General features: G+C 68.1%; 119 protein-coding genes and 2 pseudogenes (2 of these 121 running past the window's edge). 64 read left to right on the top strand and 57 right to left on the bottom strand.

From position 1 onward, the window contains the following. The 5 genes in view from NI2_RS12515 to NI2_RS12495 are tightly spaced (at most 11 nt apart) and all read right to left on the bottom strand, a layout consistent with a single transcriptional unit that may run on beyond the window. On the bottom strand, positions 1-414 hold the beginning of the coding sequence (locus tag NI2_RS12515) for a phosphoribulokinase (RefSeq protein ID WP_067489967.1). The gene continues 465 nt to the left of window position 1, outside the view; the window shows 414 of its 879 coding nt (coding positions 1-414); the start codon lies at positions 412-414; the stop codon falls past the left edge of the window. Positions 415-424: 10 nt separating this feature from the next. After that, the gene (locus NI2_RS12510; protein WP_067489964.1) at positions 425-1,507 is read right to left on the bottom strand and encodes a class 1 fructose-bisphosphatase; all 1,083 of its coding nucleotides are present in this window, start codon (positions 1,505-1,507) and stop codon (positions 425-427) included. Next, positions 1,492-2,496, bottom strand: coding sequence for an AAA family ATPase (locus NI2_RS12505; protein WP_067489961.1), 1,005 nt, complete (start codon positions 2,494-2,496; stop codon positions 1,492-1,494). Before NI2_RS12505 ends, NI2_RS12510 begins: the two co-directional genes overlap by 16 nt. Then, positions 2,486-2,908, bottom strand: coding sequence for a ribulose bisphosphate carboxylase small subunit (locus NI2_RS12500; RefSeq protein ID WP_067489958.1), 423 nt, complete (start codon positions 2,906-2,908; stop codon positions 2,486-2,488). Before NI2_RS12500 ends, NI2_RS12505 begins: the two co-directional genes overlap by 11 nt. A gap of 11 nt (positions 2,909-2,919) precedes the next feature. Continuing rightward, positions 2,920-4,362: a form I ribulose bisphosphate carboxylase large subunit gene (locus NI2_RS12495; protein WP_067489955.1), complete on the bottom strand. Its 1,443-nt coding sequence runs from the start codon at positions 4,360-4,362 to the stop codon at positions 2,920-2,922. 146 nt (positions 4,363-4,508) lie between these two features. Between NI2_RS12495 and NI2_RS12490 the strand changes: the two genes are divergently transcribed. Further along, complete coding sequence (locus NI2_RS12490; protein ID WP_067490379.1) at positions 4,509-5,366, top strand: LysR family transcriptional regulator; 858 nt, start codon at positions 4,509-4,511, stop codon at positions 5,364-5,366. A 154-nt stretch (positions 5,367-5,520) separates the two neighbouring features. Beyond that, complete coding sequence (locus tag NI2_RS12485) at positions 5,521-6,690, top strand: hypothetical protein (RefSeq protein ID WP_067489952.1); 1,170 nt, start codon at positions 5,521-5,523, stop codon at positions 6,688-6,690. A 235-nt stretch (positions 6,691-6,925) separates the two neighbouring features. On the opposite strand, the gene NI2_RS12480 is transcribed toward NI2_RS12485, so the two are convergent. Continuing rightward, positions 6,926-7,192, bottom strand: coding sequence for a hypothetical protein (locus tag NI2_RS12480; protein ID WP_067489949.1), 267 nt, complete (start codon positions 7,190-7,192; stop codon positions 6,926-6,928). Between the two features lie 181 nt (positions 7,193-7,373). On the opposite strand from NI2_RS12480, the gene NI2_RS12475 reads away from it, so the two are divergent. The 14 genes from NI2_RS12475 (at position 7,374) to nuoN (ending at position 23,660) form a co-directional block, all read left to right on the top strand. After that, positions 7,374-7,775 (top strand): Rv3143 family two-component system response regulator, encoded by a 402-nt coding sequence (locus NI2_RS12475; protein ID WP_133734114.1) that lies wholly within the window; start codon positions 7,374-7,376, stop codon positions 7,773-7,775. 357 nt (positions 7,776-8,132) lie between these two features. Further along, a complete protein-coding gene (locus tag NI2_RS12470; protein ID WP_067489946.1) occupies positions 8,133-8,513 on the top strand; it encodes an NADH-quinone oxidoreductase subunit A in 381 nt (126 codons plus the stop codon). 10 nt (positions 8,514-8,523) lie between these two features. Further along, positions 8,524-9,078, top strand: coding sequence for a NuoB/complex I 20 kDa subunit family protein (locus tag NI2_RS12465; RefSeq protein WP_067489943.1), 555 nt, complete (start codon positions 8,524-8,526; stop codon positions 9,076-9,078). Further along, positions 9,075-9,830 (top strand): NADH-quinone oxidoreductase subunit C, encoded by a 756-nt coding sequence (locus NI2_RS12460; protein WP_084476376.1) that lies wholly within the window; start codon positions 9,075-9,077, stop codon positions 9,828-9,830. The genes NI2_RS12465 and NI2_RS12460 overlap by 4 nt, the downstream gene beginning before the upstream one ends. Beyond that, positions 9,830-11,143 (top strand): NADH dehydrogenase (quinone) subunit D, encoded by a 1,314-nt coding sequence (gene nuoD / locus NI2_RS12455; RefSeq protein ID WP_067489941.1) that lies wholly within the window; start codon positions 9,830-9,832, stop codon positions 11,141-11,143. The genes NI2_RS12460 and nuoD overlap by 1 nt, the downstream gene beginning before the upstream one ends. Further along, a complete protein-coding gene (gene nuoE, locus NI2_RS12450) occupies positions 11,140-11,889 on the top strand; it encodes an NADH-quinone oxidoreductase subunit NuoE (protein WP_067489938.1) in 750 nt (249 codons plus the stop codon). Before nuoD ends, nuoE begins: the two co-directional genes overlap by 4 nt. Then, positions 11,886-13,208 (top strand): NADH-quinone oxidoreductase subunit NuoF, encoded by a 1,323-nt coding sequence (gene nuoF, locus NI2_RS12445; protein WP_067489935.1) that lies wholly within the window; start codon positions 11,886-11,888, stop codon positions 13,206-13,208. The genes nuoE and nuoF overlap by 4 nt, the downstream gene beginning before the upstream one ends. Further along, entirely contained in the window at positions 13,205-15,664 is a 2,460-nt protein-coding gene (locus NI2_RS12440) for an NADH-quinone oxidoreductase subunit G (protein ID WP_084476398.1), read from the top strand. The genes nuoF and NI2_RS12440 overlap by 4 nt, the downstream gene beginning before the upstream one ends. Continuing rightward, complete coding sequence (nuoH, locus tag NI2_RS12435) at positions 15,657-17,444, top strand: NADH-quinone oxidoreductase subunit NuoH (protein WP_067489931.1); 1,788 nt, start codon at positions 15,657-15,659, stop codon at positions 17,442-17,444. Before NI2_RS12440 ends, nuoH begins: the two co-directional genes overlap by 8 nt. Next, positions 17,441-18,256: an NADH-quinone oxidoreductase subunit J gene (locus tag NI2_RS12430; protein WP_067489928.1), complete on the top strand. Its 816-nt coding sequence runs from the start codon at positions 17,441-17,443 to the stop codon at positions 18,254-18,256. Before nuoH ends, NI2_RS12430 begins: the two co-directional genes overlap by 4 nt. Next, positions 18,253-18,552: an NADH-quinone oxidoreductase subunit NuoK gene (gene nuoK / locus NI2_RS12425; protein ID WP_067489925.1), complete on the top strand. Its 300-nt coding sequence runs from the start codon at positions 18,253-18,255 to the stop codon at positions 18,550-18,552. Before NI2_RS12430 ends, nuoK begins: the two co-directional genes overlap by 4 nt. A 1-nt stretch (position 18,553) precedes the next feature. Next, positions 18,554-20,440 carry an NADH-quinone oxidoreductase subunit L gene (nuoL, locus tag NI2_RS12420; protein WP_067489922.1) on the top strand — a complete coding sequence of 629 codons (1,887 nt, stop codon included), beginning with the start codon at positions 18,554-18,556 and terminating at the stop codon, positions 20,438-20,440. Then, on the top strand, positions 20,437-22,041 hold the full coding sequence (locus tag NI2_RS12415) for an NADH-quinone oxidoreductase subunit M (RefSeq protein WP_067489919.1): 1,605 nt from the start codon (positions 20,437-20,439) through the stop codon (positions 22,039-22,041). The genes nuoL and NI2_RS12415 overlap by 4 nt, the downstream gene beginning before the upstream one ends. Continuing rightward, the gene (gene nuoN, locus NI2_RS12410; RefSeq protein WP_067489916.1) at positions 22,038-23,660 is read left to right on the top strand and encodes an NADH-quinone oxidoreductase subunit NuoN; all 1,623 of its coding nucleotides are present in this window, start codon (positions 22,038-22,040) and stop codon (positions 23,658-23,660) included. Before NI2_RS12415 ends, nuoN begins: the two co-directional genes overlap by 4 nt. A gap of 3 nt (positions 23,661-23,663) precedes the next feature. Here nuoN and NI2_RS12405 read toward each other — a convergent pair whose 3' ends face one another. Next, complete coding sequence (locus tag NI2_RS12405; protein ID WP_067489913.1) at positions 23,664-23,999, bottom strand: YnfA family protein; 336 nt, start codon at positions 23,997-23,999, stop codon at positions 23,664-23,666. Between the two features lie 570 nt (positions 24,000-24,569). Between NI2_RS12405 and NI2_RS12400 the strand changes: the two genes are divergently transcribed. Both NI2_RS12400 and NI2_RS33770 read left to right on the top strand, forming a co-directional pair. Then, on the top strand, positions 24,570-25,397 hold the full coding sequence (locus tag NI2_RS12400) for an alpha/beta fold hydrolase (protein WP_067489910.1): 828 nt from the start codon (positions 24,570-24,572) through the stop codon (positions 25,395-25,397). Positions 25,398-25,733: 336 nt separating this feature from the next. Continuing rightward, positions 25,734-25,937, top strand: a complete 204-nt coding sequence (locus NI2_RS33770; protein ID WP_133734115.1) for a hypothetical protein — start codon at positions 25,734-25,736, stop codon at positions 25,935-25,937. Here the strand turns inward: NI2_RS33770 and NI2_RS12395 are convergent. From NI2_RS12395 to NI2_RS12365, 7 genes are all read right to left on the bottom strand, one after another. After that, positions 25,902-26,246, bottom strand: a complete 345-nt coding sequence (locus NI2_RS12395) for a hypothetical protein (RefSeq protein WP_067489907.1) — start codon at positions 26,244-26,246, stop codon at positions 25,902-25,904. The two genes, NI2_RS33770 and NI2_RS12395, sit on opposite strands and share 36 nt — an antisense overlap. Positions 26,247-26,311: 65 nt before the next feature. Further along, entirely contained in the window at positions 26,312-27,430 is a 1,119-nt protein-coding gene (locus NI2_RS12390; RefSeq protein ID WP_133734116.1) for a serine hydrolase domain-containing protein, read from the bottom strand. 336 nt (positions 27,431-27,766) lie between these two features. Next, the gene (locus NI2_RS12385) at positions 27,767-28,594 is read right to left on the bottom strand and encodes an alpha/beta fold hydrolase (RefSeq protein WP_067489901.1); all 828 of its coding nucleotides are present in this window, start codon (positions 28,592-28,594) and stop codon (positions 27,767-27,769) included. A gap of 121 nt (positions 28,595-28,715) precedes the next feature. Continuing rightward, entirely contained in the window at positions 28,716-30,137 is a 1,422-nt protein-coding gene (locus NI2_RS12380) for a three-helix bundle dimerization domain-containing protein (RefSeq protein ID WP_243750003.1), read from the bottom strand. Between the two features lie 213 nt (positions 30,138-30,350). Then, positions 30,351-30,944: a DUF308 domain-containing protein gene (locus tag NI2_RS12375; protein WP_067489899.1), complete on the bottom strand. Its 594-nt coding sequence runs from the start codon at positions 30,942-30,944 to the stop codon at positions 30,351-30,353. 211 nt (positions 30,945-31,155) lie between these two features. After that, entirely contained in the window at positions 31,156-31,803 is a 648-nt protein-coding gene (locus NI2_RS12370) for an enoyl-CoA hydratase-related protein (RefSeq protein ID WP_067490367.1), read from the bottom strand. Between the two features lie 11 nt (positions 31,804-31,814). Then, the gene (locus NI2_RS12365; RefSeq protein WP_067489896.1) at positions 31,815-32,447 is read right to left on the bottom strand and encodes a TetR/AcrR family transcriptional regulator; all 633 of its coding nucleotides are present in this window, start codon (positions 32,445-32,447) and stop codon (positions 31,815-31,817) included. 192 nt (positions 32,448-32,639) lie between these two features. Here NI2_RS12365 and NI2_RS12360 point away from each other — a divergent pair, with 192 nt between their 5' ends. Next, entirely contained in the window at positions 32,640-33,233 is a 594-nt protein-coding gene (locus NI2_RS12360) for a TetR/AcrR family transcriptional regulator (protein ID WP_067489891.1), read from the top strand. After that, on the top strand, positions 33,230-33,718 hold the full coding sequence (locus NI2_RS12355) for a DUF6640 family protein (RefSeq protein WP_067489888.1): 489 nt from the start codon (positions 33,230-33,232) through the stop codon (positions 33,716-33,718). Before NI2_RS12360 ends, NI2_RS12355 begins: the two co-directional genes overlap by 4 nt. Positions 33,719-33,722: 4 nt before the next feature. On the opposite strand, the gene NI2_RS12350 is transcribed toward NI2_RS12355, so the two are convergent. The 7 genes from NI2_RS12350 to NI2_RS12320 all read right to left on the bottom strand — a co-directional run bounded on the left by NI2_RS12350 (position 33,723) and on the right by NI2_RS12320 (position 40,076). Then, the gene (locus NI2_RS12350) at positions 33,723-34,928 is read right to left on the bottom strand and encodes a GNAT family N-acetyltransferase (protein ID WP_067489885.1); all 1,206 of its coding nucleotides are present in this window, start codon (positions 34,926-34,928) and stop codon (positions 33,723-33,725) included. A gap of 30 nt (positions 34,929-34,958) precedes the next feature. Continuing rightward, positions 34,959-35,603, bottom strand: a complete 645-nt coding sequence (locus tag NI2_RS12345) for a maltokinase N-terminal cap-like domain-containing protein (protein WP_067489882.1) — start codon at positions 35,601-35,603, stop codon at positions 34,959-34,961. A gap of 8 nt (positions 35,604-35,611) precedes the next feature. Then, positions 35,612-37,054 (bottom strand): S8 family serine peptidase, encoded by a 1,443-nt coding sequence (locus tag NI2_RS12340; RefSeq protein ID WP_084476374.1) that lies wholly within the window; start codon positions 37,052-37,054, stop codon positions 35,612-35,614. 70 nt (positions 37,055-37,124) lie between these two features. Further along, on the bottom strand, positions 37,125-37,400 hold the full coding sequence (locus tag NI2_RS12335) for a hypothetical protein (protein WP_243750004.1): 276 nt from the start codon (positions 37,398-37,400) through the stop codon (positions 37,125-37,127). Then, on the bottom strand, positions 37,397-38,938 hold the full coding sequence (locus NI2_RS12330; protein ID WP_067490363.1) for a radical SAM protein: 1,542 nt from the start codon (positions 38,936-38,938) through the stop codon (positions 37,397-37,399). Before NI2_RS12330 ends, NI2_RS12335 begins: the two co-directional genes overlap by 4 nt. 5 nt (positions 38,939-38,943) lie before the next feature. Next, the gene (locus tag NI2_RS12325) at positions 38,944-39,324 is read right to left on the bottom strand and encodes a hypothetical protein (protein WP_067489876.1); all 381 of its coding nucleotides are present in this window, start codon (positions 39,322-39,324) and stop codon (positions 38,944-38,946) included. After that, positions 39,321-40,076, bottom strand: coding sequence for a prolipoprotein diacylglyceryl transferase (locus NI2_RS12320; RefSeq protein ID WP_067489873.1), 756 nt, complete (start codon positions 40,074-40,076; stop codon positions 39,321-39,323). The genes NI2_RS12325 and NI2_RS12320 overlap by 4 nt, the downstream gene beginning before the upstream one ends. Positions 40,077-40,309: 233 nt before the next feature. Between NI2_RS12320 and NI2_RS33070 the strand changes: the two are divergent. Further along, positions 40,310-40,978: pseudogene (locus NI2_RS33070) on the top strand (DUF1906 domain-containing protein); the annotation flags it as partial. Positions 40,979-40,981: 3 nt separating this feature from the next. Next, positions 40,982-42,034, top strand: coding sequence for an N-acetylmuramoyl-L-alanine amidase (locus NI2_RS12315; RefSeq protein ID WP_067490360.1), 1,053 nt, complete (start codon positions 40,982-40,984; stop codon positions 42,032-42,034). A 23-nt stretch (positions 42,035-42,057) separates the two neighbouring features. Here NI2_RS12315 and NI2_RS12310 read toward each other — a convergent pair whose 3' ends face one another. Further along, positions 42,058-42,243 carry a hypothetical protein gene (locus NI2_RS12310; RefSeq protein WP_067489870.1) on the bottom strand — a complete coding sequence of 62 codons (186 nt, stop codon included), beginning with the start codon at positions 42,241-42,243 and terminating at the stop codon, positions 42,058-42,060. 11 nt (positions 42,244-42,254) lie between these two features. Further along, positions 42,255-43,238: a coiled-coil domain-containing protein gene (locus NI2_RS12305; RefSeq protein ID WP_243750005.1), complete on the bottom strand. Its 984-nt coding sequence runs from the start codon at positions 43,236-43,238 to the stop codon at positions 42,255-42,257. Between the two features lie 502 nt (positions 43,239-43,740). Here NI2_RS12305 and NI2_RS12300 point away from each other — a divergent pair. The 3 genes from NI2_RS12300 to NI2_RS12290 all read left to right on the top strand — a co-directional run bounded on the left by NI2_RS12300 (position 43,741) and on the right by NI2_RS12290 (position 46,231). Then, positions 43,741-44,631: a manganese catalase family protein gene (locus tag NI2_RS12300; protein ID WP_067489867.1), complete on the top strand. Its 891-nt coding sequence runs from the start codon at positions 43,741-43,743 to the stop codon at positions 44,629-44,631. A 15-nt stretch (positions 44,632-44,646) separates the two neighbouring features. Beyond that, on the top strand, positions 44,647-45,231 hold the full coding sequence (locus NI2_RS12295) for a hemerythrin domain-containing protein (RefSeq protein ID WP_067489864.1): 585 nt from the start codon (positions 44,647-44,649) through the stop codon (positions 45,229-45,231). Between the two features lie 130 nt (positions 45,232-45,361). Next, the gene (locus tag NI2_RS12290) at positions 45,362-46,231 is read left to right on the top strand and encodes an alpha/beta fold hydrolase (RefSeq protein WP_067489860.1); all 870 of its coding nucleotides are present in this window, start codon (positions 45,362-45,364) and stop codon (positions 46,229-46,231) included. 13 nt (positions 46,232-46,244) lie between these two features. Here NI2_RS12290 and NI2_RS12285 read toward each other — a convergent pair whose 3' ends face one another. Then, positions 46,245-46,808 (bottom strand): hemerythrin domain-containing protein, encoded by a 564-nt coding sequence (locus NI2_RS12285; protein ID WP_067489857.1) that lies wholly within the window; start codon positions 46,806-46,808, stop codon positions 46,245-46,247. A gap of 174 nt (positions 46,809-46,982) precedes the next feature. Here NI2_RS12285 and NI2_RS12280 point away from each other — a divergent pair, with 174 nt between their 5' ends. Further along, positions 46,983-47,648: a hypothetical protein gene (locus tag NI2_RS12280; protein WP_067489854.1), complete on the top strand. Its 666-nt coding sequence runs from the start codon at positions 46,983-46,985 to the stop codon at positions 47,646-47,648. Positions 47,649-48,099: 451 nt separating this feature from the next. Next, positions 48,100-48,507, top strand: coding sequence for a GNAT family N-acetyltransferase (locus NI2_RS33765; protein ID WP_133734135.1), 408 nt, complete (start codon positions 48,100-48,102; stop codon positions 48,505-48,507). Between the two features lie 73 nt (positions 48,508-48,580). Here NI2_RS33765 and NI2_RS12265 read toward each other — a convergent pair whose 3' ends face one another. Next, positions 48,581-49,195: a transglutaminase-like domain-containing protein gene (locus NI2_RS12265; RefSeq protein ID WP_067489845.1), complete on the bottom strand. Its 615-nt coding sequence runs from the start codon at positions 49,193-49,195 to the stop codon at positions 48,581-48,583. Between the two features lie 71 nt (positions 49,196-49,266). Beyond that, positions 49,267-50,286 (bottom strand): aldo/keto reductase, encoded by a 1,020-nt coding sequence (locus NI2_RS12260; protein ID WP_067489841.1) that lies wholly within the window; start codon positions 50,284-50,286, stop codon positions 49,267-49,269. Positions 50,287-50,394: 108 nt separating this feature from the next. Between NI2_RS12260 and NI2_RS12255 the strand changes: the two genes are divergently transcribed. Further along, complete coding sequence (locus NI2_RS12255; protein WP_067489838.1) at positions 50,395-50,979, top strand: TetR/AcrR family transcriptional regulator; 585 nt, start codon at positions 50,395-50,397, stop codon at positions 50,977-50,979. Positions 50,980-51,061: 82 nt separating this feature from the next. On the opposite strand, the gene NI2_RS12250 is transcribed toward NI2_RS12255, so the two are convergent. Next, positions 51,062-51,793: an SCO6745 family protein gene (locus tag NI2_RS12250; protein WP_067489835.1), complete on the bottom strand. Its 732-nt coding sequence runs from the start codon at positions 51,791-51,793 to the stop codon at positions 51,062-51,064. Between the two features lie 141 nt (positions 51,794-51,934). Between NI2_RS12250 and NI2_RS12245 the strand changes: the two genes are divergently transcribed. The 5 genes from NI2_RS12245 (at position 51,935) to NI2_RS12225 (ending at position 54,865) form a co-directional block, all read left to right on the top strand. Next, positions 51,935-52,513 carry a dihydrofolate reductase family protein gene (locus tag NI2_RS12245; RefSeq protein ID WP_067489832.1) on the top strand — a complete coding sequence of 193 codons (579 nt, stop codon included), beginning with the start codon at positions 51,935-51,937 and terminating at the stop codon, positions 52,511-52,513. Positions 52,514-52,733: 220 nt separating this feature from the next. Next, a complete protein-coding gene (locus tag NI2_RS12240; RefSeq protein WP_067490351.1) occupies positions 52,734-52,994 on the top strand; it encodes a hypothetical protein in 261 nt (86 codons plus the stop codon). Then, entirely contained in the window at positions 52,991-53,665 is a 675-nt protein-coding gene (locus NI2_RS12235) for a HemK2/MTQ2 family protein methyltransferase (protein ID WP_067489829.1), read from the top strand. The genes NI2_RS12240 and NI2_RS12235 overlap by 4 nt, the downstream gene beginning before the upstream one ends. After that, positions 53,622-53,861: a CDGSH iron-sulfur domain-containing protein gene (locus NI2_RS12230; protein WP_067489826.1), complete on the top strand. Its 240-nt coding sequence runs from the start codon at positions 53,622-53,624 to the stop codon at positions 53,859-53,861. The genes NI2_RS12235 and NI2_RS12230 overlap by 44 nt, the downstream gene beginning before the upstream one ends. Next, the gene (locus tag NI2_RS12225; protein ID WP_067489822.1) at positions 53,861-54,865 is read left to right on the top strand and encodes an iron-containing redox enzyme family protein; all 1,005 of its coding nucleotides are present in this window, start codon (positions 53,861-53,863) and stop codon (positions 54,863-54,865) included. Before NI2_RS12230 ends, NI2_RS12225 begins: the two co-directional genes overlap by 1 nt. Here NI2_RS12225 and NI2_RS12220 read toward each other — a convergent pair. The 5 genes from NI2_RS12220 to NI2_RS12200 all read right to left on the bottom strand — a co-directional run bounded on the left by NI2_RS12220 (position 54,834) and on the right by NI2_RS12200 (position 58,015). After that, positions 54,834-55,268, bottom strand: coding sequence for an ATP-binding protein (locus tag NI2_RS12220; RefSeq protein ID WP_067489819.1), 435 nt, complete (start codon positions 55,266-55,268; stop codon positions 54,834-54,836). The two genes, NI2_RS12225 and NI2_RS12220, sit on opposite strands and share 32 nt — an antisense overlap. Before the next feature lie 74 nt (positions 55,269-55,342). Beyond that, complete coding sequence (locus NI2_RS12215) at positions 55,343-55,759, bottom strand: STAS domain-containing protein (protein WP_084476372.1); 417 nt, start codon at positions 55,757-55,759, stop codon at positions 55,343-55,345. Positions 55,760-55,895: 136 nt separating this feature from the next. Then, on the bottom strand, positions 55,896-56,732 hold the full coding sequence (locus NI2_RS12210) for an RNA polymerase sigma factor SigF (protein ID WP_067489813.1): 837 nt from the start codon (positions 56,730-56,732) through the stop codon (positions 55,896-55,898). Between the two features lie 92 nt (positions 56,733-56,824). Then, the gene (locus tag NI2_RS12205) at positions 56,825-57,262 is read right to left on the bottom strand and encodes a hypothetical protein (protein ID WP_067489810.1); all 438 of its coding nucleotides are present in this window, start codon (positions 57,260-57,262) and stop codon (positions 56,825-56,827) included. Between the two features lie 54 nt (positions 57,263-57,316). Then, positions 57,317-58,015, bottom strand: a complete 699-nt coding sequence (locus NI2_RS12200) for a PAS and ANTAR domain-containing protein (RefSeq protein WP_067489807.1) — start codon at positions 58,013-58,015, stop codon at positions 57,317-57,319. Positions 58,016-58,451: 436 nt separating this feature from the next. Between NI2_RS12200 and NI2_RS12195 the strand changes: the two genes are divergently transcribed. Further along, positions 58,452-59,915: an aminotransferase class I/II-fold pyridoxal phosphate-dependent enzyme gene (locus NI2_RS12195; protein WP_067490348.1), complete on the top strand. Its 1,464-nt coding sequence runs from the start codon at positions 58,452-58,454 to the stop codon at positions 59,913-59,915. 25 nt (positions 59,916-59,940) lie between these two features. Next, positions 59,941-60,558, top strand: a complete 618-nt coding sequence (locus NI2_RS12190) for a flavodoxin family protein (protein ID WP_067489804.1) — start codon at positions 59,941-59,943, stop codon at positions 60,556-60,558. Positions 60,559-60,581: 23 nt separating this feature from the next. On the opposite strand, the gene NI2_RS12185 is transcribed toward NI2_RS12190, so the two are convergent. Both NI2_RS12185 and NI2_RS12180 read right to left on the bottom strand, forming a co-directional pair. Beyond that, on the bottom strand, positions 60,582-61,421 hold the full coding sequence (locus NI2_RS12185) for an SDR family oxidoreductase (protein WP_067489801.1): 840 nt from the start codon (positions 61,419-61,421) through the stop codon (positions 60,582-60,584). A 69-nt stretch (positions 61,422-61,490) separates the two neighbouring features. Beyond that, positions 61,491-61,793 (bottom strand): hypothetical protein, encoded by a 303-nt coding sequence (locus NI2_RS12180; RefSeq protein WP_067489798.1) that lies wholly within the window; start codon positions 61,791-61,793, stop codon positions 61,491-61,493. 156 nt (positions 61,794-61,949) lie between these two features. Between NI2_RS12180 and NI2_RS12175 the strand changes: the two genes are divergently transcribed. Further along, complete coding sequence (locus tag NI2_RS12175; protein WP_067489795.1) at positions 61,950-64,100, top strand: catalase; 2,151 nt, start codon at positions 61,950-61,952, stop codon at positions 64,098-64,100. Positions 64,101-64,143: 43 nt separating this feature from the next. Here NI2_RS12175 and NI2_RS12170 read toward each other — a convergent pair whose 3' ends face one another. Further along, a complete protein-coding gene (locus NI2_RS12170) occupies positions 64,144-64,491 on the bottom strand; it encodes a DUF6766 family protein (protein ID WP_067489791.1) in 348 nt (115 codons plus the stop codon). Between the two features lie 117 nt (positions 64,492-64,608). Between NI2_RS12170 and NI2_RS12165 the strand changes: the two genes are divergently transcribed. Further along, positions 64,609-65,226 (top strand): LysE family translocator, encoded by a 618-nt coding sequence (locus NI2_RS12165; RefSeq protein WP_067489788.1) that lies wholly within the window; start codon positions 64,609-64,611, stop codon positions 65,224-65,226. Positions 65,227-65,235: 9 nt separating this feature from the next. Here the strand turns inward: NI2_RS12165 and NI2_RS12160 are convergent, their stop codons facing one another. From NI2_RS12160 to NI2_RS12145, 4 genes are read right to left on the bottom strand one after another with little or no spacing between them, the layout of a single operon-like run. Next, on the bottom strand, positions 65,236-65,769 hold the full coding sequence (locus tag NI2_RS12160) for a DUF4334 domain-containing protein (RefSeq protein WP_067489785.1): 534 nt from the start codon (positions 65,767-65,769) through the stop codon (positions 65,236-65,238). Between the two features lie 11 nt (positions 65,770-65,780). Continuing rightward, positions 65,781-67,445: a GMC oxidoreductase gene (locus NI2_RS12155; RefSeq protein ID WP_067489782.1), complete on the bottom strand. Its 1,665-nt coding sequence runs from the start codon at positions 67,443-67,445 to the stop codon at positions 65,781-65,783. After that, positions 67,442-68,890: a flavin-containing monooxygenase gene (locus tag NI2_RS12150; protein WP_067489779.1), complete on the bottom strand. Its 1,449-nt coding sequence runs from the start codon at positions 68,888-68,890 to the stop codon at positions 67,442-67,444. The genes NI2_RS12155 and NI2_RS12150 overlap by 4 nt, the downstream gene beginning before the upstream one ends. Next, complete coding sequence (locus NI2_RS12145; RefSeq protein WP_067489776.1) at positions 68,887-69,681, bottom strand: alpha/beta fold hydrolase; 795 nt, start codon at positions 69,679-69,681, stop codon at positions 68,887-68,889. The genes NI2_RS12150 and NI2_RS12145 overlap by 4 nt, the downstream gene beginning before the upstream one ends. 152 nt (positions 69,682-69,833) lie before the next feature. On the opposite strand from NI2_RS12145, the gene NI2_RS12140 reads away from it, so the two are divergent. Next, positions 69,834-70,499 (top strand): TetR/AcrR family transcriptional regulator, encoded by a 666-nt coding sequence (locus NI2_RS12140; RefSeq protein ID WP_067489773.1) that lies wholly within the window; start codon positions 69,834-69,836, stop codon positions 70,497-70,499. On the opposite strand, the gene NI2_RS12135 is transcribed toward NI2_RS12140, so the two are convergent. From NI2_RS12135 to NI2_RS12125, 3 genes are read right to left on the bottom strand one after another with little or no spacing between them, the layout of a single operon-like run. Then, positions 70,488-71,141 (bottom strand): TetR/AcrR family transcriptional regulator, encoded by a 654-nt coding sequence (locus NI2_RS12135; RefSeq protein WP_067489770.1) that lies wholly within the window; start codon positions 71,139-71,141, stop codon positions 70,488-70,490. The two genes, NI2_RS12140 and NI2_RS12135, sit on opposite strands and share 12 nt — an antisense overlap. A 31-nt stretch (positions 71,142-71,172) precedes the next feature. Next, positions 71,173-72,261, bottom strand: a complete 1,089-nt coding sequence (locus NI2_RS12130) for an NAD(P)-dependent alcohol dehydrogenase (protein WP_067489767.1) — start codon at positions 72,259-72,261, stop codon at positions 71,173-71,175. Beyond that, positions 72,261-72,728: a DUF4334 domain-containing protein gene (locus NI2_RS12125; protein WP_067489764.1), complete on the bottom strand. Its 468-nt coding sequence runs from the start codon at positions 72,726-72,728 to the stop codon at positions 72,261-72,263. Before NI2_RS12125 ends, NI2_RS12130 begins: the two co-directional genes overlap by 1 nt. Positions 72,729-72,821: 93 nt before the next feature. On the opposite strand from NI2_RS12125, the gene NI2_RS12120 reads away from it, so the two are divergent. Continuing rightward, a complete protein-coding gene (locus tag NI2_RS12120; protein WP_067489761.1) occupies positions 72,822-73,373 on the top strand; it encodes a TetR family transcriptional regulator in 552 nt (183 codons plus the stop codon). Here the strand turns inward: NI2_RS12120 and NI2_RS12115 are convergent. Beyond that, on the bottom strand, positions 73,370-74,011 hold the full coding sequence (locus NI2_RS12115) for a TetR family transcriptional regulator (RefSeq protein ID WP_067489758.1): 642 nt from the start codon (positions 74,009-74,011) through the stop codon (positions 73,370-73,372). The two genes, NI2_RS12120 and NI2_RS12115, sit on opposite strands and share 4 nt — an antisense overlap. 164 nt (positions 74,012-74,175) lie before the next feature. Here NI2_RS12115 and NI2_RS12110 point away from each other — a divergent pair, with 164 nt between their 5' ends. Then, complete coding sequence (locus tag NI2_RS12110) at positions 74,176-75,108, top strand: oxygenase MpaB family protein (protein ID WP_243750006.1); 933 nt, start codon at positions 74,176-74,178, stop codon at positions 75,106-75,108. On the opposite strand, the gene car is transcribed toward NI2_RS12110, so the two are convergent. Together car and NI2_RS12100 are read right to left on the bottom strand one after the other, a co-directional pair. Next, positions 75,069-78,491 carry a carboxylic acid reductase gene (gene car / locus NI2_RS12105; RefSeq protein WP_067489756.1) on the bottom strand — a complete coding sequence of 1,141 codons (3,423 nt, stop codon included), beginning with the start codon at positions 78,489-78,491 and terminating at the stop codon, positions 75,069-75,071. The two genes, NI2_RS12110 and car, sit on opposite strands and share 40 nt — an antisense overlap. Continuing rightward, complete coding sequence (locus NI2_RS12100) at positions 78,488-80,020, bottom strand: carboxylesterase/lipase family protein (protein WP_067489753.1); 1,533 nt, start codon at positions 80,018-80,020, stop codon at positions 78,488-78,490. Before NI2_RS12100 ends, car begins: the two co-directional genes overlap by 4 nt. Before the next feature lie 85 nt (positions 80,021-80,105). Here NI2_RS12100 and NI2_RS12095 point away from each other — a divergent pair, with 85 nt between their 5' ends. Continuing rightward, the gene (locus NI2_RS12095; protein WP_067490345.1) at positions 80,106-80,855 is read left to right on the top strand and encodes a uracil-DNA glycosylase; all 750 of its coding nucleotides are present in this window, start codon (positions 80,106-80,108) and stop codon (positions 80,853-80,855) included. A gap of 5 nt (positions 80,856-80,860) precedes the next feature. On the opposite strand, the gene NI2_RS12090 is transcribed toward NI2_RS12095, so the two are convergent. Then, positions 80,861-81,430: a TetR/AcrR family transcriptional regulator gene (locus NI2_RS12090; RefSeq protein ID WP_084476369.1), complete on the bottom strand. Its 570-nt coding sequence runs from the start codon at positions 81,428-81,430 to the stop codon at positions 80,861-80,863. Positions 81,431-81,526: 96 nt separating this feature from the next. On the opposite strand from NI2_RS12090, the gene NI2_RS12085 reads away from it, so the two are divergent. The 5 genes and pseudogenes from NI2_RS12085 (at position 81,527) to NI2_RS12065 (ending at position 84,975) form a co-directional block, all read left to right on the top strand. Beyond that, entirely contained in the window at positions 81,527-81,958 is a 432-nt protein-coding gene (locus tag NI2_RS12085; protein WP_067489750.1) for a tautomerase family protein, read from the top strand. Between the two features lie 118 nt (positions 81,959-82,076). After that, positions 82,077-83,117, top strand: coding sequence for an Rv2629 family ribosome hibernation factor (locus tag NI2_RS12080; protein ID WP_067489747.1), 1,041 nt, complete (start codon positions 82,077-82,079; stop codon positions 83,115-83,117). Positions 83,118-83,135: 18 nt separating this feature from the next. Then, positions 83,136-83,315 carry a hypothetical protein gene (locus tag NI2_RS12075; protein ID WP_067489744.1) on the top strand — a complete coding sequence of 60 codons (180 nt, stop codon included), beginning with the start codon at positions 83,136-83,138 and terminating at the stop codon, positions 83,313-83,315. Further along, on the top strand, positions 83,312-83,806 hold the full coding sequence (locus NI2_RS12070; RefSeq protein WP_067489741.1) for an SRPBCC family protein: 495 nt from the start codon (positions 83,312-83,314) through the stop codon (positions 83,804-83,806). The genes NI2_RS12075 and NI2_RS12070 overlap by 4 nt, the downstream gene beginning before the upstream one ends. After that, positions 83,806-84,975, top strand: a pseudogene (locus NI2_RS12065) (zinc-dependent alcohol dehydrogenase). Before NI2_RS12070 ends, NI2_RS12065 begins: the two are co-directional and overlap by 1 nt. Before the next feature lie 3 nt (positions 84,976-84,978). On the opposite strand, the gene NI2_RS12060 reads toward NI2_RS12065, so the two are convergent. Beyond that, the gene (locus NI2_RS12060; protein WP_067489739.1) at positions 84,979-86,061 is read right to left on the bottom strand and encodes an NAD-dependent epimerase/dehydratase family protein; all 1,083 of its coding nucleotides are present in this window, start codon (positions 86,059-86,061) and stop codon (positions 84,979-84,981) included. 137 nt (positions 86,062-86,198) lie between these two features. Here NI2_RS12060 and rfaE2 point away from each other — a divergent pair, with 137 nt between their 5' ends. Continuing rightward, entirely contained in the window at positions 86,199-87,683 is a 1,485-nt protein-coding gene (gene rfaE2 / locus NI2_RS12055; RefSeq protein WP_067489736.1) for a D-glycero-beta-D-manno-heptose 1-phosphate adenylyltransferase, read from the top strand. 45 nt (positions 87,684-87,728) lie between these two features. On the opposite strand, the gene NI2_RS12050 is transcribed toward rfaE2, so the two are convergent. Further along, the gene (locus NI2_RS12050) at positions 87,729-88,889 is read right to left on the bottom strand and encodes a glycosyltransferase family 9 protein (RefSeq protein WP_084476368.1); all 1,161 of its coding nucleotides are present in this window, start codon (positions 88,887-88,889) and stop codon (positions 87,729-87,731) included. Between the two features lie 202 nt (positions 88,890-89,091). Between NI2_RS12050 and NI2_RS12045 the strand changes: the two genes are divergently transcribed. The 13 genes from NI2_RS12045 to NI2_RS11985 all read left to right on the top strand — a co-directional run bounded on the left by NI2_RS12045 (position 89,092) and on the right by NI2_RS11985 (position 99,988). Continuing rightward, a complete protein-coding gene (locus NI2_RS12045) occupies positions 89,092-90,300 on the top strand; it encodes a glycosyltransferase (protein ID WP_067489733.1) in 1,209 nt (402 codons plus the stop codon). A gap of 19 nt (positions 90,301-90,319) precedes the next feature. Next, positions 90,320-91,027 carry an SDR family oxidoreductase gene (locus NI2_RS12040; RefSeq protein WP_371851977.1) on the top strand — a complete coding sequence of 236 codons (708 nt, stop codon included), beginning with the start codon at positions 90,320-90,322 and terminating at the stop codon, positions 91,025-91,027. Then, positions 91,024-92,001 carry a glycosyltransferase gene (locus NI2_RS12035; RefSeq protein ID WP_067489727.1) on the top strand — a complete coding sequence of 326 codons (978 nt, stop codon included), beginning with the start codon at positions 91,024-91,026 and terminating at the stop codon, positions 91,999-92,001. The genes NI2_RS12040 and NI2_RS12035 overlap by 4 nt, the downstream gene beginning before the upstream one ends. Further along, the gene (locus NI2_RS12030) at positions 91,998-93,014 is read left to right on the top strand and encodes a glycosyltransferase family 9 protein (protein WP_067489724.1); all 1,017 of its coding nucleotides are present in this window, start codon (positions 91,998-92,000) and stop codon (positions 93,012-93,014) included. The genes NI2_RS12035 and NI2_RS12030 overlap by 4 nt, the downstream gene beginning before the upstream one ends. Positions 93,015-93,091: 77 nt before the next feature. Continuing rightward, on the top strand, positions 93,092-93,625 hold the full coding sequence (locus NI2_RS12025; RefSeq protein WP_243750007.1) for an HAD family hydrolase: 534 nt from the start codon (positions 93,092-93,094) through the stop codon (positions 93,623-93,625). Then, positions 93,622-94,233: a D-sedoheptulose-7-phosphate isomerase gene (locus NI2_RS12020; RefSeq protein WP_067489721.1), complete on the top strand. Its 612-nt coding sequence runs from the start codon at positions 93,622-93,624 to the stop codon at positions 94,231-94,233. Before NI2_RS12025 ends, NI2_RS12020 begins: the two co-directional genes overlap by 4 nt. Further along, entirely contained in the window at positions 94,230-95,195 is a 966-nt protein-coding gene (locus NI2_RS12015) for a PfkB family carbohydrate kinase (protein ID WP_067489718.1), read from the top strand. The genes NI2_RS12020 and NI2_RS12015 overlap by 4 nt, the downstream gene beginning before the upstream one ends. A gap of 112 nt (positions 95,196-95,307) precedes the next feature. After that, positions 95,308-95,769 carry a DUF4383 domain-containing protein gene (locus NI2_RS12010; RefSeq protein ID WP_067489714.1) on the top strand — a complete coding sequence of 154 codons (462 nt, stop codon included), beginning with the start codon at positions 95,308-95,310 and terminating at the stop codon, positions 95,767-95,769. Further along, positions 95,766-96,479, top strand: coding sequence for a phosphodiesterase (locus tag NI2_RS12005; protein ID WP_067489711.1), 714 nt, complete (start codon positions 95,766-95,768; stop codon positions 96,477-96,479). The genes NI2_RS12010 and NI2_RS12005 overlap by 4 nt, the downstream gene beginning before the upstream one ends. Positions 96,480-96,517: 38 nt before the next feature. Next, the gene (locus NI2_RS12000; protein WP_067489708.1) at positions 96,518-97,849 is read left to right on the top strand and encodes an aldehyde dehydrogenase family protein; all 1,332 of its coding nucleotides are present in this window, start codon (positions 96,518-96,520) and stop codon (positions 97,847-97,849) included. Then, on the top strand, positions 97,831-98,385 hold the full coding sequence (locus tag NI2_RS11995) for a type 1 glutamine amidotransferase domain-containing protein (RefSeq protein WP_067489705.1): 555 nt from the start codon (positions 97,831-97,833) through the stop codon (positions 98,383-98,385). The genes NI2_RS12000 and NI2_RS11995 overlap by 19 nt, the downstream gene beginning before the upstream one ends. 74 nt (positions 98,386-98,459) lie before the next feature. Further along, on the top strand, positions 98,460-99,212 hold the full coding sequence (locus NI2_RS11990) for a GAF and ANTAR domain-containing protein (RefSeq protein WP_067489702.1): 753 nt from the start codon (positions 98,460-98,462) through the stop codon (positions 99,210-99,212). Beyond that, a complete protein-coding gene (locus NI2_RS11985) occupies positions 99,209-99,988 on the top strand; it encodes a GAF domain-containing protein (protein ID WP_067489699.1) in 780 nt (259 codons plus the stop codon). Before NI2_RS11990 ends, NI2_RS11985 begins: the two co-directional genes overlap by 4 nt. A gap of 10 nt (positions 99,989-99,998) precedes the next feature. Here the strand turns inward: NI2_RS11985 and NI2_RS11980 are convergent, their stop codons facing one another. Then, complete coding sequence (locus NI2_RS11980) at positions 99,999-100,679, bottom strand: PAS and ANTAR domain-containing protein (RefSeq protein ID WP_067489696.1); 681 nt, start codon at positions 100,677-100,679, stop codon at positions 99,999-100,001. A 202-nt stretch (positions 100,680-100,881) separates the two neighbouring features. Here NI2_RS11980 and NI2_RS11975 point away from each other — a divergent pair, with 202 nt between their 5' ends. Further along, on the top strand, positions 100,882-101,367 hold the full coding sequence (locus NI2_RS11975) for an anti-sigma factor antagonist (RefSeq protein ID WP_166655795.1): 486 nt from the start codon (positions 100,882-100,884) through the stop codon (positions 101,365-101,367). 34 nt (positions 101,368-101,401) lie between these two features. Continuing rightward, positions 101,402-101,584 (top strand): hypothetical protein, encoded by a 183-nt coding sequence (locus tag NI2_RS11970; protein ID WP_067489689.1) that lies wholly within the window; start codon positions 101,402-101,404, stop codon positions 101,582-101,584. A gap of 49 nt (positions 101,585-101,633) precedes the next feature. Here NI2_RS11970 and NI2_RS11965 read toward each other — a convergent pair whose 3' ends face one another. Together NI2_RS11965 and NI2_RS11960 are read right to left on the bottom strand one after the other, a co-directional pair. Next, positions 101,634-101,981, bottom strand: a complete 348-nt coding sequence (locus NI2_RS11965; RefSeq protein WP_067489686.1) for a hypothetical protein — start codon at positions 101,979-101,981, stop codon at positions 101,634-101,636. Between the two features lies 1 nt (position 101,982). Further along, positions 101,983-102,405, bottom strand: a complete 423-nt coding sequence (locus tag NI2_RS11960) for a ChaB family protein (RefSeq protein ID WP_067489684.1) — start codon at positions 102,403-102,405, stop codon at positions 101,983-101,985. 117 nt (positions 102,406-102,522) lie between these two features. On the opposite strand from NI2_RS11960, the gene NI2_RS33760 reads away from it, so the two are divergent. After that, positions 102,523-102,723 (top strand): hypothetical protein, encoded by a 201-nt coding sequence (locus tag NI2_RS33760; RefSeq protein WP_133734118.1) that lies wholly within the window; start codon positions 102,523-102,525, stop codon positions 102,721-102,723. Positions 102,724-102,732: 9 nt separating this feature from the next. On the opposite strand, the gene NI2_RS11955 is transcribed toward NI2_RS33760, so the two are convergent. The 5 genes from NI2_RS11955 to NI2_RS11935 all read right to left on the bottom strand — a co-directional run bounded on the left by NI2_RS11955 (position 102,733) and on the right by NI2_RS11935 (position 107,343). Next, positions 102,733-103,698, bottom strand: coding sequence for a glycine betaine ABC transporter substrate-binding protein (locus NI2_RS11955; RefSeq protein WP_067489682.1), 966 nt, complete (start codon positions 103,696-103,698; stop codon positions 102,733-102,735). Further along, on the bottom strand, positions 103,695-104,432 hold the full coding sequence (locus NI2_RS11950) for an ABC transporter permease (protein WP_067489680.1): 738 nt from the start codon (positions 104,430-104,432) through the stop codon (positions 103,695-103,697). Before NI2_RS11950 ends, NI2_RS11955 begins: the two co-directional genes overlap by 4 nt. Continuing rightward, positions 104,429-105,688: an ABC transporter ATP-binding protein gene (locus NI2_RS11945; protein ID WP_067489678.1), complete on the bottom strand. Its 1,260-nt coding sequence runs from the start codon at positions 105,686-105,688 to the stop codon at positions 104,429-104,431. The genes NI2_RS11950 and NI2_RS11945 overlap by 4 nt, the downstream gene beginning before the upstream one ends. Continuing rightward, positions 105,685-106,329: an ABC transporter permease gene (locus NI2_RS11940; protein ID WP_067489676.1), complete on the bottom strand. Its 645-nt coding sequence runs from the start codon at positions 106,327-106,329 to the stop codon at positions 105,685-105,687. The genes NI2_RS11945 and NI2_RS11940 overlap by 4 nt, the downstream gene beginning before the upstream one ends. 99 nt (positions 106,330-106,428) lie before the next feature. Further along, positions 106,429-107,343, bottom strand: a complete 915-nt coding sequence (locus NI2_RS11935; protein ID WP_067489674.1) for a TauD/TfdA dioxygenase family protein — start codon at positions 107,341-107,343, stop codon at positions 106,429-106,431. Positions 107,344-107,699: 356 nt separating this feature from the next. On the opposite strand from NI2_RS11935, the gene pepN reads away from it, so the two are divergent. Continuing rightward, positions 107,700-110,174, top strand: coding sequence for an aminopeptidase N (gene pepN, locus NI2_RS11930; protein WP_067489672.1), 2,475 nt, complete (start codon positions 107,700-107,702; stop codon positions 110,172-110,174). Between the two features lie 42 nt (positions 110,175-110,216). Here pepN and NI2_RS11925 read toward each other — a convergent pair whose 3' ends face one another. Continuing rightward, positions 110,217-110,440, bottom strand: the 3' portion of a protein-coding gene (locus NI2_RS11925; protein ID WP_067489670.1) for an SDR family oxidoreductase. Its footprint extends 592 nt past the window's final position; 224 of the gene's 816 nt are visible here — the last part of the coding sequence; its start codon lies beyond the right edge, outside the window; the stop codon is at positions 110,217-110,219.

Here is a 110,440-nt window from a genome sequence, read left to right as displayed (position 1 = left end):
CACGGCCGCACCGTGCAGACCCTCGTAGAACAGCAGATCGCTCCCCGGCGCGAGGTCCTCCCACGGGGTGAACGTGCCCGCCGGCTGCCCGTAGGGTTTGGCCTCCTCGTCGTCGTGCAGGTACTTGCGCACCTGCCCGACACCGGTTTCGCCGTACTCCCGGAACAGCGCCTCGAGCTCGGGCAGCAGATTCGCGTCCTCCCCGAAATGGGAGAACGTGGTGTTGGCCTGCGCTTCGGCCTCGGCCATCGCCAGTTTCATCTCCGACCGGTCGTAGCGATGGAACGAATCGCCCTCCACCACCACCGCGCTGATCCCCTCGCGGCGGAAGATCTCCTCGAAAGTGCGTGTCACACTGGTCGTTCCGGCACCGGAGGACCCGGTGATCGCGACGACAGGATGTTTGACCGACATAGGGCGGCTCCTAGGTGCGCTGGTCGTGCTTGGCCGGCCGGAACAGCGAACGCGTCCCGAACAGCGAACTGTCGAAGCTGGGGCCCTCGTCGGGCTCGGTGTGATACCGCTCGACCCGCAACACCTCATTGCGGGACCCGAAGATGAGCGGCACCCGCTGATGCACCTGCGTCGGCGGCACCAGCATCACCCGCTCGTGCCCGGTGGTGGCGGCTCCGCCCGCCTGCTCGACGATGAACGCGATCGGATTGGCGCCGTACAGCAGCGAAACCCGCCCCGGCCGTGCCGGATTGCGGGTGTCACGCGGGTACAGATACATGCCACCCCTGGTCAGGATGTGAAAGGTGTCGGCGACCAGCGACGCCACCCAGCGCATGTTGAAATCACGGCCCCTCGGCCCGTCCACCCCTTCCAGGCACTCCTGCACATACCGGCGCACCGGCCGCTCCCAGAACCGTTCGTTGGCGGCGTTGATCGCGAAACCCGAAGTGTCCTGCGGGATCCGCATGCGCGGGTGGGTGAGCACGAACGCGCCGATCTCCCGGTCGAGGGTGAACCCGTCGACGCCGCTGCCGGTGGTGAGTACCAGCATCGTGGCAGGCCCGTACAGGGTGAACCCCGCGCACACCTGCCGCACACCGGGCTGCAGGAAGTCGGCGTCGCACGGTTCGGCGGTGCCCTCGAGCACCTCCTGCGGTGCGCGCAGAATGCTGAAGATCGAACCCACCGGCAGATTCACGTCGATATTGCTCGACCCGTCGAGAGCGTCGAACGCCAGCAGGTACTTGCCGCGCCGCTGGGTGGCCGGTACGGCCAGTGCGGTGGCACGCTGCTCGGACAGCAACCCCGACAGGTGGCCGGTCCATTGGGTCTGGGCCACCATGATCTCGTCGGTCAACGCGTCGAGACGGTCGCTCGCCGACAGCGGCCCGTCCTCGCGTCCCGGAATCGCCCCGCGTGTCACCTGATTGGCGATGATCTTGGTGGCGGTGGCGACCACATTCACCAGTGCGGAGAATTCCCCCGACGACCCGGGATGACGGTGTTCCTCCTCGATCGTGTAGCGGGTCAGCGTTTTCAAACTGGTCGGCATGGCGAGGCACCCACCTCCTCGAAAACACTGCTGCCCAACACGTCCTCGGCGCACAACGTGACCAGATCCTCGCGTGACAACGGCCGGCCCGCTTCCACCAGTCGCTTGGCCTGGCGCAATCGGCACCGATCGATCGCATTGCGCACACTGCGCGCGTTGGAGAACCGGGGTCGCGTCATCCGCACCGTCAGATACCGGGAGAACGCCTCGCGCGCCGCGGCGTCGAAAACGAAATTCTCCGCCGCCACCATCAGCTCCGCGATGGCGAGCAATTCCTCCTTGGTGTAATCGACGAACTCCAGGTGATGCGCCACCCGCGACGACAACCCCGGATTGGCCGAGAAGAACTTGTCCATCCGATCCGGGTAACCGGCGAAGATCACCACCAGATTCGCCCGCTCGTTCTCCATCTCCTGCAGCAGGATCTCGATCACCTCCTGCCCGTAATCGCGTTCGTTCTCCGGACGGAACAGGTAATAGGCCTCATCGATGAACAACACCCCACCGGCGGCCTTGGCGATCGCCTCCTTGGTCTTCGGGGCGGTGTGACCGATGAACTGACCGACGAGATCGTCGCGGGTCACCGTGTGCACCTTCGGTTTACGGATATAGCCCAGCGCGTGCAGCATCTGCGCCATCCGCAACGCCACCGTCGTCTTGCCGGTGCCCGGTGGGCCGGTGAAACTCATGTGCATCGTCGGGCGCGACGACTCGAGACCGAACCGGCGGCGCGCCCGATCGATCATCAACAGCGCCGCGATCTCACGCACCCGCAGCTTCACATTCGCCAGCCCGATCAGTTCGGCATCCAGCGCGGTCAGGGTCTCGGCCACATCGTGACCGGCCAGATCCTGCGAAAGATCCAGCAGCGCATCGGCATCGAGCAGCTCCTCGGTCTGCGCCACGTCCTCGACCGGACGCGACGGCCGGACGTCGGTGACGCCCGGCCGAGGCAACCGGAAACCGTTGGCGGTTCCCTCAGCCCCCATACCGCTGACCCTGCGGACGTTCGGTGGCGTAGGAGCGCACGCTGTAGACCTGGCGGCGGTCGGCGCCCTCGGCGCGAGCCAGTTCGAAACCGGGCTCCTCGGCCGGACGCTGCACCAGGAAACTCAGCGCCGTCGTCTGCTTGGTGTAGGTGGCGTCATAGGCGTTGACCCGCACATAGTGGCGTGGAAACGTCGACCGGCAGGCGTTGATCTCCGCGAGCACCCCGTCGGGTTCGTCCAGATCGAACAGCGGCAGCCCCCACATCTCCCAGTAGGTGTTGCGCGGATGCGGATCGTCGGTGTACTCGATCGACACCGGCCAGTTGTTGAGCAGTGCGTACCGCACCTGGGCGGCGATCTCGGTGTCGGTGAGTTCGGGCAGATACGAGAACGTCCCGTGTCGCAAATACATGACCGGTCTCCCTACAGGCTCGGCGTCGGCACCGCGTCGGGTGCGTCGGTGGACGTGTAATCGAAGGTGACATCACCCCAGGTCGACAGCGCGACCTCGAGCGGACGGCACGTCGAGGCCGCCGTCCGCAACACATCGGGACCTTCTTTGAGCAGGTCACGGCCCTCGTTGCGGGCCTTGACCACTGCTTCGAGCGCCACCCGGTTGGCTTCGGCGCCCGCCGCGATACCGAGCGGATGACCGATCGTTCCGCCACCGAACTGCAGGATCACATCGTCACCGAACAGGTCGAGCAGCTGATGCATCTGACCCGCGTGGATACCGCCGGAGGCCACCGGCATCACACCGGGCAGGCTGGCCCACTCCTGATCGAAGAAGATGCCGTTGCTCAGCTGCGCCGGAATGTGGTTCTCGCGCAAGGTGTCGTAGAAACCGCGGGTCGTCGCTGGATCGCCTTCCAATTTGCCGACCACGGTTCCCGCGTGCAGATGATCCACCCCGATCAGCCGGCACCATTTGGCCAGCACCCGGAAACTCACCCCGTGCGTCTTCTGCCGGGTGAACGTCGAATGCCCGGCCCGGTGCAGATGCAGCAGCACGCCGTTGCGCCGCGCCCACTTCGACATCGACTGCATCGCCGTATAACCCACGGTCAGGTCCATCATGATGACGACCGACCCGATTTCCTTGGCGAACTCGGCCCGCTCGTACATGTCCTCCATCGTCGCGGCGGTGACATTGAGGTAATGGCCTTTGATCTCACCCGTTTCGGCCATCGCCCGGTTCACCCCCTCCATCGCGAACAGGTACCGGTCGCGCCAGCGCATGAAAGGCTGCGAATTGATGTTCTCGTCGTCCTTGGTGAAATCGAGGCCACCCTTGCAGGCCTCGTAGATCACGCGCCCGTAATTGCGGGCCGACAAACCGAGCTTCGGTTTCACCGTGGCACCGAGCAGTGGTCTGCCGTATTTGTTGAGGTATTCGCGTTCCATCACCGTGCCGTGCGGCGGACCCTGGAAGGTTTTCACATACGCCACCGGAATGCGCATGTCCTCGAGGCGCAATGCCAGCAATGGTTTGAACCCGAACACATTGCCGATCACCGAGGAGGTGAGGTTGGTGATCGACCCTTCCTCGAAAAGATCCAGATCGTAGGCGATATAGGCGAAGTACTCGCCCTCACGCCCAGGCACCGGGTCTACCCGGTAGCACTTGGCCTGATACTTCGAATGCGCGGTGAGCCGGTCGGTCCATACGACAGTCCAAGTGGCAGTGGAGGATTCACCCGCCACCGCGGCCGCCGCCTCGATCGGATCGACACCGGGCTGGGGGGTCACCCGGAACACGGCGAGCACGTCGGTGTCGGCGGGCACGTAGTCGGGCGAGTAATAGCCCATCGAGGCATAGGACTGTACACCCGGATCCCAACGATCCCGTTCGGTTTCTTCCGCCATGGTTCCTCCTGTGGAATCCGCTGTCCCGTAGCGAATTCCAGGATGGGGGCCACCGGCCCGGGAAACAATCAGAATGTTTCCGACAACGCTCAACCGAAACGTTGAGTTTGCTACCGTCGGGTATGGGCAGGGTCAGTTCGGGTCGGATGGAAACTTTCCTCGCTGTCGCCCGCCTGGGATCCATCCGCCGTGCCGCGGCACAACTCCACGTCACCGAAGCCGCCGTCTCGGCCGCCGTCACCCATGTCGAAAAGCAGCTCGGCGCCAAACTGATCGTTCGTTCAGGACGGGGTATCGCGCTCAGCGAAGCCGGCCGGGTGTACGCCGAATACTGCCGAGGGATCCTCGGTTTGATGAAGGAGGCGCACGCCGCCGTCCGTCAAGCCGACGCCGGGCGATTACGCATCGGCGTCGTGGCCACCGCGGGCGAATCCGTGGTGCTGCGGCCACTCGCCTCGTTTCGCCGCCGCTACCCCGATGTGGAACTGAGCCTGTCGATCCAGCCGCGCGACGTGCTGTTCCTCGAATTGCAGCACCACGAAACCGATCTCGTCATCGCCGGCCGACCGCCCCATGACGCGGGCCTGGTCATCCAGGCACGCCGCCCCAGCACCCTGGTCGTCGTCGGCACCGACAACCCCGACCCCCGCCACACCACCTGGCTGCTGCGCGGCACCGGCTCGGGCACCCGCGAAGCCACCCTCGCCCTGCTCGACCGCCTCCAGATCGACCCACCAACCCTCACCCTCGGCTCCCACGGCGCCGTCATCGCCGCCGCCCGCGAAGGCCTCGGCATCACCCTCATCCACTCCGACGCCGTCGGCGAACACCTCCGCTCCGGCGCCCTGCACACCATCGACGTCCCCGGCACCCCCCTCGACCGCCCCTGGCACGCCGTCACCACCCCCACCCCCACCCTCACCACCCGCCTGTTCCTCGCCCACCTCATCGACCCCGCCGAAACAGGCCCCGCCGATGCCTTCCACGCCGCCATCGGCCCGTGATCACGGGTTCGCCGAGGCGGTCTGCGATCGGAGCCGTGGTGCTCGGACAGGTGGTCGATCCCGGTCGAAGAAGCCGTGGACGGGCGCTTGTGCGGTGAGTACCGTCGTCTGGCAGAAGGCGGGATCGTCATCCGGTCGAATGAAGGGGTGGGGCATGGCAACCGAGGTGAAACTTTCCGGGGACGCACTCGAACTACCGGGTGGGGTGCGCGTGACATTCGTGCGGACTTTGCGGCTGCCCGAGACGGGGACCTACCCGTTGCCGCCGGGGCTCGGCACCTTCCCGCTGAGGCGGGTCGCCGACTACCCCGACACCGTGCCCGAGGAATGGCGGGAACGCGGCGGGGTCATGTTGCCGGTCTATCAGCGCGAGGCCCTGTGGTTGAAATTCAGCGCCATCACCCCGGCCGCCTTGAAGGTGGCGGTCGGCAAGGTGTGCGCGGTGTCGGGTAAGCCGTGGAGCGACGTGCTCGGCAAAGACCCGCAGAACTATCTCGCCCTGCCCGACCAACCGTGGCTCGACGGCATCAACTCCGGTGACGGTGTCGTGCGCCAGTTCGTCGCGGTGCCGATGGGGCTCGGCGCGACCGTCGAAGGGCAGGTCACCGGTACCGAGCAGTGGGGTGGGGTGCAGCTGGCGGTGCACGGGCTCACCGAAACGGCGCTGGCGATCTGGCGCAGGCAGCAGGAACAGGCACGCCCACGGCATCTGCCAGCTCCTCTACCGGGCGGTAATCCACCCTGGGCGACAACTGCTTACAGCGCTCCGATGCCGGTGAGTGCCCCGCCGTATGGTGCCGCGGTCGCAGGTGCGCCTGCGGGAAGCCCGGTCGGCGCGCCCCCTCCCGCAGCGCCCGGCAGTGCGCCCGCCCCGTCCGCCGCACCCAGACCGTCCGGAGCCTCACGCGGCGCCCCCGCCGGAAAAGCTCGGGGCCACGCGCGCCCGCAAGCCAGATCGATGGGGATCGGCGCCGGCGGCACGATGCGCCAGGAGATCTACGCCGACCACCGCCCCGTCGACGACTACCGCCGCGAAGCCGACGCCCGGATCTTCGTCCACCTGGCTTCCGCCGCCGAGTGGGAACAGATCACCGGCGAACCGGCCCCCTCCACCCCCGTCACCGCGCAGTCCTACGCCGAACACGGCCTTCCCTGGTTCGACTACTACGCCGCCGACGCCGAAGACCTCGCCCCGGCCACCGAGCTCGCCGCCGTCGAACCCACCGGCAATTGGCTGGCCGACGAACAGCCGAGCCCGCCGATCGAAGACGATCTTCCGGTGATTCCATTGGGCGACAAGGCAGTTCAAGACGGGAACTGGTAGCCGACGGTGAGCGCACAGTCGCGGTCGGCAGGCTGCGCCCCGCAGCTTCCCATCGGCGCCGAGCCGAAGATAGGAGTTCTCCGGCAGCCGATCCTGGGCCGCCAGTTCCTCGGCTAGCAACTCGGCGAAGGCATAGCTGCCGGTGGGCAAGGGCAATATCGACGGGCACACGGCCGCAATTCAGCCGCCTCATGTCAATGCGAGCCTAGGGATTCGATTCCCCTAGGCCCCACAGTCAGCGCTCGACGGAATCGACCAGCGCCCGGTACACCCAATTGTGGGCGCGGCCCACGGTGATACGCGCACCGAGAAGCTGCTCTGTCAAAGTCCAATACCGGTGGATCCGCTGATCGCTGTCGGTCGCATCGTTCAGTAGTTGCGCACGGAAACGTCGCGTATCTCGCTCCCCGCGCGCACCGGCATGCGCGTCGACGAACCGATCGAGCTCGCCACCGCCGCGTGGCCGCACACCATCGGTAACCAGGGGCACCACGTCGGCCATCACGTCACCGATCTGTCCGTAGAGGCTACGAGGTTCACGAATACGGTCGGCCGGTCCGCGCCAGCACTGCCGGCCCGCTAGGAGCACACCGGCGAATAGGCGGGCGGTGGTGGGAGATTCGGATATCGGCTGTTCGGCCGAACCCGCCACCACGCCCGCCGACCCGACGTACGATCCGTCTGTGGCCGAATCAGATCGTTCCACCCCGCTGCGTGTGCTGGTCTACAGCAATGACGCCGATACCCGTCAACAGGTGATTCTTGCGCTGGGGCCACGCCCCCGGCCGGATCTACCGGAGCTCGACTACCTCGAGGTCGCGACCGCGCCGGTCGTCATCGAGCAGATGGATGCCGGTGGGATCGATCTCGCGATTCTCGACGGCGAGTCCGTGCCCGCGGGTGGTCTCGGGATCGCCAAGCAGCTCAAGGACGAGATCGAGCAGTGCCCGCCGGTTGTCGTGCTCACCGGGCGGCCCGACGATGCCTGGCTGGCCAACTGGTCGCGCGCCGAGGCCTCGGTGTCGCACCCGATCGACCCCATGCAGCTCACCCGCGCGGTCGCGGGCGTGCTCAACGCGCGCTGAGCGCAGTGTCCCGTTCCGTCGGATAGTCGACGTCACCCCCATCCCCACAGAACCACTGGTAACCCCAGTGGTTCTGTGGTGTGTGCACCGAGCGGATTACCACCGTTTCGCTCATGAATCTCGGTACTGAATTCGATCAAACAGTCCCCTGGAAACGCGCGGCGCACCCCTGAAACCGCGATAGTCTGTGCTCTAGCTCACACGAGCGCGGGTTCTGTATAACGCTCCGCCATCGCTGCACAGCGGGCGAGGCCCCGGTTCGGCGGACAACGTTGTCGGCCCCGTCTCGCCGAAAGCTGCCGTCCGCGGCCGCGCCACACGGCACGGCCTGCTCCAGCGAGGAGGGGAAGTGCAGTCGTGAACATCGAAGTGCCCGCACTCGTACTCGGCGCCATCGCCGCGGCGTTCGCGGTGTTCTCCGTCATCATGGCGGCGCTGGTCGGCCCGAGGCGATACAACCGGGCCAAGCTCGAACCCTACGAATGCGGCATCGAGCCCACACCGCACGCCATCGCAGGCGGGCCGGGAGATGTTGGGGGCCAACGCTTCCCGGTGAAGTACTACCTCACCGCGATGCTGTTCATCATCTTCGACATCGAGATCGTGTTCCTCTACCCGTGGGCCGTCCATTTCGACGCCCTCGGGTTGTTCGGGTTCGCCGCGATGGCGCTGTTCATCGTCAATGTGTCGGTCGCCTACGCCTACGAATGGCGCCGCGGCGGCCTCAGCTGGGAATGAGTGGGAAATAATGGGTCTCGAAGAGAAACTGCCCAGCGGGTTCCTGCTGAGCACCGTCGAGGATTTCGCCGGATACCTGCGTAAAGGGTCGCTGTGGCCGGCCACCTTCGGCCTGGCCTGCTGCGCGATCGAGATGATGGCCACCGGCGCCGGACGATTCGACATCGCCCGCTTCGGCATGGAAGCCTTCCGCGCCTCGCCCCGCCAGGCCGATCTGATGATCGTCGCCGGGCGGGTGAGCCAGAAAATGGCACCGGTCCTGCGCCAGGTCTACGACCAGATGACCGAACCCAAATGGGTGCTGGCCATGGGTGTCTGCGCGTCCTCGGGCGGAATGTTCAACAACTACGCCATCGTGCAGGGCGTCGACCACGTGGTCCCGGTCGACATCTACCTGCCCGGCTGCCCGCCCCGCCCGGAAATGCTGCTCAACGCCATCCTCGCGTTGCACGCCAAGATCGCCGAGATGCCGATGGGCGTCAATCGCGAGGAAGCGATCCGCGCCGCCGAACAGGCCGCGCTCGCCAGCACCCCGACCATCCGCATGGAGGGCCTGCTGCGATGACCTTCGACTCCCCAGACAACACCGACAGCACTGCGGGGCAGGGCATTCCGGAGGAAACCCCGGAAGCGCCCAAGCATCGCAAACCGGCCGAGGACGAGGTGATCGGCACCCGCCACGGCATGTTCGGCGTGCACGGCACCGGCGACACGTCCGGCTACGGCGGCCTGGTCACCCCGGTCGTGCTGCCCGGCGGCACGCCACCCCCGTACGGCGGCTGGTTCGACGCCTTCGTCGGCACCCTGCGCGCCGCCCTCACCCACCGCGTCATCGCCTTCGACACCGTCATCGAGAAGATCGTCGTCTTCCGCGGCGAACTCACCCTGCACGTGCGCCGCGAACATCTCGTCGACGTGGCGAGCGCCCTGCGCGACGACAGCTCGCTGCGCTTCGAACTGTGCCTCGGCGTCAGCGGGGTGCACTACCCCGACGAAGCCGGGCGCGAACTGCACGCCGTGTACCACCTGATGTCGATCACCCACAGCCGCCGGGTTCGCCTCGAGGTCTCGGTTCCCGATGCCGACCCGCACATCCCGTCGCTGTTCTCGGTGTATCCGACCGTCGATTGGCACGAACGCGAAACCTACGACTTCTTCGGCATCCTCTTCGACGGGCACCCCTCGCTCACCCGCATCACCATGCCCGACGACTGGCGGGGCCACCCGCAGCGCAAGGACTACCCGCTCGGCGGGATCCCGGTGGAGTACAAGGGCGCGCGCATACCGCCGCCCGACGAGCGGAGGACCTACAGCTGATGACCGACACCGATTTCCGCCGCGACGAACCACGGGTCGTCACCGTGGCGGGCCAGGACTGGGACCAGGTCGGCGAGGTGCTCGACGGTGCCGGTGAGGAACGCATCGTCGTCAACATGGGCCCCCAGCACCCCTCCACGCACGGGGTGCTGCGCCTGATCCTCGAGATCGAGGGCGAAACCGTCACCGAGGCCCGCTGCGGCATCGGCTACCTGCACACCGGTATCGAGAAGAACCTGGAGTTCCGCAACTGGACCCAGGGCGTCACGTTCGTGACCCGGATGGACTACCTGTCCCCGTTCTTCAACGAGACCGCATACTGCCTCGGCGTGGAGAAGCTGCTCGACATCACCGAGCAGATCCCCGAACGCGCCACCGTGGTCCGCGTGCTGCTGATGGAGCTCAACCGCATCTCCTCGCACCTGGTCGCCCTCGCGACCGGCGGCATGGAACTGGGCGCGCTCACCCCGATGCTGTTCGGCTTCCGCGAACGCGAACTCATCCTCGACGTCTTCGAAACCATCACCGGCCTGCGGATGAACCATGCCTTCATCCGTCCCGGCGGCCTCGCCCAGGACCTGCCCGACGACGGTGTCACCAAGGTGCGCGAACTCCTCGACATCATGCCGGGCCGGTTGCGCGATATGGAACACCTGCTCAGCGCCAACCCGATCTGGAAGAAGCGCACCCAGGACATCGGCTACCTCGACCTCACCGGCTGCATGGCCCTCGGCATCACGGGGCCGGTGCTGCGAGCCACCGGTCTGCCCCACGACCTGCGCAAGTCCGATCCCTACTGCGGGTACGAGAACTACGAGTTCGACATCCCGACCACCACCGGCTGCGACTGCTACGGCCGTTACCTCATCCGGGTGGCCGAGATGCGCGAGTCGCTCAAGATCGTCGAACAATGCCTCGACCGGTTGCGCCCCGGTCCGGTGATGATCGATGACAAGAAGATCGCCTGGCCCGCCGACCTGAAACTGGGCCCCGACGGACTCGGCAACTCCCCCGAACACATCGGCAAGATCATGGGCACCTCCATGGAATCGCTGATCCACCACTTCAAGATCGTCACCGAGGGCATCAGAGTGCCTGCCGGGCAGGTGTATTCGGCCGTCGAGTCACCACGCGGTGAACTGGGCGTGCACATGGTCAGCGACGGCAGCACCCGCCCCTACCGGGTGCACTACCGCGACCCCTCGTTCACCAACCTGCAGGCGGTCGCCGCGATGTGCGAGGGCGGCATGGTCGCCGACGTCATCGCCTCCGTCGCCAGCATCGACCCCGTCATGGGAGGGGTAGACCGATGACCGAAAAGCCCGCGAGCCCAACGGTTCTGCTGAATCTCACCGTCCGGCCCGAGCCGTATCCGCCGCATATTCGCCAGCGGCTCGAGCTCGACGCCAAGGACATCATCACCCGCTACCCGCATCCGCGTTCGGCCCTGCTGCCACTGTTGCATCTGGTGCAAGCCGAGGACGGATATGTTACCGGCACCGGGATCGACTTCTGTGCCGAGCAATTGGGGCTCACCGGCGCCGAGGTCACCGCCGTCGCCACCTTCTACTCGATGTACCGCCGCACCCCCACCGGCGACTACCACGTGGGCGTGTGCACCAACACGCTGTGCGCGGTGCTCGGCGGTGACGCGATCTACGAAGCGCTGCAACAGCATCTGGGCATCGGCCACGGCCAGACCACTCCCGACGGCGCCGTCACCCTCGAACACATCGAGTGCAACGCCGCCTGCGACTACGCACCGGTGATGATGGTGAACTGGGAGTTCTTCGACAACCAGACCCCCGAATCGGCCATGGAGATCACCGACGCGCTCCGTGCCGGGCATCAGGTGCGGCCCAGTCGTGGCGCCCCGCTGTGCACGTTCCGCGAGACCGCGCGAATCCTCGCCGGCTTCCCCGACGAACGACCGGGTGTCCTCGAGGGCGCTCCCGGCGAGCCCACGCTGGCAGGATTGCGCATCGCCGACGGTGCGACCTCGGCTCCTGAAACAGGCTCCCCGGCAACGGATTCCGGAGACGGCGAGGGCGCGCGATGACAACACTCACCCCTGTACTGAGCCGAGACTGGGATCGTCCGCAGTCCTGGAAGCTCGACACCTATTCCAGCACAGGCGGTTACGAAGGTCTGCGGGCCGCGCTGCGGATGCAGCCCGACGACGTCATCCAAACGGTCAAGGACGCGGGCCTGCGCGGACGCGGCGGCGCCGGCTTCCCCACCGGGATGAAGTGGTCGTTCATCCCGCAGGGCCCGGGCCCCGACGGCACGACCAAACCGCACTACCTCGTCGTCAACGCCGACGAGTCCGAACCCGGCACCTGCAAAGACATCCCGCTCATGCTGGCCACCCCGCACACCCTGATCGAGGGGGTGGTGATCGCCGCCTACGCCATTCGCGCGAACACCGCCTTCATCTACGTGCGTGGTGAAGTGGTCCCAGTGCTGCGCCGCCTGCAGGCCGCCGTCGCCGAGGCCTACGCCGCCGGATTCCTCGGCAACGACATCCTCGGCTCGGGTTTCGACCTGGAACTGATCGTGCACGCCGGTGCGGGCGCCTACATCTGCGGCGAGGAAACCGCCCTGCTCGATTCGCTCGAGGGACGCCGCGGCCAGCCACGGCTACGGCCGCCCTTCCCCGCCGTCGCCGGCCTCTACGCCTGCCCGACGGTGGTCAACAATGTGGAATCCATCGCGTCGGTGCCCTCGATCCTGCGCAACGGCACCGATTGGTTCCGCTCGATGGGCAGCGAGAAGTCGCCCGGCTTCACCCTGTACTCCCTCTCGGGTCACGTCGCCCGCCCTGGCCAGTACGAGGCACCGCTCGGCATCACCCTGCGCGAACTGCTCGACTACGCAGGCGGTGTGCGCGCCGGGCACACCCTGAAGTTCTGGACACCCGGTGGTTCCTCGACACCGCTGTTCACCGCCGAGCACCTCGATGTCGCCCTCGACTACGAAGGTGTCGCCGCCGCCGGATCCATGCTGGGCACCAAGGCATTGCAGATCTTCGACGACACCACCTGTGTGGTGCGGGCGGTGCTGCGCTGGACCGAGTTCTATGCCCACGAGTCCTGCGGCAAATGCACACCGTGCCGCGAGGGCACCTACTGGCTGGTGCAACTGCTGCACCGGCTCGAGTCGGGTCAGGGCACCGAGGCCGACCTCGACAAGCTCGCCGACATCGCCGACAACATCAACGGCAAATCGTTCTGCGCGCTCGGTGACGGCGCGGCCAGTCCGATCTTCTCCTCGCTGAAGTACTTCCGTGAGGAATACCTCGAGCATCAGCGTCGCGGCGGCTGCCCGTTCGACCCGGCCCGCGCCACGGCGTGGGCCTCAGGAAAGGCGACCCGATGACAGCGATCGCACCCGGCAACAACTCCGGGGTGGTGCCCGCCGATCTGGTGAGCGTCACCATCGACGACACCACCATCCAGGTCCCCGCGGGCACCCTGGTGATCCGCGCTGCCGAACTGATCGGCGTGCAGATCCCCCGCTTCTGTGACCACCCACTGCTCGACCCCGTCGGCGCCTGCCGGCAGTGCATCGTCGAGGTCGAGGGCCAGCGCAAACCGGTGGCCTCCTGCACGATCCCCGTCACCGACGGCATGGTGGTGCGCACCCAGCTCAGCTCACCGGTCGCCGAGAAGGCTCAGCGCGGGGTGATGGAACTGCTGCTCATCAACCACCCCCTGGATTGCCCGGTATGCGACAAGGGCGGCGAATGCCCGCTGCAGAACCAGGCCATGTCCACCGGCAGCGCCGAGTCCCGCTTCGAGGGTGAGAAACGCACGTACCCGAAGCCGATACCGCTGTCGTCGGCGGTGCTGCTCGACCGGGAACGGTGCGTGCTGTGCGCGCGGTGCACCCGGTTCTCCCAGCAGGTGGCCGGTGACCCGTTCATCGAACTGATGGATCGTGGTGCGCTGCAACAGGTCGGTATCGCCCAGGCCGAACCGCTCGACTCGTACTTCTCCGGCAACACTGTGCAGATCTGCCCGGTCGGTGCGCTCACCGGTACCTCCTACCGGTTCCGTGCCCGCCCCTTCGACCTGGTCTCCACGCCCAGTGTGTGCGAGCACTGCGCGTCGGGCTGCGCGCAACGCACCGATCACCGGCGCGGGAAAGTGTTGCGGCGCTTGGCCGGTGACGACCCGCAGGTCAACGAGGAATGGAATTGCGACAAGGGCCGCTGGGCCTTCGCCTACGCCACCGAACGCGACCGCCTCACCACCCCACTGGTGCGTGGCTGGGACGGTGTGCTCGCCCCCGCCTCCTGGCCCCAGGCTCTCGCCGCCGCCGCGACCGGGTTGCAGGCAGCCATCGGCAACGCGGGTGTGCTGGTCGGTGGGCGCGCCACCGAGGAAGAGGCCTACGCGTACAGCAAGTTCGCGCGAATGGTGCTGTCCACCAACGACATCGACTTCCGCGCCCGCGTGCACTCCGAGGAGGAGGAACAGTTCCTCGCCGCGTGCGTCGCCGGACGCGGCATCGACGTGGATTACACGGCGCTGAGCAAAGCGCCCGCGGTGCTGCTGGTCGGTTTCGAACCCGAAGAGGAATCACCGATCGTCTACCTGCGCCTGCGCAAAGCCGTGCGCACTCGAGGTCTGCGGGTGGTGTCGTTGGCGCCGTTCGCTTCTCGTGGGCTCGAACGACTCTCCGGTGCCCTCATCCAGACCCCGCCGTGCGCCGAGGCCGAGGCCCTCGACGCCGTGCTGGGCGAAACCTCACCGGACGCGGCCGAACTCATGAACCTGCTACGCACGCCCGGCGCGGTCGTCATGGCTGGCGAACGGCTCGCAGGCAGCCCGGGCGCCTTGTCGGCGGTGGTCCGGTTGGCCGAGGCCACCGGCGCCGCGCTCGCCTGGGTGCCACGTCGGGCCGGTGAACGCGGAGCGCTCGAAGCAGGCGCATTGCCCAGTCTGCTGCCCGGTGGCAGGCCCGTCGTCGATCCGACCGCGCGCCAGCAGGTTCGTCACCGCTGGCAGAGTGGCGAACTACCCGACGGTCCCGGGCGCGACACCTCGGCGATCCTCGCGGGCGCGGCCCAGTTCGGTGCACTGGTGATCGGCGGCGTGGATCCCGCCGACCTACCCGACCCCACCGCGGCCCTGGCCGCGATCGATGCCGCCCGGTTCGTGGTGAGCCTCGAACAACGCCACAGCAGTGTCACCGAACGCGCAGACGTCGTGTTCCCCGTTGCCACCGTCGTCGAGAAGGCGGGCACCTTCCGCACTTGGGAAGGCAGACCGCGTCCGTTCGCGGCCGCACCCTTGGATACCACACGCCGCGTCGCCGCACCCCTGTCGGACCTGCGCGTATTGCATTCCCTGGCCGCCGAAATGGGTGTCCCGATCGCGCTGCCCGATGCCGCCGCGGCCCGCGCCGAACTCGACGCTCTCGGGGGTTGGAGCGGTGAGCCGATCGACGCACCCGAATTCTCGAGCCACCCCAGACCCACGCCCGGTCCCGGTACCGCGGTGCTGGCCGGATGGCGGATGCTGCTCGACGCCGGTCGCCTGCAGGACGGCGAACCCAACCTCGCCGGTGTCGCGCGACCACCGGTCGCCCGGCTCTCGGCCGCCACCGCCGCCGAGATCGAAGCCGACGACGCCGACCACATCATCGTCGCCACCGACCGTGGCGAGATCACCGTGCCGCTGATGATCACCGATCTGCCCGACCGGGTGGTGTGGCTGCCGCTGCACTCACCCGGTTGCACGGTCGGTACCACCCTCGGCGTGACGCCCGGCGCCGTGGTGCGTCTGCGCCGCGCCGACGACAGGATGAAGGAACACCGCCATGAGTGATCGCGTGCTACTCCTCGCGGCCGACGCCGGGCCGGTCTTCGGCACCGACCCGCTGTGGCTGGTCGTGGTCAAGGCGCTGGCGGTGTTCGTCTACCTGATGCTCGTCCCCTTGGTCGCGGTGTACGCCGAACGCAAGGTCGTCGCCTGGATGCAGATGCGGGTCGGTCCCAACCGGGTCGGACCGGGCGGCATGTTCCAGTCGATCGCCGACGGCGTGAAGATGGCGCTCAAGGAAGACATCATCCCCGCCATCGTCGACAAGCCGATCTACGTGCTCGCACCGATCATCTCGGTGATCCCGGCGTTCATGGCGTTCGCGGTGATCCCGTTCGGCCCGGAGGTGTCGATCTTCGGCACCCGCACGGCGCTGCAGCTCACCGACATGCCCGTCGGCGTGCTCTACATCCTGGCCATCACCTCCATCGGCGTGTACGGCATCGTGCTGGCCGGCTGGTCGTCGAACTCGACGTATCCGCTGCTCGGCGGCCTGCGTTCGACCGCACAGGTGATCTCCTACGAGATCGCGATGGCACTGACCTTCGCCACGGTGTTCCTGCTCTCGGGCACCATGGCGACCTCCGGCATCGTCACCGCCCAGGAGGGCACCTGGTACGTCTTCCTGTTGCTGCCGTCGTTCCTGATCTACTGCGTGGCGATGGTCGGCGAGACCAACCGGGCACCGTTCGACCTGCCCGAAGCCGAGGGTGAGCTCGTCGGCGGCTTCCACACCGAGTACTCCTCGCTGAAGTTCGCGATGTTCATGCTCGCCGAATACGTCAACATGGCAACGGTTTCCGCGCTCGCCACCACCCTGTTCCTCGGCGGGTGGCGCGCACCGTTCCCGATCAGCCTGTGGGAGGGCGCCAACTCCGGGTGGTGGCCGGTGCTGTGGTTCACCGCCAAGGTGTGGACGTTCCTGTTCGTGTTCGTCTGGTTGCGCGGCACCCTGCCCCGCCTGCGCTACGACCAGTTCATGAACCTCGGCTGGAAACTGCTCATCCCCACCTCGCTGGTGTGGGTCATAGTCGTGGCCGGTGCACGGGTGCTCGACATCGAGGGCATTCCCGGGCAGACACCTATCCTGGTCGGCACCGGCATCGTCGTCACCCTCGGGCTGATCGGCATGTTCGTGCGGGCAGGCCGCACGAAGGGACTGCCGCCGCTGCCGGAAGAACCCGCGAGCTCGCCGGTATTCCTCGGCTTCCCGGTACCGCCGATCCCGCCGCGCACCGCCGATGCCGAACCGAGGATCGGTCTGCTCGATCCCTTCGCCGGGTTCGCCGTCACCGGCGCGACCATGTTCAAGAAGCCCAACACCGAGTTCTACCCGGAACAGAAGGTGCCGACCGCCCCGCGCTATCACGGTCGCCACCAGCTCAACCGCTACGCCGACGGCCTCGAGAAATGCATCGGCTGCGAACTGTGCGCCTGGGCGTGCCCGGCCGACGCCATCTACGTCGAAGGCGGCGACAACACCGAGGACGAACGGTTCTCCCCCGGTGAACGCTACGGGCGCGTGTACCAGATCAACTACCTGCGTTGCATCGGCTGCGGCCTGTGCATCGAGGCCTGCCCCACCCGGGCGCTCACCATGACCAACGAATACGAACTCACCGACGACAACCGCGCGGACCTGATCTACGAGAAGGACCGGCTGCTGGCGCCGATGGAGCCCGGCATGGTCGCTCCGCCGCACGCGATGGCGCCCGGCACCGACGCCGCCGACTACTACCTCGGTCGCGTCGGGCCCGCGGCGTCCGAAGAGGAGGTCCTGCGATGAACACCCTGCTGGCCGCCGACATCGCCGCCACCTCCACCGGGGAAGCCGTGCTGTTCTGGGTACTCGCCCCCATCGCCGTGCTCGGCGCGCTCGGCATGGTGACCGCGGCCAAGGCCGTGCACTCGGCACTGTGCCTGGCCGCGACCATGATCGCGCTCGCCGTGTTCTACATCGCCCAGGACGCCCTGTTCCTCGGAGTGGTGCAGATCGTGGTGTACACGGGCGCGGTGATGATGCTGTTCCTGTTCGTACTGATGCTCGTCGGTGTCGACTCGGCCGAATCACTGCGCGAAACCCTGCGCGGGCAACGCATCGCGGCCGCGATCGTCGGCCTCGGATTCGGCTTCCTGCTCATCGGCGGCATCGGGTCGGCACTGGGTGGCGACGGAACCCGCTTCGCGGGCAACGGTTTCGGTGACCGTGATGTGATCGCCGAACTCGCCGAGCTGATCTTCCTGCGCTACGTCTGGGCGTTCGAACTCACCGGCGCCCTGCTCATCACCGCGACCATCGGCGCCATGGTGCTGGCCCACCGCGAACACTTCACGCCGCGCCGCGGTCAGCGCGAGATGTCACGTGACCGTTTCCGCACCGGCGGTGAACGCGCCACCCCGCAGCCGACACCGGGCGTCTTCGCCCGGCACAACGCCGTCGACAGCCCGGCCCTGCTGCCCGACGGCTCCTACGCCGAACACTCGGTGAGCACCATCCTGCGCCACCGCCGCACCCGCGCCCACGAAGAAGCGCTGTTCCTGGCGGCGGGCGCGGCACGCGGCGACAACCCGACGGCCGACGAGGAAGGCAAGCGGTGAACCCTCAGAACTACCTGTTCCTGTCCGCGCTGTTGTTCACCATCGGCGCCGCCGGAGTCCTGTTGCGGCGCAACGCGATCGTGGTGTTCATGTGTGTCGAGCTCATGCTCAACGCGGTGAACCTGGCCTTCGTCACCTTCGCCCGGCTGCACAGCGACCTCGACGGTCAGGTGATCGCCTTCTTCACCATGGTCGTGGCCGCCGCCGAGGTCGTCGTCGGTCTGGCGATCATCATGACGATCTTCCGTGCCCGCCGGTCGACCTCGGTCGACGCTGCCAACCTGCTGAAGTTCTGACATGGGTACCGCAACGTTGTGGCTGCTGCCCGCGATCCCCCTGATCGGCGCGATCGTTCTGCTGTTGCTCGGGCGCCGCGCCGACGGCTGGGGGCACTACCTCGGTACGGCCGCCGCGCTCGGTTCGTTCGTCGTCGCGGTCGTCGCGTTCGTCGGCATGCTCGGTCGCGCCGACGCCGACCGTGCCCAGCATCTGGAGCTGTTCACCTGGGTGCCGGTGGCGCAGATGCAGGTCGCGTTCGGGCTGCAACTCGATCAGCTGTCGATCTGCTTCGCGCTGCTCATCACCGGCGTCGGCTCCCTGATCCACCTGTATTCGATCGGCTACATGAGCCACGATCCGGGCAGGCGCCGCTTCTTCGGCTACCTCAACCTGTTCCTGGCCGCCATGCTCGTACTCGTCCTGGCCGACAACTTCCTCGTGCTCTACCTCGGCTGGGAAGGTGTGGGCCTGGCGTCGTACCTGCTGATCGGGTTCTGGTACGAGAAGCCCTCCGCCGCAACGGCTGCCAAGAAGGCATTCGTGGTGAACCGGGTCGGTGACATGGGTCTTGCCATCGCCATGATGGTCATGTTCGCGACCTTCGGCTCCTTCGACTTCCAGACCGTGTTCGGGGCCGCACCGGGCGCGAGCGAGGGCACGCTCACCGTGATCGGGCTGATGTTGCTGCTCGCCGCGTGCGGTAAATCCGCGCAGGTGCCGCTGCAGTCCTGGCTCGGCGACGCCATGGAAGGCCCGACGCCGGTGTCGGCGCTCATCCACGCCGCCACCATGGTCACCGCCGGTGTGTACCTGATCGCGCGCGCCAACCCGATCTACGATCTGGCCCCCGGCGCGCAGGCCGCGGTGCTCGCCGTCGGCGCGGTGACGTTGCTGTTCGGCGCGATCATCGGCTGCGCCAAGGACGACATCAAGAAGGCGCTGGCCGCCTCGACGATGAGCCAGATCGGCTACATGATCCTCGCGGTCGGTCTCGGCCCCGCGGGCTACGCCTTCGCGATCATGCACTTGCTCACCCACGGCTTCTTCAAGGCCGGGTTGTTCCTCGGTGCCGGATCGGTGATGCACGCGATGAACGACGAAACCGATATGCGCCGCTACGGCGGCCTTCGTTCCCTGATGCCGATCACCTTCGTCACCTTCGGGCTCGGCTACCTGGCGATCATCGGCGTGCCACCACTGTCGGGCTTCTTCTCCAAGGACAAGATCATCGAGGCCGCCTTCGACCACGGCGGCACCACCGGTGTCCTGCTCGGGGTGGTCACCCTGCTCGGCGCCGGGCTCACCGCCTTCTACATGACCCGGGTCATGTTGATGACGTTCTTCGGTGAGCGCCGTTGGAAACCCGACACCCACCCGCACGAATCACCCGCGGTGATGACCGGGCCGATGATCCTGCTCGCCCTCGGGTCCGTGTTCGCCGGTGGACTGTTCGTGTGGGGCTCGTCGCTGGTGCACTGGCTCGAACCCGTCGTCGGCTCGCACCACGCCGAACCCGTCGTCCCGCCCATCGTCGTCACCGGACTCGCGTTGACGGTGGTCGCGATCGGTGTCGCCGTGGCCTACCGCAAGTACGCCGAGTCGGCCGTTCCCGAGGTCGCGCCGGAGCCGGTCACCGTGCTCACCCGCGCCGCACGCAAGGATCTCTACGGTGATGCCGTCAACGAAGCGGCGTTCGAACGTCCCGGCCGCTACCTCACCCGGGCGCTGGTATTCGTCGACGCCAAGGGTGTCGACGGGATCGTCAACGGGACGGCCGCCGCCATCGGCGGGCTGTCGGCCCGAACCCGGCGCGTGCAAACAGGTTTCGTCCGCTCGTATGCCCTGTCCATGTTCACCGGCGCGGCCCTGGTGGCCGCTGCCCTGCTCGCGGTGAGGTTCTGGTGAACTCGTTTCCCTGGCTGACGACGCTCTGGCTGGCCCCCGCGATCGGTGCCGTCGCGGTGCTCGCGGTTCCCGCCGCCCAGCGCACCCTGGCTCGCGCGCTCGCGTTCACGGTGTCGTTCGGTGTGCTCGTGCTCGCCGTCGTGCTCGCGGTGAATTTCCGGCCCGGCGGTGAGCAGTACCAATTCGTCGAATCCCACGAGTGGATCCCGGCGTTCGGCGTGGGTTACACCCTCGGCCTCGACGGCATCGCCACCGCCCTGGTACTGCTCACCGCGCTGCTCGTGCCGCTGCTGATCCTGGCGGGCTGGAACGACGACAGCGGCGACGGCCGCAAGAACGCCCACCTGTACATGGCGTTGATGCTGCTGGTCGAGTCGATGGTGCTGATCTCGTTCCTCGCCCTCGACATCCTGCTGTTCTACATCTTCTTCGAAGCCATGCTGATCCCGATGTACTTCCTCATCGGCGGCTTCGGCGCCCGCACCACCGACGCCGCCGTGCGCGCGCAACGCACGCGCGCGGCGGTGAAGTTCCTGCTGTACAACCTGTTCGGTGGGTTGATCATGCTGGCCGCGGTGATCGGGCTGTACGTGCTCACCGCCCGCGCCGGCCTCGGTCAAGGCTCGGCGGGCACCTTCGATCTGCGGGTGGTGGTCGAAGCGGCCAACAACGGCGAACTCGGCGGTAGTACGGCGGTCTTGAACGCCCTGTTCCTCGGGTTCATGTTCGCCTTCGCGGTGAAGGCTCCCCTGTGGCCGCTGCACACCTGGCTGCCCGACGCCGCCGTGTCGGCCACCCCGTCGAGCGCGGTGCTGATGATGGCGGTGGTCGACAAGGTCGGCACCTTCGGCATGCTGCGCTACTGCCTACTGCTGTTCCCGCTGGCCTCCGACACCTTCGCTCCGCTCGTCATCACCCTCGCGGTGATCGGTGTGCTCTACGGCGCGCTGCTCGCGATCGGGCAGACCGACGTGATGCGCCTGATCGCCTACACCTCCATCTCGCACTTCGGGTTCATCATCCTCGGCATCTTCGCCATGACCTCCCAGGCGCAGTCCGGTGCCACGCTGTACATGGTGAACCACGGATTGTCCACGGCCGCATTGTTTCTCATCGCCGGATTCCTCGTCAGCAGGCGCGGCAGCCGGATGATCGCCGATTTCGGCGGCGTGCAGAAGGTGGCCCCCGTGCTGGCGGGCACGTTCTTCATCGCCGGATTGGCAACCCTGTCACTGCCCGGACTCGCTCCTTTCGTCAGCGAATTCCTGGTTCTGGTCGGCACATTCAGCCGATACGAGGTGGCCGCGGTGGTGGCGACCGGTGCGCTGGTCCTTGCCGCGATCTACGTGCTGTGGCTCTACCAGCGACTGATGACCGGCCCCCTGCGTGAGGGCAACGAGAACCTGCGCGATCTGGTGCCGCGCGAACTCGCCGTGGTCGTCCCGCTGCTCATCGTCCTGCTGGTGCTCGGCCTGTACCCGAAGCCGATGCTCGATCTGGTGAATCCCGCAGTGGGACAGACCTTGTCGACCATCGGTAAGCAAGATCCGGCGCCGAAGGTCCCCGCTCCCGAAGCAGCCCCCACCGGCGGACACAAATGAGGACGGACTCCGTGACCATCAACGAGCTCGCGGCCCCGCTGACCGCGCCTAGCATCGAATACCACCTGCTCGCACCGATGCTGATCGTGTTCACCGTCGGCGTCGTCGGTGTGCTGGTCGAGGCGTTCGCGCCCCGCGCCTACCGGTACGGCACCCATGTGGTGCTCGGCATCGCCGGTGTGCTCGCCGCGCTGGTCGCCGTGGTGCTGCTAGCCGGCACCGAGGCCACCGCCGTGGTCGGCGCCGTCGCGATCGACGGTGTCACCTTGTTTCTGCAGGGCACCATTCTCGTGATCGGGCTGCTCGGACTGCTGCTGATCGCCGAACGGGGTGCGGTACGGCGCGTGCGCAGCGGGCCGGGCACCTGGAGCCGGGCCGCCGCCGTCCTCGAACGCGGTGTCGACGCCTTCACCCCGCAGGCATCGTCGGTCCCGGGCAGCGCCAACGAACTCGCCGCCGTGCGGGCGGGCGTCTCGACCACCGAGGTCTTCCCACTGACCATGCTCGCTCTGGGCGGCCTGCTGCTGTTTCCCGCGTCCAACGATCTGCTCACCATGTTCGTCGCGCTGGAGGTGCTGTCGCTGCCGCTGTATCTGCTGTGCGGACTCGCCCGGCGCAGGCGGCTGCTGTCGCAGGAAGCGGCACTGAAGTACTTCCTGCTCGGCGCCTTCTCCTCCGCGTTCTTCCTCTACGGTGTCGCACTGCTCTACGGGCAGACCGGCACCGTCTCGCTGCCGGAAATCGGTGCGGCACTGGACGAGCAGGGCGACGACGCCACTCTCGCCCTGCTCGGTATCGCGATGCTCGCGGTGGGACTGCTGTTCAAGATCGGTGCCGTGCCGTTCCAGGCGTGGGTGCCCGACGTGTATCAGGGCGCACCGACCCCGATCACCGCGTTCATGGCGGCGGCGACCAAGATCGCCGCGGTCGGGGCGACCATGCGCGTGCTGATGGTGGGAACCGGTGCGCTCAGCGATGATTGGCGGCCCGTGCTCGCCGCCGTCGCGGTGGCGACGATGGTGGTCGGCGCGGTCATGGCGGTCACCCAGACCGATGTGAAGCGGATGCTCGCCTACTCCTCCATCGCGCACGCCGGGTTCCTGATCGTCGGCATGACCGCCGCCGATTCCGCGGGTTTGGCGGCGGTGATGTTCTATCTGCTGGCCTACGGTCTCGGCACCGTCGGTGCGTTCGCGGTGGTCAGTCTGGTGCGCGACGGTTCCGGCGACGAGGCGACCGCCATGTCGCAGTGGGCCGGTCTCGGTAAGCGGTCCCCCTGGCTGGCCTCGGTTTTCGCGCTGCTGCTGCTGTCGTTCGCCGGGCTTCCGCTGACCAGCGGATTCGTCAGCAAGTTCGCGGTATTCGCCGCCGCATCCGGTGCCGACTACATCTTCCTGGTCATCATCGGTGTCGTGTGCAGCGCCATCGCGGCGTTCTTCTACGTCCGCGTCATCGTGCTGATGTTCTTCACCGACCCGCCCGCCGACGCCCCGACCGCGACCTCGCCGTTCGCGACCGTCCTCGTCGTGGCCTTCACCGCGGGCGCGACCGTGCTCCTCGGCCTGTTCCCCCAGCCCGTTCTCGACCTGGCGGAACGGGCGGCCCACTTCATCCAGTAGCGATCAGCTAGGGCGCGGCGCGTACATGATGATCGCGACGCCGAGTAGGCAGATGGCCGCCCCGATCACGTCCCAGCGGTCGGGGCGGAAGCCGTCCAATGCCATGCCCCACAGCAAGGATCCGGCCACGAACACCCCGCCGTAAGCGGCGAGGATCCGCCCGAAATTGGCGTCGGGCTGCAGCGTGGCGACGAAACCGTAGAGGCCGAGGGCGATGACTCCGGCGCCGATCCAGGCCACACCCTTGTGCTCGCGCACGCCCTGCCAGACCAGCCAGGCGCCGCCGATCTCGGCAACGGCGGCCAGCGCGAACAGCAGGATCGAACGCAGCGCGGTCATCGGCTCACATCCTGGATTCCGGGGTTTCAGAGAACATCGACGAGAAAAGTCACGCTGCGGACAGCGACGTACTATGTGCGGTCACTGTTGAGCCGCGCCGGACGCGGGGACACTGCGCCTGGAAAACGTCACCACCGTGGGCGGGTGTACCTCGCGGCCGAGGAAGCACAATCCGGATCCGGGTGGAGTCGATGGGCCTGCATGTCCAAGACGCCGACATGCGCGGGCGCGTCGAGCAGCCCCTCGGCGCTCCCTGCGCACCTATGGTGACAACGTGGTAGCCGTCGGGGTCGATGAGGGCGCAACGATCAAAGCACTGACCCTGGGTGGCGCGGTAGGAGCCTTGGGTACCGGTTCGACAGCAACCTCCATCGCCGGAAACCTTGCCGGAGACCGGCCGGACCTACGTCGTTGCCGAGACCGAGGTAGTGGCGCCCCGTAGTGATGACTCATCGCACCTGCGGTGTCGCACCCGCCCAATCCCCGAACTGTGGCACGGTGGGAGTCGGCGGTTCGTAGGACGGCCGAGTCCCCGGTCGGCGTGCCGCCACCAGTGGAAGGTGACTACTGATGCCTGTGTGCAACACTCGCGATGGAGTCGAGCTCTACTACAAGGACTGGGGCACCGGACGCCCTGTCCTGTTCATCCACGGCTGGCCGTTGAACGCCGACGCCTGGGACGACCAGATGAAATGCGTGGCCGACGCCGGGTACCGCGGCATCGCCCACGATCGGCGCGGCCACGGCCGCTCTGCACAGCCCTGGCAAGGCTACGACTTCGACACCTTCGCCGACGACCTCAACGATCTGATCGTGCACCTCGACCTCGATGAGATCACCCTGGTCGCGCATTCGATGGGCGGTGGCGAACTGGCCCGCTACATCGGCCGCCACGGCACCGACCGCGTCCGCTCGGCAGTCCTGCTCTCCGCGATCCCGCCGATCATGGCACAATCGGACTCCAACCCCGAGGGCGTGCCCGACTCAGTGTTCAACTCCCTCAAAGAGGGCATATTGACCGAACGCTCCCAGTTCTGGCGCGACACCGCCGAAGGCTTCTTCAGCGCGAACCGACCCGATACCAAAGCCACACGCGGCAATCTCGACGCCTTCTGGCTCATGGCCATGCACGAGTCCATCCAGGCCGGGGTGCAATGTGTGGACGCCTTCGGCTACACCGATTTCACCGCCGACCTCGCCAAGTTCGACATCCCCACCCTCGTGGTCCACGGTGACGACGATCAGGTCGTCCCGATCGATGCCACCGGCCGCAAATCCGCCCAGATCATTCCCGACGCCGAACTTCTGGTGTATCCCGGCGGCTCGCACGGTATCGCATTGGTGCCCGGCGACAAGGACCGCTTCAACACCGACCTGCTGAATTTTTTGAAGAAGTAGCCGGGTCGCGGGTGCCGCCGTCGGGGTAGCCGGTGTTTCGCGGCGGCGAGCACCAACGATGTACCCAGTCGATCAGCAAGTCGGTAGCGGCGGCACCACGATCTGCAGGGCGGATGGCTTATTCGTCGTCGGGGGGCGTCCGGGTCGCGTAGTGGCCCGCGGGTTCCGCAGAGGTCGGGCAGATGGAAGCAGTAGTGGTCGTCGATGCCGATGTGGGTGCGGCCTAGTGCACCGTCACCACGAACCGCACTTGCCCACGCCGGCGCCGGTGAGCAGGTGCGTGCACGGGTCACGCCACTTCGAGTAAGCCTCGGTGAAGATGTTGCGGTGCTCCAAGTGGTGGTGGAACTGGTCGACAATCGGCGCGCGGGCGGACAGAATCTTGTTCGTGCAGATGAGTACCTGACCCGCTCAGGCGCGGAAAACAGTTCAGCCCCCACTCCGGACGTGATCCGCGTCGGCGGCGATGTGGTAGCGAATGTGAGCCGGCCGATTCGTCAAAGCTCACCCGGCCGCCTCGATCGCAGCCAGGGCACGTGATGCGAAGGCGTCGAGTACCTCCACGTGGTTCGCCGGAACACCGACTCGCATCATCAGGCCCTCCTGCTCGACAGCGAAGTCGAAGGTGAAGAACGAGCAGCAGCGGCTCTCGCGCTCGGAGAGCTCGCGCGCCACCGCCTCGGCGCCCGGATCGAGGATCACGTCGAGCCGCTTCCGATCGGGACGTCGGATTGCGCGCGCAGAGCTGCGGAAGAGTTGGTCGAACTCGGCGACCCGGATCGGTTGCTCCGCCGTGGGCAGGGTGCACGCCGGAGACACCCAATCGCCCTGATCTGGTTGCAGCTGCATTCTTCGACGGTAACCCTGTACCTCGGTATCGGATACACCCTTCGCCGAGCGCCGCGAGTGGCGGATCAGCCGCAGAGCCCGCTGGTGATCCAGGCGCCCATGTTCGTGGCTGTCGGGGTGCCGGTGTAGGAGTAGGTGAAGGCGCGGCCCGCGGTGGTGGCGCCCGCGAGGACACCGAAGCCGCGAACGTTGCCGTGATGGCCGATGAAGCGTGTGCCGCAGGGGAGTTGGGTGTAGCCGATGCCGAGTCCGTAGGACATGCCGTTGCCTTCGCCCATGTCGACGCCGTCGAGCATGTCGCGCAACTGGGCGGGCGGAACCACCTGGCCCGATACCAGTGCGAGGTAGAAGCGATTGAGGTCGGCGCCGGTACTGACCAGGGCGCCCGAAGCCCAAGGCAGAGACGGTTCCATGAGGGTTTCGTCGGTGACGTTTCCGTCGACCGTGGTGTAGCCGGACAGATGGGGTCGACGCAGACCGGTTTCGCCGGTGGCGGGCAGATAGGTGTGTGTCAGGCCGAGCGGGGTGATGATGCGGTCGACGAGCTCGGTGGCGTACGAGCGCCCGGTGACGGCCTCGATCAGCATCCCCGCCACCAGGTAGTTGGTGTTGTTGTACTGGAAGCGGGTGCCGGGAGGCGACTCGGCGGGTGACTGCAGGATGATCGCCATCTCCTCCTCCGGTGTGAAGGTGCGGCCGACGACGGCCGCCTGATGCTCCGTCAATTCGAACGAACGCGGAACCGGCAATCCGCTGCGGTGACCGAGGAGCTGACGAACCGTGATCGCCCGCCCGTCCACGCCGTCACCACGAAGCAAACCCGGCAGATACTTCTCCACCGGCGCATCCAGCGCCACCTGCTTTTCAGCAACCAACTGCAACACCACCGCCGCCGTGAACGTCTTGGTAATGCTGCCGACGCGCACGTAGTGCGGTCGATCATCAGGAATCGGTGCGCCCTCGACGAGATCGGCGACCCCGGCGCTCATCACCGCCGTCGCACCGTTGTCGGTCAGGGTCGCGACAGCGCCGACAGCTCCTGACTCGACCAACCCGGCAAGGTCGCCCCGCACTGAGTCCAGCCGCGCGGGCGCGACGGCGGGCGCCTCAGCGGAGCTCGTAGTACAGCTCGTCAGCAACAAGGCGATGGTGCAGATCGGCAGGATCAACGTACGTGTCAGCATGAGCAGACAGTAGAAAGCTCTGGTACACAGGCACATTGGACTGCGGTACTACCTGTTGTCGAACTGCCGTACCCCCAGGAAGGTGTCAGGCGGTATAGACGATGACCCGAGGGGGTGCACGGCGAGAACATTCGCGCTAGCCGCGTGCACGCGGGAGTGTGGTTCCGTTGACGAGTCCGCTCTACGACATCGCGATGCAGGGTTGTGCACGTGCGCGGCCGGCGAATTCCTGGCGGTCGCGGATGAGCAACGCGATTACCCTCTGGCGCAGCTCGGTTCGGCAGACCAGGAGATCGCGGGCATCGTCAACGGGGGCGGTTCCGTGAGCAACCGTGCTCACGGCTCGTCGAGCGCTTCTTGCAGGCGGGCGGCGAAAGTGGCTGGTTCGTTGACGAATCCGGTGTGGTCGCCGGGGAACAGGACCGGGTCGACGCCGAGCGCCGAGGCCAGTTGGCGGGAAGTGCGGTCGCAGAGCTGGCCACTGGAGTCGGTGCCGATACCGACGATGACACGGGTGGGGATCGTGCGGAGCAGGGGCGGATCGGGCACCCATGCGGTGGTGTGGCGCAGTTCGTGGGTGAGCCAGTAGCGTTCGCTCGCGACCTGGCGTGGGTCGCGATCGGCGCCGAACATCTGCTCGAGGACCGGGTCGGGAATCGGGATGTCGGCTTGGGCGAAGAACTTCCGCCACGCGCCGAGTACATCGCCGTCGGTGTAGGTGGCGATGATGTCGTCGGTGCGGGCCCGCTGAGCGTCGGCGTCGGGCAGCAGTTCGCGCAGCGGTGGTTCGTGGGCGACGACCGTGGTGACCAGGTCGGGGTGATTCTGGGCCAGGGCGAGCGCGGACACGGCGCCGCCGCTGGAACCGAATACCACCGCCGGACCCGCGTCGAGACGGGTGACGAGCCGGGCCAGGTCGTCGGCGCGGGCCGCGACGGTGGAGTCCTGATCCGGGTCGTTCAGGGAGCTGGCGTTGTGACCGCGCGGGTCGGTGGTGAGGACCGTGTTGGTGGTGGCGAGCTGCTCGGCCAGCGGGGCGAACGCGGCGGCGTTCATCGGTGCGCCGACGAGCACCATCAGCGGTCCCGACCCCCTGACCTCGTAGTACAGACGGGCATCAGGCACCACGAGGGTGCCGGTGGTGACGGCGGAACTGGCGGTCATGAGCCTCTCCCGGATCTCGGCCTACAGGTAGCACCCATAAAGACGGTGCCCACCGCCAGAACTCATCGCTGCCCGCGAAAGTTTTTTCGCACCGGGATATTTGCAGGTCAGCGCACCGAACTCAGTTGAAGGACTTGGCGACCCCGTCGAGTAGGTTTTCCAGCGTCTCGTACGCGGGCACGTCGACCACGTCGATCAGGTCGGCGGGAACCGGCACCTTGCGCTCGGCGGCCACGGCGGTGAACTGTGCGTTGTCGCCCGTGCGGAAACCGTGTTCGGCGGCGAGACGGCGCAGTTCGGCGTTCTCGGTGAGCAGCTTGCCGATCCGGTCGCCGGTATCGGTGAACGGGACAAGCGTGTGGCTCGACAGCACGGTCGGTGTCGGATAGGTGAGAACCATGTCCTCGGTGATGCGTCCCTGCCCCGCCGCCTCGACGAACTGGGCCTCGTAGATGCACACCATCGGTGTCGGGCCCATCCCGTTGGTCAGATACTGGGTGAAGGGCCCTTCGCTGCTGTTGTCGGTGTAGCCCTGGGCGAGGAACAGTTTCGACAGCGTCGGAAGTACGTGCTGTTCGGCGGTGCCGCCGCGCACGATGGTGTGATCGTTGGCCACATAGCCGGCGATCGCCATGTACATCGCGGCGGAGTTCGAGGTACGCGGGTCGGTGGTGGAGACCAAGATGTTCTTGGCCACCGGGTAGGTCGTGTTACCGGGCAGGTCGTCCCACTGCACACCCTTGGCGGTGAGCTCGAGGTACCGCTGCATGTCGAAGGTCGCGACCGGGCCGGGCTTGATCACACCTGCCGCGGTGAGCAGGTCGGCGATCGGCCGGTAGGTGGCGATCGCGATCGGCGAGGAGAACGGCGTGTACCCGGCGGTGACATTGCGCAACCGCTGAATGCGTTCGGCGGCGGGCTTGCTCGACGGAAACGCGAAATCGAAGCTGTCGAGGTCGACCTCGGTGGCGATCTGCCGCGATCCCGCGGGCTGCACCTCCACCCGGATCCCGTTGTCGGTGAGCACCTTGACGACGCGCTCGTCGGCGAAGAACGACATCTTCTCCGACCCGACCACACCGCGCACCACGGTGACCGCGCCGACCGGCGCGGCGGCCGGGCTTTCGGCGCTGCTCGGCCACAGCGTCATCCCGGCGGCCACGATCGCCACCGCACCGACCGCACCGACCGACAGCGAAACTAGCTTCCGCCTGCTCACCAGCGGCGCGGCAGGCTTCCCCGCAGTGGCGACCGGTTCGGCCGGCTGCTCGGCTGCGGCAGGGCGCGCGGTCGGCGCGGGCACTCGCACGGTCGGGTCGGAATCGGCCAGTTCGTTGCGCACGATCCGCTCCACCAGGATCGGCACGAACTCACGGATCGGCTTGCCCTCGAACCGGGTGTGCGCGGCACCGACGGCCGAGGTCACCTGCTCGACGGGAACATTGTCCGACAGATCTTCGACCAGGCTTTCGGTCATGCGCCGCATGGCCTGCTTCTCACGTTCGACGGCATCGGCAGCTACGCCGGGGATTACGCGCGACACCACAATTCTCCTGGTCATACTTCGGGGCTGCGGACGCGGCGCGCGGCGACCTGCGCACGCCGCGGGCCACGCTACCGGCGCGCAGCACAGTTACCCCAGCTGTGAACGGCCCGGCACGCAGAGTTCAGCACCCGCTCCGTTTCCGGCAACGTCATGTTGTCCCGATGTTCGTCCACCGCCGCGAAAAGCGCACTGCGGGTGCGGGATTGGATCTCAGCGGTCGGCGACGGCCTGTGTGTTCACCGTCGGGGCGGGCGCGGTGGCGGTGTGTGTGGCCCGCACGATACCGGCGGCGAGCAGGTCGAGCACGCCGATCACGATCAGTCCGCCGCCGGTCATCGTCGCCAGGCCAGTGACGGTCTTGAAGGTCATGGCGATGATCGTGATCCCGATCGCGAGGGTGCCGAGCCCACAGAGCTCGGCAGTCCAGCTGTCGGCGCGATCGTCGTCCCACACCGCGACGAGTGCGAGCACGATCCCCCGCACCGTCCACCCGAGCCCGATCCACAGCGCGAGCAGTTCTATGTTCCCACCACTGAACGCCAGCACGGCCAGCACGGACGTGAGCGCGGCACTCACCAGTACCAGCACCCGAAGCAGGAACCCGATCCGCGCCCACAACGCCAGGAACCCCTGCACGAGCGCGCTGATCACCAGGGCGATCCCGAAAATCAGTGCCAACGTCGATTCGTCGCGCCCGGGCCACAGCAACGTCACCACCCCGAGCACGAACGACGCCCCGCCCGCGATCACCACCGCCTGCCGGGTCCCCCCGCTGTGCTGCCCCTCCCCGTCGGTCAAGGACATGCCGCCAGCCTATGCCCGACGAGCCCCGGTGCGCCTCAACCACCGTGGCGTGGCGCCACCTACGGTCGTCGTGCGTTCGCCGTCGAGGATGTAGAAAGTGACGACGAGTTCGGTGGGGTTCGTCGGCCAATTCAGTCGTTGCAGCGTGTTCCAGAGCGCGAGGTTGGTGCTGCCGCCTCGGTGGTCGTGGTCGGCATCCTCTGGTCTCGTCTCAGCGTAGGGCCGTGGTGACGGCGGCGTACATGGTGTTCTTGATGGCAGCGAGGGTGGCGGGGTTCTTGCCGAGGATGGGGGTGAGCTTGGTGGCGGCGTCGGCGACGAGTTCGACTTCGGTGGCCGTGGCGTCGACGAGGCCGGCGGCGAGGGCATCCTGACCGGAGAAGCGGTGACCGGTAGTCATGGCGGTGACCGCGGCCTGCGGGCCGAGTTTGGCCTGGATGAGAGCGGCCATGCCGGGGGTGAAGGGGATGTCGATGTCGACCTCGGGGAAGCAGTAGTAGCCGCGGTCCGCACGCATGATGCGGAAGTCGTGGGCGATGGCCAGCATGGCGCCCGCGCCGAAGGCGTGGCCGTTGACGGCGGCGACGGTCGGCAGCGGGAAGGTGAGGATGCGGGCGAACAGTTCCTGAACTCGGCCGACGTACCATTCGCCTCGGTCGCCGTTGGCCATCAACCATTCCAGGTCGAGCCCGTTGGAATAGAACTTGCCGCTGCCGACGGTGATCAGGCCCTGCGCTTCCTGCTCGATGGTGTCGAGCTGGGCGTTCACGCGGTCGATCCAGTCCGGGGAGAACCGGTTTTCGTTGTCGCCGAGGGTGAGCACGGCGATCTTGTCCTCGTAATGCACTGTCGCGGTCATGGTGTTGCCTCTCATTTCTTGGGGGTGGAGTCGTCAAGGGGTAGGGCCAGAACGGCGCGGACGGCGGCGGCAAGCCGTTGACGCACTGCGGTTTCGGGGTCGCGGCGGCCACGCAGCAGCAGGGCGGTCGGCAGTTCGACCACGCAATCGCGGACAACGGTCACCGCTTCCCGATCGCCCCGCCCGTAGACGCCGCGCGCCAGGTCGACGAGCAGTCCGGTCAGCAGGTCGTCGAGCCGTTGCAGTTCTTCGGCGATGTCGCCGGGGATCTCGCTCGATCCGAGCAGTTCCTGCCGGGACACGGTCAACAGGAAACGCCCCGACACCGGGTGCTCGAGCAGGAATTCAGCCGGTGTATCGGCGGCCGCAACCACCGCTTCGATCGCATGTTCCGGCGCGGAACTGGTCGCCAACGCCCGGTCGACAGCTCGACGTTGCAGCTCGAGGAACCGTTGCGCGGCGCGCAGCCAGGTGCGCCCTAACAGCCCGGCGCGTGACCCGAAGGCGTGATAGATCGCCCCGTTCGACACACCGGTCGCCTCCGACAGCGCCCGCACAGTGACAGCAGTGGGACCGGAGTCGACGGCCATTGCTTCGGCGGCATCGAGCAGGTGATCGAGATCGTGTATCCGGGGGCGCGGCATGAACCGAGATTAACAGAGCATGCGCTCTGTAACAATCCACAAGGCAGTGGCCCCAAAGCTCCTTTAGTGACAAAGACAAGGGGGCGAATAGAGAGCGATCACTCCGATATGGCCACTATCGACGCCTCGGCGTCGTTCTGATACATTTTGTTTCATAGTTGTGAAACAGCTTGTATCGCAAAACGGAGTCGAATGAGACCACCTGATCCGCGCGTCGAGCGCAGCCGCAGTTCCGCCCTCGCGTCAGCGCGCGAACTGCTGGTCGAACAGGGCCTGGCGGGGCTCACTCACGGCGCGGTCGCGGCCCACAGCGGAGTCAGCCGCGCCACGCTGTACCGGCACTGGCCCGAACCGGCCGATCTCGTCCGCGATGCGGTTGCCGGGCATATCGCGGCGGTGCGGCCCGGACCGACCGGCGACCTACGCGCAGATCTGCTCGCCGTGCTTTCCGTGACGCGCGCGATGCTCCACGAACCGGTGATGGAACAGGCCATGCGCGTCATCATCGAAAGAGCCGGAGTGGATCCGCGTTTCGCGGAGGTCAAGGTGAGGCTGTACCGGTCCGGAACCGGAGCGGTTCGCGCGATCCTGGCCGATGCCATCGCTCGCGCCGTACTACCGGCGGGACTGGACATCGATCTCGCCGTCGATCAATTGCACGGCCCGTTGTTCTTTCGTCGGCTCGTGGCCCATCGAACGTTCGATCTCGATTACGTGCGTCGCGTCGTCGACGAATTCCTGCGCTCTCACCAGCCCCAAAGCCCACGCCTGCAAGGACACTCATGATCCCGCTCGGAAACGCCGCCCGCCTGCTCGCCGGAGTCGTCGCGCTCGCCACGATATTCGGGGCGCTACTCGCTGATTTCCTGATCCCGGTCGGCGCGGCACAACACCTGCGAAACGACGCCTGGCCCCCACACGCGAAGTTCCACGATGCCCAATACATCGTCATGTCGCTGTTGCTCGGCGTCATCGCACTGGTTCTGCTGATGCGACGGGGCGGCGACCGATTTCCCACGCTCGGCTGGGCCTGCGCGGTCCTCGCCGTTCCGTGGCTCGCGCTCCTCGGCGCACTGCTCTTCCCCGGCACGGCCATCCAGGACCCTGAGTTCGACAATCCGTCGGCACTCGGCCTGCACCCCCAGATACTCCTGTCGCTGATCCTGCTGGCCCTCCTGCTTGCTGCCGTTGCGCTCGCCGCCAGGCAACGACCGGGCGCGGCAGCGGAACCGAGGCGTGCTGACTCCGATCGAGGCGAATTCGGGGCGTGAAGATTCAGAAGAACCAGCCCAGTTCGGGCGCGCGCGGTGTCGTGAAGGCTTCGGTGAAAGCGGCTAGGGCGGAGGGGTTTTCGGAGTGTAGGCGATGGGCGGTGGCGTAGGCGGTGGCTCGGTGGGCGCCGAAGTAGAGGCCGGCGAGAACGTTGATGTCGCACGTCAGGGCGGGGCGGCGCGTGGTCGGGGCGCATTCGGCGTGACCGTCGCGGATGTGCAGGGCGAAGGTGCCGCCCGCGTCGCGGAAAGGATCGTGGACCGCGATGACCGCGTCGAGGTCGTGGCGGTAGGTGCGCGCGGTGAGGGCCGCGGGGATATCCATGAGGCGGGCCCACAGGGAATCGCCACGGTTGGTCAGCTGGACGGCGCGCGGGTTCGTCAAGAAATAGGGCAGCGGGTCGTCGTCGGCGACGTTGGCTTCGACGGTGTCGACGAGATCCATGCCGAGCAGGACCCGCCACAGTGCGATGTGGGCCTCCGTAGTGACGGCGCGCCATTCGGCGACGACGACGGCCGATTTGCGGTCGTCGTAGCGGCGGCGATACAGGACGTAGCCATCGGCGTGGAGCAGCACGAACAGGGAGGTGGCGTTCCCGCGATGGCGTTGCGGATCGGTGAAGACGAGGTCCCATTTCGCGTCGGGACGCCGCTGGGCACCGGGTGTGCGGGCTTGCCATCGGTCGTAGACGGCACGGATGTGGTGGGCGGCCTCGGCGAGGGTGCTGAGCACGACGCCACCGGGATCCGGTGTGCCGGGGCGGAACTCCGCCTTGCGCCGATCCACGACCACCGTGTTGTCGAAAATCGCCGTCTCGTACCCGAACCGGCCGTAGATCGAGCCTTCACTGGCCGTGAAGATCGTCAGCGGCAGCCCGTCCGCCTCGGTGCGTTCGTGTTGCGCCGCATACAGGGCGCGCAGGATGCCGCGCCGCCGATGCGTCGGCGCCACCGCCACGCCCGACACGCCGCAAGCCCGCACGCTGCGCTCCCCCGGCACCGTGACGCTCATGGTGATGTCGACCGTGTGCCCGACGACCCGATCTCCGTCGACCGCCACCAACGACCTTTCCACCGGAAAGATCCGCAGCTTGTGCTCGAGCTCGGCCTCCTCATACCGCATCCCGAATCCGGTCTCCTGCAACAGCACGATCGCCTCCGCGTCCGCGCGAGTGGCTTCCCGTACCCGAATCGTCTGCACCGAAGTCATGCACCGCACCCTCCCACGCCGGGCCGCCGATCACACCTGATTTTCCTCCGGCGCCGTTGCGCGCGTCCGCACGCTGACCACCTCCACCACCGAGCGACGCACTCCGGCAAGGACATACGGTGCCGCGACCGCGCCCACCGCATCGGGCAGCGGGTCCACGGGGAGGCGGTGGATGCGTAGCGTCAGCTCCGATGACACCGGGAGGTCGGTGTGGGTGTCGGTGTCGAGCGGCTGTACCGAGTTGTCCGGTACGTCGACCCGACGCACCTCCACGGAGGAGTCGACGGTGTCGCTGTAGTTCTGGGCCTGGGCGGTCGCCCGGCCGGCGAGGAGGTCGACGACAGCGTTCACCGCGACCGGATCCCGGGTGGCATCGTAGGCCCATCGCCGTCCGAGGACACCGTGTTCCATGGTGCCGACCAAGCCTTCGTCGGCGCCGTGCAGTGGCGCGCCTCGGTATGTCAGCGGGACATGGTAGAGCTGCGGGCCGGTGGCCGAGTCATCGATCAGGAGCAGGAATTCGATGCCGACCACGCCGTCGGGATCGTCGAGCCGGAAACCGCCCGCCTTGCTCAGGCGCGGGGTGGTGCCGCGATACCACCGCCGTGTCGGCAACCATGCTTCGAGCAGCTCGAGCTTGCTCGGGGTCAGGGTGGTCTGGTGAACGATCGCCATATCGCAGGCTACATCCGAGCCGTCATCGCGCGCAGGTCCGGCAGCGAGCCGATGCGCTGGGTGACCGGGCGGCCGGGGGCTGCGGCCTGGGGTGAGCCGGTCGTGCGCAGCAAGGCGCGAACCGATTCGGGGGTGGCGCGGCCGGGACCGGTGGACCGGATGCCCTGATAGGCGGCGATCGCGCCCACGACGATCGGTGACGCGCTCGAGGTGCCGCTGAATTCGTCGGTGTACCAGAGGTCTTCGTCGTCACCGCCCTGCAGGTCCCCGTAACCGGTGGTGGTCACCTCGCGCCCCCAGCCCTGCACGTCGAGGCGGGCGCCGTAGTTGGAGAAGTCCAGGCGGGAGCGCGCCGGGCCGTGGTCACGGCCGTGCAGTCCGGGCGGTGGTGCGCCGGCGCCGACGATGATCGCGCCGGAATCATTGTTATGGAGCGGGTTTCGCCAATCGGCGGGAAAGTCGGCCGGTCGGGTGTCGTAGATGGGTGCGTCCAGGTCCTCCGCACCGTTGCCGGCCGCTTCCACCACGATCACGCCGCGCCCGACCGCGTAGCGAACGGCGGCGAAATCGTCGGGCCACCACTCGACGGCGATGTAGCCGCGCTGATCCGGGGTCGCCCGGTAGTCGAATCGGGGTCCGGGCCGGTGCAGTTCGATGAGCAGCACGTCACCGGGGTCGAGTGTGTCGGCGGCGGAACGGATGGCCGTCGCCGAACCGATCCCGAAGATCGAGATCGCCCGGATGTGCGCCTCGGGCGCTATACCGGTGATGCCGAACGGATTCAGATCGCCGCTGATCTCCCCCGCCACCGCCGTGCCGTGGTCGCGCCAACCCCGGTCCGTCGACGCCGTTCCGCCGATGATCCCGCCCTGGTTGTGGCGCAGATCCTCGTGGGTGAATCGCCACGCGCCCTCGATGTCGATGACCCGCACGCCGGTGCCGAGACCACCGGGGCGGGTATGCGCCCAGGTCGCGTCGATCCCGTTCGGCGCCGCATCCAGGTACACCTGCCTGCTGCGGAAGTCCGGGGTCACCGATGGTGCCTCGGGGGCACGGGCGACGGTCGTGCCGGGCGCGAGCGGCGGCTCGGCGGCGGGTTTGACGTACGCCGCGCTGACGGTGTCTTCGGCGCGCAACCGGTCGGCCACCTCGGTCAAGTCCCCGACCGCGCCGACGACTCGGTGATAGCCGAGGTAGGAACCGGCCTGCGCGGCCTGCGGTGTGTCGGCGAGTTTGCCCGCGAGCCGGTTGCCCGGTCCGAAGATCGGCACCAGATGGGCGTCGCCGGGCAGCAGATTGTCTACCCGACCGCGCACCGCACTGTTCTCACGCAGGGCGGCCGGTGTCAGATCGGGCCCGGTCGGGGCGGTGACGACGATCAGTTCCGCAGGCGACACGGCGGGCGCGGGCGTCCCCGAGTTGCGCTGCCTGCTGGATCGGGTGGAGGCCATGGCTACCAGTGAACAGGGCGTGCGCGCACACCGCCACCGTTGTGCCGCATCAGCTTTCGCGACACGCCGATCACATGACCACGGCCACTGCTCCGGCCACCGCGATCGCACCCACATACAGCAGCACCAGGCGGGTATCGCGCAACCAGCACCGGCCGCGCCGCAGTCCGGCCCGCCATGCCCGCCAGTAACCGGCGAACGCCAGCGCACCGAACGCGGCGACCGCCCAGGGACCGAACAACCAGGTGAGCAGTGCGGCGGTCGCCACCACACACAGGGTCAGCGGGTCGTGCGGTGGACGCGCGCGCACCGCTTCCTCGTAGTAGACGCCACGCTCCGAACTCACCGCACCTCCATCGGCAGCAGGTTCCGCCCGGCCGGGGCTGCCACCGGCAACCGCTGCCGGGACAGTGCCGGCCAGGCCTGTACCGCGCAGAACGGGGCACATTGGTCGGCGTCGGAACGGGTGCCGACGTGCACACAGCACTGGGTGAGCCGTTCCTCGATCATCGTCGAGATGTCCATGAACGGTTTCACCGTCACCCGCACGACCCGCTGTCCCAGCAGCTTCCGCAGCCGTGCGCGCCGACCGGGCAGCGCCGAGGACGCCAGCGTCAGCAACGTCGACATCCCCAGGTCGCAGTGCTGACAGATGTTCTCCCACACCTTCCCGATCTCCGGATGCGACAGCGACGACTGCTCCGACAACAGCCCGAGCAGCGACTCACGCACCGCTACCCGCAGCTCGGCGGGCAGATCCGTATCGGCGATGCGGTTCGACACCAGTCCCAGTTGCGACTTCAACCTGTCGTGGCCGATCAGCGACACCAGCGAGCGCCACTGTCCGGCGTCGTCGCGCAGCAGGTAGCCGACCGAGCAGCAGTGCGGGTGCGAGCACGGCAGGGCGGTGAGGTCGCGCCAGGTGACCTGACCGCCGGTTTGCGGACCGAGCCTGCGCAACACACCGGTATGGGTGAGGCGACGCATCGGGTCGATGTCTCCGGAACGGCCGGAACCGAATTGGGGCTGGATCGACACGCCACCGACGAACGGGGTGTCCATCGCCGTACGCAGCACCGCACCGATCTCGTCGTCGTTCACGTCGAGCGCCACGGTCATCACCAGGGTCGTGAACACCCCTGCTTCCGAAAGTCGCTGCAGTGCCTGCTGTTTCCGCAGCCGCAGATCACCACCGCGATGATGACGTGAAGCCTGAGCCGATTCGCCGTCGTACTGCAGGTACACCTCGACCCGGTCGCGATGCGCACCGACCAGGGCCAGCAGCTCGTCGTCCACGGCCAAGCGAACGCCGTTGGTGTTGAGCAGGATCCGGGTGATCGGCCGGGCGGTCAGCTCTGCGAACAACCGGGGCAGCTCGGGATGCAGGGTGGGTTCGCCGCCGCTGAGCATCAGGACATCCAGGCGCCCGTCTTCCCTGGCCAACCGCTGATCGACGTTGGCGAGCACGTCCTCCACCGCGACGACTCCGCGCAGATCCGGCGACGAATCGGCGAAGCAGGTCGGGCAGCGCAGGTTGCAGCTGTCGATGATGTCCTCGAGCAGGATGCAGGTGTGCTGGGTCTGCATCTCGGGCAGACCGCGCAGATACGCCGCGGGCACCGGGTCGAAATTGCCCGGCACATCGGGACGGTGGGCCTTGGTCGGCGCGGTCCACTCCTCGAGATAGGCCAGGATTTCGGGATCTTCGTCGTAGAGGGTGCGCACCATGCCGTGACGCGGGCAGCCGCGTTCGAGCCACACCTGACCGTCGCGTTCGGCCAACCACCCCGACAACCGTGCGACCTCCGGCAGCGGACGGTCGTCGTGGCAGTGTGGGCAGAACGCGGTGACGTAGCGCAGGATGCGGTCGCCGCGCAGCGGCATCCCGGTCACGGCGCCATTCCGAACGTGTCGGTGTACAGGTAGGGATTGACCGCGGTGCAGAACCCGGCGGTGCACACTGTCGTCAACGCCCAGCCGATCATCAGGCCGAGCCCGAAGCCCTTCCACACGGGCTTACGCAACCGGATCAGCGCCCACCCACCGCCGAACGCCGCCCCGGCACTCACCAGGGCGGCGAGCCCGAACAGCACGCGGGCGGCGGTGGCGTCGGCGGTCGAGGCGGCCAGCATCAGCACGACGAAGCCCGCCATGGCGTTGACACCGATGAACGACAGCGCACCGGCGACCGCCATCGCGGCGACCTGGCCACCCTGCCCCGGCGGATTCGCCCCGGGCGGTGGCGGTGGTGGTGCGGGCGGGTAGTTCATACCGCGACCTTTCGTCGGAGAACGCCCTCGTAGTACCCGCGCCGCCAGCCGATGCTCAGACGCATCGCGACCAGGACGAGACCAGGGAGCAGAAACCATTGCGGGCGAGTCAGGTCCAGCCATACCGTGTCGTTGGCGCGGGTGAACTCGACGAGAAACCGGAAGACGGCATACGCGCCGACATAGAGCGTGAACAGCTCACCGGGCGTGGTGATGCGGTCACGTAGCCACCACAGCGTCACGAACGCGGTGAGCTGGAACAGGATTTCGTAGACGAAGCTCGGATGCATCGCTACACCGGCCGCACAGCCGGGACACTGGGGCACGGTGCCCGGAGCGTGGATGCCCCACGGTAATCGGGTCGGGCGACCGGGTGCCTCGGTGAGCAGGCAGCCCACGCGCCCGACAGCCATCCCGAGCGCGACAGCGGGGGCGAACAGGTCTCCGGTGCGTTCACGGTAGCCGATGATCCGTTTGGCGACGAGCACACCCACATAGGCGCCGAGCAGGCCACCGAGCACACTGCGCGCACCGAAGAGCCAGCTCTCGAGTGGATCGAGGGTTTCGGCCAGGCTCGACAACCGCATGCCGATCGCCCCACCGACGAGCGCACCGGTCACCGCGACCAGCGACTCCTCGCGCAGTGCGTCACGGCGTCGGCATTCGGCGACGAAAACCACGGCCGCGACAGCGACGCCGAGCGCGACGAAGAACCCGTGCGCCGGGATCCCCCAGTACAGCTCTGGCACCATGGCGAAAGGTTAGCCGTCCGGTAGCGCGGCGCGGATGAGTGAAACTACGCGCGTCTGATCGGACCCGGATCTGGGTACTCTCCAGGCATCGGTGAATGAGGATGCCGCAGTGAGTGTTTCGATTAGAATCATTCCAGGGTGAGTTCCTCGGTCACCCCGTGCCGGTTGTCGGTACAAGCGTGAATCATCTCGGTAGTTCCACCATTTCCCGGAATTCCATCGGATACGCAGTCATGCAGGGGGTCATCATGTCTACCGCTGTCGATTTCGCGGCGCGGCTCATCAAACCGGCGGCCATCGCCCAAGCAGGTCATTCGGCTGTGCTCGCCTACGTGTCGCCGAGCAGACCCGGTGCGAATTTCGGGGCAAAACCGATCACCGCCGACTACGCCCGGGCTCTCGCGGCGGCGGGGCTCGACATCGTGTCGATCTGGCAGTACGGCAAACCGGGTGACCCGACTCCCTCGGACTGGACCACCGGGTTCGACGGTGGCAGGCGCATGGCCGAACAGGCCCTTGCCACCCATCTGAGTCTCGGCGCACCACGCGAGGCGCCGATCTTCTTCGCGGTCGACGAGGACATCTCGCTGGCGCAGTGGAACACCACCGCCGTCGAGTTCTTCCGCGGGGTGAACGCGGTGCTCGGCGTGGCGTGGACCGGGATCTACGGGCACTCGCGGGTGTGTGCGTGGGCCATCGAGGACGGGGTGATCGGCACCCGCGGCGAATTCAGTTGGGCCTGGCAGACGCGCGCGTGGTCGGGAACCGAACGCGAACCACGCGCGGTGCTGTACCAGCGGGTGATCGACACCCCCAGCAATCCCGGGCCGCTCATCGACGGCGCCCACGTCGACGTCAACGACATTCTCGCCCCCGATTTCGGCCAGTGGAGTAAGGACCGTTCCGTGACGATTCCGCAGTTCACCGAGCTCGACCGCCTCGGCCCGTCGCACTCACCGCGCGAGGGCGCCCGCATCACCAACTTCCTGCTGCACACCCAGGAAGGCAACGGCACCGCCGAATCCCTTGCCGCCTACCTCAACAACCCGTCCAACGGGGTGTCGTACCACTACACGCTGCGCGACGGCGTGGCGGCGCGGGTGGTGCCCGAGGAGCTGGCCGCCTGGTCGGTGTTGTCGGCCAATCCCTTCACGGTGAATTTGTGTTTCGCGGGGAGCCGTGTCGCATGGTCACGCGATCAGTGGCTGGCCATCGACGGTGACTTGCGGATCGCGGCCTACCTCGCTGTTCGCAGCGCCCACCGGCACGGGTACTCCACCCAGGTGATCGCACCCCCGTACCACGTGGCCGAGGGGATCAGCGACCACAACTATGTGACGAGGGCACTCGGTATCGGCTCGCATACCGATGTGGGGCCGAGCTTTCCCTGGGACGTCTTCGCCTCGCACGTGGCGGGTTTCGCGGGTGCGCGTCCCAACGCCATCGACGATCGAGCAGCCGCCTCGCCGTGGCTGGGTGCCCGGCGCACCGACGGCGAGGTCGCCACACCGGACGGGCTCGGCCGCTTCGCCGAGTTCGAACACGGCTACGTGTACTGGCACCCGTCCACCGGTGCCTATGCGATCCCGACGGCGATCATGGCCAAGTACGCCGAATCAGGCTGGGAGGCTGGGCCGCTCGGCTATCCGATCGCCGAACACGCACAGCTGCCCGACCCGCGCGGCACCGGACCCGCTGTGGCGCAGGCGTTTCAGGGCGGCGCGATCTACCGGCGCGCCGGGCAGCCCGCCTACCGGGTACACGGCGCGATCGGTGAACGTTGGCGGGCATCGGGTTTCGAGAACGGCGAACTCGGCTGGCCGGCGTCCGACGAGGTCGCCCACGACGACGGCCGGTATCAGGAGTTCGAGTTCGGGCGGATCTATTGGGCGCCGCGGCAGATCATCGCGCTGCGGCACTCGGGGGATCCGGACACGCCGCTGGACCGGCCCGCGTAGCGCGGGCCGAGGTGTCGGCGGGGTCAGGCCAGAAGTAGGGCGAGGGTGGTGGCCGCGGCGCCGAGCAGTAGGGCCGCGACCACCACGATCGCGATGATTCTGGTGCGGGACGACGGTCCGGTGTAGGTGTCGTCGTCGTTCAACATGTCGGCGAGGTCGACGGCCGCGAATTCGCGGGTCGTCTCCAAGGGTCCGGGCTGCTCGGTCATGTGCGCTGACGCTAGTCGAGTGTGCCGATCGCCGCTGCCGATACCCCGGCCGTATCCGTGGACCGGGTGGCGGCGAGGAGTTCGTCGAGTTGGCGTTCGGCGCGTTCGGCGCGGGCCAGGGTTTGCGCGCGGGCGTCGTCGAGGGCGGCGAGGCGTTCGGCGGTTTCGGCTCTGACCCGCTCGAGTGCCGCTTCGGATTCGACGCGGCGGGCTTCGGCCTCGGTGGCGGTGGTGCGCCGCAGCTCCGCCAATTCGCTTCGGGTGTGGTCGAGTTCGGTGCGGGTCGTGTCCAATTCCGCGCGGGCTCGGCGCCACTCCTCGCGGGCCTCGTTGGCGGCTTCGACCCGTTCGGCGGCGGCGAGTTCGGCCCGCTGGGTCGCCCGGTCGGCATCGGCGGCCCGCTGCACGGCGAGGTCGCGTTCGGCATGGGCGGCGTTGATGCGGGCTTCGGCGTCGCGGCGCACCTGGGTGACCTCGGTGTCAGCGCGTTGCTCGGCGCGCGCCACCTCCTCGGCGGCTTCTTCGCGGATGCGTTCGATTCTTTCGGCGGCGTCGCGTTCTGCCTGACGCACCTGTGCTTCGGCGGCGCTGCGGGCGGCGAACACGTCGTCGGCGGCCTGCTTGGTGAGGCGCTCCAGTTCGGCCAGCGCTTCGTCGCGAGCGGTCTGCGCGACGGTGATGAGCTGCTCGGCCTGCTCGGCCACACTTGCCGCGTCCTCGGCGGCCGATTCCGCGTACGCTCGCGCTTCCTCCGCCTCCCGCCGCGCCTGTTCGGCGGCTACCACTTTCACGTCCGCCTCGGCGATCCGCTGCGCGGCATCCGCCTGCACTGCCTGGACCTGCGCCTCGGCGACCGACGGGTCACCGATGGTCGCCAGTTCCGCGACCGCGGCGTTCAGCGTGGTTCCCAGCTGTTCGGCCAACCCACGGAATTGCCCGAGCAGCTCGTCGGCTCGCAACCGCGCGACGGTCACCGGCCCTTGCGCAGCCGTCACAGTGACGGTTTCTCCCCCACCTGCCGACTCTTGTTGCTGTCGTTGCCTTTCCCGCCACGCGCGCCATCGGGTGTGGTCGGGGTGGTCGCAGTATTCCGACGGTCGGCCGGGGCCACCGTTGCGGGTGATGGGGCGGGCACATCCTGGGTAGTTGCAGACGCTCGACACGACTGAATCGTAGCGTTTGTTTCGTTTCTGCGTCACGTATTGCACGAAACGAATTACGTGTCGCCCCTGCAAGTCTCGATTCTTCAGAATGTAGTTCTGACCGCCGATAAGTGAACATTATCGGCGGTTAGGGATGGAGATTCGTCTCATTCGACTCCCTCGGATTCCGTTTACGTTTGGTAGCGCGCGACGAAACGAAGCGCGACGTTACTGGTTGAAAACTGTGCACCCTAAGTCCGCAGGCGCGGCGACACGATCGGGCACACCGGAGTTTCCGGCGGTGCGGCGTGGGTAGGCGGCAGAGACCGAACCCATCCCACGTGTGAGGAGTGCGATGTTCGTCCACAACAAGGATCTGCAGTTCGAGGTGCGGGTCGAACGCCCTGACCCCCGCTTCGCGACTCTCCTACAGGAACAGTTCGGCGGCGCCAACGGAGAACTGAAAGCCGCCATGCAGTACTTCAGCCAGGCATTCGTGCTGCGGCGGAAGCACCCGAAAATGTACGACCTGTTCATGGACATCGCGACCGAGGAGTTCAGTCACCTCGAGATCGTCGGCTCCATGATCACGATGCTGCTCGACGGTCTCAACGACGACCTGAAACAGGCCAACGAGCACTGCGACTGGATGCCCGTCATCGCGTCGAGCGACGGCCGCGAGCAGGCCATTCACCAGGTCGCCACCGATCCGCTGTTCCTCGCGCTGCGCGGCGGCGGACCCGATGTCGGCAACTCCGCCGGCGTGCCGTGGAGCGGCGCCTACGTGAACTCCAACGGCGAGCCCTCGGTCGATCTACGGAGCAATCTGGCCGCCGAATCGCGTGCCAAGATCGTGTACGAGTACCTCAAGCAGTTCACCGACGACCCCGGCGTTCAGGACACCCTGTCGTTCCTGATGACCCGCGAGGTAGCCCACTTCCAGCAGTTCACCGCGGCGCTCAACGACCTGCCGGTGAATTTCCCTCCCGGCGCCCAGCCCGGCGACGACCGGTTCCAGAACCTGGCCTTCAATATGTCCAACGGCGACGCCAGTGCGCGCGGACCGTGGAACGAGGGCAGGGGTCCGTGGCCGGAGGGCGTGGAATGGCAGTACGTGCAGGACCCGGTCAACGACTGGCTCGGCACGGACAAGCGGGAGAACCGTGGCGCCACCGCCAATCCCGACGGCAGCCCCGCCGTCGCGGGGAGCAAACCGTTCACCCATGAACAGCACAGTCCGGCCTGATCCGAGGAGCTACTCATGGACGTGTTGTCGTTTCTGCGCGCGGATCACGAAAGCGTGCTCGGGATGATCGAATCGCTCGAGCGCGGCCGCGGCAACAGCGCGGCCGAACTCGACGCGCGTGGTCGTCTGGCCACCAGTCTGGTCATCGCCTCCTCGCGGCACGAAGCGGTGGAAGAGCAATTCTTCTGGCCCGAAGTCCGGCGGGTCGTACCCGACGGCGACGAACTCGCCGACCGTGCGATCGGGCAGGAGGACGCGGCCAAGCGCCTGCTGCAGCGGATCGAGAATTCCGAACCCGGCGAGCGCGCATTCGAGCAGGCGCTGACCGAGGTGATGAGCGCGATCCGCGAGCATATCGAGTTCGAGCAGAGCCAGGTGTGGCCGCTGTTCGAGAATGCCGAATCCGCGCAGGTCAGGGAGGCGCTGGGAGAGAAGATGGAGCAGGCTGAGCGGGCCGCGCCGACACGGCCACACCCCAACACACCGTCGGGCTCCGTTGTCCAGAAGACCGCGGGCTTGGCGGCAGCGGTGTTGGACAAGGTGCGGGATGCGGTCACCGGCCGCAAGGACGATCAACCGCCTCGGCCGCCCAGGCCGTGACGTCGTAACCAGTACGCCCCCGGCGCCGTCTCGCCCAGAGAAGGCGCCGGGGGCACTGCGACTTCCGAGGACTGCTTCGAAGATCCGGTCCGGCCGATGAGTTCTCGTCTTGCGGCACGTCAATACGGACATGACCACACACAAGCTCGATACCCCTGGCGCAACGCTCACCTACGACGTGCACGGTCCGCTCCCCACCGCTGACGGGCGACCGCCGCTGCTGATGACCGGTCTTCCGATGGATGCCGGCGGGTTCGCCGCGCTGGCCGCGCATTTCCCCGATCGCACTGTTGTCACCTACGACCCGCGTGGGCTCGGGCGCAGCGTCCGTTCCGACCGTGAGGTCGACAATGTCCCCGCCGTTCACGCCGAGGACGTCCATGCTGTTATCGAGGCTCTCGGCGCGGGCCCGGTCGAGCTCTTCGCCAGCAGCGGTGGTGCCATCGTCGCATTGGCGCTGGTGACCGCGCACCCCGAGGACGTGACCACCTTGGTCGCGCACGAACCGCCGCTGCTGACCGTTCTTCCCGATGCCCCGGCCGCCGAACGCGCGGCCGACGGATACCGCGCCGCGTACGCGGCCGACGGATTCGGTGCGGGCATGGCGACCTTCATCGCGATGACCTCCTGGCAGGGCGAATTCACCGACGACTACTTCGCCGCACCCGCAGCCGATCCCGCGATGTTCGGCCTGCCGGTCGAGGACGACGGTGCCCGCGACCACCCGCTGCTGTCGGAGCGTTCCCGGCCGACCCTCGCCTACTGCGCCGATATCGCCGCGCTCACCGCGGCACCGACCCGCATCGTCGTCGGCTACGGCGAGGAATCGTTGGGCACTGTCACCGAACGCACCTCGTCGGCGCTGGCCGACCGACTCGGCGTGCAACCGGTTGTCTTCCCCAGCCATCACGGTGGTTTCACCGGTCCCGAGTCCGGTTATCCGGGCCAGCCGGAGGCTTTCGCCCGTATTCTCCGGGAAGTCGTCGACCCGCTCGGCTGAGCGACGACCTCACTCACCGCATCGGGCCGATACCTAAAGACCCCTTCGACCAGGTCGCCGACTGCTCCTCCACCGCCTCCACATATCCTTCGGGATCCTTGTCGACGGGGCGCACGCCCGCATAATGGCGCGCCTCGTACGCGGCGAATTCGACGGCGAGCCGGTGACGTTCGCCGAGGCCGGCGAGGCGGCGGAAATCGGTGAGTCCCTCGCGTTCCTCCTCGGCCATGTGATCGCCGTTCGCGGTGTTCGCGGCCGCCACGGCGGCGAACCACTCGGGCGATCCGACCTTGTGACGTGCCACCTCTCCTACCGCATCGCGGATGTCGTTGTGGTCACCGATCGCGTCGAGCGTTTCGTCCTCCACCCGGCGGGTGCGGCGTGCGGAAATTCCGACGCGAAGCAGTTCCGGATAGAAGATCTCCTCCTCGGCCTGGGCATGTAGTTCGAGGAAGGCCGCGAGCCGTTCCCAGATCGCCGCGAGAACATCGACGTCCTTCGGGTCTATCTGCTCGAGAATCGCGAACAACCGCCGTTGCTCGCGATGGTCGTCGAGGATCAATTCGGTGATATCCACGCATTCCTCCTGGCTCGAATCAGGCAGTCATCGCAGGTCACTGGGCTATCGAACGCGGAGGCGGTTACAGACCGCCGCTGTCGCCAACAATAGCCAGGTTGCCTGCGTTCGGTGTCGGATAGCGTGGCAGCGACCGTCCGGCGCGGACGTGCGCGATTTCTGGAGAGCTGTGCTGTGGTGTCCTTTTCCTTGCTCGTGGTCGCGGGTATCGAATTGCTGTGTGTCGGACTGCTGTGGATGCGTGCAGCGCGACGGCCACGCGTGCTCGTGCTGGGTGTGGTCGGCGTCGGCATAGCTTATGACTCAGCCGTTTTCGGGCTCGGTGCGCTGATCGGTGAAGGAGCGGTGCTGCACGGGCTGAGTATCGGCCGATTCATCGGTCACGCGCTGCTCACGCCGCTGCTGGTGTTGTGGGCCGTCGACCGGATGGATGCCGGGCTGTGGTGGCGACGTGCCGCGTTTGTTCTCACCGGATTGCTGGTGATGTGGGGTGTATTCGGTGAGTTGGCCCATGTGCGGCTCGTGCCACGAACATTCGCCGACACCTTGCGCTACGGCTCGGAACACCCGGCGATACCCATCCCCGCGCTCGTGGTCTCCGCCGTACTGTTCACCGCGACGGTGTTGTTGTGGCGCAACGAGCGGTTGCGTTTGCCCCTGATCGGCATCGTCTTGCTGGTCGTGGCTTCCGGCGCGGGGGCGGCATGTCCCCCGCTGGGCAACGTCGGCGAGGCGATCATGATCGCGGCACTGACCGGAGCCGAGTTGGTCCTGGTGGGCAGGGCGGCTGCCGACAGCCGGGCCACCGGCGGGCCCGCGCCGATTCGAGCTGGGCGGTGACGTGCTCTACACCTACCGGGTCACCAAGTACGACCCCGACGATCGAGACGAGCACGGCCGCTATCTCGGCGCCGAGGACACCGACAGCGACCACGGCGCGGTCGAATCCGCCTACCTGCGGGCAGTGGCCGCCTTCGCCGACGATGCAGGCGTCGACCGGCCGGCGATCCGGGAACCGCAGATCGCCGCTGTCGATGCCCCTGGTCTGGCCGGGGCTCTTCCCACCCGACCTCGCCGGATTCCACGATGGAGCGGAGATACCGATAGCAGTCGGCCTGGAGTTGGTTCGCGCGATGCTTCGCGACAACGGCGCCTGGTGCCGCTTGGAAGTGGAAGACGTGTTCACGGTCCACGTCGGGTGGGATCAGTACGTATATATCGGAGCCGATCACGCGTGTGAAAGGGCGTTGTCACGCACACACGCACTCGGGTTGTTCGCCGAGACGCGGAGATCGACAGGCACCTCGCGCAGGGTCACGACAGCGACGACCTGCGGCCACCGACCGGATTGCTGCTTCTCGCACGCCGACGTGGTGAGCCGGCCGGTTGTGTCGGTCTGCGGCGTCTCGATACCCGCACGATGGAGCTCACGCGGATGTTCGTTCGGCCGGACGCGCGCGGAGAGGGCGGTGCCGCGGTGCTGCTCGACGCCGCCGAGGACATCGCTCGCCGTCTGGGCGCGCACAGGATCCGGCTCAACACTCGTCAAGATCTGGTCGAGGCCCGCAGGCTGTATGCCCTGCGCGGATACGCCGAAATCGCGGCTTATGGCGACGATCCGCTGGCGGACCACTGGTTCGAGAAGCGAATCCGAATTGATCCGCCAGGGCTGACGAACACCGACATCGCGCTTCTCTGAGAGCAGACCCGGGACGGTGGCGGCCTTCTCGCACTGGATGCATCGATGCGCACAGTGCGAGCCGCCACCGGGGTCAGCGAATGGACCGATCCTCCAAGGAGGTCGGCAGGGTGACGTCGAGGATCGACTCCTGCTTCGCCTCGCCGAGGGTTTTCACCACGGATGCCGCGGGACTGACGAACACCTGTGGGTAGTCGATTTCGCCGAGTGCGGGATCGACGGCCCAGGCCAGTCGTTCCTCGGTGAGGGAGAACTCGGCGGTGATGCCCTCCTTGTTGCCCCGCGGGTCCTGACGGTGCCAACCACCCTCGAGGTAGACGGCGACCAGGCCGTGGAGAACGTGGCCGTCGTCGTCCGCGAGTTTCTGGTAGCACAGCCCGGTGGGGATGCCCGCGCTGCGCAGGAGGGCGGTGAGGAGGTGGGACTTCGCGTAGCAGAGGCCGACTCGTTCACGGGCCACCTCCCCGGCGGTCAGGGTGACCCGGGGGTCCTGGACGTCGTAGGAGTGGTCGACTTCGTCGCGGACCCAGTCGAAGGCCGCGCGAGCGAAGTCCACGTCGTCGGGGGCGGTTCGTCGCAGGTCACGCGCGATGGCGGTCACCGCGTCGTCGTCGAGTTGGATGACGGAGTCGCCCTCGAGGTACGCCTGCGGGTTCTGCGCCTCAGGAACCCAGGATTGTTGTGTCACAGCGGAAATCTACTGCCCGCCGCTGTCTGTCGGCACCTCCATTTCGCGGCCGGGCGATGCCGAGCGGGTAGTCATCGACGCCGCAGAGTGGCGTCGAGAATCGACGGTGGCGTGTCGTACTTCTCCTCGGCCGCGAGATCGACCCCCGGAGAAACAATTTCGTCGATCTCGTCGAGGACCTCGGCCGTCAGGACGGTATCGGCGGCAGCGAGCTGTGAATGCAGATGCGCCATGGTTCGCGGGCCGATGATCGCGCTGGTCACGGCACGGTGGGCGGTGACGAATCCGAGCGCCAGTTGGATCATCGTCAACCCGGCCTGGTCGGCGACCTTCGCCAGCCGCTCGACAGCCTCGAGTTTGGCCCGGTTGGCGGGCACATCGAGATCGAAACGATGGGGCATGAATCCGGAACGGCTGGTGGTGATCTCGCGGCCCGCGCGGATGGCGCCCGACAACCAGCCCGAGGCCAGCGGGCTCCAGGCGAGCACGCCGAGGCCGTATTCCTCGGTCACCGGAAGCACATGGGATTCGATGCCGCGTTGCAGGATCGAATAGCAGGGTTGTTCGGTGACGTAGCGGCTCAGGTGATGCTCGCGGGCCGACCATTGCGCCTGCACGATGCGGTAGGCGGGGAAGGTCGAGGAGCCGAAATAGCGGATCTTCCCGGCCCGCTGCAGGTCGGTGAGTGCCGAGAGCGTCTCCTCGTCACTGGTGTTCGGATCCCACCGGTGGATCTGATAGAGGTCCACATGATCGACGTCGAGGCGGCGCAGGCTGTCTTCCAGCGCGGTCACCAGCCAGCGGCGTGAGCTTCCCCGCCGGTTGGGGTCCTCGCCCATCGGCAGGTAGGCCTTGGTCGCGATGACCAGGTCGTCGCGGCGACCGGCGATGGCCCTACCGACCATTTCCTCGGATCGGCCGTCGCTGTAGGCGTCGGCGGTGTCGATCAGATTGATCCCGGCCTCGATCGCGGCATCGACGATCGCGGTGGCCTCGTCCTGGCCGGTGCTGCCGATCCGGCCGAAGTTCATTGCGCCGAGCGCCAGGGTGCTGACCTGCACGCCGGTGCGGCCCAAGGTGCGGTACTGCATGGGTTTTCCTCTCCCGGAGGTATCCTGCAAGAAGCGGAACGTTGTTCCGATAACCAACATACGGAACAGTGTTCCGTTTTTCAAGCGATTCGATGGAGGGAACGCCACGTGGCAGGCAGGGACACCGGAACGGCGAAGACTCCGCGCAAGCGCGCCGATGCCGAACGGAACGAAAGAACCCTGCTCGACGCGGCCGCCGCGACTTTCGTCGCCTCCGGAGTCGATGCCCCCGTGCGGGAGATCGCCGCGGCGGCCGGAGTCGGCGTCGGCACGATCTATCGGCACTTCCCGACCCGAGCCGACCTCATCGTCGCGGTCTATCGACACCAGGTCGAGGCCTGCGCACAGACCGCACCGCAGCTGCTGGCCAGCACGGAACCCTATGAGGCGCTGACCAGGTGGATCGACCTGTTCACCGACTTCCTGGTCACCAAGCACGGTCTCGCCGCGGCATTGCAGTCCGACGACCCGACCTTCCAGGCCCTGCACGCCAACTTCCTCGACCGGCTGTTGCCCGCGTGCGGCGAGTTGCTCGATGCCGCCGCGGCGGCCGGTGAGATCCGCACCGACATCGACCCCTACCTGTTGCTGCGTGGCATCGGCAATGTGTGCATCGGTGCGGAAAGCGACCAGCGCTATGACGCGCGTCGCGTCGTCGAACTCCTCGTCGCCGGATTACGCCTGCACCGGTGAACCCCGTCGCCGGGCGGCCGCCAGACACGACAAAGCCCGTGTGGGCCGCCGGATTCGGCGCCCCACACGGGCTTCGAAAGAACTAGCGCGACAACGCGACTCGGTGCGCCTCGCCCATCAGGGTGGCCAGTTCGGCGCTCTCGGCTTCGGTGAGGACTGCGAAGAACGGGGAAACCAGTTCGTCGGTGAGTTTCTCGGCCGACGCCCAGCGCTGCCGCATGTCGTCGGTGATCGGTTCGAAGGGTTCGCTCCAGCCGAGCCGCTGCGCGTGGGTGGGACCGTCGGCGATCGGGGAACCGGCGATGAGCACGGCCTGCAGCGGGGTGAGGCCCTGGGCGAGGACGGCGACCAGGTGCAGGCCGCCCCGCAGCTCACGCAGGACGTGGGTGAGTTGCAGGACCGCCGCGCGACCGTCGTCGGGCAGTGGCATGGCCCGCCAGCCGGCGAACAGGGGAACGGCGGTGGGCTCGGCCGCGTCGGCAACCTTGCCGAGCAGCTCGGCGAGGCGTTCGGATCGGTCGAAGTCGGCGAGCCTGCGGCGGCCGAACTCATGGCAGGCGGCGAGATAGCCGGTGGCCGCTTCGGCGGCGGGCAGGGGGACGGACTTCCATGCGGCACGGATACATTCGGGTTCGAAGAAACCGAACGCGCCGACCACGACGTCGGCATCGACCTCGCCGAGCACTCCCCCTCGGCCGCGCGTGTAGGGGCCGTGGAATCCGGGCACCCCGACATCGGTCCCGAACTGCCGCGCTTCGCGCGACATCATGAACGCCCCACCGAGTTCGAGGACCTGTTGTTTGACTGCCGACATGATCTGACACCTTCCGCTGTTTCTGCGATCGCAGCAGACTATAGTTGACAATAGTTAGCGAGGGAAGGGGTCTCGCGCGATGAGTTCGGCGTCCGGCTGCCGTCTGCACTGATAAAGCCGACGCGACCCGAGGAGCCCACCGTGAGCGCCACCTATACCTTCGACGTCTTCTCCACCCTGGACGGCTTCGCCTCCACCAGCGGCGACTGGGGCGGATACTGGGGCAAACAAGGCCCCGAACTGCTCGATCACCGCCTCGACCTCTACCGCGACGAGCAGCGGATGATCTTCGGCGCCAACACCTATCGCGAATTCACCGAACTGGTGGCCGGGGCCTCGGAAAACCCGGAGATCTTCGACCCGTGGGTCGTCCGGATGATGAACATGCCGCTGACCGTGGTGTCGAGCACGCTGCGCGAACCTCTCGACTGGCACGACGCGCACGTCGTCGCGGGCGACGCCGTGGATATCGTCGCCCGGCTCAAAGCCGAATCCGACATTCCGCTGCGTTCGCACGGCAGCCTCTCGCTGAACCGGACGCTGATGGCAGCGGGCTTGGTCGATCGGGTGCAGGTGACGGTGTTCCCGGTGATCACCGGCAAGACCGGGCAGCAACCCATCTTCCAGGACGCCGCCGACTTCGACCTCGAACTGCTCGAGAGCCGCACCCTCGACGGCAACACCCAGGAACTCGTCTACGCGCCCACGCTGCACGCCTGAGCGGCTCACAACACAGCTTCCAGCGCCGTCGACGAGCATCATCGTCCGGTTACGAGTTGGCCAGAATCGCGGTGCGAAACGGGCGCGCGCTTCATGATCGACATCATCACCGCGTAGTTCGGCAGGGTGTGAGCAGGCCCTCACCGGTTGCTGATTGGTTCCCTGTCGACGGGGCATTCCGCCCTCAGGACTGTGTTGTCCCTGCGAAAGGATGCGCTCGATGAACCAGCCAGACCGCGATTTCCCCGATGAATCACGCACGATCAGGCCGCACGCGGGCGAATCTATCGAGGACACGAGGAACTGGCCCGGCCTGATCTTGATCGGGGTCGGGTTGGCGTTGCTCGGCATCACCCTCACCGCCGCCGGCTACGGATTCGGCGGTTGGGCGGTCATCGGCGGCGTGGCCTGCGCGGCGTGCCTGCTCGCGGGAACTGCGCTGGTCGTAGCCGAGCACCGGCGGGTGAAGGCGCAGAAATGATGATTCTCCGGGCGCCGGGTGTGTACCGACCCCAGGCCGATACATGGATGCTTGCCGATGCGCTGCGCGCGGTCCCCCACCTGCGCAACGGTCGGGTTCTCGAACTGTGCGCGGGCACCGGCGTCGTCACGCTGGCCGCGGCGAAAGCGGGGGCCGCGAGCGTCACTGCCGTCGATCTGTCGCGACGGGCGCTGGCCTCGACCTGGCTGAACTGCCGATTGCGTGGTGTGGCCGTGCAGTTGCTCCACGGTGACTTCTCCGCCGCGGCGCGATTGCCGCGCTTCGACGTGGTGCTGGCGAACCCGCCGTACGTGCCCGCCGAACGCGAGGTGGGGCGCGGCCGGGCGTTGGCCTGGGACGCGGGCCCCACCGGACGCAGCGTGCTCGACCGGCTGTGTGCGACCCTGCCCGATCTGCTCACCGACAACGGGGTCGGCCTGATCGTGCACTCGGCGATCAGCGACCCCGACCGCAGCCTGGACCAGTTGCGGGCGGGCGGTGCCGAGGCGCAGGTGGTAGCGGTGGACAAGGTGCCGTTCGGACCGGTGCTGCGGTCGCGGGCGCGACGGTTGGCGGCCCGTGGACTGATCACGAAGGACCAGCGTGACGAGGAATTGGTGGTGATCCGTGTCGAACGAAACTGCTGTCCCGCCGTCGGGGAACCCGCCTGATCGCAGGCGGGTTGTCCTCACCGACGGGCCGGCCCTGATCGAAGGCCCGGTCGACCTGGTGACCCGTGAGGGAACGGTGCTGCACTGTGACCGTTTCCAGGTCGCGCTGTGCCTGTGCAAGCGCTCGGCCACCTACCCGCTGTGCGATACCAGCCACCGGCGCCGACGCCGGCGTACCAAGGAAAGCAGCACCTGATGACCAGCACTGTCACCCTCGGGCGCGCCCTGCCCGTTCCCCGGGGCGAACTGTCGGCCGCCCTGGTCGAAACCCTCACGCGCGCACCGGGTTCGGCTGTTCCGGCCGACCCGGGCACCGATCCCTACGGTGAGGACGCCGCACTGGCGTTGCACACGTGCTACGAACTGCACTACCAGGGCTTCGCCGGAGTAGACGAGGATTGGGAGTGGGATCCGGGGCTGTTGGGCCTGCGGCGAGGTCTCGAACAGCGCTTCCTCGCCGCCATGCGGGCCGATGTGCCCGGCGGCGACGACGTGGACGCCGAGCTCGACCGGTTGCTCGAGCCGTCGGCGCCCGGCGGGATCGCGGCCTACCTCGCCGAGCAGGGCACTCCCGGGCAGTTGCGCGAGTACTTCGTGCACCGCTCGATCTACCACCACATCGAGGCCGACCCCTACGCCTGGGTGATCCCCCGCCTGCGTGGGCAGGCGAAAGCGGCACTGGTCGCTGTCGAATTCGACGAATACGGCAGCGGCCACGGCGACCGGGTGCATGCGCGCCTCTACGCGGATCTGCTCGCGGGTGCGGGTCTGGAACCCGGCTATCTGCACTATCTGGACGAGGTGCCCGCTCCCATGCTGGTGCTGGTGAACATGATGTCGCTGTTCGGTCTGCACCGTGGTCTGCGCGCCGCGTCGGTCGGCCATTTCGCTTCCAACGAGATCACCTCCTCACCGGCGTCGGCTCGCCTGGCGGAGCTGGCCCGCACGCTGCTCCCCCACCCCGCCTGTATCGGCTTCTACACCGAGCACGTCGAAGCCGACGCCGTGCACGAACAGGTGATGCGGCGCGACGTCATCGCCGAATTGCTGCGCACCGAACCCGATTCGGCCGCGAGCATCGTCTTCGGGATCCAGGCCACCGACCTGCTCGAGGACCGGTTCGCCGATCAGGTGCTCGAGTGCTGGCGGGACGGGCGCAGTTCACTGCTCAGTGAACTGGCACCCGCCGTACCCGGGTGAAGGTGATCGTCACCGGGAACCCGTCGAGCTCACCGCGATCACGGTCCGAACCGGTGCTCAGATGATCGGTGATGCTGTGTAGCACGTTCCAGCCGAAGGCGTTCTCGTCGACCGGGTCGGGCTCCACGCACAGTGCCTGCACGGCGATCCGCAGGCGGAAACCGTCGGCATTGACATCGCAGTGCAGGCGGGTGCCGGGTACGGCAGCGAGGATCAGGCTGGTCGCCGCCTCGTCGACCGCGACCCGGATATCGGCGATTTCGTCGGGCGTGAACCCGGCCAGGTGGGCAGCCGTTTCGGCGACCGCCCGCACCATGACCAGTTGTCCGAGGTCGGCGTCGATCCGCAGGTGGGTCGAGGTCGCGTGGGCCGAATCCGCGACGGTCCGCTCGCTCGAAGCCACGACGTAGCCTCCTCACCGATATCGGGTGGTTCCGGGTGGGTCGATCCCACTGCGCCTACCCGCCGGTCGGCCGGTCAAACATCTACGGGGTGTTCGGAGGCGTCGTCGACGCAGCTGTAGTGACGGAACAGGGGCCGAACGCCCGCCAGCTCCAGGGCGCGTTCCACCTCCAGGCTGCCGACGAGCAGCCGCAGCTCGACCCCGTGCTGCCAGGCGTTGGCTTTGGCGGGTCCGAGCAATGCGGCCAGCCGGATACTGAGGAAATCGGTGCCACGCAGGTCGAGCACCACCACTTGGGCGCCCGAACGCACCGCACGGTCGAGCAGGGCACAGAATTGCGGCTGCCTTGCCGCGTCCAGTTCACTTCCCGCCCGCAACACCCAGCAGCCTTGTCTGCCGGGACCGACGCGGAGCAGGGCTTCGTCGTGCGCCGCGGAGCCGCGGTACCAACGCAACCTGCTCGAGCGTCGCGGGTCCGTGACGACAGACATAGAACCTCCTGGACGACAGGGGATTCCGGATTTTCATGCCACCACGCAACCGACGTTCCGGATGTGGATAGCACGAATACCGGGGTCGGCTGGAAGTCTCAACCTAAGGCAATTCTGGCACGCGCGGCCGCTGCTGTCACGGCACGGCAGTCGGCTCCGTGAGTGCCTGCTCGCGCAGCGAGGTCAAGGTGCGCGACAGGATGCGCGAGACCTGCATCTGGGAGACACCGAGGTGTTCGGCGATCTGGTTCTGGGTCTTGCACTCGAAGAACCGCATGATCAGCACGTCGCGCTCTTCTTCGGGCAGGGCCGCGATCAGCGGGCGCACCGCCATCGCGTCCTCGGTGAGCTCGTAGCAGTGTTCCTCGGCGCCGAGGGTCTCGGTGATCGGCTGCGAGGAGTTGTCGCGGTCGTCCTGGGTGACTCCGTCGATGGAGTTGGTCTGGTAGCCGTTGCCCGCGACCAGCGCGCGGGTGACCTCGACCAGGTCGACCTCGAGTTCGTCGGCGAGTTCGCGGGCGTTGGGCACGCGGCCGAGTCGCTGCGAGAGTTCTTCGGTGGCCGGACCGATCCGCAGCTGGATCTCCTTGAGCCTGCGCGGGACGCGCACAGCCCAGGTGTGGTCGCGGAAATGCCTGCGAACCTCGCCCATGATGGTGGGGATCGCGAAGGAAAGGAACGAGGAGCCGCGGCTGACGTCATAGCGGTCGACGGCGAGCACGAGCCCTACGCGGGCGGTCTGCTCGAGGTCGTCGAAGAGTTCACCGCGCCCGGCGAATTTGCGGGCGATGTGGTCGGCAAGGGGAAGGCACAGCCTGATCACCTCTTCGCGGAGGGGTTCACGCTGGGGGTCGTTCGGGGAAAGTGCCTGCAGCTTCTCGAACCACGGCTCGATATTGTCGTAGCTGTCACCTTTTGAGTGGGAGCGTCGGACAGTCGAGTCGTTGGCTGTTGTCGCTTGAGCAGTCGTCATCACATGTGCCTCCGATTCCGTGGGGTCGGATGCTTCTGGATTACCCGATCTGTATGCGGATTAAGCCTACGCTTTCGGTCCCTGTCTCCGCATCACCCACCGTTCGGCCCATGCGAACGGCGGATCCAGCCGAACTCGACGGTGGTCGGATAGCCGTTGCGGACCGCGTCGAACGGGCCGTATTCGGTGCGCAGCGCGTCGGTGAGGGTCGCGACGACATGCCAGCCGAAGGCGTCCTCGTCGATCGCTTCGTCGCTGCGCGCCACGGTCGAGACCCGTGCTCCGAGTGCCCCGCCGCCCCCGGTGAACGCGCAATCGATCAGGGCCTCCGGTGCGGCGGCTAGGACGAGGGCGGTCACCACCTCGTCGAGCGCCAGCAGCAGATCAGTGACCTCGTCGAGCGCGAAACCGCCTACCAGCAGGACTGTTTCGGCCAACGCGTGGACCATGGTGAGCTGCTCGAGCTCCGCCGGTACCTGAAACCCGACCGTTGTCGACCGGGGCGCGGTCTCGCGATCCTCCGCTCGCATGCCGCCTCCCTGTGTTGCCTGTCGTGGTCGCAGGTTACCCGACCGTGACGTCGTCTACTCCGTGCCCTTCTCGTGCTGTTCGGCCCGTTCGTGGACGGTGAGTAGGAGATGATCGAAGCGGGTGCGCAGAACGCCGGACACATCGGTGAGCGAATCGAGTTCGGCGACCAGGCGCCCGGCCAGCGCACGAAGCTTGGTGTTGGTTTCCTGTGAGCGCCAGGTGAGTACGTCGAACGCCTTCTCGGCGCTGATTCCGTAGACGAGCATCACCGCGCCCTTGGCCTGTTCGATCACGGCGCGCGACGCGTAGAGGCTCGGTAGTTCGTCGTCGAGGGTTTCCTTGCGCCGCCGCTCCAAGGTGTCGGTGACATCGATGTAGTAGCCGGTGGTGCCGATGACGGTTCCGTGGTCGTCGACCATGTGATCGGCCACGACGATCACGTCGTGTACGACGCCGGTGGTGTCGATGACGCGGTGGGTACTGCAGAACGGTTCGCCCTCGGTGACCGACTTCTCGATCATGGTGGCGACGTGGGCACGGTCGTCGGGGTGCTTGTGCGACAACAACAGTGCGGTCGTGGGGTGGACGGTGCCCGGCTCGTATCCGTGGATGCGGGCGACCTCGTCGGACCATTCCCAGCGCTGGTCGGCGAACCAGAACTTGAATCCGCCCGCGTCCTGCGCCCTGCCCTCGCCGAGCACGCGCCGCAGTGACTGCGCGCCGCCGGTCGAAAGACCCTCACTGTGCTTCATTCCTGAAGTATCTCGCGACCGGGACACGTGTACGCGCTCAGTGCCCGATCGCGTCCGCCCACCCGGCGCGGCGCTCAACACGATGCCGCCGCGCCCGGCTCCGGCAGCGGTTCGCCCGGTGTGGGAATCGGGGGAAACGGGTCCGGAACATCCGGGGGTGGTGGTTGTCCTGGACCCGGTCCGGGTGGTGGGTCGCCGGGCAGCGGATGACCCGGCTCCGGTGGCGGTGGTGGCCGTCCGGGATCCGGCGGGGGCGCCGGATCGGGGGTGGGCGGAATCGGGTCTCGCGGTTCGGGAATGGGTGGGCTGGTCGACATCGGGGTCGTCATCGCAGCCTCCTCACTTGGTCGGAAACGCGGGTCGTCGGGCGGATACCCCCCGCCGGGGCAGCTACACACCGTCGTTTCGGGTGCGACCGATCGGCTATTACCTGGGCATGGACCACAGCACAGCCCCGCTCGTCGCCGCGGTCGCCGACTACCGCAACAAGCACCGCTACGGGTTCACCCCGCCTGGGCATCGGCAGGGTCGCGGCGTGGACGACCGGGTTCTCGCGGCGCTCGGTGCCGATGCCTTCGCCGCCGATCTGCTGGCCAACGGCGGGCTCGACGACCGGCTCGCACGCAACGGCTACCTCACCGAGGCCGAGGACCTGATGGCCGACGCCGTCGGCGCCGAGACGGCGTTCTTCTCCACCTGCGGCAGCTCGCTGTCGGTCAAGGCCGCGATGATGGCGGTGGCAGGCGGAAACGACGGCGGCCTGCTGGTGGCGCGCGACAGCCACAAGTCGATCGTCGCCGGCCTGATCTTCTCCGGCGTCCAGCCGCATTGGATCAGCCCGCGCTGGGACGCCGAACGCCACTTCTCCCATCCGCCGTCACCGGAGGAGGTGGAACAGGCGTGGCAGGAGCATCCGGACGCGGCGGGCGCGGTGATCGTGTGCCCGAGCCCGTATGGCACCTGCGCGGATCTGCGTGGCATCACCGAGGTGTGCCATGCGCGCGGCAAACCCGTCATCGTCGACGAGGCGTGGGGTGCGCACCTGCCGTTCCATCCCGAATTGCCCACGTGGGCAATGGATGTGGGTGCCGATGTGTGCGTGGTGAGCGTGCACAAGATGGGCATGGGTTTCGAACAGGGTTCGGTGTTCCACCTGCAGGGCGATCTCGTGGATCCGGGCCGGTTGCGCCGTTGCGCGGATCTGCTGATGACCACCAGCCCGAACGTGCTGATCTACGCCGCGCTCGACGGATGGCGAAGGCAGATGGTCGAATTCGGGCACGACCTGCTCGGGCGAGCCCTCGACCTGGCCAAACGCACCCGCGCCGAGATCGACGGGATCAGCGGCCTGACGGTGATGCACGACGAGCTGCTCGGCGTGGAAGCCTCGCACGATCTCGATCTGCTGCAGGTGCTCGTCGATGTCTCCGAGACCGGCGCCACCGGCTACGAGGCGGCGGACTGGTTGCGCGAGCATCACCACCTCGATGTGGGCCTCAGCGATCACCGCCGGATTCTGGCGACGATGTCGACGGCCGACGACGACACCTCCGCGGAGGCCCTCATCGACGCGCTCGCGCTGTGGCGCCGGGCCGGTCTGGACCCAGCACCGCACCACATCACGCTGCCGTCCCCGCAGGATCTGCAGCTCGACTCGGTGATGCTGCCGCGGGACGCCTTCTTCGCCCCCACCGAGATGGTGCCCATCGACAAGGCGCCGGGCCGGATCGCCGCCGAACAGCTCACGCCCTACCCGCCCGGCATTCCCGCGATCGTGCCGGGTGAACGGATCGGTGACACGGTCGTGGAGTACCTGCGTTCCGGTGTCGAGGCGGGAATGAATGTGCCCGATGCCAGCGACCCGCAGTTGCACAACATCCGGGTTGTCCGCCAGTCCTGATCGTCGAGCGAGAGGAAGTGTTGTCGTGGCCGCCGAACAGTTGCGCGCAGTGGCGCTGGTCTGCACATTGAAGCCGTCGCCCGCCGAATCCAGCAGTCAGCTCATGGCCGATCAGGTGCTGGCCGAGCTGGCCGCCAACGATGTGGCCGGGTCGACGGTGCGTATCGCCGATTTCGAGGTGCGGCCGGGGGTGAGTGCCGACGAGGGCGAGGGCGACGAGTGGCCGCAGATCCGGCGTCGCATCATCGACGCCGATATCGTCCTGCTCGCGACGCCCACCTGGTTGGGTCATCTGTCCTCGGTGGCCCAGCGCGCGCTGGAACGTCTGGATGCCGAACTGTCCGACACCGACGACGCGGGTAGGCCCGTCATGCTGGGCAAGGTCGGGATCGCGGCCGTTGTCGGGAACGAGGACGGTGCGCACAAGATCGTGGCCGACACCTTCCAGGCCCTCGACGACATCGGATTCACCATTCCGGCTCAGGGCTGCACCTACTGGAACGGGGAAGCGATGGGCGGTACCGACTTCAAGGATCTGCCCGACACTCCGGAGGCGGTGCGCAAGACCACGGCGGCGATGGCGCGTAATGCCGCGCATCTGGCCCGGTTGTTGCGGGCGAACCAGTACCCGGCCTACCAGTGAGCCACCGGTAGGCCGGGTCGGGGTCAGAGGATCGGGCGTCCACCGGTGACGGCGATACGGGCACCGGAGATGTAGCTGCCGTCGTCGGCGGCGAGCAGCACATAGACCGGGGCCAGTTCGGCGGGCTGACCGGCCCGCCCGAGCGGGGTGTCGTCACCGAATTTGCTCACCTTCTCCGTCGGGAAGGTCGACGGGATCAGCGGTGTCCAGATCGGGCCGGGTGCCACGCTGTTGACCCGGATTCCCTTCTTCCCCAGCATCTGCGCCAGGCTGGCCGAGAAATTGGCGATGGCGGCCTTGGTGGCCGCATACGGTGCCAGCGTCGGGGAGGGCATGTCGGAGTTCACCGAGGAGCTGCCGATGATCGATGAACCGGGACGCATATGGGGCAGCGCAGCCTTCACCAGGTGGAAGTAGGCGCCGACATTGAGGGCGAAGGTGTAGGCGAATTCCTCGTCGCTGATCTCGGTGATGTCGTCGTGCGACATCTGGAAGGCGGCATTGCTCACCAGCACATCGACTCGACCGAATTCCTCCACGGCCTTGTCGATCACCGCACGGCAATGTGCGGCGTCGGAGAGGTCGCCAGCCATCAACACGGCACGGCGGCCGGCCTGGGTGACCAGGTCGGCTACTTCTTTCGCGTCGTCGTGTTCGTCGAGATAGGAAATGAGGACATCGGCGCCTTCACGGGCGTACGCGATGGCGACCGCACGTCCGATTCCGCTGTCGGCACCGGTGACGACAGCGGCTTTGCCCGCCAATTTGCCCGATCCCTGGTAACTGTTCTCCCCGCAATCGGGCACGGGGTCCATTTTCGATTGGATGCCGGGAACCTGCTGCTGCTGTTCGGGAAATCCCATGATCGAAGTCCTCCTCGCCGGGAACGGGGTCTCCGATCCGACTACCTCCCATCAGCAACGGCAAACAGGTCAGTGCCCGCAAGGGTCTCGTAATCGCAGCCCTTCGCGGGCTTTGATCCGGCGGTGTTCGGCGAGCACGATACCCACGCCGCCGAGCAGACACACCACGCACAGAATTCCGGCGATCACCGCCCACCCTTCGAATCCGTATCCGGCCGCGGTGAGGGTGAGTGCCAGCAACACGACGCCGACGCCGATCAAGATCAGCCCGGGCCAGTTCCAAGCGTCTTCGATGGATTCGCCGACATGCGAGCGGGTAGTGCGTTCGGTGTCGGGAAATTTGTGATGATGAGGGAGAGCGGCATCGTTCATGGCCGGGCCGTCCTTTCGATGGGATCCGCTGGTCTGCGCGTACCCCTGATCCGACAGCCCAATCGTGTGGTTTGCCGACTCCTCGAGGCGGTATCCGCCAGTAGGTGTTTTTTCCGATGCGAGCACGTCGATCCAGGACAGAAGGGTTGCGCATAGATGACAGAGCAGCAGCACATTCCCCCGGAGTTCACGCGCCCGCCGGTGCCGCCGGACGAAGACGGCGGGCAGTGCGAGCCGCCCGGTCCGAATCCGGACCAACAGGGCCCGGAGCTGCGCAGTCCCACCGGCGCTCCCGTTCCGGGTGAGGCGAATATCCGGGCCCAGCAGGGTGACGCGCTCACCACTCCGCAGGGCCTGCGCCAAGCCGATACCGACCACCAACTCAAGGCCGGACCCCGTGGACCGGTGCTGCTGCAGGATTTCCACCTGCGCGAGAAGATCACCCATTTCGACCATGAACGCATTCCGGAGCGTGCCGTGCACGCGCGTGGTGTCGGTGCGCACGGCGTATTCGTGTCCAACGGTGCCGCCGCCTCGTTGACCCGGGCCAAATTCCTCGCCGCCGATGCCCGCACACCGGTGTTCGTACGATTCTCCACGGTGCTCGGTTCGCGTGGTTCGGCCGACACCGTGCGCGATACGCGCGGTTTCGCGACGAAGTTCTACACCGAGGAAGGCGTGTACGACCTCGTCGGCAACAATATTCCGGTGTTCTTCATCCAGGAGGCGATCAAGTTTCCCGATGTGGTGCACGCGGCCAAACCGCATCCGGACCGGGAGATCCCGCAGGCGCAGTCCGCGCACGACACGTTCTGGGATTTCGTCTCCTTGCATACCGAGGCCACCGCGCACACCTTCTGGAATATGTCCGACCGTGGGTTGCCGCGGTCGCTGCGGATGATGGAGGGATTCGGTGTCCACACCTTCCGGTTGGTCGCCGCCGACGGTGCCACGAGCCTGGTGAAGTTCCATTGGAAGCCGCGCCTGGGTGTGCATTCGATGCTGTGGGAGGAAACGCAGCTGACCGCGGGATTCGATCCCGATTTCCATCGCCGCGATCTGGCGGATGCGATCGAGGCGGGCTATTTCCCGGAGTGGGATCTGGGTGTTCAGGTCTTTCCCGACACCCCGGAGCAGGTGTTCGAAGATATCGACCTGCTGGATCCGACGAAGATCGTGCCGGAGGAATTGGTTCCGGTGCAGGTGATCGGCACCCTGCGGCTGACGGCGAATCCGGTGAATTTCTTCGCCGAGACCGAACAGGTGGCGTTCTGCCCGAGTCATCTGGTGCCCGGTATCGAGGTCACCGACGACCCGCTGTTGCAGGGCCGGTTGTTCTCCTACCTCGACACCCAGCTCAGCCGGCTCGGTGGACCGAATTTCGCGCAGTTGCCGATCAATACGCCCCACACCGCGGTCAACGACATGTTCCGCGACGGCATGCACCAGACCGCGGTGCACACGGGCATTGCGCCTTACAAACCGAATTCGCTCGACGGCGGGTGCCCGTACGCGGCGAGTTTCGCCGGTGAGGCCTATGTCGAATCGCCGACCCCGATTCCGCCGCCGCAGGCGAAGCTGCGCACCTCGGCGAACACCGACAAGGCGCAGGTGTCGTTCGCCGATCACTTCTCGCAGCCGCGCATGTTCTATCGCAGCCTCACCCACGGTGAGCAGCACCGCCTGGCCGATGCCTTCTCGTTCGAACTGGGCAAGTGCACGTCGGTGACGGTTCGCGAGCGTGCGGTGCAGATGCTGGTCAATGTCGACGAACAGCTGGCCGGGTATGTGGCCAATCAGCTCGGTGTCGATGTGCCCGCGCCGACGGCGAACACCGTCGAGCTGGCGCCGAGTCCGGCGCTGTCGCAGAAGCGCGGTGCGTTCCCGGTCGACGGACGGACCGTGGCGGTACTGGTGGACGAGACCAGTTCCGGTGGGGCGGTGCAGCAGGTGTGCGCCGATCTGGAACAGGCCAAGGTGCGGCCGTTGCTGGTCGCCGCACACGGTGGTGAAGTGGAGGGCCGCAAGGTCGACCGCACGTTCGCCACCATGCGCTCGATCGAGTTCGACGGGTTGATCGCGTTGGGCGCGCCGATCGATCCGCGGGTGGATGTGCTGGAGAACGAGATGTGGCGGCACGGGAAGGCGATCGCGGCGGTCGGTGCGGCGGCGAGTCTGCTGCAGCGTAACGGTGTCGATGCCGACTCGCCGGGTGTCACCGTGGCCGAGGCGCCGCAGACCGTGACACAGGTGGTCACCGACCTGGCTGAGCACCGCGCGTGGGATCGGATCGAACCGCGCGGATGAGCCTGTCGCGCCCGGTCCGCACCGCGGGCCGGGCGCGCCGGTGTCAGTCTCCGGGCACCTCGGTCTGCCGGTCGGGCGGGACCAGATAGGCGCGCAGATCGTCGATCTTGGATTCGATGCGTTCGGCGTTCTCGGCATCGACCCGGAATATCCAGTGCTTGGCCCCGAGCAACAGCACCGCCTGGAAGACCAGCTGAAACCATTCGCTCTGCCAGTTCTCGAAGGTGCTGGCGAGGAACTCCGGCCAATACCCCGACCACTGGAATGGTTGTCCCTGCTGTTGCTGAGTGTTGCGATACTCGATGAGCTGGAACACGAACTGCGCGCCCCACGAGCCGATGAACAGCAACATCAGCAGGTAGACAGCTCCCCAGCGACGAAAATGTGCCATGGACGGCAGATACCCGGCAAACCGGTGGCGACACAACCGGGTCGTCCGCCCCCGGGCGTGGTTCCCGATGCACGCTGATCTGCGCCGTCACGGACTGCGCGCTGCTAGCTTCGGATGATGGTGCCGATCCCCCATGTGATCGCCTTCGCCGGTGCGGCGTTGCTCATCATCGTGATCCCCGGCCCGAATGTGCTGTTCGCGATCGGGCGCGCGCTGACGCTGGGGCGCAGGCAGGCACTGCTGTCGGTCCTCGGCTCGGTCGCCGGTTCCGTCATCCCCCTGGCCGTGGTCGCTCTCGGACTCGGCGCTGTGCTGATGACCTCGACGATCCTGTTCACGGCGGTCAAGGTTATCGGCGCGCTCTATCTGATCTACCTGGGCGTCACGGCTATTCGTGACCGCAAGAAGCTGGTGCTCACCGCGAGCACCGACGGCGGTGGCCGGTCGATGCGGCAGGGTTTCATCGTCGGCGCCACCAACCCGAAGACGGCGGTGTTCTTCGGCGCGGTCCTGCCGCAGTTCACCGCCACCGACGCCGGACCGCTGCCGGTGCAGATGCTGATTTTCGGCGCGATCTTCCTCCTCATCCAGCTGACCTGCGACGGTGTGTGGGCCGTCGTCGCGGCGACCGCGCGTGGATGGTTCGCGCGGTCGCCGCGCCGGCTCGAGGCTGTGGGCGGTGTCGGTGGGGCGATGGTCGTCGGTGTCGGGGCCGGTGTCGCGTTCGCGCGCTGACCTGTGCGGTCAGTCGCGGGTGAGGATGAAGAAGTACGGGTCGGGGAGGCGGCGGTAGTCCATGATGCCCAGGACCGTGGTGGGGTCGACGCGGCGGAAGGTGTCGATGATGGGCAGATGGTCGTAGATCATCGCGGTGGTGACGGTGCCCCGGTGGTTGATCTCCCGGAGGCGGGCGCGGTGCCGGGCTGTGCGCAGCGTGGGTGCCAGCAGGTCGAGGCGTCGGCGGGTCTGCTCGACGAGGGCGGTGGGGATCTTGTCGACCAGTCCCAGGGGGATGCGTTTCGGGTCGACCGGGAAGATGTCGCCCTTGGGGGTCGCGAACAGCAGCGGGTGAACGTTGTCGGGGCCGTCGAATTGTTTGCCGTACCAACCGGAGGCGGCGAGCAGGCCGTCGAGCCGGTGGCCGGTGGCCAGCTCGCGACCGTGCCAACGGCCGGTGAGGTCGGTGGGCGCGACGGGTGGGAGGCTGTCGAACAGGGCGAGCGCGTCGTCGCGGGGGCAGGCGGGTTCGAGGGCGGCCAGACGGTCGGCGGCGGACATGCGGGTTCCTCTCAGACGGGCAGGCGCAGGGCGCCGGGGGCGTCCGCGGGGACGGCCGGGCGGCGAGGCGTGACGGGGGTGATGCGCCGGTAGGCGGCCCCGAGCTCGGGGCGTGGGTCGGGCTCACCCTTGTTGGGCCAGAACGCCATGGCGCGTTCGGCCTGGGCGGTGATGGTCAGCGACGGGTTCACGCCGAGGTTGGCGGTGATGGCGCTGCCGTCGGCGATGTGCAGCCCCGGATACCCGTACACACGCTGGTAGGGGTCGATGACACCGGTGTCGCGGGAATCGCCGATGGTGCAGCCGCCGATGTAGTGGGCGGTGGCGGGGATGTTGAAGATGTCGGTGGCGATATTGCCCGTGATGGCGTCGGATTTGCCGGCGTAACGGCGGGCGATGTCGTGGGCGAGCGGAATCCACTCCGGATTGGGTTCTCCCGCACCCTGTTTGGTGACCAGCCGTCGCCCCTTCAGGTACGAGGTGAGCGAATTGTCCAGGGACTGCATCACCAGCAGGATCACCGATCGCTCCGACGCGCCGCGCGCGTTCTGCGAGCGCAGGAACTGCACCGGATGCAGCAGCATGGTCAGCAGCAGTCGCAGGAACCGGAATGCCCCACCGTCGACCATCGGCACCGTCTGCACGAACAGCGCGTTTTGCCCCTTGCCGTAGGTGCAGACCTCCACGTGGGTCTGTGGTTCGGGGTGGATCGAGGACGTGATGGCCACGCCCTGGGCGAAGTCGCGGCGGGTCTTGCTGGTGACGCCGATGATCGCCTCGGAATTGCTGCGCGTCAATTCGCCGACGCGCGAAGACAATCCGGGCAGGGCGCCGTTGCGGCGCAGGGTGTGCAGCAGCTTCTGGGTGCCGAGCGCGGCGGCCGCGAACACCACCTGTTCGGCGGTGAAGGTGCGGCGGTCCTTGCGCAGCAGGCCGTTGGAGCGCACGGTCTCCACCCGGTATCCGCCGGCGCCGTCGGGGGTCACCGAGGTGACCGTCGTCAGCGGATGCACCTGCGCGCCCTGGCTTTCGGCCAGGTGCAGGTAGTTCAGGGTGGTGGTGTTCTTGGCGTTGTGTTTGCAGCCGGTGAAGCATTCCGAGCAGTGGATGCAGCCCGCGCGGCGCGGTCCGGCGCCGCCGAAGTAGGGGTCCTCCACCTCGACCCCTTCGGCGCCTTCGTTGAAGAACACGCCCACGTGGGTGCGGTGGAAGGTGTCGGCCACACCGAGATCGGTGGCGACTTGCAGCAGCACGTCGTCCTTGGGGCCCAGCTTCGGGTTCTCGACCACGCCGAGCATCCGTTTGGCCTGGTCGTAGTAGGGGGCGAGTTCGGATTTCCAGTCGGTGATGTGTGACCAGGCGCGGTCGCGGTAGAACTCGGGCAGCGGCTCGTAGAGGGTGTTGCCGTAGATGAGCGAACCACCGCCCACACCGGAACCGCTGAACACCAGGCACTTGCCGAGCGCGCTGATGCGCTGCGGCCCGGTCAGCCCGAGCCGCGGTGCCCAGATCGCTTTGGGCACATTCCAGTTCGTCTTCGGGTAGTCCTCGGCGTTCCAGCGGCGCCCGGATTCGAGCACACCCACGCGGTAGCCCTTCTCGGTCAGGCGCAGGGCGGTCACGCTGCCGCCGAATCCGGAGCCGACGACGATCACGTCGTAGTCGTAGCTGGTCATGGAACCATCACCTCGTAGTCGGCGGGATCGAACCGCGCCTGTTTGCGGTATTGGACTCCCAGCAGGGGCCAGTTGGTGGTGATGCGGCCGTCGGCCTGGCGGTACCAGGACGAACACCGGCTCCACACACTGTCTGCCAGGAGCTCCTGGATGCGAGCGTCGTAGGCCTTCTCCACCTCGGGACGCACGGCGAGGGGGCGACCGGTCGCCGCGAGATGGGCGACGTAGCGGCCAAGGTATCTGGCCTGTGCCTCGAGGAAGTAGATGATCGAGCCGCCACCGGTGTTGGTGTTGGGCCCGTACATGATGAACAGATTCGGGAACCGCGGCACGGTGACGCCGTAGTAGGCGCGCGCTCCCGCCTGCCATTCCTGGCCGAGCGTGCGGCCGCCCGCTCCGGTGATCGTCATGGGTGCCAGGAACTCGGTGGTCTTGAAACCGGTCCCCCAGATGACGACGTCCACCGCGTGCTCACGTCCGTCGACGGTGCGTACACCGGTGGGCGTGATCTCGCTGATCGTCTCGGTGCACAGTTCCACGTTCGGCGCGGTGAGCGCGGGAAGGTAGTTGTCGGAGAACAGGATTCGTTTGCAGCCGACGTCGTAGTCGGGCCATACCTTCTCGAACAGTCCCGGCACCGCCTTGGTCTGGCGGCGCATGTGCCACTTCGACCAGGCTCGGACGGCGCGGGCCAGGGGCCGGGCGTAGACCCAGGCCAGGCTGAGGCCTTCGACGACGCCGTACCAGGTGCCGCGTTCGGCCAGCTCGGTGGCGGGCACCGTCTCGAACATCCGGTGGTGCAGGCGGCCGAATTCACGGTCCGGTCGCGGGATGATGTAGGGCGCGGTGCGCTGGAAGACAGTCAGATTGCCCACCCGCGGCTGGATCTCGGGGACGAATTGGATCGCACTGGCTCCGGTACCGATCACCGCGACGCGTTTGCCGGTGAGGTCCACGTCGTGGTTCCACTGGGCGGAGTGGAAACTGCTGCCTCCGAAGGTTTCGCGTCCCGGGATGTCGGGCAGGGCCGGGCGCGAGAGCTGCCCGACGGCGGAGACCACGACGTCGACGACCACGGTCTCGCCGTCGGCGAGTGACACTGTCCACTTGCCGGTCGCGTCGTCGTAGGCGGCGCCGAGCACTTCGGTGCCCAGGCGCAGGTGGCGGCGCACATCGTAGGTGTCCACGATCCCGCGGATGTAGTCGAGGATCGCGGGTTGCCGCGAGAACCGGTGCGGCCAGCGCGGATTGGGCGCGAAGGAGAACGAGTAGAACGGCGACGGTACATCACAGGCGGCACCGGGATAGGTGTTGTCGCGCCAGACCCCACCCACCTCGTCGGCCTTCTCGAAGACGACGATGTCGTCGAAGCCCCGCTTCTTCAGTTCGATGACGGCGGCCAGGCCGCCGAAACCGCTGCCGATGACCGCGATGGACGGTGTCATGCGTTCCTCTCGAGGATCAGACGCGCGCAGTCGCGCGGCGCGTCACTGAACGGCAGGTGCCCGCAGCCGGGCAGGTCGATGTGCCGGGCGAACGGCAGCACGGTGCGGGCGCGGGCGCTCTGGGTGCGGTGCACGAGGACGACGTCGCGGCTACCCCAGGCGATCGTCACCGGGATGTCGGTGAGCGCGCCGAGGTCCTGGTCCGGTGTCAGCACGTAGTTGTCGAAGTCGTCGCGGGCGGCGCTGAACGCGCTCGCCCCGGCGATTCCGGCCAGGTCGAGGCGCGCGGCGGCCGGGGTGACCAGGGCCGGGCGGCCGAACATGGCCGAGAGCAGCAGCACCCGTCCCGCCCGGTGGTCCATCGATCGAGCCAGGACCGGGCCCGCTGCCCGCGCGACGCCGCGCATGCCGGTGAGCAGCGTCTTGGTCCATCGCAGTCCGGCTCGGTCGTAGAAGCCGATCGGGGAGAACGCGGTGACCGCCGAGGCGATACCGGTGCGACCCAGTTCCAGCGCGATCCCGCCGCCCATCGAACTGCCCACCAGGTGGGGGCGCTCGATCTCGTTGTCGGACAACCACCGCGTGAGCCAGGTCGCGTACCCGCGTGGTCCGGGTTCCACGCCGGGAACGAGCGGGGACTCGCCGAAGCCGGGCAGGTCGAGCGCGATCACCTCGTGTTCGACGGCCAGCGCGTCGATGATCGGGGCGAATACCTGCCATCGGCTGCCGAGACCGTGGACGAGCACGATCGGTGCGCCGGTTCCGCGGCGGTGGTGGGAGATCTGCGTCATCGCAGCCCTTCGTGCAGGAAACAGTTACTGCGTACGGTTTCTTGATTTCACCAGCCCGGGACTTCCCCGTCAATAGCGAGTTACGGCCGGGTGTGTCGGAGACCGCGCTCACAGTATCGCGCAACTATTCGGCAGGGCGTACGATTTCTTTCGTGACCGAGCAACGCCCCCGCCGCACCCAGGCGCAGCGCCGCGCCTCGACCCGGGCCCGCATTCTGGCCTGCACCGCCGAGTGCCTGCTCGAAAGCGGCTACGCGGCAACGACGGTGAGCGCCGTGCAGGAACGCGCCGGATTGGCGCGCGGCACCGTGCAGCACCACTTCCCCACCCGCGCCGAGCTGCTCGTCGCCGCCACCACCCAGGTGGTCGACCAGCGGCTCGAGCAGTTCCGCCGCGAGGCCGAACTGCTCCCGCCGGGCCGCGACCGGCTGCAGTCGGTGGTCGACCTGGCCTGGCGCGACCTGAACAGCCCGGCCTTCTTCACCGCCCTTGACCTGTGGGTGGCCGCGCGCACCGACGCCGAACTGCGCGACCGGCTCGTGCACGAGGAACAGCGGGTGTTCACCGAGATGCGCAGGCTCTACCTGGAGGTCCTCGGCGAGCCCTATGCCGCCGACCCGCGCGCGGAGCTGCTGGTGGAGTTCACCATCGACCTGCTCACCGGCCTGTCGATGACGGCCATGCTCACCGGCACCCTCGGCGAACGCGAGGCCGTGGTCCGTCGCTGGAAACGCGCACTGGCGGTGCTGGTCGGTCAGCTGCCCAGCGACGAACTGCTCGACGGCAGCCCGTTGCCGCTCACCGCGTCAGCGGGCTGAGCCCTTGGTGTCGCGGTTGACGACACCCACCGACGACAGCCCGTGCCAGCACAGCGTCACGGTCATCTCGACGGCCTCGTGCTTGGGGATCGGGCGGCCCGCGTCGAGCCAGTGCCGTGCGGTGGAGTGGCTGGCGCCCACGAGGCTGAACGCGCAGGCGAAGGCGCGCACGTCGTCCATGCCCGCGGCGCGCAGCTCGGCGCTGACCAGGACCGCGCAGGTGTTCATGGCATCACGCACCCGCCACTGCACGCACGGTTCGCTCGGCACCGGAGATTCGAAGACCAGCGTGTGCCCGCCCGCGTCCTCGTCGACGAAATCGAAGTAGGCGCCGACCGCGCGACGCACCTTCTGTTCGCCCTTGGTGCCCGCCAGCGCGTTGCGCACACCCTCGACCATGCGGTCGAGGTAGCGCTGCAGGACCGCCAGGTAGAGGTCGAGTTTGCTCGCGTAATGGGTGTAGAGGACCGGTTTGCTCATGCCCGCGCGGCTACCGATGTCCTCCATGCTCGTGCCGTGGTAACCGTAGGCGACGAACACGTCACGGGCGGCGTCGAGCACCACCTGGCGCCGTTGGGCACGGGCGGTGTCCACACTCGCTGCGGGTTCGGTCGCGAGGTCTTCGCTGTGGAGAATCGTCATGCGTTGTCCTCGGTCTCGCGGGTCGGGCCGTTCACCATGTCAGCACCGGCTTGATGACCTTACCGGTGCGCTGATCGTGCAGAGCGGCGGCGATGTCGGAAGCGGGATAGCGGCTGACGAGTCGATCGACCGGGAAGCGGCCCTGCGCGTGCAGGTCCAGCAGGTGGGGAATGAAGGTGGCGGCGACGCTGTCGCCTTCGAGGCAGCCGCGAATCGTCTTGCCCCGCAAGACGATGTCGCCGACATCGATGGGCGGGGCACCGCGGCCGAGACCGACGGCGACCACGGTGGCGCCGATGCCGAGGGCGGCGACCGCGTCGCCGAGCACGGCCGGTATTCCCGTGGTGTCCACCGCGTGGGTCGCGCCGCCGCCGGTGAGCTCACGCACCCGTGCCGCCGTCGCTTCCCCGGCCGGGTCGACGGCGGCACGGGCACCGAGCTCGAGGGCGAGTTCCCTGCGCGAGGAGGATGTTTCGACGACGACCACCTCGACGTCGGGCACCGTGCGTGCGGCGAGCAGGGCGGCCATGCCGACCGCGCCCGCGCCGTAGACGACGAGGCGGGCGCCGGGTTCGGGACGAAGCACGTTGAGGACCGCGCCCGCTCCGGTCTGGAATCCGCATCCGAACGGTGCGGCCAGGGCCGGGTCGATCGCCGGGTCGACGACCACGGTGTTGTCCTCGCTGCTCAGCGCGTAGCCGGCCAGACTGGACTGCCCGAAGAATCCGGACAGCACCGGGGCCCCGTCGACCAGTACCCGAGGGGTGTCGTCGGCGCGGCGGCCGAAGTTGTTCAGCGTGGTCGCGTGCAGGCAGTAGGCGGGTCGGCCCGCGCCGCAGTTGGCGCAGTCGCCGCAGTGGCGGAAGGTGAGCACGACGTGGTCTCCCGGCCGGACGGCGCGCACTCCCGGCCCGACGGCCTCGACCACCCCGGCGCCTTCGTGCCCGAGCAGGATCGGCCGGTCGACCGCACCGGCGCGGCGGGTGGCCAGGTCGGTGTGGCAGATGCCGGTGGCGGCCATCCGGACCAGGATCTCCCCGGCGCGCGGCTCGTCGATCTCGACCGTCTCGACGGAGAAGTCCGCCGCCGGATCGCGCGACAGCACGGCCGTGGTGCGCATCAGCTGTCCCGTTCCAGCAGGAAGTAGAAGTACTGCCCGCCCGCGAGGACCAGTTCGGGGCGGCCGTTCATGATGCCCATCAGGGTGTTGTCGTCGAGCCATTTGAAGTGGTCGAACACCGGGCGCCCGTCGTAGACCATCGTCGCGGTGACCTCACCGCGGAACTCGATATTCCACAGCGTCGCCTCGCCCTGCCCCATCTCGACATTGGAGAACAGGGTGCCGTCCTCGGCGCGGCAGATCAGCGGTTTGGCGTCGTCGAGGGCCAGGAAGGTCTTGCCGTACCAGCGGCTGGCGGGCAGAGCTTTGCACAGCCGGTGACCGGTCTGGAAGGCGTCGCCGCGCCACTGCCCGAGGATGTCCTCGGCCCGCGCCGGGCGTAGCCGCGTCCAGATCTCGTCGAGTTCGGCGGTGGACACACCTTCGTTCTGTGCCCGGAGTTGTTGCCAGCGTGGCTGTTCGGCCATGGGTGTCCTCGTCTCGCCGTTACCCGAACCAGGTGGTTCGGGATTGACCATAGTTCCGAACCAGATGGTTCGGCAAGGGGTAACATCCAGCGCATGCGAGCGGCAGGTGAGGCAACCAGGGAGCGAATTCTCGCCGCGGCCAAGGCGGAATTCGCCGAGTTCGGCATCGCGGGCGCGCGGATCAACCGGATCGCCGAGGCCGCGCATGCCAGCAAGGACCGCCTCTACGCCTATTTCCCCGGCAAGAAGGATCTCTACGCCGCCGTCACCGAACGCTGGGCCAGCGAAGCCTCGGCCCGCACGGCCATGCGCGCCGAGGATCTGCCCGGGTACGTCGGACGTCTCTTCGATCATTTCCTCGCCAATCCCGACGATGCCCGCTTGCAGGCCTGGGCCGATCTGGAACCGGCCGAGGAGGAGGTGGCGCGCGCGTTGCGCGAGATGGTGGCGAGCAAGCTGGCCGAGTTGCGGCGCGGGCAGCGCGAGGGGCTGGTGACCCCCGACATCCCGGCGGCGTTGCTGCTGCGCATGCTCACCGACCTGGCCCGCACCACCGCCGTCCATGCCGCACAGGCCGGTGGTGAGCATGTGGCGACCCAGCGCGCGGCGACCGTGCTCGCGGCCGCGCGCATGGTCGCCCCCTAGCCGCCGGGGACTGTTTCGACCTGCAGCAATTGCCGGGCGATCAGGTCGGTGAGATGAGCTCGGGTGGTGTCGAATTCCCCGCGCAACCAGGCCGCGACGAGCTCGAGCGTGCCGCTGACCACCGTGTACGCGGCCATGTCGGTGTCCAGCGGCGTCGACATCGGTGACGGGCGCAGCTCGCGGCTGACCGCGGCCATGGCGCGGGCGATGGCGTGCTGGGTGGCGAGCCGGGCCCGCTGGAGGGCTTCGGTGCTGTGGGCGTTGAGCAGCAGCGCGTGGCGGCGTGGGTCGTCGAGCAGGAAGCCGAGCGCGGCATCGGCGGCGGCATGGACCTGGCTGCGGATGTCGGGTTCGGCCGCGTGGGTCGCCGCGACGACGGCGGCGATGCCCTCGGCGGTGAGCTCTTCGACGAGGCTGGTGAGCACAGCGTCGCGATCGGCGAACTGTTCGTAGAAGTAGCGATCGTTGAGCTTGGCCCGAGCACAGACCGCACGTTTGGTGACGGCGGCGGCGCCGTCGGCGGCGAGCAGGTCGAGGGCGGCGTCGAGCAGGGCCGCGCGCCGGCGGGCGCGGCGTTCGTCGGCCGCCACTCCCCTGTAGGCGCGGGGGGACGTCGCGGTGCCCTCGGTCTTGACCATGGCCCCATTGTGGTGCACGCTGACACCACACGAGTTTCTGGTGTCGCATGGCACCAGAATTGCGGAGGGGCGCCGACCGGACCCATGCGGTCGCGGCGCCGGAACAAAGGAGTTCACCGATGACCTGTCCCGTGTCTCATCAGCCAGCCTCTACCGACGATGGTGTGCCGCACGATGTTTCGGCTGCCGTCGAAAGATTCGAGCGGGTCGGCGGTTCGGTGCTGTTCGGGCTGTTCGCCGTCGGGCTGTTCGACCAGCCGATGCTGCCGCCGGTGTCGGCGGCGCTCGAGGCGACGGGGCGGTCCAGGTATGAGCCGTGGGCGCGCGCGGTGCGCACCGCCGCCGCCGACCAGCTCATCTACCACGGCACCGAGGCCGACGCGGCCGCCGAGGCCGAGCGCCTGATGTTGCTGCACCGTGCGGTCAAGGGCGTCGGCCCCGACGGGCAACGCTATTCGGCGCTCGAGCCGCAGGCCTGGAACTGGATTCTGTACTCGGCGTTCTTCGTTCAGCGCGGCGCCTATATCGCGTTGACCGGCACCGAGCCGACGGCCGCGCAGAACCAGGCCGTCTGGGATCACTACCGGCGCAAGACAATCGGACTGCACCTGCGCGGCCGCAATGCCCCGATCGAGGACTACCGCGAACTGGTCGCCCACTACGAACGGATGGCCGCCGAGGAACTGCGGGTGACCCCGGCCCTCGAGGCGGCCACCGCGTCGGTGCGCCGGGCGCCGCGCCCGGATTTCCTGCCCGCGATCACCGGTCCGCTGTGGCGGGTGGGTTCGCCGGTGCTGAGCCATGTGGTGATGCTGCTCGGGTGCGGCATCATGCACCCGCAGGTGCGGGCCCGCATGCCGATCACCTGGACAGCCCGCCACGACACCGAGTTCCGGGTACTCACCGCGCTGCTGCGGACCGCGTTCGACCGGCTGCCCGCCACCGTCACCGATTCACCGATGGCTCGCAACCGCCGCCGCTACGAACGGCTGGCCGGCAAGTACCGCCGGGTCGGGCTCACCTCGTTCGCCCCCGACCCGGCGTTGCGGCCCGTCGGCTACGCCGAGACCGAGTCGGTGTCGAGCAGTCCGAGCTGAGCCAGGTCGCGCACGTACTTGGCGATCAGGTCGCGGCCCAGCTGGGGAATGTCCGGGGCGCCACCGATATCGGCGGCCCGCACGGCGGCGCGGAAGCCGTCGGCGGGCAGTGCCGAGCCGGGCAGCGGGCGGGCCGGATGCCGGTAGGCGTGCAGCAACGGCAGCAGGGTGTGTTTGCGTCGCGGTTCGGGCAGGGCGCTCAGGGCGGTGCTGAAGCGGTCGAACCATTCGTCGTAGTCGTCGATGCGGTCGATGTGGTGACCGGCCTCGATCAGCCAGTCGACGAAGTCGTCGAGGCAGATGCCGTCGTCGTGGGGGTTCACGACATCGTAGGTGCGGTATCCGGTGGTCGGGGCCAGTGCGGTGATCGCGGCGGCGACGAAGTCGGCGGGCAGCCCGTCGTAGTGCGCACGACGGCGCCTGCCCTCGGAGTCGGTGCGGTAGAACGACTTCGGCGCCAGGCCGGTGACGAGCACACTGAGCAGCAACCGGGTGAAGACGTCGGGCACGTTGAGCTGACCACGGTAGCGGCGGTGGGCCAGGATCATGTCCGACCGGAACACCGCGACAGCCAGCCCGAACCGGTCGGCGGCGTCGCGCAGCAGTACCTCACCGGCCCATTTGCTGTTGCCGTAACCGTTGGCGTAGCCGGTGTCGAGGCGGCGCACGGGGCTCATGGTCCGCACGTCACCGTCTTCGGTGAAGTCGGTGATTTGGGCGGCGACGGCCACCGTCGACAGGTAGCTCACCGGCTTGCGGGTGGTGGTCGCGGCCAACCGGATGATCTCGGCGGTGCCGACCACGTTGGGCCCGAACAACTGGTGGTAGGGCAGCATGTGGTTGACCAACGCCGCCGAGTGCACGATCAGATCCACGTCGCGGGCCAGCCGCGGCCATACCTGCTGGGGCAGGCCGAGTTCCGGTGCGCCGACGTCGCCGGGCAGTACCTCGAGGGCGCGGTGGGCGAGGGCCCGGAAGTGTTCGGTCAGGGTGGGGTCGCTGTCGTAGGCCGCGTCGAGGCGGGCGCGGGCCGAATCGGCGTCGGCGCCGCGCACCACACAGATCACGGTGCCGCCGAGTGGGGCGAGGCGTTCGAGCAGTTCCAGCAGCAGGAATCGGCCGAGGTAGCCGTTGGCGCCGGTGAGCAGCACGGTCCGCGCGGGCGTCGCGGCCCTCGGCAGGTCGGGGGCGGCGGTGATGGTGGCGCTGTCGAGGAATTTGTCCAGGGTGAGGTCCGCTGCCCGGATCTCGGTGGCGCCGCGACCGTGGATCGCCTCGGCGTCGAGTGTCGCGGGGCCCGCGGTGATGTATCCGGTGAGGGCGGCCAGCGTGCTGTCGGGGCCGAGCAGGACGTTGACGGGGACGTCGACGTCGAGGAGTTCGCGCAGCAGTGTCGAATACGACAGCGCCGCGAGCGAATCACCGCCCAGGTCGGAGAATCGGGTATCGGCGCGCAGGGCGGCGGGATCGCAGCCGAGTATCGCGCCCGCGGCCCGGGCGACGACCTCGGACACGGCGAGGCCGGGGGCATCGGCACGTAGCAGGCGCAGTTCGTCGTCCTGGCGTTCGGCCAGCTCGTCGTAGAGCTGTTCCAGGCGCTGCCCGTAGCGCTCTTTCAGCTTGGGGCGCAACAGCTTTCCCACTCCCGAGAGCAGGCCGTTGTCGACGGTGAACGGTTCCGGTTCGACGAGGAACGCGCGCGGGATCTCGTACGGTTCCAGTTGTGCCCGCACCGCGGCCCGATGCAGCGCGTCGCTGATCGCGGCATGGGCCTGTTCGGCGGGCAGCGGGCGGGCCGGGACGACGACGGCGAGCAGGAACGCGCGATCACTGCTGCCGTAGACATAGATCTGATGGATCGGCTCCTCGCCGGCGAACACCGCTTCCAAGCGCGAGACCGTCACGAACTCACCCTGCGACAGCTTGATGACGTTGTTGCGCCGGTCGACATAGGTCAGCCGGTCGGGTGCGAGTTCGGCGACGATGTCGCCGGTGCGGCAGAAACCGTCGGCGTCGAACACCTCGGCGGTGACCTCGGGGCGCCGGTAGTAACCGGCGATCATGGTGGTGGTCTTGAGCAGCAGTTCGCCACGCGGGTACGGCTTGTCGGTGCCGAAGTAGCCGAGTTCGGGGACGTCGACGAGCTTGTAGTCCAGCACCGGCGGGCGCATGACCCGGGTGTCGAAGATGACGCCACCACCGGTCTCGGTCGACCCGTAGCCGTCGTGCAGACGCAGCTCGAGCACCGATTCGACGAACGCGCGCAGTTCCGGTGCGATGGGGGCGCTGCCACACGACACCGTCAGCAGGCGACCACCCAGGAGTTGTTCGCGCAGTGACGTTTTCACCTGGTCGTCGGTGAGTTCGGGGTGGTGTTCGCGGGTGCGGCGGTAGTGCTGCTGGATCATCTCGCACACGCGCGGGACGAGGAAGATCTCGGTGGGCCGCACCAGGGCGATGTCGTCGAAGAGTGTCGACGTGTCCGGTGCGGCGGTGAAGTAGGCGGTGCCGCCCCGGGCGAGGGCGGCGTTGAGGGTGAGCCTGGCCGCGATGTGGCTCATCGGCAGGAAGTTCAGGTTGATGACCGCGTACGGACGCACCGGCTGCCACCCCGCGGCGACGAGGCGGCGGGTGTACATCGCGCCCTTGGGTGTTCCGGTGCTGCCGGAGGTGTAGATCAGCAGGGCCAGCGCGTCGTCGTCGGGTTCCACGCGGGGGGCGGGTTCGGCGGTCAGTCCTTGTTCGACAGTGTCGGCGAGAGTGCGTATTCCGGGGAAGTCGTGGCGCGCTGCGTCGAGTAGTTCGCGATGCCGGTGGTCGTCGGCGAAGTAGTCGAACACCACGAGTGTCGTGGCACCCGGGGAGATCACCTCGACAGCTGTGCCGAGATAAGCGATGTCGACCGCGAGGATCTTCGGTGTGGTCTCGCCGAGAATCGAACGCAGCTGGGTCGAACTCGCGCCCGACTGCAGTGGCACGGCCACCGCGCCGAGGTGGATCACGGCCAGGTCGAGCACCGTGTAGTCGACCCCGGTGAATCCGAGCATCGCCACGAAGTCCCCGGCGCGCACCCCGTCGGCGTACCAGGCCGCCGCCACCGCCCGCGCCCGGTCCCACAGTGTGCGGTAGGTGATCGTCTCGAAGTCGGGGACGATCCGCCGCACCGCTCCCCCGGCGTCGGGCACGAGTTCGGTGCGCCGGAACCCGAGCGCGGGCCGGTCGGCGTACCCGGTCATCGCCGCCTCGACGATCTCACCGAGCGGCAATCCGGGTGTGGTGACGGTGGCGTGCACCTCGTCCGCGGGGCGCGCGGCCCTGACCTGGGGGTCCTCGGTGAGCAGTGCGGTGAGGCGCCGCGCGCCGGTGTCCTGGTCGAGGCTCATCCGGCGTTCTCCGTCCTGGTCTGCCCGTCGGTCGGACCGGCGATGCGTACGCCTTGCCACGCACGGCGGATGGCCGGGTCGGGATCGATGAGGACGCGGGTCGGGTGGTCGAAGATCTGGGTGGCGCGATGGTCGGCGGTGTAGGCGGGCCAGGCGGGCAGGGGGCTGCCGGTGCGGGCGAAGCTGAGCCAGTTGTCCTGCATGGCGCGCTGGACGGCGAGGAACGCCCGGTACCCGCCCGCCGCGGTCATCATGCGCCCGACCGGGGTGTTCACCCAGCCGAAGACGGGGATCAGGTCGAGGGCGTGGGTGGCACCGAAACCGGCCAATCGCAATGCGCGCGGGGCGAAGTCGAAACGGTAGGCGTAGGTGGGCGCGTGCGGGCTGTGTCCTTCGAGGACCTCGAGGGTGGGGCGCAGGAACATGAAGTCGCCGCCGATGCGGACGGCGGTCGCCGGGCTCGGGTAGCCGGGGTAGCAGGCGGCGACACGTTCGAGGGCACCGGCTTCGCAGCGGGCGAAGGTCGTGGTGAGCTGGTCCTCGGTGTGCGGTACCGCTTTCACGAAACGCTGGAACAGGGTCGCCTCGTCGCGGTTGGTGCCGACGATCAGCGGCACCCGGTGCGCGCGACCCGCGACGATCGCGTCCAGCGGCGCCTCGGGCAGGAACTCGCCGTCGGCCACGGGGGCGTAGGCGAAGCTGCCGGGTTCCTCGCGCATGGCCCGGCCGAGGGCGCGGTCGGTGGCCCGGCACAGCGCGCTCGCCGAGGTGGTGGTGAGGGCGGCGACGGCGTCGGCCGGGTCGGCACCCAGTCGCTCGAGGCAGCGGCGGGCGAAACGGTGCGCGTCCTCGCGGGTCATCGTCCAGTCGGCGGGGGCGCTCTGGGCGATCGCGCGGTGGAACAGGCCGCGCGCGGCAGGGGTGGCCATCAAGCTCACCACGGCGTGTGCGCCCGCCGATTCGCCGAAGATCGTCACATTGCCGGGGTCACCACCGAAGGCGGCGATATTGCGCTGCACCCACTCCAGCGCGGCCACCTGGTCGCGGAGTCCGAGGTTCGCGTCGAAAGGGCGCTCCGGCGTGGAGAATCCGCTGAAGTCGACATAGCCGAGACCGCCGAGCCGGTAGTTCACCGACACCACGATCACGTCGCCACGGACCGCGAGGCGGGCGCCGGAGTACATGCTCGAGGTGCCGATGACATATCCGCCGCCGTGGATGAAGACCATCACCGGACGCGGTGTTTCCGACGATGCCGCCGGGGCGGTGACATTCAAGGTGAGGCAGTCCTCGCCCACCGGTTGCCAGGTGCGCGGGCCGATTCGGGCACCGCTGGGGTGCTGGGTCGCCGCGAAACGGAAGCGGTCGGCCGCGCGCACGCCGGTCCAGGGACGCACCGGCTGGGGTGCGCGCAGGCGCAGGTCGCCGACAGGAGGGGCCGCGTACGGTAGGGCGCGCCAGCGCACGACACTGCGGCCCGCTCGACCGCGCACGACTCCGTCGGCGGTCACGATCTCGATGGGCATCATCCCTTCACAGTACGTGGTACCGCCGGTACCGCGTGGGTGGTTCGGCACGACGGGTTACCGGATTCCCACGACCTAGGATGGGATGATGGCCGCCGAACCGAGCGACCCGGAGCAGGCGCCGCTCGCGGCGGGCAATGCGGGCACCCTCGCCGAACTCGATGCGCTGGTGTCCTCGTGCCGGGCTTGTCCCCGTCTGGTCGCCTGGCGCGAGCAGGTGGCGCGGGAGAAACGGGCCGCGTTCCGCGACGAGGACTACTGGGGCAGGCCGGTGCCCGGTTTCGGCCCCGCCGATGCCCGGATCCTGGTGGTCGGGCTGGCACCGGCCGCGCACGGCGGCAACCGGACCGGGCGCATGTTCACCGGCGACGAGAGCGGCAATGTCCTGTTCGCGGCCCTGCACGCGGTCGGCCTGTCGACCGGTTCGCACCCGGTCCGCGCCGACGACGGCATCGAACTGATCGACCTGCGCGTCACCGCTCCCGTGCACTGCGCACCGCCACAGAACAAACCCACCCGCGACGAAACCCTGCGCTGCGCACCGTATCTGAGCCGGGAGATGGAACTGCTCTCCACCACCTTGAAGGTGATCGTCGTCCTCGGCGCCTTCGGCTGGCAGGCGCTGTTCACCGTCCTCGCCGAAGGCGGCTGGACCATCCCCCGCCCCCGCCCCCGTTTCGGCCACGGCGCCCAGGTGGTCCTCACCCATCCGGACGGGCGAACGGTGACAGTGCTCGGCTGCTACCACGTCAGCCAGCGCAACACCTTCACCGGAATGCTGACCCCCGCCATGGTGCGCGAGGTGCTGCGGCAGGCCAAGGCGATCGCGGACTCCTGAGCGGGTCAGCCGGCGCCGAGCACCTGTTCGAGGTGTTCGCCGATGCGATCCAGTGCCCGCGTGCTGCGCTCGGCCCGGCACATGGCCACGCTTCCCTCCACGGCGGCGACGACCAGAGTCGCGGTGCGGTCGGCGTCGGCCCGCTCGGCCCCCTGTGCCTGTAGGGCGCCGCTCAGCAGGTCGGTCCACCGGGCGAACGCGGCGGCCGCAGCGGTGCGTGGCGCACTGTCGTCGTCGGGCAGATCTTCGACCGCCACCGCCAGGACCGGACATCCGGCCCGGAAGTCCGTGTCGACCAAGATTTTTCGCCAGAGACCGAGAAAAGCGCGCACTCCTTCGGCCGGCCCGTCGGCGAGTTCGCGCGCGAGCAGGGCCGCGGTGCGGTCGCCGGCGTAGGTGACCGCCTCGGTGACCAGCTGGTTCTTCCCCCCGGGAAAGTAGTGGTAGGTGGAGCCGAGGGGCGCCTGGGTGTGCTTGGCCAGTTCGCGCACGCTGGTGGCGTGCAGGCCACGGCGACGGATCATATCGGCGGCACCGGCCACCAGCTTCTGTCGCGATTCGGGGGAATCAGCCACCTCGACCTCCTTTCTATAGCAGTCGTCATAGAGTAGCCTTCTCGACTTATAACGACTGTTATAGACACGGTCGGCCGACGAACCAGGAGTTGCACCATGCCGATGATTCACCTGACCGCCCCCGCGGGCGCCCTGACCGGACAAGCCCGCGCCGGCCTCATGACCTCACTGCCCACGGCCCTGCTGACGTGGGAAGGAGCACCCGACACCGCGTTCTTCCGCGCCCAGGCGTGGTGCCGTTTCGAGGAGGTCGCCGAGGGCGCTTTCGCCGCCCTCGGCGACGATCGACCGAGATTCCGCGTCGACGTGACCGTCCCCGAGGGTGGCCTGTCGGACCGCCGCAAGGCCGGACTCGTCACCGAGGTCACCGACCAGATCCTCGCCGCGGCCGGGCTCACCGAGGCCGACGCGCTGCGCGTATGGGTAATCGTCCACGAGCAGGCCGAGGGCACCTGGGGCGCGGGCGGGCACATCGTGAAGTTCCAGGAGCTCGCCGCCCTGGCGAAGGGGCAGCGCGACCAGGCCTGAACTGGTCACGCCACGAAATCCGGTCGGGGTGGTTCGGGTGGGGAAGGCCGGGTATGCGCGCGGTGTGAACAGCATTCGAGAGATCGCGGAAAGGCGCGGGCCCTTCGCTGTCGTGTATATGGATGCCTCACACGACACCGAGGACGCCGCGCATCAACTGGAGCTGCGACGACGGTCCATCAGCGGTCGCCTGCGGGAAGCGGGAGCGAGCGCGGAGATGATCGCGCTGTTCGACCGGGCCGTCGCCGAGGGTCCGCCCGGGCGTGGGCGGGCCGGACGGGTGTTGATCATCGACGATCACACCGTCCATGCCGACGAGCTGCTGCCCGAACCACCGGCTCGGGAGGTGGTGCGGGTCTCGCCGCTGCCCTATCTGCTGCCGTTGCTGCGCCACCACGAGGAACTGATCCCGCATGTGGTCGCCGTGGTCGACAAGGTCGGCTGCGACCTGACCGTCGTGGACGAGAACGGGTCGGTCACCGAACGCAGCGTCGACCAGGACCCGTATCCGGTGCACAAAACCGGCGGCGGGGCATGGGCGCACCGTTCCATGCAGCAACGCGTCGAGGAAACGACCCGGCGGACCATCGACGACCTCGCCGAGCAGGTGCGTGCCGAGGCCGAGCAGGTGCATGCCGAGGTGATCGTGGTCGCCGGTGAGGTCAGCGCCCGCAACGCCCTGCACCACGCACTGCCCGAACACGGGCCGACGGTGGTCGAGGTCGAGGCGGGAGCGCGCGCCGCGGGCGGCGACCCGGGTGAGCTCGACGCCGCCGTCCACCGGGTGGTCGCCGAACAGGCCCGCCACGACATCGAGGAGGTCCTCGACACCGTCGCCGCCGAGATCGCCCGCCCCGAAGGCCTGGCGGTGTCCGGTCTCGACGCGACCGCCGAGGCGTTGCGGATGGCGCGCGTGGACCGGTTGCTCATCGACCCGGACCGGCTCGGTGACCGCACCGTGCTGGTCGGCGCCGACCGGGCACAGGTGAGCGTCGACCTGCACGCCCCGGCCGGCTGGACCGGCAGCACCGCCCCACGGCAGTCCTGCCGGGCCGACGAGGCACTGCCCGTCGCGGCGATCCTGACCGGTGCCGAGGTCATCGTCACCGGTGGTGTGCCGTCCGAGGACGGCGTCGCCGCCCTGGTCCGGCACCGCTGAAATCCACAAGGAGGCACGATGGTCATCGAACGAGGCAACACCAAGCACGGTCCGGCCCACGACGAGGAACTCGCGCACGAGCTGGACGGCACCATCAAGGGCAACCGGTCGAGCCGGGCCGAGGAGTGGCACGACCCCGAGCCACCCGCCGACGACGACCCCGAAACCGGCATCCGCCCCGACACCCGAAACCGGTGACCTGGGTCGGGGACCGGATCGGGCACCTGCTGCACAAGGTCGCGCCAACGGCGGGGGCCAGCGTGCACGCGGTGACGATCGCGCGCCCCCGCGCGGACGTCGAACAGTTCTGGCTCGATCCGGCGAACCTGTCCGCGGCGCTGGACGGCATCGCCCACGTGGAATCGACCGCCCCGGACCGATTGACGTGGTCGTTCGTCGAAAACACCGCCGCCGCCGCGCAGTGGGTGAGCCGCACCGTGCGCGCCCCCGGCGAGATCCGCTTCGTCGGCGGCCGCGACCCGGCCGGCCGGTCCCAGATCCGGCTGACCTTCGCCGATGCCCCGGGCGACCTGGGTACGGAGGTGACGATCCGGGTCACCAGCCCGCTGCCCGAACAGCTCACCGGGCATGCCGCGTTCACCGCCCTCTACCGGGCGCGCGCGATCCTGCAGACCGGGGAGGCGCCGACCCTGACCCACAATCCGAGCGGACGCGAGCAGGAGGACTGATGCGAGCACTGTGCTGGAACGGCGTGAACGATCTGGCCGTGGAGACGGTGCCCGATCCCCGCCTGGTCAACCCGCACGATGTGATCGTCGCGGTCCGGTTGAGCACCACCTGCGGTTCGGATCTGCATTTCATCGACGGCTACCTGCCCGGTATGCGCGAAGGTGACGTGATCGGGCACGAATTCATGGGTGAGGTGCTCGAGGTCGGCGGCGCGGTGGAGCGGATCGCCGTCGGTGACCGGGTGGTCGTGCCGTCGTTCATCGGGTGTGGCGCGTGCTGGTACTGCGGGGCGCAGCGGTATTCGGCCTGAGACACCACCAACCCGAATGCCGCGGTGCAACAACCGATCCTGGGTTTCCCGTCCGGCGGGATCTACGGCTACACCCATCCCTTCGGCGGCTATCAGGGCTCGCACGCCGAGTACATCCGGGTGCCTTTCGGTGGTGTGAACTGTTTCCCGATTCCGGAGTCGATCACCGACGAGCAGGCCCTGTTCTGTTCCGACGCGCTGCCGACCGGGCTGATGGGCGCCGACTTCTGCGACATCTCCCCCGGCGACACCGTCGCGGTCTGGGGCAGCGGCGGCGTCGGATTGATGGCCGCCCACACCAGCCGCCTGCTCGGCGCGGGCCGGGTGATCGTGATCGACCGCGTCCCCGAACGCCTCGAGCTGGCGCGCCGGCACGCGGGCGCCGACACCATCGACTACACCAGTGCCGACAGCGTCCCAGCGACCCTGCGCGAGATGACCGGCGGGCGCGGGCCCGACGCCTGCATCGACGCGGTCGGAATGGAAGCGCACGGCACCGGCGTGCAGCACCTCTACGACCGGGCCAAATAGTTGCTGCGACTGGAAACCGACCGGGCCGCCGCGTTGCGCGAGGCGATCATGTCGTGCCGCAAGACCGGCGTGGTGTCGGTGCTCGGGGTCTACGGCGTGACCGACAAATTCCCGATGGGTGTGCTCACCAACAAGGGGCTGACCCTGCGCACCGCCCAGCAGTCCGGGCAGCGCGACGTCTCACGCATGTTCGAGTTCATCTCCAGCGGTCAGCTCGACCCGTCGTATCTGATCACCCATGATCTGCCGCTGTCGGACGCGGTGGCCGGCTACGACATCTTCAAGGACGACAAGAGCGATTGCGTGCGCGCGGTCTTCCGGCCGTGACGTTCAGCGGTGGGCGTGGCGGGTGAGCTGGTCGACCGGGTCGTGTCCGCCGACGCCGGAGGCGAATTCGCGGTAGCGCAACGTGCCACCGGCGTCGGCGGCCAGCGGTGGGGTGTCACCACCGGCGCCGTCGCCGAATCCGTGCAGCACCTCGGTGAGTGCGTCGGCGGCGCTGATCCTCGGTGTCCAGCCGAGTTCGGTGCGGGCGCGGGTGGTGTCGAGCAGCGGTAGATGCATCATCGCGTCGAACAGTTCCGGAGTGGCCGGGACCAGCCGCAACCACCAGCCCACCGTGAGCGCGGCTTTCACCGCGCGGGGCGGGACGGGAAACGTCCTGGTGCGCAGGATGCGGGTGATGGCGTCGCGGTCGATGACGTCGTCGGCGGCCAGATTGAACGCACCGCGCACCTGTTTCGTCACCGCCAGCGCGTAGGCGCGTCCCACATCGCTGCTGTGCAACGCCTGGAACCGCATTCCCCACGGATACGGCAGCACGGGCAGCACCCCGGGCCGGATCAACCGGTTGGGCAGCAGCGGTCCGGCGAACAGGCGGCGTTGTTCGCTGGCCGAGTCGTACTGGAAGGTGAACGCCGGACGCATCCGCACCACCCGGATGTCGGGGTTGTCGCGTTCGAAGATGTCGAGAAGCCGCTCCACATAGGACTTTTCGGCCATATAGGCGGCGGCCGGCCAGCCTTCGGTCGGCCAGCTCTCGGTGACGGGTTGGTCGTCCTCGCGCGGTGCGTACGCTCCGACCGAGGACGCGTAGATCAGTGCGGGCACCTCCGCTTCGGTGACAGCGGCCAGCACCCGTTCGGTGCCGTCGACATTGGTGTGCCAGGTGTCGAGCGGTCGGTGCGTCGGCTGGAACACCCAGGCCAGGTGCACCACCGCGTCCGCGCCACGGAACAACGAGACCAGATCGGCGTCGCGCACGTCGGCGCCGACCCAGTCGACCCCGGCGAGCCCACGGTCGGGTTTGCGCCGCGCCACTCCCAGCACCGACGTCACCGACGGTGTGGTGGTCAGTGCGTCGACCACCGCCGTGCCGACATTGCCTGTCGCTCCCGTCACGACCACACGCATCGCACACCTCCTCGGCTCGGTTCGCATCCTCGCCATACCCGCGCCGGTGCCGCCGACACCGATCCGCCCGGATCTGTTTGACCCGCCGCGCAGGTGGAATCGCTTCGACGACGACCACCGCCCGAGGGAGGACGCCCATGCCGTTCGACCAGACCGATCCAGGCTTTCGCGGACCAGGCCCCGAATCCGTCGATCACGTCGCCGCGCGCCGCCCGCGTGTCGTCGTCCTGGGTGATGCCGTGCTCGACGTGTGGAAATGGGGACGCTGCCACCGTCTGTGCCGGGAGGGCCCGGTGCCGGTGGTCGATGTCGCCGAGACCGCGAAAGTGCCTGGGGCGGCGGCGAATACAGCGGTCAACCTCGCCGCGCTCGGCGCGCAGGTGCAGATGGTCGCCACGGTAGGTGACGACGACGCCGGCCACGACCTTCGCGACGCGTTGCGCCGCGCCGGAGTGGGAACCGACACCGTGGTCGCCGATCCGGCCCGGCACACCGAGGTGAAGGTACGGGTGATGGCCGACGAGCAGATCCTGCTGCGCTACGACGAGGACTGTGCCCCGGTTCCCCCCGACACCACCGCCCTGCTCGACGCACTCGACACCGCCCTCGCCGCTGCCGACGCGCTGCTGATCTGCGATTACGGCGCCACCCTCGACGACACGATCCGCGACGCCCTGTGCGCGCGCCGCGACAGCCTCCCGCTGCTGGTGCTCGACGCGCACGCACCGGCCCGCTGGCAGGCGCTGCGGCCCGACCTGGTGACACCCAACGCCGAGGAGGCCGCGGCCCTGCTCGACACGACGGCGCACACCGATCACGCGCAACTGTTCATCGACCACCGCGACGAACTGATGGCCCGCACCGGAGCGGCCGCGGTGGTGGTCACCCTCGACAAGGACGGCACCGTCCTGCTCGTGGACGGCAAGCCCGCGCACCGGACCTGGGCGGTGGCGGTGCCGGAGAACCGGTCGGCCGGTGCCGGTGACACCTTCGTCGCCGCCCTCACCGCCGCCGTGCTCGACGCGATGCCGCTGACCGGCGCGGTCGAATTCGCCCAGGCGGCTGCCGATGTGGTGTTGCGCAGCCCGGGTACCGCGGTGTGCCGGTGTCCCGATCTGCGTGCCCGCCTCGGCGGCGAGGGCTCCGGGGTCCTCTCGCGCGACCAGTTCATCGCGACCGTGCGCCGCGAGCGCGCCGAGGGCGCACGGGTGGTGTTCACCAACGGCTGCTTCGACGTGCTGCACGCCGGTCACATCGCCTGCCTCAACGAGGCCAAGAGCCTCGGCGACATCCTGGTGGTCGCCGTGAACTCCGACAGCAGTGTGCGCCGCCTCAAGGGCCCCGAGCGGCCCGTGAACACCGCGGGCGACCGGTGCGCGGTGCTGGCCGCCCTGAGCTGTGTGGACCATGTGACCGTCTTCGACGAGGACACCCCCGCCGAGCTGCTGCGCGCCACCGAGCCCCAGTTGTATGTCAAAGGCGGCGACTACAGCCCGGACATGCTGCCCGAGACCCCGGTCGTCACCGGATACGGCGGGCAGGTCCGGGTCCTGAACTACCTCGCCGACCACTCCACAACGACGATGATCGACCGCATCCGCGGCCGCGTGGGAGAACGATGAGCGATACCGGTACGGATCCACACCCGGCGCGCGGTACACCTGGCGTCATCGACGACGGTCCCCGACCGTGGCGTCGAGGCCTACGGTGTCGTGCCACCGCGGTTCCGGCCGCAGGGCGGTGAAAACGCCTGCGGGGCCGAGGAATTCGTCGATCTCACGGCACACCTCCTCGACGGTGACCGAGGCGACGATCGAGTTGTCGTGTTCGCAGCGTGGGGCGCCCTCGTCGGTGAGGGTGGCACCGCAGAGCTGGCAGCGCGTGGTCCACGCGGTCAGCACCCGGTCGTTGGCGCGGTTGAGTGGTCCGGCGTTGACGAGGTTGCCGATCCAGAAGATCCCGACCGTCGGGATGCCGAGCGCTTTGGCCAGATGCCGTGGCCCGCTGTCGTTGCCGACGAAAACCGTTGTCCGCGTGAGCAGCCCGCACAGCTCGGTCATGTCGGCATCGACGAGGCAGTGCACGTGGCGGGTGTCGCAACCGCCGACCCGGTCCAGGATTTCGCGCAGCAGCGGACGGTCGTCGTGGGTGCCGATCACATGAACGGTGGCCCCGCCGCGCACACAATGTTCGATGACCTCCGCGAATTTGCGCACGGGCCACCGCCTTCGGGGATCGGTCGCCGAAGGATGAACCGTGACAACGGGCCCCGTCGCCGACCCGACGAGCCGTTCGGCGGCCGCCTCGTCGTCGGGGGTGACGGTGATCCTCGGTTCGAGAGTGACCGGTGCGGCCCCGGCCAATCCGACCACCTCGAGCGCACGGATCATCTCGTGCTGGTAGTACCGGAACGGGGTGGTCCTGGTCAGTTCGATGGCACCGTCGGCGCGCGAACCGACCGTCCACCGAGCTCCCGTGCGGCGCAGGAACCGGTTCGACCAGGCACCGCCGCCGTGCAGCTGAACACCCAGATCGACCCGCTCCCTTGTCGTTTCGTAGAGCAGCGCGCCCTCGGCGGGTGAGTCCTGCGGTGGGAGCACCCGCACGTCGTGCACCGGTCCCGGCCGTGATCGCAGCAGCGCGGCATGCAGGGCCGAACCGAACAGGGTGATCCGCGCCGACGGGTAGGTCGCGGCCAGCGCCTCGATCGCGGGCAGGGCGAGCAACACGTCGCCCAGACCACCACCGCGCAACACCACGATGCGTCCGACATCCGGGAGCGGCCGCGAGATGGGCCCGAGAACGCTGTCGCCGGACGCGGTCGTCATCTCGGCACTCCTTACCCGATTTTGTGGTGGCGGTGATCGGCACCGGCCGCAGTACCCCACCGGCGCGCACCGAAACAGTCGGACGAAACCGGCACGCCGCTGTTTGACCCACTTCTCCCCGGGCATAGCGCCCAGCGAGAACCGGTCACCCCGCAAGCGGTGCGTTCCCCGGCCGCCGCTCGCCCGACGAACGGAGTCCGCGTTGAAGATCGCCATGGTTTCCGAACACGCGAGTCCGCTGGCGCCGCTCGGCGGCACCGATGCCGGGGGTCAGAACGTCCACGTCGCCGCCCTCTCGGCCACCCTCGCCCAGCGCGGACATGAGGTGATCGTCTACACCAGACACGACGGAACCCACTCCGAACGCACGATCCACACCGACGACGGCTACCGCGTCGTGCACGTCCCCGCCGGCCCGCCGCGCCCCATCCCCAAGGACGAAATCCTCCCTCACCTCGGCGAATTCGCCGCGTTCCTGCGTGACGACTGGGCCCGCGAGCACCCCGACGTGGTACACGCGCACTTCTGGATGTCGGGCATGGCCGCCGAGCTGGCCGCCCACGGCACCGGCATCCCCGTCCTGGTCACCTTCCACGCGCTCGGCACCGTCAAACACCGGTACCAGGGCCGCGCCGACACCAGCCCACCCGCGCGTATCCGCATCGAACGTCTCGTCGCGTCGCGGTCGGCGCGGGTCATCGCCACCTGCTCCGACGAGGTCGGCGAACTCACCAAGATGGGTGTGCCACCGCATCACGTGTCGGTGGTTCCGTGCGGTGTGGACCTCGACCTGTTCACCCCCGACGGCCCGGTCGCCGAACGCGGCGCACCGCACCGCATCCTGTCGGTCGGGCGGATGGTGCCACGCAAAGGCTACGACCTGGCCATCGCCGCACTGCGCGAGTTACCCGACACCGAACTCGTCATCGCGGGCGGCGCCGACGACAAGGGCAAAACCCACGCCGAGGCGCGACGGCTGCGCGGATGTGCGCACCGCATCGGCGTCGGCGACCGGGTGCACCTGCTCGGGTCGGTCGAGCACACCGCCATGCCGGAATTGATCCGCTCCGCCGATGTCGTGGCCTGCACACCCTGGTACGAGCCGTTCGGCATCGTGCCGCTCGAGGCGATGGGCTGCGCGCGACCCGTGGTCGCCACCGCTGTCGGCGGCATGCTCGACACCGTCGTCGACGGTGTCACCGGAGCCCTGGTGGCACCGAACTCCCCCGAGGCCCTGGCCGCCGCGATCCGCCCGCTGCTCGACAACCCGCACCTGGCCGCCTCCCGCGGCGCGGCCGGGCGACGTCGAGCCGAGAACTCCTACTCCTGGGAGCGGGTCGGTACCCGAACCCTCACCGCCTACCGCAAAGTATCCGCGCGCCGCGTCGACCGGGCCGCGATGTCGGCATGACCCCGCTGAAAGGAGTTCCATCCTCGTGAACCCGTCAACACGCCCGCTCGGTACCGTCCTCGTCACCGGCGGATCCTCAGGTCTCGGCGCCGCGACCGTCGCCGCGATCCGCGCCGCGGGCGGCACACCCGTGGTGCTCGACCGCAACGCCCCCGCCGACGGAATCGACTGGGAGCAAACAGATCTCGCCGATACCGCCGCCGCGACGGCCGCGGTCGAACGGGTACTCGACCGCACCGGTGGTCACCTCGACGCGGTGTTCACCGCCGCAGGCACCGACGCCTGCGGCCCGCTCGACAGCGTGTCGGCGCAGAAGTGGGAAAACGTGGTCAAGGTGAATCTGTTCGGCACCGCCGCCGTCGTCCGCGCGGCGCTGCCCGCCCTGCGCGCGAGCAAGGGCACCGTCGTCACCTGCGCCTCCACCCTCGGCATGCGCGCGCTGCCCGACGCCACCGCCTACTGCGCGTCGAAATTCGGCGTCGTCGGCTTCACCCGCGCCCTGGCCGCCGAGACCGCGGGCGAGGTCGGCGTGACCCTGCTGGTGCCCGGCGGCATGGACACCGCCTTCTTCGACGACCGGACCCCGCAATACCAGCCACCGGCCGACGCGAAGCTCAACCGGCCCGAAGACGTCGCCGCCGCGGTCGTTTTCGCGCTCTCCCAACCACCCGGCTGTCAGGTGCGCGAACTGATGGTGTGCCCGTCGACGGAGCCGTCGTGGCCATGACGACGATCCTCGCCTGGCATGTGCACGGGTCCTGGATGAGTTCGTTCGTCCAGGGACCCCACCGCTACCTGATCCCGCACGACCCACGCTGGGGCGGGTGGGCGCTCGGCCGGTGCGGGCGACCGTGGCCGGCCGGCGCCGAGGAGATCGCCCCCGAGGCGCTCGCCGACGAACACGTGGATGTCGTTGTGGCCCAACGCCCCCGCGAACTGGAACTGGCCCAACGCTGGCTCGGCCGCACCCCCGGTGTCGACGTCCCCCTGATCTACGTCGAACACAACACCCCGTCCGGGCACGCCGCGACCACCCGGCACCCCATGGCCGACCGCGACGACCTCACCCTGGTCCACGTCACCGAGTTCAACCGGTTGATGTGGGACAACGGGCACACCAGGGTGCGCGTAATCCCCCACGGCGTCCTCGATCCCGGCCCCCTCTACACCGGCGAACTCGAGCGGGCCGCCACCATCGTCAACGAACCGGTGCGCCGCTGGCGCGTGACCGGCACCGATCTGCTCGCCGAACTCTCCGATACCACCCCGATCGATGTGTTCGGGATGGAAACCGACCACGTCCACACCGCCGTCGACCGGCCGCAAGATCGTGTGTGCGGGCACGGCGACCTGCGCCAGGACCGTCTGCACGCCGAAGTCGCGCGCCGCCGCGTGTTCGTCCACACCCCGCGCTGGACCTCGCTGGGCCTGTCGGTGCTCGAGGCCATGCATATCGGGATGCCGGTCGTCGCCGTCGCCACCACCGAGGCGGCGGCCGCGGTCCCGCCCGAGGCCGGAGTGGTGTCCACCGATGTGTCGGTCCTGGGCCGAGCACTGCAGCGTTTCGTGGCCGAACCCGATCTGGCCCAGCTCGCCGGCAAAGCCGCACGGCAGTGGGCGCAGACCAATTTCGGTATCGACCAGTTCGTCGAACGCTGGAACGACCTGCTCGCCGACACCGTGGAGGGTGGGCGGCGATGAGGCATGTGCTGGTGGCCCGGCTCGACAGCGCGGGCGACGTGCTGCTCACCGGGCCCGCCGTCCGGGCGGTCGCGGCGGGGTCCGACAAGGTCACCTTCCTCGCCGGGCCCCGCGGTGCGGCAGCGGCCCGCCTACTGCCGGGGGTGGACGAAGTCGTCGAATTCCACGCCGGGTGGGTCGATTTCGACGCGCCACCGGTCACCGGAGACGTCATCGACGCACTGCTCGACACCCTGCGCGCCGTCGCACCGACCGAGGCCGTCATCTTCACCTCGTTCCACCAGTCACCCCTGCCGTTGGCGCTGGTGCTGCGCATGGCCGGGGTCGGTCGTATCGCGGGCATCAGCGTCGACTACCCGGGATCACTGCTCGATCTGCGCGACACCCGCGACGAGGACCGGCCCGAACAGATCCGCAATCTGGCCCTGGCCGAAGCCGCCGGGTTCCCCGGTGACTCCGATCAGCTCCGGATCCGCGAGGACCTGCTGCCCGATGTCGGTACCCGCACCGGCGGGCCCGGCTACATCGTCGTCCATCCCGGCGCCGCCGTACCGGCCCGCCGGCCGGCACCGGAACGGATGAGAACCCATGTGGCAGCGCTGGTCCGGGCCGGGTACCGAGTACTGGTCACCGGTGGTCCCGACGAGCACACCGCCTTCGTCGCCGACGGGCTGGCCACCGACCTCGGCGGCCGCACCGACCTCGCCACGCTGGCAGCGATACTGCGCGACGCCGATGTCGTCATCGCCCCCAACACCGGACCCGCCCACCTGGCCGCCGCGGTCGGCACACCCGTGGTCTCCCTGTTCGCACCGGTCGTCCCGGCCGCGCGGTGGGCGCCCTACGGTGTGCCGGTCGTGGTGCTCGGTCGGTCCGCGGCGTGCGCGGGCACCAGAGCCCGCACCTGCCCGGTACCGGGACACCCGTGCCTCGACGCCATCACCTCCGAGGAAATCGTCGACGCGGTGGACACACTGTGCGCCCGACCGGCCGACACGAGGCGGCCCGCATGAACACTCGCTCACTGCCCACCACACGAACGAACGGATCCGGCCGACACGGTCGATCGCGTTCCGCCCCTCCCGCAGCGGTGCTCTTCGATCGTGATGCGACGCTGATCGAGGACGTCCCCTTTCTCGGCGACCCGGCACTGGTGCGTCCCGTGCCCGGTGCCGCCGACGCACTGGCCCGGCTACGCGCCGAAGGGATCCCGATCGGTGTGGTGAGCAACCAGTCCGGCATCGCCCGTGGCCTCATCACCCACGCCCAGGTCGGTGCGGTCAACGCCGCCGTCGAACAGCTACTCGGCCCGTTCAACACCTGGCAGATCTGCCCGCACGGTCCCGACGACGACTGCGCATGCCGCAAACCCGCCCCGGGCATGGTCTTTCGCGCCTCCGAAGAACTCGGGGTAGCGCCCGCCGACTGTGTCCTGATCGGTGACATCGGCGCCGATATCGAGGCCGCTCAGGCCGCCGGATGCGCCGCGATCCTGGTGCCCACCCCCATCACCCGGCGTGCGGAGATCGACCACGCGCACGCCACCGCTCTCGTCGCCCAGGACCTGCCGACCGCCGTCGCCCTCGCCATGACGGGCGCCGCACGAAAGGAACTCGCGCCATGAACAATCCACCCGGCACCCGCCACCTGGTCGCCGAGACCGGTGCGAACCTCGAACACCACTTCGGCGCGCTCGGCGCCGCCCTGGAACGCAACCGGACCGCCTCGATCCGCCGCATCTGGTCCTGGGGCGAACAACTCGCCGACATCTACCAACGCAACGGGCGACTGTTCACCTGCGGAAACGGTGGCAGCGCCGCCGAAGCCCAGCACCTCAGCGCCGAACTCACCGGCCGGTTCCGCACCGAACGTCGGCCGTTGGCCGCGATCGCCCTGCACTGCGACACCTCCGCGACCACCGCCATCGTCAACGACTACGGCATCGAGGAGATGTTCGCCCGCCAGCTGCGCGCCCACGGCCGCCCCGGCGACGCCCTCGTCGTGCTCTCCACCAGCGGCAGCAGCCCCAACGTCGTCGCCACCGCCAAAGCCGCCCACGAAATGGGCATCACCACCTGGGCGCTGACCGGCCCACCACCGAACACCCTCGCCTCGGTCTGCGACGACGCGATCGCCGTCGAAGCCGACAGCGTCGCCACCGTGCAGGAAATGCACCTCGTGCTCGTCCACGCCCTGTGCACCGCCCTCGATGCCGCATTGGAGGCACTGTGACCGCCCATCCAGGACCGATCGTCGTGCTCGGTGACGTCTTCCTCGACATCGACGTCGACGGTCACTGCGAACGCTACAGCCAGGACGACGCCCCGATCGTCGACGTCACCACCACCCGCTACCGGCCCGGCGGTGCAGGTCTGGCCGCCCGCCTCGCCGCGGGCGACGCCGACGAGGTGGTCCTCGTCGGCGGTTTCGCCAACGACCACGCCGGACACCAGTTGCGCGCCCTGCTCGAGCCGTACGTGCAGGTCATCGGTGTGCCGTTGCACGGTTCGACGGTGTGCAAGCAGCGGGTGCGCGCCGACGGACGCTGCACCGACGGTGAGGATCCCGTGGTGATCGCCCGCTGCGATTCGGGCACCGGCAAGGTGGCGCCGGGGCCGATCCCCACCGATATCGACAGCGTCCTGGCCCGCGCCTCGGGTGTGCTGGTGTCCGACTACGGCCGCGGCATGACCTCGCACCCGCAGATCCGTGGTCTGCTGCGCACCCTCGCCCCACGCATTCCGGTGGTGTGGGACCCGCACCCACTGGGTTCGCTACCGATTCCAGACACGGCCATCGTCACCCCCAACCGCAGCGAGGCATTGCGGTTGCTCGATTCGGCCTCCTCGATCCGCGACACGAGCACCCTGGCCCGCCTGTGGTCGGCGCGCGCGGTCGCGGTCACCCTCGGAGCCGAGGGCGCCTATCTGTGCGGTGCGGAATTCCCGGCCGGGATGCGTATCCAGGTGCCGCCGGGGCGCCGTGCCCCCGAAGGCGTCGATATCTGCGGGGCCGGTGACCGATTCGCCGCGGCCGTCACCGTGGTGCTGGCCGAAGGCGAGTCGACCGAACCCGCGGTCCGCCACGCCGTGAGCGCGGCCGCCGAATTCGTGTGCAACGGTGCGGCGTCCTCGCTCGCCGAGCCCGAACCGGCCGTGGCCGACGCGATGGCGGAGGTGGTCGGGTGGCGGTGATCCTGCCACCGCGCGGAACTGAACGCGGGTTTACCACCCACCTCAGCGGGCATGCGCCCGTCGTCCAGGCAAGCGGGCCGGGCACACCCGGCCCATCCGAAAGGAGCACGCCGTGTCCACACGTGTAGGCAGAACGGGTTCGGCCCGGTCACCGATCCAACTGGCCTCGCTGGCCGTAGGCGCGGTCTTCCTGCTGGTCGGAGTCCTCGGATTCATCCCCGGCATCACCACCGACTACGACCACCTCCAGTGGGCAGGCCACGAATCGCACGCGAAGCTGTTCGGCCTGTTCGCCGTGTCGGTGCTGCACAACATCGTGCACCTAGTCTTCGGCGTCCTCGGCCTGCTGGCCGCGGCGAGCGCCGCGACCGCGCGAACGTTCCTCATCGGCGGCGGTGTCGTCTACCTGGTCCTGTGGCTCTATGGATTGCTGGTCGACGAGCAAAGCGACGCCAACTTCGTCCCGCTCAACGACGCCGACAACTGGCTGCACCTGGGCCTCGGGCTCGGCATGATAGCACTGGGCGCCCTGCTGCCCCGGACCGTCGCGACCACCGTGGACCGCCGCCGATGATCGACAAAGCAACCCTCACCGACCTCCCGAACACCGTGGTACGCACCGCTTTCCAGGCCGGTGCCAAGGTCAGGCACGCGCGGGTGTTCCATCCGCGCGGCCTGCGCCTGGCCGGACGCTTCCACGCCGCCGCCGACTTCGTGCCCTGGTTCGGGCCGGGCGAACGCGCCGTCATCGGCAGACTGTCCAAAGGCATCGGCACCCCGACCGGCATCCCCGACGTACTAGGCCTGGCCTTCCGTGTCCTCGACCGAGACGATCACCCCTGGGACTTCGCCCTCGCCACCACCGGACGCGGCACACTCGGCCGGTTCGTCATCACCGCCGCACGCGGCTGGGACCGCGCCTGCTTCGGTTCGCTGATGCCCTACCGCTTCGGCGACGACTCACCGGTCTGGTTCTTCGCCGAACCCCTCGACGACCTGCCCGGCACCGCCTCCCTGCAAGCACTGCGCGACCACCTCGACAACGATCACCTCCTGCGGTTCTCCCTCACCGCCGAACCCCTCGGCGGAGAACCGATCCCCGTCGGCGAACTCGACCTGCGCCGCGCCGAACCCGGCGAATACCGCACCGACTTCTTCGACCCGATCCTCAACCGCCCGGCCGGTGTCGCCCTGGTCCCGCACGCGCTCGACCGGTTCCGCGAAAGCGCCTACACCGGAAGCCGGCGCGGCCGAACAGACGAAACCGACCATCCCCCAACATGATTCCTGTTTCCCCGCCGCCTACCGGGTATGCCGACCACATGACCACAACCACCGCACCCCCCACCACCTCCCCCGAGGAGATCGCCGACGCGGTGCGCTCCGCGCGCGCCGCCCAACTCGGCTGGGCAAGCGTCCCACCCGCCGACCGCGCCGGGATGCTCCGCGCCGCCGCAGCGGCCGTGCGCGCCCACACCGACGAGCTCGCCACCACCCTCGAATCCGAAACCGGACGCCCCGCCGCCTCCGGACGCGAGGGAGTCCTCGCGGGGGCCTCCACCCTCGACCAGTACGCCGAACTGGGCCCCCTGCATCGCGGCAAATCGCTGCAGGGCTCCCCCGAGGCCACCGACTTCATGATCCCGGAACCACGCGGTGTGGTCGTCGCCCTCACCCCGTGGAACGACCCGGTCGCCATCGCCTGCGGGCTGCTCGGCGCCGCCGTCGTCACCGGAAACACGGTGCTGCACAAGCCGAGCGAACGTTGTCCGCGCACCGGCGAACTCCTCGGGCAGATCATGTCGCCCCACTTCCCCGACGCGGTCCTCGCCACCGTCACCGGCGGTGGCGACATCGGCGCCCTGCTCGCGTCCTCCCCCGAGGTCGACGTGATCGCCCATGTCGGCAGCAGCGAGACCGGGCAGCGCATCGCCGCCGCGGCCGCCCGCACCGGCGCAAAGGTGCTGCTCGAGAACGGCGGCAACGACCCACTGCTCATCGACGCCGACGTCGACCCCGAATGGGCCGCCGAACAGGCCGCACTCGGCGCGTTCGCCAACGCGGGCCAGATCTGCACCTCGGTCGAACGCATCTACGTCCACACCGCCGTCGCCCCCCGCTTCCTCGAAGCGCTGTGTGCCCGCGCCGCCGCATGGAACGAACACCCGCAACCACTCGTCGACGCCCGCCAACGCGCCCACGTCCACGACCACGTCGCCGACGCCGTCGACCACGGCGCGCGCGTCCTCGTCGGCGGCCACATCCCCGACGGGCCCGGCGCGACCTACCCGGCCACCGTCCTCACCGATTGCCTCCCCCAGATGCGGGTGCTGCGCGAGGAAACCTTCGGTCCGGTCGCCCCGGTCCGGGTGGTCCCCGACTTCGATACCGGGCTCGACGAAGCCGCCACCGGTGAATACGGCCTCGCGGCCACCGTCCTGACAGGTTCCATGGACCACGCCCAAAGAGCGTGGCGCACTTTGCCTGTCGCGACGGTGAAGATCAACGCCGTCTTCGGTGGCGCCCCGGGCGGAGCCGCCCAACCCCGCGGCCGTTCCGGCAACGGCTTCGGCTACGGCCCCGAACTGCTCGACGAAATGACCACCGTGAAAGTCGTCCACGTGAGGAGTGCACCATGCCCCAGCAGCCACTGACCGGTAAGCGCGTCGCCATCCTGGCCACCGACGGCGTCGAACAGGTCGAACTCGTGCAACCCCGGGCCGCCGTCGAAGACGCGGGCGCGACCACCACCCTGATCTCCCTGGAATCGGGCAGCATCCAGGCCATGAACCACGACGTCGAGAAGGGCGACACCTTCACCGTGGACCAGGTCGTCAGCCAGGCCAGCCCCGACGACTACGACGCCCTCATCCTGCCCGGCGGCACCACCAACCCCGACAAACTCCGCCAGGACTCCTCGGCCGTCGGCTTCGTGAAACAGTTCGCCGCGACCGGCAAACCGATCGGCGTCATCTGCCACGGCCCCTGGACTCTCGTCGAGGCCGACGCGGTACGCGGCCGCACCCTCACCGGCTACCCCAGTGTGCGCACCGACATCCGCAATGCGGGCGGCACCGTCGTCGACGAGGAGGTCGTCACCGACAACGGGCTCGTCTCCAGCCGCAACCCCGGCGATCTGCCCGCCTTCTGCGCCAAGATCGTCGAGGAATTCGCCGAAGGCCGACACTGACCGAGGCCGCCGAGCCGATCCCCACCCGACCGGTCACCGCGCGGTAGCGTGGACATCGGAGATCGGAGGGCTCGGTGGAGGACGCGTTCCGGGACCGGCCCGGAGAATCACCCGACCGGCGGCGCGTCGGCGGCGAAGGTTCGCTGTTCGGCGGCATCGGCGCGCTCTGCACCGCCGCGGTCCGGCTCACCGGCGTCGACGGGGCCGCCGTCGCCCTGCTCAGCCGCACCTCCCAAGCGCGAGAACTCGTCTACGCCACCGATGCCACCGCCCAGCACCTCGACGAACTCCAATTCGTCGTCGGCGAGGGGCCCTGCATCGACACCTACCGCCGCGGCGAACGACAACTGTGGCCGGACCTGACCGCTACCCCGGCGACCACCCGCTGGCCCGTGTTCACCACCGAACTCCTCACGCTCGGTGTGCGGGCCCTTTTCGCCTTCCCGGTCCCGAGCGAGGGCACCACCGTCGGCGTGCTGGAACTGTATCGGGCGAGCAGCGGCCGCCTCACCGCCGTCGAACAGGAATCGGGCCTCGCGTGCGCGGCCGCGATCGGCCACATGTTCGGCACCGATCTGTACCGGCTCGCGAACACCGATCCCCTTACGGTCGAGTCCGCGGGCGAGGAATTCTCGCGCGCGGTGATCTTCAATGCCGCGGGCATGGTGGCGGTGCAGCTGGCCGTGTCGGCGGACGAAGCCCTGGCCCGGCTGCGTGCGTACTGTTATGCCAACGGCCGCTCGCTCAGCGCGGTCGCCGCCGATATCGTGGCTCGCAGACTGTCGCTGCGCGACGAGCGTGATTCCAGTGAAGGGCAGGGACGATGAACACCGCGCGGACCCGCCTCGCCGTCGCGGATCTGACCGCGACACTGGCCACCGATTTCGACGTACCCGCCCTCTTGCACGCCGTCGCCGAACACGCCTGCCAGTGCTTCGACGCTGTCTCGGCCGCAGTGATCCTGCTCGACAAGCGCCCCGACGGCAGCGGCATCCAGATCGTCGCCGAAGCATCCCGTGAAGACACCGTCGCCGACCCGCGCCTGCACATCAGCGGCCCCGGGCTGGCCAGCGCACGCGACGGTGCCGTCGCCATGATCACCGATATCGACCAGCCCGACGAGGGCGTCCGCTGGCCCGGCTACTGTCACCACGCCCGCGCGGCCGGTATGCGATCGGTGCGCGCATTCCCAGTCAAAGCCATGACAATGCCGCTCGGCTCGGTCGTCGTCCACGCCGACGAACCGTGGGGCAATGAGCGCCCCAACGACTTCGGGCAGATCCTGGCCGACCTCACCGCGATCGCCCTGTCCATGGGAACCGAACACGGCCGGGTGAGCACCACCGCCGACACAGTCGCAGCGGTTCTCGACGGCACCAGCGTCATCGCCACAGCCGTCGGCATCCTCGCCGAATACTTCGACCTCGATCTCGATGCCGCCCGCGCACGGCTCCGCAAACTCGCCCGCGCGCACCAGAGCACCTCGACCGCACAGGCGGCGGCCATCGTCGACGCCCAGAACACCAACCCGGACGACCCGGGCGCCGCGCCTGCCCTGCACATCCCCGACGAGCCCGTAGCACCTCCACACATCGACCGATAGGGACGGCGCCCTACTCCTTCACAGAGTCGGGCATGTGCGCGGTGAGCAGCACATGGTCCAGCCTGCTGCGCAACTTCACCTCGTCACCGGCCACTTTCGGCAGCTCGGCGACCACCCGCTCCGCGATCGTGCGCAACTTGACATTGGTTTCCTGCGAGCGCCACCGCAACACCCGGAACGCCTGTTCGGCGCTGATCGCGTACACCAGCATCAACGCGCCCTTGGCCTGCTCGATCACCGTCCGCGCCTCGAGCACACCCGGCAACGTCGTGTCGAGCGCCTCCCGCCGGAACACCTCGGCGGTCTCGGATACATCGATGTAGTACCCGGCAGTGCCGATCACCGCGCCGCTGTCGTCGCGCCACGGCTCCGACACCACGAGCACATCCTTGACCTGGCCATCGGTGTCGACGATGCGGTGATGACTCGAGAACGCGCCACCGTCCTCCACCGAGGTGATCATCGCCTCGAGCCGGTCGCGATCACGCGGATGTTTGTGCGACAACAGCAAATCCGTCGTCGGCACGGTCCCCGGCGGGTAACCGTGCATCGCGGCGACCTCGTCGGACCACTCCCACCGATGCGTGCCGAACCGGTACCGGAACCACCCCACCCGCAACGGATCGCCCACACCGACGACTCGCTCGACGAGCAAGCGCTCGTCGGAGGACACATCCCGCCGATCGGTCATGCCCTCAGTATTCACCGCCCGCGCGGTCGCGGCGCCGGCGCACAGGTCACGGCTGCGTCCCGAATTTCGGCATCGAGTCGGTCACAGTCCATGACAGCGGCGTACCGACGTGCTCAAATGGGTAGTACCAGCCGATCTTGAGGATCCAGGACCGGTCGGCGCAGCGCGCGAGGCCTGCCGGTGCCGAGGAAATCGAGTACTCGTGAACACCCATTCCAGCCACGTAGGACGATACGAACTACCCGCCTTCGACGGCGAACCACCGGATGTGTCGGCGCGCGTGAGTGCCGACATCGAGACCCGATCGAACGCAATCTTCCTGTACGTGCGCGGCGACATCGACGCCTACACCATCACCCGCTGGCGCCGCCTTCTCGACGACGCCTTCCAGAGAGCATCGAATGGCGGGCAGTTGGTCGTCGACCTCGACGAGGTCGCCTTCATGTCGTGCCGATCGATCATCGATCTGGCCTGTCGCGCCCAGCAACACGACACCGTCCGGGTGAGCGTGGTCAAGGCCGCGCCTTCGGTCGTCGACCGCATCATCACCGCCGCCGGACTCGCCCAGTGGCTGACCCTGCACACAGACCTGGCCGACGTCATCTCGACGTCGACCGATCCGCCCCGACCGAACCTGCGCGTGTGGACACACCGCGAACCCGACCGGGGCACCCCAACACATCAGTGAAGAAGCAGTTCAGTTCTCTCGAGGAAGTTGTGCAATGCGCTATTCCGATCATCCTGTCTTCGACACCACCGAACCGGCGACCGAGCCGGACGCCACCGTTGTCAGCTGGCCCGAACCGAGCCCACTGCAGTCGTGGTGGAACGACATCATGCAGGGCGTGAAGCCGCCGCGCACCCGAACCGGCGGCCAGAAGTCCTCACGTCTGCCGCAGAACTAGCCCGATCGGTGCCGCAGGGCCGTCCGCCCTGCGGTGCCGTCCGGACTGGTCACCCGGTCACCGTGGTACCAGCGGAAATCATCAGATACGCGGTCATCAGGATGAACAGGAACCATCCTGCCCCCTGCCACACCCGCCACGACCGCCCGTCGCGATAGCGCTGATAGGTGTGCACGAAAGCACCGATCCCACCGGCCAGCAACACCAGCGACGGACCGATCATCACGGCAGCCTGCGCCGGGGAATCGCACAGGTGAGTCTGCGCGCCCGCACAATTCGTGCGTGTCGCAGCCCAGAAGTTCACCGCGGCGAAGACGAGCGCCGCGAAGCCGATCACGCACACACCGTAGAGCACGGCGCGGCCGTATGCCTGGTCGTCACCAGCGCCGCGGGTCATCTCAGGACCGAGCCCGCGCGGTCGCACGCCGGTTGGCCTTCTCGATCGCCTCGACCAGTTCCTCCTTGGTCATCCGCCACCTTCCGGTGATCGACAACCGCCCGGCGACATCGATGAGGTGACTCTTGGTCGCATTCGCGTTCACCCCTTCGGCGCTCTCACCGCGCGGCGTCCGCCCGCCGGAAGCAGCCCGCGAATCCGACGGCCCCCTGGTACCTTTCGGCTCCCAGTGATCCCCCACCTTCTCGAAACTGTGCTTCAACGCGCTGTAGGCGACCCGGTTGGCGCGTTCCTCGGTGCCGTACTCGTCCAGCGCCGCGTCGTGCGCCTTGGCGAACGTCCGCTGTGCCTTGGCGCTGGAACGCTGCAAAGTGCTCGGCAGCTCCGACGTCCGCGCCCGGCCCGAGCTCGTGGTCTTCGGCATCTCGACAGCCTTTCTCTCGCGGTCACTGTGGCGCTACCCAGGCCGGAGCAGCCGAAACTCGCACATCGAACCGAAAATAACGGTTTAGTAACCGCGGTTCCTGGCAACTATGAAGATATGACCCACTCACGTAATCGGACACCGAATACGACGAGTACGGATCTGACCAGCACCGCCATCATGTTGGCCACCTGCGTGTTCTTCTTGTTCGGTCTCACGACCCTCACCGGATCCCTAGCCGTCGCCGCTCTCGGCGCACTCGGCCTGGCCGCCGCCATGGCCACCGCGACCAAGATGGTCGGCCTCAACCACCTCTGACCCGCGCGCCTACTCGATCAGGTTCGCGCTCTTCAACCACTCGTAGGCGACATCGGCCGGGTCCTCCCCGTCGATGTCCACGCGACCGTTGAGCTCACGCATCAGATCGTCGGTGAGCCGCTCGGAGATGGCGCCGAGCAGCGCACGAAGCTGCGGATGCGCCTCGATCACCGCACCACGCACCACAGCGGTCCCGCTGTAGGGCAGAAAGAACTTCTTGTCGTCTTCCAGGACAACCAGATTCAGGTTCTTCACCCGACCGTCGGTGGTGTAGACCATGCCGAACCGGCACGGCTCACCCTTGGCGGTCGCGGTGTAGACGACCCCCGCGTCCATCCTGGTGACATTGCCCGCGGGCACCCCGTTGGGATCGTTGTAGGGAATGCCGTACTTCGCCAGCATCGGGATGAAACCGTCCGAGCGACTGAAGAACTCGTCGTCGACACAGAACGTGCGCTCCGCCACCGGCAGCTGCGCGACCGCCGACAACGACCGCACCCCCAGCCGTTCGGCCGTCGGCGTCGAGGCCGCGAAAGCATAGGTGTCGTTGAAATTCGCGGGCGCCAACCACTCCAGATCGTGGTCACGCTTCTCCACATCGTGCACCCGCTGCCACAACTCCTGCGGGTCGACGATCGTCTCGGTCTCGTTGTGGTAGTTCACCCACCCCGTACCCGTGTACTCCCACAGCACATCCGCGTCACCGTTGAGCTGCGCCTGCCGCGACGACGCCGACCCCGGCGCACCCGTCAGATCCGTGATCGACGCGCCCGCCGCGGCCAGATACGTGGCGGTGATCTTGCCCAGCAGCACGCCCTCGGTGAAACTCTTCGATGTCACGGTCAGCTTCGCGCCCTCGAGCGGCCGATCGCCACCGGGCAGGCTCGCGTCGTGGAAGGTCCCCGACGAGCTCACCAGCCCACACCCGGCGAGCAGCGAAACACTCGCCACCAGCGCGCACACCAGCCGTCTCATGAGATACCTCGCGGGGTCGCGGCCAGCTCCACGAGCCGGCCGAGCCAGTCGATGATCAACGCGAGCAGCCCGACGAGCACCGCACCGGAGATGAGCAACTTCGGCAGGAACAAGGTGACACCGGTCGTGATGAGCGTCCCGAGACTGGTCGCACCGATGAACGTGCTCAAGGTCGCGGTACCGACCAGGATCACCAGCGCCGTGCGCACACCGTTCAGGATCACCGGCACCGCGAGTGGCAACTCCACCTGCACCAGCGTCCGCAGCCCGGAGAACCCGATCCCGCGCGACGCCTCGATCGTGCGCTGATCCACCTGCCGCAACCCGACGATCGTGTTCTGCAGAATCGGCAGGATCGCATAGACCACCAAACCGACCACCGCCGTGCGGAACCCGGTCCCCAACCAGAACGTGAAAAGCACGAGCAGGCCCACCGCCGGGGCGGCCTGCCCGATATTGGCGACGTTCACCGCCAGCGGCTCGAGCCTGCGCAACGCGGGCCGGGTCAGCGCGATGCCGAGCGGAATCGCGACCGCGACCACGATCAGCGTCGCCACCACGGTGAGCCGCACGTGCTCGACGATCGTCGTCCGCAGATTCGCCCAGCCCAGCGACGCCTGCTCGGTCGCGGTGAACGTCGACGCCCGGTACCACAGCAGGTACCCGATCCCGATCACCGCGATGATCAACGGTTCGAACCACACGTCGATCGGCAACGCGCGCAGCCGCTTCACGCCGGATCACCCGGCCCCGGCTCCGCGGCGACAACAGGGGTCGGCGTCGGATCCGAACCATCGACGTAGGTCTCGTAGGACGTCTCGCCCTCGGCATTGTGCGCCTCGGCCAGCTTGGTCTGGATCACGTCGGTCACCGCACCGATACTGAGCGAACCGACCACCCTGCCTCGCCCGTCGGTGACCAGCGTGGCGCCCTGGCTCGCCGCGAGCATCGCGTCGAGGGCGTCGTTGAGCGTGGAGGACTGCGCGACCACCGGCAGCCGCCGATCCAGATAGTCCGACACCTCCGGCTTGCTCGACACCTCACGCAGCGACGGCCACGAACGGGGCCGCCCCGCTGAGTCGACCACAACCACCCAGGTGTGGCCGGCACGAGTCGCCCGGCCGATCACCTCTTTGGCGGGTTCACCGATCCGCGCGGTCGTCACCGGATCGACCTCCACATCACCCACCCGGGACACCGTCAGATACGCCAGTTTCGCGCCCGATCCGACGAACTCCTCCACGAACGGTGTCGCCGGATCGGTGAGGATCTCCTCGGGCCGCGCGTACTGCTCCACATGCCCACCCTCGGACAGGATGAGCACCCGGTCGCCGAGCTTGGTGGCCTCCTCGAAATCGTGGGTGACGACGACGATGGTCTTACCCAGCTCGTGCTGGATCGCGATCAGGCTGTCCTGCAGGCGAACTCGCGTGATCGGATCGACGGCGCCGAACGGTTCGTCCATCAGCAGCACCGGCGGATCCGCGGCGAGTGCCCGCGCCACACCCACACGCTGCTGCTGGCCGCCGGACATGTCCTTGGGCAGCCGGTCGGCGAAGGTCGCCGAGTCCAGACCCACCAGATCCAGCAGATATTCGGTGCGCTCGGCGATGCGCTTCTTGTCCCAGCCGAGCACCCGGGGAATCGCCCCGATGTTCTTGGCCACCGACCAGTGCGGGAACAGCCCACCCGACTGGATGACATAACCGATGGACTGACGGAGCTTGTCCGGATCCTCCCTTGTCACATCCCGTCCACCGATGAAGATCCGGCCCTCCGTCGGCTCGATCAACCGGTTGATCATCTTCAGGGTCGTCGTCTTCCCGCAGCCCGACGGCCCGACGAAGGCGACGATCTCACCCGCCTCGATCTCGAGGTCCAGCCGCTCGACGGCCGGCTTGTCCTGCCCCTTGTACCGCTTCACGACCGAGTCGAGGACGATGGACGCGCCGGTCACGTCGCGTTCGGACGGGGTGGTCACCGTGGTCATGAGAGCCCCTTGGCAATGGTGAGTCGTCCGAGCAGGACGAGGAGCGCGTCGAACACCAACGCGACGACAACGATGAGAATGGTTCCGGTGAGCGCCATTTCGAGCGCGTTGGCACCGCCGAGCCGCGACAGCCCGTTGAAGATGAGCGACCCGAGTCCCGGACCGAGCACATAGGCGACGATGGCAGCGACGCCCACGATCATCTGCGTGGACACCCTGATACCGGTGAGGATCACCGGCCACGCGATCGGCAGCTCGACGGTGAGCAGAATCCGCCACCGCGACAACCCGATCCCCCGCGCCGACTCCACCACCGAGGCAGGTACCGAGCGCAGGCCGACGATCGCATTACCGATCACCGGCAGCGCCGCGAAGAACGCCAGCATCAGAAACGACGGAACCACACCGAGCCCGAACGGCACGAGCAGCAGGGCCAACAGCGCCAGCGAGGGAATCGTCAACGCCACCCGGCTCGACGTGAGCGTCAATGCCGACGCCAGCGGCAGCCGGTACACCGCCACCGCGATCAGCACCGCGACAACGGTTCCCACCAGCACGGTCTGGAAAGCCAGCGACGCGTGCTGATAGGTGAGAAAGGTCAGCACCTCGCCCCGACCCTGGATATAGCTCCACAAATTCACGGCATTCCCATCGTCGGGCTGGACCGATTCGCGCGCGATCGCCGGATAAACCTGCGGTCGCAGACTAACCGATACCGCTCGCTCGACGGCGGATTCGCGTCAGGCCGCACGGTGGGGCGCGGTGACATAGTCGCGCGCGTCGCCCGCGATCACCGTGCTCGGCCGCCCGTCGACACCGACCGGGACCGGTCCGCCGAGCGTGATCCGGGTGAGCCTGCGATGCGCACCGTCGTAATCGTCCACGGCGTAGTGCTGGGTGGCCCGGTTGTCCCAGATCGCGACATCGCCGAGCGACCAATTCCAGCGGGTGGTGTGCTCGAGGCGCGTCACCCGATCCTGGAAAAGCCGGAACAACGCCCGCGATTCGCTACTGGAGACGCCGACGATCTCTTTCACGAAGCAACCGAGCAGCAGGGCACGCTCACCGGTTTCCGGGTGCACTTCCACCACCGGATGCTCGGTCTCGAAATACGTCGACTCGAATTCGCGCCGATACGCCAGTTCGAAATCATCGGTTCGGTCCACCGCGTCGGCCGCGTAGTCGTAACGATTGGTGTGCCTGGCGCGCAGATTCTCCGCGAGCAGTTTCAGCGAGGCAGGCAGCGAGTTGTACGCCGCGACGGTGGACGCCCAGGTGGTCGTGCCGCCGTACTCGGGCAGCGTCACCGCCCGCAGGATCGAGGCCTTCGGCACCCGGTCGACGAACGTGACATCGGTGTGCCACACATTCGACCTGGTCTGATGCGAGTCGATCGCCAGACTCTTGGCCCCCGCCGAGGTCACCGTGGGGTGCGGGGTGGTCGGCGCACCGAGGAGCTCGGCGAATTCGTACTGCCCGTCCTCGCTCAGATGCTCCTGACCGCGGAAGAAGATCACCTTGTGTTCGGCGAGCGCGGCGCGAATGGTGTCGACCGAACGCACATCGAGGTCGCCATCGAGGCGGATGCCGTCGATGCGGGCACCGATGTGGGCGCCGAGCTTCACCACACGCACGGCGTCGGCTGGAACGGACATTCGAGGGCCTTTCGATCGAACCTGCGCGAACAGGACCTACGAAACCAGTCGGCGGATACAGCGAACAGCATTCCGTTCACGCTGAGCCGAAGGCGGCTTCCCCTCCCTCGCGGTCCTGAGAAGGCCGGCGTAGCCGGTTGTTTTGTTTGAGATTGAGGGTGATTCATGAGTCGATGCGCATATCGCGCTATCGGCATGTTATTTACCGACCTAAGCCTGGTCCGAGGCGTACACCGCCCCGGCAAGCACATCGACCGTCGGCCTCGGCCTCCCGAATTACCCTGCCTCCCAGACGAATAGATCGGGGCCGCGATAACCACTCCCCTCCCCCACCTCATGACTGGCAGGATCGGGACGTGACTACCGCCAACCTGACCCGCTCCGAGACCGCCGCGCGATCCGCCACGGTCACCGTGCGTGACTACCGCGTCGAACTCGATCTGTCCGGCGCACCCGAGCACTCTCGCCCGGGGTTCACCACCACGACGACGGTCGCCTTCGACGCCACGGCGACCGAGACGTGGCTCGATTTCCTCGGTCTCGCAGTCGAATCGGTCACCGTGAACGGACGGGAAGTGGCGGTCGACTACGACGGCGCGCGGATTTCCGTGACCGGCCTGTCGGCATCGAACGTCGTCGTTGTGCGGGCGGTCGGCGAGTACAGCCGCTCGGGTGAGGGTTTGCACCGGTTCCTCGATCCGGTCGACGGCAGCACCTACCTCTACACCCAGTACGAGCCGGCGGACGCGCGCCGGGTATTCGCCTGCTTCGAGCAGCCCGACATGAAGGCGCCGTTCACCTTTGTCGTCACGGCGCCCGACGGCTGGGAGGTCATGTCGAATCGGCCCGCCGATACCGTGACCGTCGACGGCCCGAATCAGACGGTGGAGTTCTCACCGACCCTGCCGATTTCCACCTACATCACCGCGGTCGCGGCCGGTCCGTATCACCGCGTCGAATCCTCTTGGAGCCGTGGAAAACTGATGATCCCGCTCGGCGTGCTGTGCCGCGCCTCGCTGGCCGACCATCTGGACGCGGACACGATTCTCGAGGTGACCCGCCAAGGGCTCGACTTCTTCGCCGAGCATTTCGCTTACCCGTACCCGTGGGGCAAGTACGACCAGGTGTTCGTGCCCGAATACAACCTCGGCGCCATGGAGAACCCGGGCCTGGTCACCTTCACCGAGGCCTACGTGTTCCGTGGTGCGGCGACGGCGGCGCAGTACGAGGGCCGTGCGAACACGATCCTGCACGAGATGGCGCACATGTGGTTCGGTGATCTCGTCACCATGGTGTGGTGGGACGACCTGTGGCTCAAGGAGTCCTTCGCCGACTACATGGGCGCGCTGGCCAGCGCGGAGGCCACCGAGTGGACCGACGCATGGGTGGCGTTCGCCAACCGCCGTAAGGCGTGGGCGTACCTGCAGGATCAATTGCCGACTACGCATCCGATCGTCGCCGACATCACCGATCTCGAGGCGGCAAAGCTCAATTTCGACGGCATCACCTACGCCAAGGGCGCGAGCGTGCTCAAGCAGCTCGTCGCCTATGTCGGCCGGGAGGCGTTTTTCGCGGGCGCCCGCAGCTACTTCCGGGCCCACGCGTTCGGCAACACGACCCTCGATGACCTGCTGACGGAGTTGTCCGCCGAGTCCGGCCGCGACCTCGACGCGTGGGCGCGGGCCTGGTTGCAGACCACCGGCGTCTCCACCGTGACCCTCGACGACGACCACATCGTGCAGACCGATCCACGCCCGCACCGGCTCGCGGTCGGTCTCTACGACTTCGACGCCGACGGCGACCTCGTCCGCCGTGATCGCGTGGAGGTCGACATCGTCGAGGAGCGCACCCCGATCACCCTCTCCCCCGCTCCCCTGCGGCTGCTCAACGACGGCGATCTCACCTATGCGAAGGTTCGTCTCGACGCCGATTCCCTGGTGACCGTGGAGCGGTCACTCGACCGCGTGGTCGACCCGCTGGCCCGCGGGCTGATCTGGTCGGCGCTGTGGAATGCCACGCGCGACGGCGAGCTCGCCGTCGGCCGGTATCTGACGATGGCCCGCGACTTCGCTCCCGCCGAGTCCAATACGGCCCTGCTCACGGCGGTGCTTTCGAACGCCTCCTTCGCCATCGGCCACTACCTGCCGACCGTCGAGCGCGACAGGTGGCGCCGAGAATGGCTCGAATCATGCTGGACGGCACTGTATTCCGCTGCGTCCGGTTCCGGCGAGCAGCTGGCGTTCGCCCGCGCGACCGCGGCCGCCGCCACCGTCGACGCGGGGCGGGCCGCCGATATCCGCGCCATGTTGCTCGGTGAAACTCCCGCTCCGAAGGGGCTGGCCCTGGACCCTGACCTGCGGTGGGCCCTCTGGACGGCACTGGCCGCGACCGGCGCCGCGACCGCCGACGATCTGGACACCGAACTCACCCGCGACGACACCGCCTCGGGCCGCACCGCTCACCTACATGCCCTGGCCGCCCGCCCGGACCGGGACGTGAAAGCCGCCGCGTGGACGCGCATCTTCGACGACACCGCGCTCATCAACGACCACCTCGACGCCGTGATCGACGGTTTCCGCGCAGGCGACCGCCGCGACCTGATCGGCTCCTACGACAACGAGTACTTCACCCGACTGCGTCCGACCTGGGAGCAGCGCAGCATCGAGATCGCCCGTCGCATCGTCATCGGCCTCTTTCCCGCCGCCGACTCCCTGGCAGCCGTGGACAACTGGCTCGCGACGAACACCGATGCCCCCGCTGCCCTGCGCCGCCTGGTGGTCGAGCAACGCGATCATCTCGCCCGCGCACTGCGGGTCCGCGCGCTCGGATGAAGCTCGACCGCCACGAGCCGCGGAGGTCCGTAGGCATGTGGATCAGCCGTCGAGGAACTGGTCGGCGTTGGCTTTCGCCCAGTCGCGGAAGGTGGTCGCCGGGCGGCCGGTGATGTCCTGGACGCTGGTGATCGGCAGCGTGTCGATCGGCGGGCTGTAGCCGAGCAGGACGTTGTCGACGTACCACTCGGTGTTGTGGCCCATGCTCGGTGCCAGAGCGGCAATGGTTTCGGCCCGATCGGATCGGCGGAAGGTGAGCTCGCGGC

This window comes from Nocardia ignorata NBRC 108230, assembly GCF_001612905.1.
Classification (GTDB): domain Bacteria; phylum Actinomycetota; class Actinomycetes; order Mycobacteriales; family Mycobacteriaceae; genus Nocardia; species Nocardia ignorata.
This window is presented reverse-complemented; position numbering and strand designations above follow the sequence as displayed.

Excerpts from the sequence above, each read along its gene's own strand:
- NI2_RS12345 (WP_067489882.1), bottom strand. The coding sequence starts at position 35,603 with ATGGCGATCGTTCACCAGACCACCCTGACCCCGAGCAAGCTCGAGCTG.
- NI2_RS12160 (WP_067489785.1), bottom strand. The coding sequence starts at position 65,769 with ATGTCCGCCGCCGACCGTCTGGCCGCCCTCGAACCCGCCTGCCCCCGC.
- NI2_RS12170 (WP_067489791.1), bottom strand. The coding sequence starts at position 64,491 with ATGGCACATTTTCGTCGCTGGGGAGCTGTCTACCTGCTGATGTTGCTG.
- NI2_RS12325 (WP_067489876.1), bottom strand. The coding sequence starts at position 39,324 with ATGAACTACCCGCCCGCACCACCACCGCCACCGCCCGGGGCGAATCCG.
- rfaE2 (WP_067489736.1), top strand. The coding sequence starts at position 86,199 with ATGCCGTTCGACCAGACCGATCCAGGCTTTCGCGGACCAGGCCCCGAA.
- NI2_RS12000 (WP_067489708.1), top strand. The coding sequence starts at position 96,518 with ATGACCACAACCACCGCACCCCCCACCACCTCCCCCGAGGAGATCGCC.
- NI2_RS12370 (WP_067490367.1), bottom strand. The coding sequence starts at position 31,803 with ATGACCGCGACAGTGCATTACGAGGACAAGATCGCCGTGCTCACCCTC.
- NI2_RS12240 (WP_067490351.1), top strand. The coding sequence starts at position 52,734 with ATGAACCAGCCAGACCGCGATTTCCCCGATGAATCACGCACGATCAGG.
- NI2_RS12085 (WP_067489750.1), top strand. The coding sequence starts at position 81,527 with ATGCCGATGATTCACCTGACCGCCCCCGCGGGCGCCCTGACCGGACAA.
- NI2_RS12205 (WP_067489810.1), bottom strand. The coding sequence starts at position 57,262 with ATGCGAGCGGAGGATCGCGAGACCGCGCCCCGGTCGACAACGGTCGGG.
- car (WP_067489756.1), bottom strand. The coding sequence starts at position 78,491 with ATGAGCCTCGACCAGGACACCGGCGCGCGGCGCCTCACCGCACTGCTC.
- NI2_RS12385 (WP_067489901.1), bottom strand. The coding sequence starts at position 28,594 with ATGACCGCCAGTTCCGCCGTCACCACCGGCACCCTCGTGGTGCCTGAT.
- NI2_RS12035 (WP_067489727.1), top strand. The coding sequence starts at position 91,024 with ATGACGACGATCCTCGCCTGGCATGTGCACGGGTCCTGGATGAGTTCG.
- NI2_RS12120 (WP_067489761.1), top strand. The coding sequence starts at position 72,822 with ATGCGAGCGGCAGGTGAGGCAACCAGGGAGCGAATTCTCGCCGCGGCC.
- nuoH (WP_067489931.1), top strand. The coding sequence starts at position 15,657 with ATGAGTGATCGCGTGCTACTCCTCGCGGCCGACGCCGGGCCGGTCTTC.
- NI2_RS12180 (WP_067489798.1), bottom strand. The coding sequence starts at position 61,793 with ATGAACGATGCCGCTCTCCCTCATCATCACAAATTTCCCGACACCGAA.
- NI2_RS11955 (WP_067489682.1), bottom strand. The coding sequence starts at position 103,698 with ATGAGACGGCTGGTGTGCGCGCTGGTGGCGAGTGTTTCGCTGCTCGCC.
- NI2_RS12465 (WP_067489943.1), top strand. The coding sequence starts at position 8,524 with ATGGGTCTCGAAGAGAAACTGCCCAGCGGGTTCCTGCTGAGCACCGTC.
- NI2_RS12100 (WP_067489753.1), bottom strand. The coding sequence starts at position 80,020 with ATGATGCCCATCGAGATCGTGACCGCCGACGGAGTCGTGCGCGGTCGA.
- NI2_RS12310 (WP_067489870.1), bottom strand. The coding sequence starts at position 42,243 with ATGACCGAGCAGCCCGGACCCTTGGAGACGACCCGCGAATTCGCGGCC.
- NI2_RS33760 (WP_133734118.1), top strand. The coding sequence starts at position 102,523 with ATGACCCACTCACGTAATCGGACACCGAATACGACGAGTACGGATCTG.
- NI2_RS12020 (WP_067489721.1), top strand. The coding sequence starts at position 93,622 with ATGAACAATCCACCCGGCACCCGCCACCTGGTCGCCGAGACCGGTGCG.
- NI2_RS12150 (WP_067489779.1), bottom strand. The coding sequence starts at position 68,890 with ATGACACCGTCCATCGCGGTCATCGGCAGCGGTTTCGGCGGCCTGGCC.
- NI2_RS12400 (WP_067489910.1), top strand. The coding sequence starts at position 24,570 with ATGCCTGTGTGCAACACTCGCGATGGAGTCGAGCTCTACTACAAGGAC.
- NI2_RS12510 (WP_067489964.1), bottom strand. The coding sequence starts at position 1,507 with ATGCCGACCAGTTTGAAAACGCTGACCCGCTACACGATCGAGGAGGAA.
- NI2_RS12050 (WP_084476368.1), bottom strand. The coding sequence starts at position 88,889 with ATGACGACCGCGTCCGGCGACAGCGTTCTCGGGCCCATCTCGCGGCCG.
- NI2_RS12155 (WP_067489782.1), bottom strand. The coding sequence starts at position 67,445 with ATGACCAGCTACGACTACGACGTGATCGTCGTCGGCTCCGGATTCGGC.
- NI2_RS12215 (WP_084476372.1), bottom strand. The coding sequence starts at position 55,759 with ATGTCTGTCGTCACGGACCCGCGACGCTCGAGCAGGTTGCGTTGGTAC.
- NI2_RS12460 (WP_084476376.1), top strand. The coding sequence starts at position 9,075 with ATGACCTTCGACTCCCCAGACAACACCGACAGCACTGCGGGGCAGGGC.
- NI2_RS12145 (WP_067489776.1), bottom strand. The coding sequence starts at position 69,681 with ATGACGCAGATCTCCCACCACCGCCGCGGAACCGGCGCACCGATCGTG.
- NI2_RS12250 (WP_067489835.1), bottom strand. The coding sequence starts at position 51,793 with ATGTCGGCAGTCAAACAACAGGTCCTCGAACTCGGTGGGGCGTTCATG.
- NI2_RS12330 (WP_067490363.1), bottom strand. The coding sequence starts at position 38,938 with ATGCCGCTGCGCGGCGACCGCATCCTGCGCTACGTCACCGCGTTCTGC.
- NI2_RS12225 (WP_067489822.1), top strand. The coding sequence starts at position 53,861 with ATGACCAGCACTGTCACCCTCGGGCGCGCCCTGCCCGTTCCCCGGGGC.
- NI2_RS12320 (WP_067489873.1), bottom strand. The coding sequence starts at position 40,076 with ATGGTGCCAGAGCTGTACTGGGGGATCCCGGCGCACGGGTTCTTCGTC.
- NI2_RS12135 (WP_067489770.1), bottom strand. The coding sequence starts at position 71,141 with ATGACGATTCTCCACAGCGAAGACCTCGCGACCGAACCCGCAGCGAGT.
- NI2_RS12210 (WP_067489813.1), bottom strand. The coding sequence starts at position 56,732 with ATGACGACTGCTCAAGCGACAACAGCCAACGACTCGACTGTCCGACGC.
- NI2_RS12195 (WP_067490348.1), top strand. The coding sequence starts at position 58,452 with ATGGACCACAGCACAGCCCCGCTCGTCGCCGCGGTCGCCGACTACCGC.
- NI2_RS12165 (WP_067489788.1), top strand. The coding sequence starts at position 64,609 with ATGGTGCCGATCCCCCATGTGATCGCCTTCGCCGGTGCGGCGTTGCTC.
- NI2_RS12125 (WP_067489764.1), bottom strand. The coding sequence starts at position 72,728 with ATGGCCGAACAGCCACGCTGGCAACAACTCCGGGCACAGAACGAAGGT.
- NI2_RS11980 (WP_067489696.1), bottom strand. The coding sequence starts at position 100,679 with ATGACCGATCGGCGGGATGTGTCCTCCGACGAGCGCTTGCTCGTCGAG.
- NI2_RS11960 (WP_067489684.1), bottom strand. The coding sequence starts at position 102,405 with ATGCCGAAGACCACGAGCTCGGGCCGGGCGCGGACGTCGGAGCTGCCG.
- NI2_RS11965 (WP_067489686.1), bottom strand. The coding sequence starts at position 101,981 with ATGACCCGCGGCGCTGGTGACGACCAGGCATACGGCCGCGCCGTGCTC.
- nuoL (WP_067489922.1), top strand. The coding sequence starts at position 18,554 with ATGGGTACCGCAACGTTGTGGCTGCTGCCCGCGATCCCCCTGATCGGC.
- nuoE (WP_067489938.1), top strand. The coding sequence starts at position 11,140 with ATGACCGAAAAGCCCGCGAGCCCAACGGTTCTGCTGAATCTCACCGTC.
- NI2_RS12075 (WP_067489744.1), top strand. The coding sequence starts at position 83,136 with ATGGTCATCGAACGAGGCAACACCAAGCACGGTCCGGCCCACGACGAG.
- NI2_RS12260 (WP_067489841.1), bottom strand. The coding sequence starts at position 50,286 with ATGCAGTACCGCACCTTGGGCCGCACCGGCGTGCAGGTCAGCACCCTG.
- NI2_RS12350 (WP_067489885.1), bottom strand. The coding sequence starts at position 34,928 with ATGACTTCGGTGCAGACGATTCGGGTACGGGAAGCCACTCGCGCGGAC.
- NI2_RS11935 (WP_067489674.1), bottom strand. The coding sequence starts at position 107,343 with ATGTCCGTTCCAGCCGACGCCGTGCGTGTGGTGAAGCTCGGCGCCCAC.
- NI2_RS12485 (WP_067489952.1), top strand. The coding sequence starts at position 5,521 with ATGGCAACCGAGGTGAAACTTTCCGGGGACGCACTCGAACTACCGGGT.
- NI2_RS12115 (WP_067489758.1), bottom strand. The coding sequence starts at position 74,011 with ATGGTCAAGACCGAGGGCACCGCGACGTCCCCCCGCGCCTACAGGGGA.
- nuoN (WP_067489916.1), top strand. The coding sequence starts at position 22,038 with ATGAGGACGGACTCCGTGACCATCAACGAGCTCGCGGCCCCGCTGACC.
- NI2_RS12405 (WP_067489913.1), bottom strand. The coding sequence starts at position 23,999 with ATGACCGCGCTGCGTTCGATCCTGCTGTTCGCGCTGGCCGCCGTTGCC.
- NI2_RS11970 (WP_067489689.1), top strand. The coding sequence starts at position 101,402 with ATGCGCTATTCCGATCATCCTGTCTTCGACACCACCGAACCGGCGACC.
- NI2_RS12490 (WP_067490379.1), top strand. The coding sequence starts at position 4,509 with ATGGAAACTTTCCTCGCTGTCGCCCGCCTGGGATCCATCCGCCGTGCC.
- NI2_RS12290 (WP_067489860.1), top strand. The coding sequence starts at position 45,362 with ATGACCACACACAAGCTCGATACCCCTGGCGCAACGCTCACCTACGAC.
- NI2_RS12500 (WP_067489958.1), bottom strand. The coding sequence starts at position 2,908 with ATGTATTTGCGACACGGGACGTTCTCGTATCTGCCCGAACTCACCGAC.
- NI2_RS12175 (WP_067489795.1), top strand. The coding sequence starts at position 61,950 with ATGACAGAGCAGCAGCACATTCCCCCGGAGTTCACGCGCCCGCCGGTG.
- NI2_RS11945 (WP_067489678.1), bottom strand. The coding sequence starts at position 105,688 with ATGACCACGGTGACCACCCCGTCCGAACGCGACGTGACCGGCGCGTCC.
- NI2_RS12395 (WP_067489907.1), bottom strand. The coding sequence starts at position 26,246 with ATGCAGCTGCAACCAGATCAGGGCGATTGGGTGTCTCCGGCGTGCACC.
- NI2_RS12390 (WP_133734116.1), bottom strand. The coding sequence starts at position 27,430 with ATGCTGACACGTACGTTGATCCTGCCGATCTGCACCATCGCCTTGTTG.
- NI2_RS12060 (WP_067489739.1), bottom strand. The coding sequence starts at position 86,061 with ATGCGTGTGGTCGTGACGGGAGCGACAGGCAATGTCGGCACGGCGGTG.
- NI2_RS11995 (WP_067489705.1), top strand. The coding sequence starts at position 97,831 with ATGCCCCAGCAGCCACTGACCGGTAAGCGCGTCGCCATCCTGGCCACC.
- NI2_RS12130 (WP_067489767.1), bottom strand. The coding sequence starts at position 72,261 with ATGCGCACCACGGCCGTGCTGTCGCGCGATCCGGCGGCGGACTTCTCC.
- NI2_RS12430 (WP_067489928.1), top strand. The coding sequence starts at position 17,441 with ATGAACACCCTGCTGGCCGCCGACATCGCCGCCACCTCCACCGGGGAA.
- NI2_RS12340 (WP_084476374.1), bottom strand. The coding sequence starts at position 37,054 with ATGGCCTCCACCCGATCCAGCAGGCAGCGCAACTCGGGGACGCCCGCG.
- NI2_RS12365 (WP_067489896.1), bottom strand. The coding sequence starts at position 32,447 with ATGCCGCGCCCCCGGATACACGATCTCGATCACCTGCTCGATGCCGCC.
- NI2_RS12080 (WP_067489747.1), top strand. The coding sequence starts at position 82,077 with ATGGATGCCTCACACGACACCGAGGACGCCGCGCATCAACTGGAGCTG.
- NI2_RS12480 (WP_067489949.1), bottom strand. The coding sequence starts at position 7,192 with ATGGCCGACGTGGTGCCCCTGGTTACCGATGGTGTGCGGCCACGCGGC.
- NI2_RS12360 (WP_067489891.1), top strand. The coding sequence starts at position 32,640 with ATGAGACCACCTGATCCGCGCGTCGAGCGCAGCCGCAGTTCCGCCCTC.
- NI2_RS12095 (WP_067490345.1), top strand. The coding sequence starts at position 80,106 with ATGGCCGCCGAACCGAGCGACCCGGAGCAGGCGCCGCTCGCGGCGGGC.
- NI2_RS12185 (WP_067489801.1), bottom strand. The coding sequence starts at position 61,421 with ATGGGATTTCCCGAACAGCAGCAGCAGGTTCCCGGCATCCAATCGAAA.
- NI2_RS12440 (WP_084476398.1), top strand. The coding sequence starts at position 13,205 with ATGACAGCGATCGCACCCGGCAACAACTCCGGGGTGGTGCCCGCCGAT.
- nuoD (WP_067489941.1), top strand. The coding sequence starts at position 9,830 with ATGACCGACACCGATTTCCGCCGCGACGAACCACGGGTCGTCACCGTG.
- NI2_RS12030 (WP_067489724.1), top strand. The coding sequence starts at position 91,998 with ATGAGGCATGTGCTGGTGGCCCGGCTCGACAGCGCGGGCGACGTGCTG.
- NI2_RS12375 (WP_067489899.1), bottom strand. The coding sequence starts at position 30,944 with ATGTCCTTGACCGACGGGGAGGGGCAGCACAGCGGGGGGACCCGGCAG.
- NI2_RS12200 (WP_067489807.1), bottom strand. The coding sequence starts at position 58,015 with ATGAAGCACAGTGAGGGTCTTTCGACCGGCGGCGCGCAGTCACTGCGG.
- NI2_RS12235 (WP_067489829.1), top strand. The coding sequence starts at position 52,991 with ATGATGATTCTCCGGGCGCCGGGTGTGTACCGACCCCAGGCCGATACA.
- NI2_RS12505 (WP_067489961.1), bottom strand. The coding sequence starts at position 2,496 with ATGGGGGCTGAGGGAACCGCCAACGGTTTCCGGTTGCCTCGGCCGGGC.
- NI2_RS12495 (WP_067489955.1), bottom strand. The coding sequence starts at position 4,362 with ATGGCGGAAGAAACCGAACGGGATCGTTGGGATCCGGGTGTACAGTCC.
- NI2_RS12005 (WP_067489711.1), top strand. The coding sequence starts at position 95,766 with ATGATCGACAAAGCAACCCTCACCGACCTCCCGAACACCGTGGTACGC.
- NI2_RS12300 (WP_067489867.1), top strand. The coding sequence starts at position 43,741 with ATGTTCGTCCACAACAAGGATCTGCAGTTCGAGGTGCGGGTCGAACGC.
- nuoF (WP_067489935.1), top strand. The coding sequence starts at position 11,886 with ATGACAACACTCACCCCTGTACTGAGCCGAGACTGGGATCGTCCGCAG.
- NI2_RS12295 (WP_067489864.1), top strand. The coding sequence starts at position 44,647 with ATGGACGTGTTGTCGTTTCTGCGCGCGGATCACGAAAGCGTGCTCGGG.
- NI2_RS11985 (WP_067489699.1), top strand. The coding sequence starts at position 99,209 with ATGAACACCGCGCGGACCCGCCTCGCCGTCGCGGATCTGACCGCGACA.
- NI2_RS12355 (WP_067489888.1), top strand. The coding sequence starts at position 33,230 with ATGATCCCGCTCGGAAACGCCGCCCGCCTGCTCGCCGGAGTCGTCGCG.